The organism is Pseudomonas sp. Ant30-3, from assembly GCF_000690905.1.
In the GTDB taxonomy this organism is placed as follows: domain Bacteria; phylum Pseudomonadota; class Gammaproteobacteria; order Pseudomonadales; family Pseudomonadaceae; genus Aquipseudomonas.
The window spans coordinates 1-80,778 of record NZ_JMCL01000034.1 but is presented as its reverse complement, the minus strand read 5'-3'; the positions used below and the strand labels follow the sequence as shown (position 1 = coordinate 80,778).

The following is an 80,778-nucleotide window of genomic DNA, read 5'->3' as shown; positions in this document are numbered from 1 at the left end:
GAGCTTGCTCCCGCTTGAGTGCGTAGCGCTCACCGATTGGCGGCTGCTACGCATCCGAGCGGGAGCAAGCTCCCTCGCCACTTATTTGTGCCATGCAGATTTCACTTCAGGCCGATGACCAAAAATTACAAATCGGTCATGGCCTGACCCTATGTGTCGCAAAAGTTGTTGGGTTACACTCGGGCCCAACGAAAGCATCTTTCCTACGAATCAACTGTTTAGATCCTGCGAGGTTTGCCATGGCTGACTACAAAGCGCCCCTGCGCGATATGCGCTTCGTCCTCAATGAAGTGTTCGAGGTCGCCAGGCTCTGGGCCGAATTGCCTGCGCTGGCTGAAACGGTCGATGCAGAAACGGTTGAAGCCATTCTTGAAGAAGCCGGCAAGGTCACCAGCAGAAGCGTGGCCCCGCTGAGCCGTGCGGCCGATGAAGAAGGTTGCCATTGGGCGGACGGTGCCGTCACCACGCCGGCAGGTTTCCCACAGGCTTATCAGACTTACGCCGAGGGCGGTTGGGTCGGTGTCGGTGGCGATCCGGCTTACGGCGGCATGGGCATGCCCAAAGCCGTTTCGGCGCAGGTTGAAGAAATGGTCAACTCGGCCAGCCTGTCATTCGGCCTGTACCCGATGCTGACTGCAGGTGCCTGCCTCTCAATCAACGCCCACGCCAGCGAAGAGCTGAAAGCAGCGTATTTGCCGAACATGTACGCCGGTGTCTGGGCGGGCTCCATGTGCCTGACCGAACCGCATGCAGGCACTGATCTCGGCATTATCCGCACCAAGGCCGACCCTCAGGCCGACGGTTCCTACAAGGTCAGCGGCACCAAGATCTTCATCACCGGCGGTGAACACGATCTGACCGAAAACATAATTCACCTGGTGCTGGCGAAACTGCCGGACGCGCCAGCAGGACCGAAAGGCATTTCACTGTTTCTGGTGCCCAAGTTCATGGTCAATGCCGACGGCAGCCTGGGCGCGCGCAACCCGGCCAACTGCGGCTCGATCGAACACAAGATGGGCATCCAGGCGTCCGCGACCTGCGTGATGAACTTCGATGAAGCCGTCGGTTATTTGGTCGGTGAGCCGAACAAAGGTCTGGCAGCGATGTTCACCATGATGAACTACGAACGTCTGGGCGTCGGCATTCAGGGCCTCGCAACCGGCGAGCGTTCGTATCAGAACGCCGTTGAATACGCTCGCGATCGCCTCCAAAGCCGTTCGCCGACCGGTGCGCAGAACAAGGACAAAGTGGCAGACCCAATCATCGTCCACCCGGACGTACGGCGTATGTTGCTGACCATGAAAGCGTCGAACGAGGGCGGCCGTGCTTTCTCGACTTACGTTGCCATGCAATTGGACACCGCCAAGTTCAGTGAAGACGCCACCACCCGCAAACGTGCGGAAGATCTGGTCGCGCTGCTGACGCCAGTGGCGAAGGCATTCCTGACTGATCTTGGTCTGGAAACCACCATTCACGGCCAGCAGATTTTCGGCGGCCATGGTTACATTCGTGAATGGGGCCAGGAGCAATTGGTGCGTGACGTGCGCATCACTCAGATCTACGAAGGCACCAACGGCATTCAGGCGCTTGATCTTGTAGGACGCAAGATCGTCGGCAGCGGCGGTGCGTTCTACAACCTGTTCGCTGACGAGATTCGCCACTTCACGGCAACGGCCATTGCTGACCTGGCTGAGTTCACCAAGCCACTCAACGACGCGGTGACTACGCTTGACGAGCTGACCGCGTGGTTGCTCGACCGGGCCAAATCCAACCCGAACGAAATCGGCGCCGCCTCCGTCGAGTATTTGCAGGCGTTTGGGTACGTGTCTTACGCCTACATGTGGGCACTCATGGCCAAAGCGGCCTTCGGCAAAGAGTCTCAGGAGGACTTCTACGCGAGCAAGTTGGGTACCGCACGCTTCTACTTCGCCCGTTTGCTGCCGCGTATCCACTCCCTGAGTGCGTCGGTCAAGGCTGGCAGCGAGTCGCTGTTCTTGCTGGATGCCGCTCAATTCTGACGACAAGCGCCATGTAAGCATTGGCTTACATGGCGTACTGCTCTTCTCCCATTGGCTAGAATTCGATCCACGGCTAATCTACTGTTCATGGACGTCGCGCAGGAAGCGCAAAGCAACAACACGGACACGTAGGATTCTGCCAGGACGGCGGAGCGAAATGGATGTCAGGGAAACAGTCTGCAAAGCCCCGCTTCGGCGGGGTTTTCTTTTGCCCGCAGAAAAGTGATCTGGCCGACGCAAGCCGGAATTAAAGCGTTTCCTCCTGCTATATCCATACAGGCGATGTCAGCACTGAACCCTGACGAGCGGCAAGGGTCGATTAGGTTGTATGGCTCACACGAGCCAACTTAATCAGGAGCTGATCCCATGGACATTATTCGAATCATCATTGCCATTCTGTTGCCGCCACTGGGTGTGTTCCTGCAAGTCGGCTTCGGCGGCGCGTTCTGGCTGAACATTCTGCTGACCTTGTGCGGTTACATTCCAGGGATCGTGCATGCGGTTTACATCATCGCCAAACGCTGAGTATTGCGGCGCCCAGTAGATCGCTTTCGCGAGCAGGCTCGCTCCTACAGGTTAGTGCCAATAACACGATTTACGGCACGACATAAAACTGTGGGAGCATGGCTTGCCCGCGAACAACGCAACGCGGTTTCAGCTCTGGAGCCCCAGCACCCGCCGATAAAACAACCACTCCTGCTCCAACGCATGCGCCTGATTCCCGGCCTTGCGAAAGCCGTGACGTTCATCAGCGTAGTAATGCGCTTCCACCGCAATACCGTTTTCTTCCAGCGCCTCGACCATGTCGCGAGTCTGCTGCGGCACTACCACGGCATCCAGTTCTCCCTGAAAGAAAATCACCGGCACGCTGATATTGTCTGCGTGCAGCAGCGGTGTTCGCGCGGCATAACGCTCGGCGTCGGCTACGGGATCACCGATCAGCCAATCCAGATAATCCCCCTCGAATTTATGCGTTGCCCGGGCCAGTGCGACGGGATCGCTGACGCCGTACAAACTGGCGCCGGCACGGAAAACCTTGTGGAACGCCAACGCACAGAGAGTGGTATAGCCGCCTGCGCTGCCGCCGCGAATGAACGCTTGATCGCCATCGATCAGACCGCGTTCAGCCAGATGGCTGACCACCGCGCAGGCATCTTCGACATCCACCTCCCCCCAGCTTAGATGCAGCGCTTGGCGATATTCCCGACCGTATCCGCTGCTGCCACGGTAGTTGAGGTCAGCCACGGCGAAACCGCGTTGCGTCCAGTACTGGATTCGCGGGTCGAGCATCGGGTAGCACGCGGACGTTGGGCCGCCGTGGATAAACACCACCAGCGGCGGTTTCGCCAAACCGGTCATCTCGGGATAGAAGAAGCCATGCGCCTCGCCTGCGCCGCTCGGGTAGCGGAGGGTTTGCGGGATGCTGATTTGCCCGGCAGGCAGCGGCGCGCCACCGCCGGCCAGTACGTTGACCTGTCCGGTGCTGCGGTCGATGGTGATCACCGCTGCCGAGCTGATCGGCGAGGCGGCAATGCAATAGATGAACTGCTGATCCAGCGCGAGGCTACGGAAGCGGCTGTAGTCACCGGTGAAATCTTTTCCGCCAAGGCCCAGTCGGCCAAAACCGTCTTCAGTCCAGCTGGCCAGATAAGTGTCTTCTGCAAGCGGTAGCCAGGTGCAACTGCCTAACTGCCAAGGCGCGGGGCCGTGATCGGCAGCGGCGCTCGGCAGGGGACGCAAGCCTTGCGCCGATTCCACCCATGGCTGCCAGAAACCATCACGATCAGTCAGACAAGACAGACGACCACTGTCATCGAATCGCGGTTGTTGCAGCGACTCTTCGAGATCATGGCCGGCCACGCAACGGGGCTGGGTATAGCGGCCATCGCTATGACGATCAGCGACCATCAGGCGAGTCGCTGTCCACGGTTGCTCCGGTCGACTCCACTCTATCCAGGCCAGCCTCTGGCCATTTGGGCTCAGCGTCGGCGAGGCGTAAAAATCCGCGCCTTCGGCCAACAGATGCCGCGTGCCGTTTTCGACATCGATAGCCACCAGTCGATGCTGGTCACGGTTTTCTTCGACCGCCAGCACCTGCCCATTGGCAAACCGCACATCACCGTAACGGCATTCGCCTGAGGTCAGCGCTTCGGGCTCGCCGGTGAGCGACTGGCGATACACCTGTTGGTCGGCCTCATTGACGAAAACAATCCCGTCATCGGTCAGACAAAACGCGCCGCCGCCATATTCGTACACCCGACTGCGCGCGCTGAAACCCTGCGGTGTCAGGCAATGAGCTTTGTCGTCGCGCCACTGCCAGATGCGGCACGCGCCGTCCTCGGGCCGGTACTCGTTCCAGAACAGGCCGTGCGGGCCGATTTGCAATTCAGCGAAGTCGACACCGGCAGCGACGGCGTTAGCGGCGCTGAAGGGCTCAGCTTTTTGCGATGAGGCGTGAGTTTCGTTCATTGCGAAAGGCCAGTTGTTCGATGGTTTGTGTCGCGTGCTCGGCTTCTTCGCGGGCCTTGAGAATCACGCCATGATGGTGCGACTTGCTACACACCGGGTCGGCGTTGCTCGCGTCACCGGTGAGCATGAACGCCTGGCAGCGGCAGCCGCCGAAATCCTTTTCCTTCTCGTCGCATGAGCGGCACGGCTCGGGCATCCAGTCGTAACCGCGAAAGCGGTTGAAGCCGAACGAGTCGTACCAGATGTGCTGCATGCTGTGGTCGCGCACGTTGGGAAATTGCACCGGCATCTGTCGCGCACCATGGCACGGCAGCGCGGTTCCGTCCGGCGTAACGGTCAGGAAAATACTGCCCCAGCCGTTCATGCAGGCTTTCGGGCGTTCTTCGTAATAATCCGGCGTAACGAAAATCAGCTTGCACGGATGGCCTTCGGCTTCCAGCTTGGCCCGGTATTCGTTGGTGATGCGCTCAGCGCGAATCAGTTGTTCCTTCGTCGGTAACAGACCGACCCGGTTGAGCTGCGCCCACCCATAAAACTGGCACGTCGCGAGTTCGACAAAATCCGCTTCCAGTGCGATGCACAGTTCAATGATGCGATCGATCTTGTCGATATTGTGTCGATGGGTGACGAAGTTGAGCACCATCGGATAGCCATGGGCTTTCACCGCGCGAGCCATTTCCAGCTTCTGCGCGAAGGCTTTTTTCGAACCAGCGAGAAGATTGTTCACCTGCTCGTCGCTGGCTTGAAAGCTGATCTGGATATGGTCCAGACCGGCCTTCTTGAAATCGCTGATTTTCTGTTCGGTGAGGCCAATGCCCGAGGTAATCAGGTTGGTGTAGAAGCCCAGCTTGCGCGCCTCGGCGATCAATTCGGCCAGGTCCTGACGCACCAACGGTTCGCCGCCGGAAAAGCCCAGTTGCGCCGCGCCCATTTCACGCGCTTCGCGAAATACCTTGATCCACTGTTCTGTGCTGAGCTCTTTGCCTTGCTCGGCAAAATCCAGCGGGTTGGAACAGTACGGACATTGCAGCGGGCAGCGGTACGTCAGTTCAGCCAGCAGCCAGAGCGGCAGGCCGATTTCCGGTTTGGGCGGTAACTTGTCCGACACGGTATCAGGCAAGTTCGATCCAGTGCTGAGCACGGGCGACCTCCATGAATTGCTCGATGTCGTCACCGAGTTCGGGCACGCCGGGGAACTGCGCGTCCAGTTCGGCAATGATCGCCGCGACGTCACGCTTGCCGTCGATCAAACCACCGATCAGCGCAGCGCTTTCATTGAGTTTGATCATGCCTTCAGGGTAGAGCAGGACGTGGCCTTTCTGCGCCGGTTCGTATTGGAAGCGGTAGCCGGTACGCCAGGTCGGCGTCTTGCTGCGGTCGAAACTCATAACGTGATTCCTTTGTGCCAGACCCGTTGCCCGGTCACGCTGTGATACGGCGGACGATTCAGCTCGTAGGCCATGCTCATGGCATCAAGCATGCTCCAAAGAATGTCCAGTTTGAACTGGAGAATCTCCAGCATGCGCTCTTGGCCGGCGCGCGTCGTGTAGTGCTGCAAGGTGATCGCCAGACCATGTTCGACATCGCGGCGGGCCTGGCCCAGGCGCGTGCGGAAATATTCGTAACCGGTCGGATCGATCCACGGGTAATGCTGCGGCCAGCTGTCGAGGCGCGATTGGTGGATCTGTGGCGCGAACAGTTCGGTCAGCGAACTGCTGGCGGCTTCCTGCCAGTTGGCGCGACGGGCGAAGTTGACGTAGGCGTCCACGGCGAAACGCACGCCGGGCAACACCAGTTCCTGCGAACGCAGCTGATCCGGATCAAGGCCGACCGCTTCGCCCAGACGCAACCACGCTTCGATGCCGCCGTCTTCACCGGGCGCGCCGTCGTGGTCGAGCAAACGTTGAATCCATTCGCGACGGATCTCACGGTCGGGGCAATTGGCGAGAATCGCGGCGTCTTTGAGCGGGATGTTCACTTGGTAATAGAAGCGGTTGGCGACCCAGCCCTGAATCTGCTCGCGGGTGGCCCGGCCTTCATACATCGCTACGTGATAAGGGTGATGAATGTGGTAATAGGCGCCTTTCGCGCGCAGGGCGGCTTCGAAATCGGCGCGGGACAGCGGGGTGTCAGTCATTTCGGTTCTCCGGGTAGGACCGGTGGATACTTTGGTGTCAGGGCTGGCCCCATCGCCAGCAGGCTGGCTCCCACATTCGACCTGATTACACCATCGAGTTCTGTGAGTGCATTGGGTCTGATTACAACACCGAACTCAGGGCGACCATTGGATCTGGTTGCAACACCGAACTCAGGGCGACCATTGGATCTGGTTGCAACATCAAACCCTGTGGGAGCCAGCCTGCTGGCGATAGACCGCGCAGCGGTCTCGATTCTTAAAGCACAATACTCATACCGTCATACGCCACTTCAACCTCACGCCGCGCCAACTCGGCGCGTTCCGGCGAATCTTCGTCGAGGATCGGGTTGGTGTTGTTGATATGGATTAGAACCTTGCGCTGATCAGGCAACTGCTCAAGTACTTCGAGCATGCCGCCGGGACCGTTCTGCGCTAAATGCCCCATCTCCCGACCCGTGCGGGTGCCGACGCCACGGCGCTGCATTTCGTCGTCGTCCCACATCGTGCCGTCCACCAGCAGGCAATCGCTACCAGCCATGATTTCCAGCAGCGGTGCGTCGACTTTTCCCAGGCCCGGCGCGTAAAACAGCTTGCCGCCGGTATTGAGGTCTTCGACGATCAGACCGATGTTGTCGCCCGGGTGCGGATCGAAACGGTGCGGCGAGTAGGGTGGCGCAGCGCTGCGCAACGGCAGCGGGGTAAACCGCAGATTCGGGCAGGCGGCTATGGTGAAGCTGCGGTCGAGTTCGATGCGGTTCCAGTTCAACCCGCCGTTCCAGTGGGCCAGCATGGTGAACAGCGGGAATCCGGTGCTCAGGTCTTCGTGGACCATGTCCGTGCACCAGACCTGGTGCGGGCAACCTTCACGCAGGCTGAGCAGGCCGGTGGTGTGGTCGATCTGGCTGTCCATCAGGATGATCGCGCTGATGCCGGTATCACGCAGAGCGCGACCCGGTTGCATCGGGGTGAAACTCTGCAGCTGGGCACGGATGTCCGGAGAGGCATTGCACAAGACCCAATTGACGCCGTCATCGGAAATCGCGATAGACGACTGGGTGCGGGCCTTGGCATTCAGGCTGCCGTCGCGAAAACCTGCGCAGTTCACGCAGTTGCAGTTCCACTGCGGGAAACCGCCGCCGGCGGCAGAACCTAGAATCTGGACAAACATGGGTGCTCCATCATTTAAACGCTGAAAATAAAAACGCCTCGGCAAACCGAGGCGCTGGACACACAGGACAAACTTAGCGGCTTGCGAAGTACATGGTGACTTCAAAGCCGATACGCAGGTCGGTGTAAGCAGGTTTGGACCAAGACATGAGAGTGCTCCTTTCAGGGATGGGACAGCTGATTCTATACCTATACATATAGTCCACCTCCGTGCGGAGATGTTCAGATAGTTAGGTGGCTATGTTACTCAAAATTACAGGGTGCATGCCCGTGAATCTTTGAGAAAGCTCGTTGCAGCAGCGGTAATGATCATTTTCGCGCATGCCACTCGGCACTTGGCGCGGGGCCGGTGGCGAGGCAGTGCCAACCGCCTGCAGCGGAGTTCAGTCGTTGTACGGCAGAGACCAGCTCACGGCGCTCAGCTGTCAAAATCGCCAAAGGTAACTCGGTCAGGTAATCCGACGAGCGGCCTGCCAGTTTGCTCTGCCAAATCAGCTCTGCGGCGGTCCCGCTTGGCAATACGCTGCAATCAAATTGTTCGGCCAGTGCTCGGCGCCGCTCGACGAAAGTCACTTCATCCATTCCTTCAATCAGCGGCTGCAACCCGAGGAAGAACTGTTCGAAGTGTTCCATTAGCTCCGAGGGTTCGACCTTTGGTGACTGCACGCCGAACAATAATCCGGTCATGCCATGGATCTGTCGCAGGCCGCTGAATACCGCGTAACCCAGCTGCAACTCCACTCGCAGGCGTTGGTAAAAAGGCGTCTGGGAAAAGTGCGCCAGCAAACGCCAGGCGGCTTCGTCAGCCAGATCGTGGCTGGCCGTCGGACAAAACAGCAGCACGGCGTGTTCGCTGGAACCGGTCTCGACCGTGCTCCACACTTTGCAACCGCCCATCGACGGCATTGATGTCGGCTCACCGTTTGCGGTTCCGGGCACTCGACTCAGGGCGACGCTCATTGCCGCTTGGGTTTGCGACGACATCCCGGTCGCCAGGCCAACCCAGTGCGCGGTCGACCAGAGCTTTTGCAGATCGTCCGATACCTCGCAACGTGCAAGGCAGTGCTCGGGCAGTGCCTTGAGCAGGTGCCGAATCGGTATCAATGGCGGACTGATTGAGGCTTGCTGTACGACGCCGGTTTCAGCTGACTTCAGCTCTTTCAACGCATGTTCGAGGACGATGGGCATCGGCTCCTGCAATCCCGTCATTTTCAGCAACCATTCATTACCCGATGCGCTGAAGGAGAAATCCACGCCGGCCTGCCGCGCGTCGGCTGTCAGCGGCCGCAGGCGTTTTTCCAAGTGAGCTTGCAGGTTGTCGGACGGTGCCGACTCCAACTGCCAGCGCAGGTAAACAGCGCCTTCGACCGTATTATCCGGCAACGCCTGGCTGAATTGCATGGACGAGCGTTCGCGACGATTGCGCAAACGATCCTGAGCAAAGGTCCGCAACCCCCGGTGTTTGCTGGTCTGGCCGCGGATCAGCCCGGCGCTGGGAGCCTCGGGCTCTGCCTGCAAAAAAGGATTAGGCGGCGGCAATTGCCACGGCCCGGTGAAGTTGTCCACAGCGCCGATCTGCTTGAGGACAGTGTTCAGCGCCACTACGGCGTGCGCAGATAAGTCATCTTCGAGCTGCGCACAGTCCCATTGAGCCAGGTTCAAGGCGCTGCTGACCTGTCGCTGGCGCTGTTGCACCCTGGCGAACTCGTCGCGCATTGCGCTCCAGTCCTCTTGCGCCGCAAAGAACCCTAGCCAGTCGAGCAGTAGTTCAGCAATGGCGGGGGCGGCTGCGTCACCCGGCAATGTGAATTGGATATGCAACAGCGCTTGCCCGGCGAACTGATACAGCGGTCTGGCGTGCAGCTGTTCAGCCAGGCCTCGTGCTCGCAATTCTGTGAGCAAGCTGCCGGGCTTGTCCGTGTTCAGCCAGTGGCACAAAAAGGCCAACGCTTCTGGCGAAGACTGCGGCAGTGCTTCCATAGGGAACAACAGGTTCAAGCCTCTCGCGTCCACCTGTTGATAACCTGAATCAGCGTCTTTCATCAACAGCGCAGGCGTACTTTGCGGGGCGTGTTCCGCAACTGGGATCGTGTCGCTGAAGACCATCGCCAGCCGTTTCAGCTCTTCAATGCTCTGTGGGCCTGCAAGGCTGAGGGTCATCTGCCCGGTCTGGTAGAACCGCTGATGAAATGCCTTCAGTGCCTGCTGAAACTCAGGCAGATCGACTGGCAGACTGTCTCGGTTGCCCGCGTGGAATCCGCGCAGTGGATGGCTCGTCGACAGTCCATTGAACAGCGATTGTTGTTGCTGCTGCCCGGCATCACCCGACCAGGCGACGAACTCCGCTTGCAGCACCTCTCGTTCCCGCTGCTGATCCTGCAGTTTCATACGCGGGTGAGCGAGCATGTCTGACAGACGTTCCAACCCGCCGCTGAACGCCTGAGGCGATAACTCGAAAAAGAAGTCGGTGGTGCGTTCGCTAGTCCGAGCATTCACCTGCCCGCCATGCCGTTGCACGTAGGCCATTAACGCTTGATCGGCAGGGAAACGTTCAGTGCCCAGGAACAGCAGATGCTCGAGAAAATGCGCCAGACCAGGCCATGCCAGCGGCACATCGTGACTGCCCGCGGCGACACGCAACGCGGCCGCACAGCGCTTCAGTTCCGGCGCGTGGCGCAGCGTCAAACGCAGGCCATTGGCCAGGGTTTCAGTGAAGAGGTGGGGGGCATTTAACGCAGGCATGAGCACTTCCAGAACAGGGAAGCGCTCATGCTAGCGGATAACGATGGATCAGCGCTTGTTCAGCTCGCCATAAAGCTCCGGGCGACGATCCTGCAAATACCGATTGGCTGCCCGGGAATTGTCCATCAACTGACGATCCAGCTCCCCGACAATCAGCGCTTCATCCAGCCCGGCCAAGGCGATTTGACTGCCATCCGGCGCGGCGATGCTGCTTTGGCCGCAATAGTGAATGTCGTCTTCATGCCCGCAGTAGTTGGCGTAAGCCACGTAACACTGGTTTTCAAAAGCCCGGGAGCGCACGGTGACGTCGGCCACAAAATCATAGGGCACCATGTTCGCGGTCGGCACCACAATCAGCTCGGCGCCGGCCAATGCCAGCCGGCGTGCGTTTTCCGGAAACTCCAGGTCGTAGCAGATCAGAAAACCGATCTTCCAACCGTTGAGTTCCACCAATGGCAAGTCAACGCTACCGGCGCTGAACATCGACCGATCCAGATCCCCGAACAGATGACTTTTGCGGTAATTGCACAGACGCTCGCCGTGGGCATCGATCAATTGCACCGAGTTGTAAATTTGCCCGTCTTCGGTACGCTCGGGATAGCCATAGGCAATCGCCAGCCCGGCCGACCGCGCAATGCGGCCGATCTGTTGCGCCCATTCGCCGTTGTAGACCTCCGCCAATACATTCACCGCATCGGGGCCGATGTTATAGCCCGTCAGAAACATCTCCGGCAGTACCAACAGATCGGCGCCTTTGGCTTCCAGCGCCACCTGATGCAAACGGTGCAGGTTGCCGGGCGGATCAAGGGGCAGCGGTGGGCATTGGTAAAGGGCTACACGCATTTCAAATTCCTCTTACTCGGGCAGGGCGATCGGGCCGATCTCGTTGAACATATCTCCTGGACCCGGGTTCTCGGCGTGAGTTTCACCGCCGAAGTGTTTCATGATCCCCCACACCGCATTGAGCGAAGTCTGGACCGCGCCTTCCACCCACGCCGGTGTCCATGAAACGTCGTCGCCAGCGATGAAAATCCCGCGCTGTTCGGCCGGCATGTCGTCCTGCATGAAGTGAGCATACATGCGTTGGTTGTAGCGGTAGTGGCCGGGCAGGGCGCCTTTGAATGCGCCGAGGAAGTGCGGGTCGGCTTCCCATGACACGGTGATCGGATCGCCAATGATCCGTGCGGCGATGTCGACTTTCGGGTAGATTTTTTTCAGTGCGTCCAGTGCCAGTTTCACGCGTTTTTCCACCGGGTGCGGAAGCATCTTCAGCGCATCGCTCATCCAAGAATACGACAGGCAAATCACTCCCGGTTTGTTGTCGCCGTTGTCGAACAGGTAGGTGCCGCGGGTCAGGCGGTCAGTGAGGGTCATGCTCATCAAATCGCGGCCGGTTTCCGGATCCTTGTCTTTCCAGAATGGCCGGTCGACCATCACGAAAGTTTTCGACGACTGCATGTAACGCGTGCGGTCGAGGGCCATCCACATCTTTTGCGAGAACAGGCTTTCGTCGCATTCGATCTGGGTGGTCAGCAGCCAGCTCTGGCAGGTGGTCAGGACGGCTGCGTACTCGCGGGTGTCGCCATAATTATCGGTAATCGTGAAGCGACCGTCTGGTGCATGGGCGATTTTTTTCACCCCGGAACGCGGCGCGCCGCGATGCAGCGAGCTCAGGCTGGTGCCTTCTGGCCAGTGCACGCAGCGTTCCGGGACGTGACGCCAGATGCCCAGCGGCACTTGCTCAACGCCGCCGACCACCAGGTGCTGGTGATCATCGCAGTTGGTCATGACCACGCGGAAGATTTCCAGCATTGAGTTAGGGAAGTCCGAATCCCAGCCGCCGGTGCCAAAACCGACCTGACCAAACACTTCACGGTGATGGAACGAGAGCTTGGCGAAGGCTTTGGAGGTGGCGACAAAATCGTAGAACGTGCGGTCATCCCACAGCGGAACCAGGGTGTTCCACAATTCCTTGAGGCGTGGAACGTCGCGGTCGCGGATCGCTTGCTGGATATCGGAGAATTGCGAACCGGCCTCAAGTGCATCCGCCCAGGCGTCGGCCACTTCCTGGAACAGAGCAGGAAGATCCGCCAGCTTTTGTGCGTAATGAGTCTTGCCTTCGATGTCGATCACGGTGCTGCCGGAAGCCGGAGTCAGCGGGTTCGGGAAAGGCTTGGTCTCAAGACCGAGTTTATCCACGTAATGATAGAACGCGGTGGATGAGACCGGAAAACGCATGCCGCCGAGTTCGGCAATGATGCCTTCGGCGCCATTGAATGCCTGGGAACGCAAGCGGCCGCCCATCTTGGAAGCTTCATAGACGACGGGCTTGAGGCCAATCTTCATCAGTTCATAAGCGGCCACCAAACCGGCGATGCCCGCGCCGACGATTGCCACTTCAGCGCCGTGGTGGTGGGCCGGAATGCTGCCGATGCCGGCGGGGTGCTCAATCCAGGTGTCGAAAGCGAACGGGAAGTCCGGGCCAAAAACGGTGACTGGCTTTTTACCGTCTGCAGGATGGCGATTGTTCTTGTTCATGGCTGACCTTGCTGGCGACCGGACGCGGAGTACGCGTCTGAGTATAGGAAAAGATGGCAGCCATTCTAGAGAGCGCGGCTCACGTTATTAAGACGCAATGTGTCGTCGTTTTGCTCAACAACCATTAGAAGTGACGAATGAAGACTGCACAATGATCAAAATGTGGGAGCGGGCTTGCTCGCGAATGCGTGATCGAATCAACAGTGAAGCCGACTGACACGCCCACAGTGGATCGTGTTTAAACTGGCTGCCCCCGATCAATCTTGCTGCTCAAGATGATCGAAGTCGTGGTCTTCTCTACCCCATCCACACTGCCGATCTGGTCCAGCAGTTGATCCAGCTGCTCCGGCGAATCCGTGCGCAGCCACGCCACATAATCAAATTCGCCACTGACCGCGCACAACTGCTGAACCTGCGCCATGGCGCTTAATCGCCGTAATACTTCCTTGCCCGAACGCGGCTGAACCGTGATCCCGACATACGCTTGCAACCCGCCATCCACCACTCGCTGGCCCAAACGCACGCCGTAACCGGTGATGACCCTGGACTTTTCCAGTCGGGCAAGTCGCGACGTGACGGTGGTGCGGGCGATGCCCAATTGCCGCGCAAGCATGGCCACACTCTCGCGGGCGTTGATTTGCAGGGCGGCGATCAGTTGACGATCGATTTCGTCGAGGACGGGCGGGCGCAAGTCAGGCAAGGGTGGCTCCAGCGGCACTTATCAATGGTTCAGCATGTTACAGGGACATTCCGGGTCGCGGTCGTTGGTCTAGCCTTATGACCGTTCATGCCATTCTTACCTGCGACAATTAGCCATAAGTCATCAGGGACCAAGGCTGCTACGTGAGGCGATGGATATGACCAACAAGATGCCATCCGCTGTGCGGGATCGCGCAGTGCAGATCGCCAATCACGAAATGGCGCACTACGTGGTGGCTCGCGGATTGGGGTTTGAAACGGGCGGCGTGAGCCTGACAGTTACCAAAGACCTGAGGCATCAGGGGGGCGCGAGCATCACCCTTGCGCGACCCATTGTGTCGATTGAGGACATGAAGGCGTATCTGGAGGCGCGAGTGATGGTCCTGTTCGCCGGTGTGATGGGACAGACGCTTTCCGCCAGGAGCGCGACGGGCAAACGCGTCGATAAGGCGCAAGCGCTCGCCTTCCTGCGAGGAGAATTCGGCGCGGAAAAGGACTACGCAAAAATCAGAGAGCTCCTGCATCTGCTGCGCAATATCGAACATCCCGACACGGATCCTGCATCGTCCCGGCTGCTGACGGCGGAGCTCAAGGCGATCAATGATTCCCTCTGGCTGCGTACGCAGAATATCGTCGACAGACTGGCCGAGACGATCCTCGAGTTGGCAAGCAGGCTGGTGGAAGGCATGACTTTGGTGGAGCAATGGGGCAGGGCGGCGGATACGTACGAAGTTGTGATGACGCGGGAAGCACTTGAGGGCCTGGGGCTGGTGCGGGCGATTCCGTTGCTGGATGGGTCAGAATATTCAGTCAGAAATTGACGTTTACATTGTCATTGGAGGATCAAGGTCCGCGCTCGGATCCGGTGACCTGAAGTATTCCTCAGAGAAGGCCTTTTGGCAGCGTTGGATACGCTCCGCAGTGATAGTGGAAGTCCCGGAAAATCACGGCATTCATCACATTTGGTTGACACAAGTGTCACCTTGTATATGATTGCAAGTGAGCGCGAAACCAGTGGCCTTCAGCGGTAATGACTGGCGTAGGAACCCCGACGATGGCTGAACATCGGCGTAGGGTGAGACCTCCACACCCCTGCTTGAGGGTGTGTATATGAATATCAAGCTTAAAATTTAAGGGCTGCTGTCACCAGTAGCCCTTTTTCTTTGCTCTCAAAAGGGTATAGCGCTTGTACAGCAGCTCGCCATGACGATGCTTGTTGAGCGATTTGGCGTCCGTGTGCATAAAGTTCCAGAGCATCTGGCCTTCGAAGAACACAACGCTTACCAGCATCTGCCGCTTCGACTCATACGCACCGATGAAAGCAAGACGGTCAGTGCCGTCCGTGAAGGCAACTTTCCAGACCTCCAACGGCCCTGTAAGCGTATCTAAAGCCAATCTTACGTAGCGCTCACGGGCATCCCGTCGTTTTTCGACGATGTGATAGATGCTGCTGCGCAGGATCGTCACATCACCCAGAGGCGTTTCGACAGTTATGGACAAGATCGCAAGATCAATGAATCCAAGGTGCTGAGCTGTCACCTCGATGGCGTCATCATGGGTGGTCGCCGCAGTGACTTCCTCAAGAGCGTGTGTACGCAGCTCGCGCTCCAAGGTGCGCAGGTCGGGAAGATTGCTATCAACCCACGTGGGTTGGCCTTTTATTTCAGTAATCTTGGGTAGGAGAGTGTCCGTGCTCAAACGTCGTCGCTCAATCTTGGCGGTAGTTAGGTCATCATTTTGCCATGCCTAGAGAAAGACGTTTTCAACAGCCCGGCGCAACCGATCAAAACAAGATTTCAGGTGCACCTGGTCATACCTGAGGCACTAGAACAGCGAGCGCACCTAACGACATTTGGGTAGACGCTGGCGACTTGGCTTTGCTTTGGGCGACTGAGCCACATTCGGCGATCAACTCCAATGTGGGCTCACCTATCTATAACCGTTTAGCTAGCTTGATACGGTCTTCGGTCGAGCACTTTCGCGACATCGTCGATGACGGCCTCACCGACACTAGATAGTGTGCGGCCCAAGCGTGGCGGTCAATATCTGTAGTGTAAGCCGCGTCTACAGCAAATCCCTTGGCGAAAGACAGGAAATTCGAGGTTTGAGCCAGTGCTTCAGCGAGGGGCTCGCCGCGGTTCACGCGAAAAAGCGGCTGGTCCGAGCTATGCAGGAAAGGGAAACCGGCACGCCCGAGAGCGTCCCACGCACAGCCGCCATAATCAGAGCGCGACCGAAAGGTCGTGTCCGCGATGAGCTCACTGTCGCGCTGGTTTCACCGGGTTACCACCCCGATCACTGCATCTGCAGCGATCTCTGGAGAGTATCCCGTCAAAGAAAAGCGCGACAAGGCGGCAAAGTGCCCAGCCACGAGATTCGGAGTTTGCCTACAAGGTCCGAAGGCGTCATCCGATATTTCGGCACCTTAAGTAAACGAAACTAAACGTAATGCGCAAACAGATCGTATAGGCATCAATCTTCGGTGAAGTAATCCGTGTCCAAAGTGCGCATGGCATCCCCAACGTCACAATGACCCACTCGCTGACTCCATCATCCGCACCAATGAGGAATACTCCGCGTAGCCGACCGGCACGATACCGGACGCATGTTGCGAGTCGAAGAAGGAGGCTAATTTCTCTGGGTTGTTCAACATGGCATTTCGGATTTTCTGCTTCAGCCCGGCGCACACCGTGCCACTGAATACGAAGGGATCATAATAGATTGGCTGTGAACGCCAGAGCACTTTCAAGGTGTCTTGCTGGATGCGCCCGTTGTTCAGATAGGCGTCCGCTTGCACACTTGAAACAAAGGCGGCGTCCACCTTACGATCCAACAATGCGTCCAATGATTTGTCATGGGATCCGGAATAAACAACCGAGCTAAAGAATTCCGTAAGCGGCTGATTAATCTTTTCCGAGAACTCAGCCATGGGTACAACGCCACCGGATGTGCTGGCTGGATCGCTCAGCGCGACGCGCTTCTGACGAAGGGTTTCTATATCAACGGCGCCATCGCGTCGCGCTAGCAGCAGCGCCTGGTAATGATGGCCTGCGGAGGTGAAGTATCCGTGGCTGATTGTAAGGCTCGCGAATGGCTCGATACGCGGATCACGTTGGTACGCCAAGACGTAGGAAGCAGGTCCCAGCCAGGCAATATCTACGCCTCCGGAAACGATGGCATCGACAACGCTTTCGTAAGAGGAGGAGGGGACTATTTCCACCGGCATGCTTAACGCCGTACTGAGTAACTCGATCAGTGGCTGATGTTCCCGAAGTAGCTCGTCCATACTTTTCTTCGGAATGACTGCCAGGCGCAAGCTTTGTTGAGTGCACTTGGCATGCGTTGTGGTGCTGAGAAACAACACCGCCAGAGCAACGGCCAACAATTTCCTTACACGCATGTGTTTTCCACCAAATTCATAAAGGGGGCGTATTCGTTGAGTTGTTGCACGGAAAGGGGACGGCTGAAGTGATAACCCTGGGCGATATCACAGCCCGCGAGCTTTAGACATACGACTTGCTGCCGGGTCTCCACACCTTCGGCCACAACTTCAAGACCCAAGCGTTTGGCCAGGATGATGGTCGAGGTCACGATAGGACTGTCATCGGGGCTGTTGGACAGTGGAGCAATCAGCGAACGATCGATCTTTAATGTGGTGAGGGGAAGCGATTGCAGGTGGGCAAAGCCTGCGTAACCCTTTCCAAAGTCATCAAGACTCACGTTCATGCCTGCGCGACGCAGGCGATGAAGGTGTTCGATGGCCTGGCCTTCGACATCCAATAGCGTGGTCTCTGTGATTTCCAGTTCCAGACAGCCCGGCTGAATGTCGAAGCGCGACAACTCGTCGAGCACCCGAGTACTGAAATCCGACTGCCGCAGTTGTATGGCAGACACATTGATGGCTATTCGAACCTGTCGTCCTTGCGACTGCCAAAACGCCAGGTTTTCGCATGCCAGGCGCAACACCTCCCAGCCGAGTTCGACAATAAATCCGCTGCGCTCTGCCAACGAAATGAAGCGGTCTGGATAGAGCAGTCCGAACTCAGGATGCTCCCACCTGACTAGCGCTTCGTACCCAACAACGAGCAATGAGTCCAAACGAATTTTTGGCTGGTAGTGAAGGATAAACTGTCGCTCATTCAGTGCCGCGCTGAACGCCTGCTCCAAACTGAATTCTTCTACGTCCGCTACATTGAGTGACGGGTCGAAAAAGCGATACTGCCCACGGCCAGCACGTTTGGCGGAGTACATCGCCGCATCAGCACAGCGAATCAAACCATCGATCTCCTGCCCATCACGAGGACAAATGCTGACGCCGACGCTAGGGCTAGTGGTCAACTCATGTTCGTTAAGTGAATAGATCGCTGACAACTTCGCCACCAGACCCTTGGTCCAGATATCGATCTGTTCTTCACTGCGTTCTCCTGCAAGCAGGACGACAAATTCGTCGCCGCCAAACCGGGCTGCTTCATCATCGGGCTCCAGCATCCGACTTATGCGACCGGCAACAGCCTGCAACAGCAAGTCACCAACTTTGTGGCCCAAGGAGTCATTGATCGATTTAAAACGATCCATGTCGATGAATAGAATGGCCGCAAGCCGGCGATTGGCGCGCTGGCGGGTGAGTGTGCTATTCGCGACCTCTAGAAATTGCCGGCGATTGTGAAGCCCACTCAAATGGTCCGTAGCGGCAGCGTGACTACTTCGCCGATGTTCTTCCTCCAGTTTTTCGATTAGCTGCTGATTAAAGCGCTGAGCCTCCTCTAATGCATTAAACGCTTCCTGGCGTTTTCCCAGCACTCGCAGCGTCCAAAACAAGCTGCCCAAAAGCAGAAGTGTCATGCACAGGTTCAGCCACAGCTGTCGTCGATAGGTGAGCTTGGAGGCCGCAAGAATTTCCTCTTCCGCTTGGCTGACCACCACGCTAAATCCTCTTTGAGGAACCCGCCGATACATGCTTTGGTACGTGGTATCGCCCGCAAATTGTGTGAGCTTGCCAGTTATATCTCCGCTGAGCGGCGGATCAGGTCTCATCTGAAGTCCAGAGGCAACAACGCCACTGCTATTAATGCGTAGGCGTTCCTGACCTTCGCTGTCGAGCAAGCGCAGGATGCCGCTTTGTCCCAGATCGATATGTTCAAAAAGTGCTGCGAGATATCCCACGTCCAGCTGCACGACAAGAATGCTGTTCATCTTCCCTGTGGATGAGTTGATTAGCGGAAGCAGGAATGGAATGCGCCAGTTTGGAACCAGGGTTTTATTGCGCGGCTGTGGGGATACCGGGAGCACAGCTTTGAAACCGTAGGACTCGGCATGCCGTTTCAGTTGGATTAGCCACCCTGCCGGCAGCTGCCGGGATTCATCTGAATGGCTCGCCGAAATCAACATACCCTCGCTGTCGTAGATGCTCATGCGTTTGAGCACAGGGTCTTCAGCAAGCATTCTTACCAACCCGTCGCGACGTTGACCCAGATCTTCAATGTCGGTGCGCGTCACTCTGCCGATCGCTTGGGCGCGGTCGACTAGTTGACGAAGATTTTCCGCCGCAATGGTGGCCAGGTTGAGATGTTCTGCGGATTTTGCGGAGAGGGCTTCGTTGGCGGAGGCGGCTTTCTGCTGGAAGTACAACGTCCAGAGAAATATCAGTGTCGCCGCGCACAGAGTCATGAGCAGTGATTGCAGGAAGCTTAGTGAGGAGAACGATCGACGGATCACGCGGCTTCTAATTTTTCAGGGTGGCATCAAATTGGCATCATGTTATTTCAAAACGATGACACCTGAATTTTGCGGTTAGGCGTCGTTGCTCCGCCCAACGTTGTACCCATTATGTGTTGGCTCCAATGAATGCTACCCGGCTTCGTTGTTAGATGGGTCAAATGCCCAATCAGAAATTGACGCTAACATTTTCATCGAAGGAACAAGGTGTACGCTCGGTTCTGATGTCCTAGAGTATTCCCTTGAGATCATATTCCTTGGGTGGCATATTGCATGAGCTGGGAGATCGAATACACGGACGAATTTGGTCATTGGTGGACGACATTAAGTGCGAAGGAGCAGGCCTCCGTATCGGCCAGCGTCGATTTGCTGGGAATGTTCGGACCGGGACTGGGATATCCGCATAGCAGCGATACAGGTCCCGATTGCGGAAGAATTGTATGACGAGCATTTAGCTTTATTGCTTAAAGAGGGCCGTAATGATGGCTAAAAAATTTGCAGAGCTTCAATCTCGTATGACTCCAGAGTCTCGCGCCGAGGCAGGGCAGTTACTGCAGCAGCATTTGACGGAAATGCCTCTGCATGAGCTGCGTAAGGCGCAGGAGTTGAGCCAGGAAACGCTGGCGAAGACGTTGCACGTCAACCAGGCAGCCATCTCCAGAATGGAGCGGCGCACGGACATGTATATCAGCACGTTGCGAAACTACATCCGCGCTATGGGCGGTGAACTGGAGATCATTGCCACCTTTCCCGAAGGGCAGGTCAGGATCGAGAATTTCGCGAACTGAGCGCTTGGCTGAAGCAATCTTCAGACACGAAAAAGCCGCGCATCTAGCGCGGCTTTCTTGTTTGGTGGGCCCACACGGACTCGAACCGTGGACCAAAGGATTATGAGTCCTCTGCTCTAACCAACTGAGCTATAGGCCCTCAGTAGGCCGCGGATTATAGCGACGGTTTCTCGGCTGTGCTATCCGAAAAATCCATTACCTTTGTACGAAGAAACGTCGCAGCGAATTCTTCGGCGGGCAAGGGCACGCTGACGATGTAGCCCTGAATCTGTTCACAGCCCTGTGCCGCGAGGAATTGTTGCTGCGCCTGGGTCTCGACGCCCTCGGCGATCACCGTGAATTGCATGCTTCGGCCCAGCGCAATAATCGCGCGAACGATCGCCGCATCGTGGGGATCGTCCGGCAACCCGCGGACGAAAGACTGATCGATCTTGAGGATGTCCAGCGGCAGTCGTTTGAGATAACTCAGGGACGAATACCCTGTGCCGAAGTCGTCGATCGCCAGTTGCACGCCGAGGTGTTTGAGCTGATGCAGCACCGCCAGCGCTTCCTCGGCCTGGCTCATGATGAAGTTTTCCGTAATTTCCAGTTGCAACAAATCAGGTTGAAGGCCGTTGTCCTTGAGCAGTTGTTCGATTCGCCCCAGCAGGTTCGGCTGACGTAATTGCGCGCCGGCGAGGTTGACCGACAGCGGCCCAAGGCTTTCGTAGCGTAAATTCCATTCGAACATCTGCCGGCAAGCGGTCTCGAGAACCCAGTCGCCGATCTGCAGAATCATGCCGTTTTCTTCGGCCAGGTGGATGAAGTGCTCGGGCGGTACATCACCGAGGGTCGGATGCCGCCAGCGGACCAAGGCCTCTGCACCCACCAGACGGTGGTCGGCCAGGCTTATTTTTGGCTGATAGTGCAACAGCAATTCATTGCGCTCGATGGCCCGTCGCAGTTCATGTTCCAGCGCCACGCGTTCGCTGGCCTGGGCCGTGAGATCGCGCGTGTAGCTCTCGACACGGTTGCGACCTTTGGCTTTGGAGCGATACATCGCCGCGTCAGCGTTCTTGACCAGCGTGGCGACATCACAGCCGTCCTTGGGGTACAGGCTGGAGCCGATGCTGGCGCTGATGAAAAACTCATGTTCGCCGGCCTGGAAGGGCGCGCAGAAGCAATTGAGCAATTTGGTCGCGATGTGGTCAGCATCGCTGGGTTGCTGCAAGCCGGGCAGCAGAATGATGAACTCATCGCCGCCCAATCGCGCGACTGTATCGATATCGCGCAACTGGTCCTTCAGGCGCACCGCGATGCCTTTGAGCAGCAGATCGCCGACCGGATGGCCGAGGCTATCGTTGATGTGTTTGAAGCGATCCAGGTCGAGGAACAGCACCGCGCCTTGGCCACCGTTTTCCTGCTGATGGGTCAGAGCGGTCTGCAGTCGGCTCTCGAACAGGGTGCGGTTTGGCAGCCCCGTCAGCGGGTCGTGATGCGCCTGGTAATCGAGTTTGGCCTGCGCGTGCTTGAGGCTGGAAATGTCTGCAAACACCGCGACAAAATGGGTAATGAATTTGTCTCGATTGCGCACCGCGCTGATGGTCAGCCAGCTCGGATAGAGTTCGCCGTTCTTGCGCCGGTTGGAAATTTCACCCTGCCAGTGACCTTCGGCCGTCAGCTGATGCCACATGGCTGCGTAGAAAGCACTGTCATGCAAACCTGAAGCGAGCAGGCGGGGCGTGTGCCCAAGCGCCTCGCATTCGCTGTAGCCTGTGATCTCCGTGAAGGCACGGTTGACCGCGCTGATGTGCTGCTGAGTATCGGTGATCAGAACGCCCTCGGCAGTGCTCTCGAATACGGTCGCGGCTTGTTGCAGTTTTTCCTGCATCAAGTGTCGTTCGGTGATGTCCCGTGCGATGGTCAGCATGCAGTCGTCGTCGCCAATCGGCAGCGGACGACTGGATACCTCGCAGAGACGAATCTGCCCGTCGCTGCGGCGAATGTGGCAGGTGAAGTCGCGAACGAAGCCGTCCCGATGCAGCAGGTCGAGCATCTGCTTGCGTTCGTTGAGGTTGACCCAGATTCCCAGTTCCAGCGCCGAGCGATCCACCGACATGGCGCTGTTGAAGCCGGTGAGGCGGCTGAACCCTTCATTCACTTCCAGCAGTAAACCGTCGCTCTGCCGTGACAGCAGCAAACCGTCGGGCGAGGCGTGGAAAGCCTTGGCGAATTTTTCCTCGGAGGTTTGCAGTTGCTGCTGGGTTTCCTTGAGCTGGCTGATGTCTCGCACCACCACGACCAGGGCAGGCGTCGTGTCGAGGTCGAACGGTTCGGCGGAGATCAGGCCGGTGAACAACTGGCCGTTGTTGCGGCGAAAGGGCATCTCCAGATTGCGAATACTGCCGGCCTGCAAGCGTTGAAGCAGGCCCGGCCCGACGCCGGGTACGCCCCAGATATTGAGATCGGTGGCGGTGTGGCCGACGACTATCTCGGCACTGAGGCCGATCTGCTCTTCGAACGCTTCGTTGACCTCCATCAGGCAACCGTCGCAGAGTCGCGCAATCACCAGGATGTCCGGGCACTGCTGGAAGACCGAGGCAAATTTCTGCTCGGATAGCCGCAATGCCTCTTCCGTGCGTTTGGCTTCGCTGATGTCGATCATCAGCCCGCGCATCACCGGTTCATGCCCATGCTCGATCAGGCTGACGATGTCACGCACCCACAGGCAACGGCCATCCGCAGTGATCACCCGGTAATCGAGCGAATGGTCGCGACCGGCCAGTACCTCGCGATCACAGAAACTCTGCGCGCGGGTAAGGTCAGCAGGGTGAATGATGTTGCGCCAGAAGCCTGGAATCAGCCAGTGAGACAGCGGGTAGCCCAGCAGTTGTTCTGCGTGCGGCGACACATAGCTGTAGGTGAAGTCGGTGATTCGCGCTTCCCAGGCAATCGCGGAAAGACTCTCTACCAATCCGCGATAGTGATATTCGCTGCTGCGAAGTTCTTGCTCCAGATCCACGCGCCGAGCGATTTCCGAGGACAACCGGCGGTTGATACGAATAACTACTGCCAGCATCGTGATCAGTATGAGCAGCCCCGGTACTCCGTAGACAAGCAAGTCCGACCAGAACCTCCGATGATCAAGTACGTTACCAACCCAGTGTTCCTGAATGGCGCTAATTTCAGCGGGTGTCATGTCTGCCAGCACTTTGTCCAGAATGCCGACCAGTATCTTGTTCTTCCGAGGGACACCCATTGCCAGTTGATAGCGATACGGTGTTTCGCCGCTGACGTACAACCCGTCGAGCTTTAGCTGGCGCAGACTCCAGACGCTGGAGGCGAGATCGCCGACCACTGCGTCCACTTCGTCCGTGGCCAGTGCCTGCAAAGCCGAGCTGACGTTGGGCATAGCCACCAGGTTCAAGTCGGGGTGATGCGTTCGTAGCAGTTCGTGGGGCGCGTAATTGTTAACAACGGCAATTTTCAGACCGTACAGATCCTCCAGTTTGCGCGGCTGCGGACCGCCAACGTGGGCAAGAATGACGATCGGAAAATCCAGATAAGGCCGGGTAAACGACAAGAAACTCTGGCGTTCGGGCGTCGACATGACGCCGGGCAACAGGTCTATTTTGCCCTCTTTGGCCTGTTGCAACACGACAGTCCAGCTAACCGGCTCGATAGGTGTGAGCTTGACAGCCAAGCGCTGACGAATCTGGTTGATGTAATCCGCCGCGAGGCCTTGGTAAAGACCCTGTTCATCGCGAAATTCGAAAGGTGGCCAGGATGCGTCAACACCCAGTCGCAAATCCGGGTGAGCTGCCAGCCAGCGACGTTCTTCGTCCGTCAGGGTCAGTGCGTCAGCCGTTGCGGTCCAGGTCATCATCGACAGCAAAACAAGCACGGTCGGCACTCTGGGCATAACGGTCTCGTTACGGCGCGGGGGAATGCTTCGAGTGTAGACGGGCAATCAGGAGGGGGTGGAGCGGGGGGCATTTAATCTTTGAAAAGCAAAACCCCCGGTTTGGGCCGGGGGTTTTTTGATCACTCGTCGAGGAAGGAGCGCAGATGCTCGCTTCTCGTCGGGTGGCGCAGCTTGCGCAACGCCTTGGCTTCGATCTGACGAATCCGCTCACGGGTAACGTCGAACTGCTTACCAACCTCTTCAAGGGTGTGGTCGGTATTCATGTCGATGCCGAAACGCATGCGCAGTACCTTGGCTTCACGGGCAGTGAGGCCGGACAGCACTTCGCGAGTCGCTTCTTTAAGGCTCTCAACAGTGGCGACATCGATTGGCGACTGCATCGTCGAGTCTTCGATGAAGTCACCCAGATGGGAGTCTTCGTCATCACCGATCGGGGTTTCCATGGAGATCGGCTCTTTAGCGATCTTCAACACCTTGCGGATTTTGTCCTCAGGCATTTCCATGCGTTCGCCCAGCTCTTCCGGAGTCGGTTCGCGACCCATCTCCTGCAACATCTGCCGGGAAATACGGTTGAGCTTGTTGATCGTCTCGATCATGTGCACCGGAATACGGATGGTGCGGGCCTGGTCGGCGATCGAGCGAGTGATCGCCTGACGGATCCACCAGGTGGCATAAGTCGAGAATTTGTAGCCGCGGCGGTATTCAAACTTGTCTACCGCTTTCATCAAACCGATGTTGCCTTCCTGAATCAGATCGAGGAATTGCAAACCACGGTTGGTGTACTTCTTGGCGATCGAGATCACCAGACGCAAGTTGGCTTCAACCATCTCTTTCTTCGCGCGGCGGGCCTTGGCCTCGCCGATCGACATGCGACGGTTGATGTCCTTGATCTCTGCAATCGTCAAACCGGTTTCGGTTTCAAGCGCAGTCAGCTTCTGCTGGCAACGAATGATGTCCGGCTGCAGGCGACCAATGGCTTCAGCGTATTTGCTTTTGCCTTTGGCCAGCGCATCAGTCCACGTAACGTCTACTTCGTTGCCCGGGAACTGGCGCAGGAAGTCGGCACGCGGCATGCGGGCATCACGAACGCAAAGTTGCATGATCGCGCGCTCTTGCTGACGCAGACGATCCAGGGCACTGCGGACACGCTCGACCAGGCCTTCGAATTGCTTCGGCACCAGCTTGATCGGCATGAACAGCTCAGCCAGGGCCAACAGCTCGGCGATTGCCAGCTTGTTGCCACGACCATGCTTTTTCAGCGCCTTGCGGGTGATTTCCATCTGGTCGGAGACAGCGCCAAAACGCTGTGCTGCGATGACCGGATCGGGTCCGCTTTCGACTTCTTCTTCGTCATCGGTAGCAGTTTCGTCGTCGTCGGTGTCGTCGTCGGCTTTCACGGCTTTCGGGTCGACTGGCGGCGGCACTTCTGCAGCAGGCGGTGCGATGCCGTCGTCCGGGTCGATATAACCGCTCAGGACGTCGGACAGGCGGCCACCTTCGGTGGTGACGCGAGTGTATTCGGAGAGAATATGGTCAACCGTGCCAGGGAAGTGCGCGATTGCGCCCATCACTTCACGGATGCCCTCTTCAATACGCTTGGCGATTTCAATTTCGCCTTCACGTGTGAGGAGCTCTACCGTACCCATTTCGCGCATATACATGCGCACCGGGTCGGTAGTGCGACCAATGTCGGTCTCGACCGCTGCCAACGCTGCTGCTGCCTCTTCGGCCGCGGCTTCGTCGGTATCGGCGTCGGCCAGCATAAGGGAATCCTTATCTGGCGCAACCTCGAATACGTTGATCCCCATGTCGTTGATCATGCGGATGATGTCTTCCACCTGTTCCGGATCTGAAATATCCTCCGGCAGGTGGTCGTTGACCTCCGCGTAAGTCAGGTAACCCTGCTCACGACCAAGTGTGATCAACTCTTTGATACGAGACTGCTGTTGCGCTTTTCCGGACATAACACCCTATCCACTGAAGGTCTTGGCGGGCAAAAAACAAGCCGAGGATTATACCTGAGCTATGACCTCACGCGCCAGTTGAGGTCGGGTTTGATACAGCCATATTGCGTTTTAATAGGTCGCGCATCTGATTTGCGATCTGATTTGCTTCCTCTGCAGTCAATCCAGGCTGCCTGGCTTTTCTGATTAATGCTTCCAGGCTGTCTGTGTGTTGAGCCGCGGATAACCTAGTAATGGTGTCTAAAAACTGTTGTTCAAGGTTGTCGCCATCAATCAGCCATTCCTTTTCCGCCAAAGCCCGCAGCAAACGTCCCTGTTCGGTCCCGTGCCACCGGGCCATCAGCTGAATTGAGTTTAGCTTAGGATTTTTTTGCACGGCCTCGATCAGGGCGACCAGTAACTGAGCGTAAGTGTTGCTTTCATTGGCGAAATGGTTGGCGGTTTCTACTCTGCCAGCCAGGTCGGGATGATGAATCAGTGTGCGCAACGCGATCAGCGTCGGGGCTTCCACGGCTATCGGCGTACGAGGTGCGCGGGGCTGGTCGCGATCGCCGCGCTTGGCGTTCTTGTCCCAGGGTTTCTTGTCCCATTTCTTGCCGCCGGCACCGGGTTTCTTCGGCGTCCACTCCTGCTGCGGCGCGTACATGTCCTGCGCCTGCGGCTGATGGTAGTCGCTGTAATCCGGCATGGCGTCGTAATCGATGCCCGGATCGTAGGCGGGCGGTGCGTCCTGGGGCGCGCTTTGCACCAGCTGGCTGACGGCATCGCCACTCAGGCCGGTGATCTCCGTCAGGCGCTGGCGCATCAGAATCCGCAGGTTCGCACCCGGGACTTTGTCGATCAGCGGTGCTGCGAGAGTGGCCATGTGGGCCTTGCCCTCGAGCGAGCGCGGGTCCGATTCTTCGGTCAGCTGCTGGAAGAAATAATCGGCCAGCGGCTGCGCGTGCTGATTGATTCGGGCGCGGAAGGCGTCAGTGCCTTCGGAGCGGACCAAGGTATCCGGGTCTTCGCCTTCGGGCAGAAACAGAAACCGCGCCCGTCGCCCGTCTTGCAGGCAGGGCAATGTCGCTTCCAGCGCGCGCCAGGCAGCGTTCCGGCCGGCCTGATCGCCATCAAAGCAAAACAACACGTTGGGCACGACGCGAAACAGTCGCTTCAAATGCTCTTCACTGGTGGCGGTGCCCAATGTCGCAACGGCGTTGCGCAGGCCCTGCTGTGCCAGGGCGATTACGTCCATGTAGCCTTCGACGACGATGATTTCGTCGAGGTTGCGATTGTTCTTGCGTGCCTCATAAAGGCCATAGAGTTCCTGGCCTTTATGAAATACCGGGGTTTCCGGTGAGTTCAGGTATTTCGGTTTGTCGTCGCCCAGTACCCGTCCGCCAAACGCGATGATGCGCCCGCGGCTGTCGCGGATCGGGAACATCACGCGATCGCGAAAGCGGTCATAGCGTTTGCCGGTCTCGGCATTCTCGATCAACAGGCCAGCATCGACCATGGCTTTCTGCTGCAGGGTGTCGGTGCTCAGATGCTTGAACAGGTTGTCCCAGCCGGGCGGGGCGAAGCCGAGGCCGAAGTCGCGGGCGATCTCGCCGGTCAAGCCGCGGCCCTTCAGGTAATCCACGGCAGCTTTGCGTGACGGATGGGATTTCAGCGCTTGCCGGTAAAATTCGGCCGCGGCAGTGAGCAAAGGGTACAGCGGCGAATCGGTGGGCTGCCGCGGTTTGTGTGGGCGGCCGCTTTCTTCGCGGGGGATTTCCATGCCGGCGGCTTTGGCCAGTTCTTCGACAGCCTGGATGAAGTCCAGATTGTCGTGGTCCATCATGAAGCCGAGGGCGTTACCACCAGCGCCGCAGCCAAAGCAATAATAGAACTGCTTGTCCGGGCTGACGCTGAAGGAGGGAGTTTTCTCTTTGTGGAACGGACAGCAGGCGGTGTAGTTCTTGCCGGCTTTTTTCATTTGCAGGCGCGAGCTGACCACATCGACGATGTCGGTGCGGTTCAGAAGGTCGTCAATGAAGCTCTGGGGAATTAGCCCGGCCATGGCGTTCTCGTCATCTGCGCTGTCAGGACCCGTAACGAACGGCGGCCGAACGCGGGTCGGTTTTATAGGCGCGCAAAAAATGCGGCTCGACCAGTGTCGTCTGCGTTATCGCTGTCGGGAAGTGTATCTGCCGAAAATCCACTGACGTTAATACCAATCAGTATTCGACTATTTGAAAGTGTGTCGCCGAATCCGCTGCGGCCAGTCGCTGGCCTCGGATAGCTCATAAGCGGGCACGCGAGCAGGTGCCTTGGGCTGATCGTCGTAAAGAGGAATCAGTGGGTGTGCTCGTCAGTAGCCTTGGAAGGCTCGTCAGAAGAGACGTGCACCGCTGGCAAAAGAGCCAGGTCTGACGCTGTAAAACAGTATGTCTCGGTCGCGTGTGCGGCTTTGACGGTGAAGCATTAAGCGTTGTCCGCAAATGCCATTAGCCCGGCTGAGGGCCGGGCTTGGCAGAAGCTTGCTACGATCGGCTGTGTATTAGTACAGACGAACGGCGCGGCGCTGTTCGCGCTGAACTTTCTTGGCGTGACGCTTAACAGCGGCTGCTGCTTTGCGCTTACGCTCAGAAGTTGGCTTCTCATAAAATTCGCGGCTACGAACTTCAGCCAGTACACCGGCTTTTTCGCAGGAGCGCTTGAAACGACGCAGAGCTACGTCGAAGGGTTCGTTCTCTTTTACTTTGACGGCTGGCATCCAGAGCTACCTTCATTCATTACCGGGGTCAACATCCTCGCGGCAAAAGAGCACTTGAAGACGTCGGTTTTTAAGGGTTGCGGATGTTAACCGCTCATTGACCGGAATGCAAAGCCTCTGATCGAAAACCGCTAGTCGGCGCATCCTGTGGCGACTATTATGCGCGCCTTCGAATTCAGCCTAAACAGGGCGCAAACCCATGCTAGTACTGGGCTTAGAAACTTCCTGCGACGAAACCGGTGTCGCATTGTACGACAGTGAACGCGGCTTGTTGGCCGACGCGCTGTTCAGCCAGATCGACCTGCATCGCGCCTATGGCGGGGTAGTGCCGGAGCTGGCCTCGCGCGATCACGTCAAACGCATGCTACCCCTGATTCGGCAGGTTCTCGCCGAAGCTGGCTGCGTCCCTACCGAGATTGACGCCATTGCCTACACGGCGGGTCCGGGACTTGTAGGCGCGCTGCTTGTTGGCGCCTCCTGCGCGCAGGCGCTGGCCTTCGCCTGGGGCATTCCGGCGCTCGGCGTGCATCATATGGAAGGGCATTTGCTGGCCCCGATGCTGGAGTCGCAGCCGCCTGAATTCCCGTTCGTCGCTTTGTTGGTCTCGGGTGGTCATACGCAGCTGGTTCAAGTCGACGGAATTGGCCAATACACGCTTTTGGGGGAGACCCTGGACGACGCGGCCGGTGAAGCATTCGACAAGACGGCGAAGATGATGGGACTCAATTATCCCGGCGGGCCGGAAATTGCCCGTCTGGCGGCACAGGGCGTTGAAGGACGTTTCGTCTTTCCGCGTCCGATGTGCGATCGCCCGGGCTTGGCTTTCAGCTTCAGCGGCTTGAAAACCTTTGCTTTGAACACCTGGCAACAATGCGTGAGCGCCGGGGACGACAGTGAGCAAGCCCGTTGCGACATCTCGCTGGCGTTCCAGCAGGCCGTGGTGGAGACTTTGACCATCAAGTGCAAGCGAGCCCTGAAACAGGCTGGCATGAAGCGTCTGGTGATCGCTGGGGGCGTCAGCGCCAATAAGGCACTGCGCACTTCGCTGGAGAAAATGCTCGGTGACCTGCGCGGCGATGTTTTTTATGCGCGTCCGGAGTTCTGCACCGATAACGGCGCGATGATCGCTTTTGCCGGTTGTCAGCGTTTACAGGCCGGGCAGCATGAAAGTCTGGCGATCAGCGTGCAGGCCCGCTGGCCCATGGAACAATTGTCGGCGCTGTAGATGAGTGGCACTCACGTGCGGTATTAAAAATGCCGTTCGCGCCCGGCAAACAGGTCGCGTAGATTGCCGCGATGACGCCAGACGATCAGCCCGGTGAGGGCGCTCATTGGCAGCAGTGCCGCAGGTTCCTGCCAGGCCAGCAACGGCAGGGTCAGCGGTGTGGCGATCAGGGCGGCGAGCGAGCTGGTGCGTGTCAGCCAGAACGTCAATAGCCATGCGCAGACGGCCAACAGTGCAGCGGGCGGATACAGGCCCAGCAACATGCCGGCAGCAGTGGCGACACCTTTGCCGCCGCGGAAGCGAAAGTACAACGGGAACAGGTGGCCGATGACGGCGAAAACGCCGATCCAGGCCTGTTCTTGCAGCGAAAGTCCTGCAAATTCTGCGATCAATACCGGCAGCAGGCCTTTGCAGATGTCGCCAAGCAGGGTCAGGACGGCAAGTTTTCTGCCGGCCAGACGCAACATGTTGGTGGCACCGGCGTTGCCCGACCCACCCATTCGCGGATCGGGATTACCGGTCAGGCGACTGAGCAAAATGGCGAAGGACAGCGAGCCGAGCAGGTAGGCGAGAGTCGCCAGTAACCAAAACATGCTAACTATTCCGGGCAAGGACGCCCTGATTCTAACGGCGCATTGCGCCCTTGTCGTGCAGCGGAGAAAAGTGCTTGGACAGAGTGTTTATCGAGGGCCTGGAAGTCGACACTGTAATCGGTGCCTACGACTGGGAGCGAGGCATCCGACAGTGCTTGCGTCTTGATCTGAGTTTCGCCTGGGATAATCGCCCGGCGGCTGCCGGAGATGACCTGACTTTGGCGCTCGATTACGCGAGCGTTTCCTCTCGCATCCAGGCGTTTGCCGAACAGGCGCAATTTCAGCTGGTGGAGACATTTGCCGAGCGTTTGGTTGAAGTGCTGATGAGCGAATTCCACATCACCTGGATGCGTTTGAAACTGACCAAGCCAGGCGCTGTGCCGGCAGCCACCGGTGGAGTCGGCGTGGAGATCGAGCGCGGATGTCGCTGACCCAGGTCTACCTCGGGCTCGGTAGCAATATCGAGCGCGAAACCCATTTGCAGGCAGGCCTTGAGGCGCTTGCAGGTTTCCTAGTGGATATCCGCTGCTCAGCGGTGTTCGAGAGCCAGCCTGTGGGCATCAAAAGCGGTCCTTTCTTCAATTTCGTGGTGTCGGCTTACACCGATCTGCCATTGGTTGAGCTGGATCGCCGGTTGAAGTTTATCGAGGCGGATAACGGTCGTTATGCGCCCGACCGCAAGGGTTTGCCGCTCGATATCGATGTGTTGTTGTTCGGTGAGCTGGTCGGCAATTTTGATGGCCTGGTGCTGCCGCGGGCCGAGATTCTGAAAAATGCTTTCGTGCTGTGGCCGTTGTCGCTTATCGCGCCGGATCGGCTGCATCCGGGGGTGGGCAAAAGCTTCGGGCAATTATGGCGCGAGGCGCAGATTGATCAGGTGCTGGCGCCGGTTGCATTCGAGTGGCGCGGTGAGCAGCTGACACCCTCGAATCTGTTGTGAGGCGCAAGCCACCTGCGTCGGATCGCCGCCCGGAGCAGGAGCGAGCGGTTCGGCCGTCCGACTCGCCCGCGAACCTCTTCAGGCAGACGCCGCCTCTTTGTAAACCTTCAACGCCTTGAGCCGCTCGCGCTTGATCGCTTCGCCCAGCTCCGGCCCTTTGAAACCCTTCTCCAGCAACGGTTGCACGGCAACGCTGCGCGCCGCAGTCGCCGCACCGCGTAGATAATCCGCCTGTGGATAACTACGCTGTTCCAGACCTTTGCGTCCGCGTGCGTCCATTTCGCAAGCAGCAATAAACTCCTCGAACCGCTGCGGTCGGCGGTACACGTCAAAGCTCTGCAGCAACTCCAGCAAGGTGGAAGGTTTGAGCTCCAGCGCACGATGACCGTGCGTGTGATATTGGCCGACCAACAGTGCCAACTCCTGGCAATCCTTGGGCGCCTTGAAGCGTTCGTTGACTGCTTTGATCAACTTCAAGCCTTTGTTCTCGTGGGCAATGTGTCGTGGCCATTCCTCTTCCGGTGTCAGGCCTTTCCCCAAATCATGCAGCAAGCACGCCCAGCGCACGGTCAGTGGCTGTCTGTGCAACGCCGATTGCTCCAGCACGCTCAATGTATGCACGCCGGTATCAATTTCCGGGTGATGAGCTTCAGGTTGCGGGACACCGAATAAGGCTTCGACTTCAGGCATCAATATTCTCAGCGCTCCGCATTCGCGCAACACCTCGATAAAAACCTGTGGCTGGTCTTCCAGCAGCGCGCGGGAAATTTCCTTCCAGCTGCGTTCTGCGGTCAGCGCTTGCAGTTCGCCCGATTCGCTGAGCTGGCGCATCAACTCGATGGTTTCGGGTGCGACAGTAAAACCGAGCGCTGCGTAACGCGCAGCAAAGCGGGCAACGCGCAGTACCCGGAGGGGATCTTCGGCGAACGCGGACGATACGTGACGCAGCAGGCGCGCTTCCAGATCTCGTTGGCCATGGTAGGGATCGGTTATATTTTGCTGATCGTCTTCAGCCATTGCATTGATCGTCAGGTCGCGGCGGATCAGGTCTTCTTCGAGCGTGACTTCAGGGCTGGCGTGGAAAGTAAAGCCTCCGTAACCGCGACCGCTTTTACGTTCAGTGCGGGCGAGGGCGTATTCCTCACCGCTTTTAGGGTGCAGGAACACGGGGAAGTCGGCGCCCACCGGACGAAAACCCTTTGCGAGCATTTCTTCGGCAGTTGCGCCCACCACGACCCAGTCAATATCGGTGACGGGTTTGCCCAGCAGGCGATCACGAACCGCTCCACCGACTTTATAAATCTGCATAAAAAACCTCCGTTAGCTCGACAGAATAACCGTTGCGTCGAACTTCCGGAGGCCGAAACAGGATCAAAGATGGATGACGGCCAGATCCAGCCGGCCATAATCACCTTCATGTTCGCTTCGCGGAGGGACATGCAGGGTTTTCATGACCTGATCGCCTTGCAAGGTTTCCAGATGAATATCGAAGCCCCACAGGCGGTGAAGGTGTTTCAGCACCTCATCGGTGGAGTCGCCCAGCGGCTTGCGGTCATGTTGCTGGTGACGCAGGGTCAACGAGCGGTCGCCGCGTCGGTCGATGCTATAGATCTGCACATTGGGTTCGCGGTTACCCAGGTTGTACTGAGCAGCGAGGGTTTCGCGAATGGTGCGGTATCCCTCTTCGTCATGGATGGCCGGGACCAGCAGATCATCTTTCTGATCATCATCGAGAATGCTGAACAGTTTCAGGTCGCGAATCACCTGCGGTGACAGGTATTGCAGGATAAAGCTCTCGTCCTTGAAGCTGCTCATCGCGAACTTGATGCTTGATAGCCAGTCACTGCCGGCCAGTTCCGGGAACCATCGGCGGTCTTCCTCAGTCGGGTTTTCACACATGCGCCGAATATCGCGGTACATGGCGAAACCCAAGGTATATGGGTTGATGCCACTGTAATAAGGGCTGTCGAAACCCGGTTGGTAAACCACACTGGTGTGGGAGGTCAGAAATTCCATCATGAAGCCGTCAGTGACCAGCCCTTCGTCATACAGGTCATTCATGAGCGTGTAATGCCAGAACGTCGCCCAGCCTTCATTCATCACCTGGGTCTGGCGCTGAGGGTAGAAATACTGCGCGATCTTGCGCACGATCCGTACGATTTCCCGCTGCCACGGCTCCAGCAATGGAGCATGCTTTTCGATGAAATACAGGATGTTTTCCTGCGGCTCGGCAGGGAAACGCGCGTTGTCCTTGTCGCTGTACTTGTCGGCGCCCTTTGGAATCGTGCGCCACAGGTCGTTGATCTGTTTTTGCAGGTGTTCTTCCCGATCCTTCTGTCGGCGACGCTCTTCTTCCGCCGAAATCGGATAAGGACGTTTATAGCGGTCGACGCCGTAGTTCATCAGCGCGTGGCACGAGTCGAGCAGATCCTCGACCGCGTCGATGCCGTGGCGCTCTTCGCACTGCATGATGTACTGCTTGGCGAACACCAGGTAATCAATGATCGAACTGGCATCGGTCCAGGTGCGAAAGAGGTAGTTGCCCTTGAAGAAGCTGTTGTGCCCGTAGCAGGCGTGAGCCACCACCAGCGCCTGCATGCAGATGGTGTTTTCTTCCATCAGATAAGCGATGCACGGGTCCGAGTTGATCACGATCTCGTACGCCAGGCCCATCTGGCCCCGGCTGTAGGATTTCTCGGTACTGAGGAAGTGTTTGCCGTAGGACCAATGGTGATAGCCCAGCGGCATGCCGACAGAGGCGTAAGCATCCATCATTTGCTCGGCAGTGATCACTTCGATCTGGTTCGGATAGGTATCGAGCGCGTAGCGAGCGGCAATACGACTGATTTCGCGGTCGTAGGCCTGAATCAGCTCGAACGTCCACTCGGAGCCGGTGGAAATGGGTTGGCGCTTCTGCTCTTTGGCGGTCATGTCACTAACCTGCGCTGGAAGAGTTCACGGAAGACCGGATAGATATCCCCGGCCGAGACCAGTTGTTGCTGGGCAAAAGTGTCAGAAAAAGCGTCAGCGATGCGTTCGTATTCGAACCAAAGCGCCTGATGTTCGCGCGGAGTGATCTCGACGTAAGTGTAGTACTGCACAAACGGCATGATCTGGTTGATCAGGATGTCGCGGCAAATAGGTGAATCATCGTTCCAGTTGTCGCCGTCCGAGGCCTGCGCGGCGTAGATGTTCCACTCGTTGCTTGGGTATCGCTCGGCCATGATCTCCTGCATCAGTTTCAGTGCGCTGGAAACGATGGTCCCGCCGGTTTCACGGGAATAGAAAAACTCCTCTTCATCGACTTCGCGGGCACTGGTGTGATGGCGGATGAAGACGACATCGATTTTGTCGTAGTTACGCTTGAGGAACAGATACAACAGGATAAAGAAGCGTTTGGCGATGTCTTTGGTCGCCTGCGTCATGGAGCCGGAAACGTCCATCAGGCAGAACATCACCGCTTTCGAGCTTGGATTGGGCTGTTTGATCAGCAGGTTGTACTTGAGATCGAAGGTGTCGAGAAATGGCACGCGGTGGATTCGCGCACTGAGTTTTTCGATCTCGGCCTCGATGTCCTGGATGTCACCGAAGTTATCCGGCTCATCGCGCTTGAGTCGCAGCAATTCTTCCTTGGCTTCGCGCAGTTTCGCGCGACTGCTGCCGGACAGGGCGATTCGCCGCGCATGGGCCGAGCGCAAGGTGCGGATGATGTTGATCCGCGACGGGTTGCCTTCATTGCTGATGCCTGCGCGCACGGTCTTGAAGGTATCGATACCGGTCAGGTTGCGCTTGACCAGATTGGGCAATTCCAGGTCCTCGAACATGAATTCGAGAAATTCTTCCTGAGTGATCTGGAAGACGAACTCGTCCATCCCTTCACCCGAATTGCCGGCCTTGCCTGGGCCTCTGCCGCCGGCACCGCCCTGCGGACGGGCGATGTGCTCGCCGCTGGTGAACTCTTTATTGCCGGGGTGTACGACGGTCTGCTTGCCGCCGCGACCGTGATGAAGCACCGGCTCGTCTATGTCACGGCCAGGAATGCTGATCTGTTCGCCGTGCTCCATGTCGGTAATGGAGCGCCGGCTGACCGCCTCTTCGACAGCCTTCTTGATGTGATCACGGTAGCGCCGCAAAAACCGCTGACGGTTCACCGTGCTCTTGTTCTTGCCGTTCAGACGTCGGTCGATCACATAGCTCATAGGTGGCCCTCCGGGCAGCTTCAAGTTGTGAGCCGCAGGCTGCAAATAGGAGCAGATTCCCGAACATCAGGGCTAACACGCTTCTATTGCAGCTTTTAGCTTGTGGCTTTCAGCTGTTTCACTGCGACTTACGGACCCGTAGGTACCATTCGGAAAGTAGCCGAACCTGTTTGTCGGTATAACCGCGCTCCACCATCCGTGTGACGAAGTCGTTGTGCTTCTGCTGATCCTCCTTGCTGGCTTTGGCGTTGAAGCTGATGACGGGCAGGAGGTCTTCGGTGTTGGAGAACATTTTCTTCTCGATGACCACCCGCAGTTTTTCGTAGCTGAGCCAGGTTGGGTTCTTGCCGTTGTTGTTGGCCCGGGCGCGCAGGACGAAGTTGACGATCTCGTTGCGGAAATCCTTCGGATTGCTGATGCCGGCCGGTTTCTCGATTTTTTCCAGTTCTTCGTTTAACGCGACGCGGTTGAGGATTTCGCCTGTTTCCGGGTCGCGGTATTCCTGGTCCTGAATCCAGAAGTCGGCATACAGCACGTAGCGATCGAAGATGTTCTGACCGTATTCGCTGTAAGACTCGAGGTAGGCGGTCTGAATTTCCTTGCCAATGAACTCGATGTAACGCGGCGCCAGGTATTCCTTGAGGAAGCGCAGATACCGTTCGCGGGTTTCGGCCTGGAACTGTTCCTGCTCGATTTGCTGTTCCAGTACATAAAGCAGGTGCACCGGGTTGGCGGCGATTTCGTGCGGATCGAAGTTGAAGACCTTCGACAGGATCTTGAACGCAAACCGGGTCGAGAGACCGTTCATGCCTTCGTCGACACCGGCGTTATCGCGGTATTCCTGTATCGACTTGGCCTTCGGATCGGTGTCCTTGAGGTTTTCGCCGTCATACACGCGCATCTTGGAATAGATGTTCGAATTCTCCGGCTCCTTGAGGCGAGACAACACAGTGAACTGGGCGAGCATTTTCAAGGTGTCTGGTGCGCAATGAGCCTTGGCCAGCGAGCTGTTGAACAACAATTTGTCGTAGATCTTCACCTCGTCGCTGACCCTTAGGCAATAAGGGACCTTGACGATGTAGATCCGGTCGATGAACGCTTCGTTGTTCTTGTTGTTACGGAAAGTGTGCCATTCCGATTCGTTGGAGTGAGCGAGCAGGATTCCTGTAAACGGAATGGCGCCCAGCCCTTCGGTACTGTTGTAGTTGCCTTCCTGCGTGGCGGTCAGCAATGGGTGCAGCACCTTGATCGGTGCCTTGAACATTTCGACGAATTCCATCAGACCCTGGTTGGCCCGGCACAATGCGCCCGAGTAGCTGTAGGCGTCGGCGTCGTTTTGCGGATATTCCTCAAGTTTGCGGATGTCGACTTTGCCGACCAGCGCCGAGATGTCCTGGTTGTTTTCGTCGCCGGGTTCGGTTTTGGCGACGGCGATCTGGTTGAGGATCGACGGATACAGCTTCACTACGCGGAACTGGCTGATGTCGCCGCCGAATTCGGCGAGGCGTTTGGTGGCCCATGGCGACATGATGGTATTGAGGTAGCGCCGAGGAATGCCGAAGTCTTCCTCAAGGATCGCGCCATCTTCAGTGGCGTTGAACAGACCCAGAGGCGATTCGAATACCGGCGAGCCTTTTATCGCGTAAAAGGGCACTTTTTCGATCAGTTGTTTGAGCTTTTCGGCCAGCGACGATTTACCACCACCGACGGGACCCAGCAGGTAGAGAATTTGTTTCTTTTCCTCCAGGCCCTGCGCGGCGTGGCGGAAATACGACACGATCTGGTCTATGCATTCTTCCATCCCATGGAAGTCTTCAAAGGCCGGATAGCGACGGATCACCTTGTTGGAGAAGATTCGCGACAGCCTCGAGTTGGTCGAGGTGTCGAGCAGCTCCGGTTCCCCGATGGCCAGCAGCAGACGCTCGGCGGCGGAAACGTAGGCGCTGCGGTCCTGTTTGCACAGCTCAAGATACTCTTGCAGCGAGAGTTCTTCCTGGCGTGTGGACTCGAAGCGTTGTTGGAAGTGGCTAAAGATACTCATGACGTCACCTCGCTCGATACGTGGAGCCGACGCCGGATCACTCAGTCGATGCTGGCAGCAACCGAACAGGCGGTCGCTGTTTACCCCCCAGAACTCTTTCAGCGCAACGCCGAAAGCTACTCCCGATGACCCGCGCGCCGGTGTACCGGCTCTCCCCTGTTTTGGATGGCCTGCGCTTAAGGATAGTTGGGAATTCAGGAGGTAAAGGCGAGATACGTAATTAGTTGTGGCAGACCGTTCGTCTGCCACCGCCCTAGCCCGCGGGGGCCGGGGCTTGAGCGCTGTAAAAAAATTATTCGGCGGTGTCTTGGGCTGTTTCTGCGGGATAAGTCGTGCGCCACAGCTCAAATCCACCGTCCATGCTGTAAACGTCGGAGAAGCCCTGGCTAATCAGGTAAGCCGCAGCGCCCTGGCTGGAATTGCCGTGATAGCAGACCACTACAGTCGGCGCGTCGAGGTCGGCAGCCTGAATGAAAGCGTGCAGGGAATGGTTGTCCAGGTGCTTCGAACCGCTGATGTGCAGCGCGGCGAACGTTGCTGGATCGCGGACATCGACGACCACGGCACCTTGCTCACGCAGGGCTTGCGCCTGCTCTGGGGGGATACGTTTGAATTCGTTCATGGCGGGCTCCTGTGGCACGGCTGATAGCGCAGCCTAGCGCCGGGCGCTGGCTGGCGTTTGTTCGGATAGGGCGGTGGTGTCTGGGGGCAGGGCGTTACCGTGCTCGTCGCATTTGCAAGGCAGGCGTTCGCCGGTGTCAACATTCATCAGGGTCAACGAACCGCCCCAGACGCACCCGGTGTCGAGAGCAAACACGCCGGGTTCATTGCACTGGCCTTCCAGCGCAGCCCAGTGACCGAAGATGATCTTCGTATCCCTGGTCTTGCGTTCCTTGTGTTGGAACCATGGCTTGTAACCGTGCGGAGCAGAGTCGAGGCCTTCCTTGCTCTTGAGGTCCAGCTTGCCCTCGGCGGTGCAGAAACGCATGCGGGTGAAATAGTTGGTGATTACCCGCAGACGTGTCACGCCTTTGAGGTCACTGTCCCATTTCAACGGCTCGTTGCCGTACATGCCATCCAGATAGGGTGCGAAACGGTTGTCGTCGCGCAAGGCTTCTTCTACTTCGGCGGCGCATTTCAAGGCTTTGCGCAGGGACCATTGCGGCGGGATGCCGGCATGCACCAGGGCGATATTGCGCACCTCGTCGTAATGCACAAGCTTTTGCTGGCGGACCCACTCCAGCAGTTCCGCGCGATCAGGTGCTGCGAGAATTTCCCGAAGGGTGTCGGCTTTTTTCAGGCGTTCGATGTTGTGGCCGGCGGCCAGCAAGTGCAGGTCATGATTGCCGAGCACGCACACCAGCGATTCGCGAATGCTATAGAGGAAACGCAGGGTTTCCAGCGACTGCGGACCGCGGTTAACCAAATCGCCGACCAGCCACAGTTTGTCCCGGGCAGGGTCGAAGGCAACTTGCTTGAGCAGACACTTCAAGGGTTCAAGACAGCCCTGAAGGTCGCCGACGGCATACGTTGCCATCAGTGCAGGGCTCCGGGCACCGCCAGTCGGAAAGGAGCAATGATGGCATCGAAACGTTCGCCATCATCGGCGAGCATCTCGTAGGTGCCCTGCATGGTGCCGACTTTGGAGGTCATGACCGTGCCGCTGCTGTAGGTGTGGCTTTTGCCCGGGTCGATCAACGGTTGCTGACCGACCACACCCGCACCGCGAACCTCCTCGACATGTCCGTCACCGTCGGTGATCACCCAGTGCCGTGTCAGCAGCTTGGCTGGCACGAGGCCGTTGTTGACCACTGTGATGGTGTAGGCGAACGCAAAGCGCTCTTGTTCGGGTTGCGATTGTTCTGCCAGATAGCGGGTGACGACGGTGACGTCGACCTGGTAACGAGAATCGGACATGCAAAAGGCCTTAAAAACGAAGCGGAACGCGGGCGTAGCTGATGGGTTCAGTCTAGGCCAAGTATCGGGTAGTAAACCAGACTGACGTCCTACCCGATAGCGTTCATCGACGGTCAATCGCCGACAGGTTTGACCTGTTCGCTGAGCTTGTCGGCCAGGCGCACGAATGCGGCCAGATCAAGTTGCTCGGGGCGCAGGCTGCCGTCGACACCGGCGGCTTCGATCTCATCATTGCTCAGCAGCAATTTAAGGGTGTTGCGCAAGGTCTTGCGGCGCTGGTTGAAGGCTTCGCGGACTACCCGCTCCAGCAGTTTGTGATCCTTGGCCGGGTGCGGCAAGACGTCGTGTGGAACCAGGCGCACGATGGCCGAATCGACCTTCGGCGGCGGATTGAAAGCGCCCGGACCGACGTTAAACAGATGCTCGACCCGGCAATGGTACTGAACCATGATCGACAGACGGCCCCAATCACCGCCACCAGGACCTGCCGCCAGACGCTCGACCACTTCCTTTTGCAACATGAAGTGCATGTCGCGAATGATCGCTGCGTTGTTCAAGAGGTGAAAAATCAGCGGCGTGGAAATGTTATACGGCAGGTTACCAACCACACGCAGACTGTTCGGTGCCGCATTGAGGCTATTGAAGTCGAACTTCAACGCATCGCCCTGATGCAGGTTGAAATTGCTCTTGTCGGCAAACTGCTGGTTGAGGATCGGAATCAGGTCCTTGTCCAACTCGACGACATCCAGCTGCCCGCCACTGTTGAGCAGGCCCTGGGTCAGTGCACCCTGGCCCGGACCGATTTCCAGCAGGCGGTCTTCGGGTTTGGCGCGGATGGCGCGCAGGATGCGGTCGATAACGCCGGCATCGTGGAGGAAGTTCTGGCCAAAACGCTTGCGCGCCTTGTGTTGGTAATGCTCGGTCATAAACGGGTCTCGGCCATCTGGTAGGCGGTTTCCAGGGCGACTTGCAGGCTGCCGGTGTCGATCCTGCCGCTGCCGGCCAGGTCCAGGGCGGTGCCGTGGTCGACCGAGGTGCGGATGATCGGCAAGCCGAGGGTCACGTTGACCGCCGCGCCGAAGCCTTTGTACTTCAGCACGGGCAAGCCCTGGTCGTGGTACATCGCCAGCACCGCGTCGCAGTGCTCCAGATATTTGGGGGTAAACAGAGTGTCGGCGGGCAGGGGACCGCGAAGGTCCATGCCTTCGCCGCGCAGGCGCTCTAAGATAGGTTCGATGATGTCGATTTCTTCATGGCCCAGGTGACCGCCTTCACCGGCGTGCGGGTTGAGCCCGCAGACCAGAATGCGCGGTTGGGCGATGCCGAATTTTTCTTGCAGTTCGCTGTGCAGGATTCGCGTGACCCGCTCCAGCCGCTCGGGCGTGATCGCATCGGCAATCTCGCGCAAGGGCAGGTGGGTGGTGACCAGCGCAACACGCAAACCGCGCGTCGCGAGCATCATCACCACTTGCGCGGTGTGGGTCAGGTCGGCGAGAAATTCCGTGTGCCCGGAAAACGCGATACCCGATTCGTTGATCACGCCCTTGTGCACCGGGGCGGTGATCATGCCGGCAAAATCTCCGTCCAGGCAGCCCTGGCCCGCTCGGGTCAGAGTTTCCAGAACGAAAGCGGCATTGGCTTTATCAAGTTGACCGGCATGAACCGGAGCACTCAGCGGCGTATCCCAGACGTACAGGCTGTTGGCTGGCGCGGGAGTATCCGGCCAGGCATCCGGCGTGACCGGCAACAAATCGACCGCCACACCCAGCTGCGCGGCCCGCTCGAGGAGCAGGTCGCGGCTGGTAATGGCAATCAGGGGGTGGGGCTGGGTATGCGAGGCGAGCAGCAGGCACAGGTCTGGACCTATGCCGGCCGGTTCACCGGGTGTCAGCGCGAAACGTTTCGGTTTCACTGCGCTGCCTGGTCTGCACCAGGGAGTTTGATCTCTACGTACGCTTCGTCACGGATCTGACGCAGCCAGCTCTGCAACTCTTCGTCGTACTTGCGGTTACGCAGTACGGTCATTGCTTGCTGCTCGCGTGCCTGGCTGGTGCTGTCGGTGGCGCGACGGCCGAGGACTTCCAGGACGTGCCAGCCATATTGGGTCTGGAATGGCTTGGACAACTGACCCTGCGGGGTATTGGCCATCACTTCGCGGAATTCCGGCACCAGCGCATTCGGGTCGATCCAGTTGAGGTCGCCGCCGTTGAGTGCAGAACCCGGATCTTCCGAGAAGTTTTTCGCCAGTTCGCCGAAGTCTTCGCCCGACTCGATGCGGTCATAGAGCTTTTCGGCCAAACGCTTGGTTTCGGCTTCGCTGCGGATCTCGCTTGGCTTGATCAGGATGTGACGCACGTGCACTTCATCGCGCACCTGGGTTTCGCCGCCACGCTTGTCGAGGATCTTCAGAATAATGAAGCCCCCCGGCGTGCGGGTTGGCTGGGTCACATCGCCGACTGCCATGGTGCTGAGCAGGCGATCGAACGGAGGTGGCAATTGACCGGCTTTACGCCAGCCCATGTCGCCGCCTTCCAGCGCAGTTTCACTGGCAGACTTGGCAATGGCCAACTGACCGAAGTCAGCGCCTTGCTTGAGCTGCTGGTACACCGCGTCAGCCTGTTTGGCAGCATTCTGAATCGCTTCGGAGTTGGCGCTTTCCGGCGTAGGAATCAGGATGTTGGCCAGACGGAATTCTTCCGACAGCTGCATTTTGCCAAGGTCGGAAGCGAGGAAGTTCTTCACTTCCTGCTCAGAGACCTGGATACGTTCGGCCACACGGCGCTGGCGCACACGGCTGATGATCATTTCACGACGGATCTGATCACGAGCGTCGTCGTAAGACAGACCATCGCGAGCCAGAGCAGAGCGGAATTGTTCAATCGACATGTTATTGCGCTGGGCAATGGTGCCGACGGCCTGGTTCAGTTCTTCATCGGTGATGCGGATACCGGAGCGTTCGCCGATCTGCAGTTGCAGGTTTTCGACGATCAGACGCTCCAGCACCTGCTGATCCAGCACGCCCGGAGGCGGCGCCGCAGCGCCACGCTTGGCGATGGTTTGCTGAACTTCATGAACACGCTGGTCCAGTTGGCTCTGCATGACCACGTCGTTATCGACAATGGCCACCACTTTATCGATGGACTGTACCGCGGCATTTGCCGCAGTACCGAGGAACAGCGCGCCCAGCATCAGCGGGCGCAGACAATCAGAAAGCTTGGTCTTCACGTTCACGATAACCTTGGATGCCTTTGTCGAGGAAGCTCTCTACCTTGGAGCCGGTGAGGCCGCCGAGACCTTTCAGGACGATTTGAAGGAAGACGCCATGGTCGCCTTTCTCATTTTCCGGAGCGTCTTGACTGGTTTCGTCATAGTCGACCCAGTAACGGTTGATCACGCGCAACTTCCAGCAGCAGTTGTCGTACTCGAAACCGCCGAAGGCTTCCAGCGTACGGTTGCGGTTGTAGTCGTACTGCCAGCGGCTGATGACGTTCCATTGCGGCACAACCGGCCAGATGACCGAGAAGTCGTGCTGCTGGATCTTGTAGTAGTCCTTCACGTAACCCGGAGTGCCCGGCGTGCCGTAATCACCACCACCCACCGACCAACGACCGGTGTTCTGGTCATAACGGACCTGGTCATTGCGATAGCGATAGCCGGCGTTGATGACCTTGTTCGGGTTGTCTTCAGGCTGGTAGTGGAACATCGCGCTACCCGAGCGAGGGCTGCGGCTGTCCGGATCCCAGTTGTAATCGGCCGTGGTGCGCCAATCGCGGTTCCAGCGGTATTCGTACTCGAGTGCGTACGGCGACACGCTGGACTGCGCATCTTCGCGGGTTTTCGCGTCGATACCTGGCAGCTGAACCTTGCGATCCTTGAAGTAGAAGGCCTGACCGACGGCGATGCGCTGACGTTCGAAACCGTTGTCTTCGATCCAGCGACTGGTTACGCCCAGGGACAGCTTGTTCTCGTCGCCTACGCGGTCAGCGCCGGAGAAGCGATTGTCGCGGAACAGTGAGCTGTAGTTGAAAGTGGCTTCACTGGTGTCGAACACAGGAATATCTTCCTGATCGGTCTCCGGGACGTAGAGGTAGAACAACCGCGGTTCGAGGGTCTGGTTGTAGTTCTTGCCAAACCACGACGTTTTACGGTCGAAGTAAAGGCCGCTGTCGATGCTGGCGATCGGTACGCCGCGGCTCTGATTGCTGCTGAAGGTGCCGTTGAGTCGATCACCTTCAGGACCCTGAGCGGCGATGTCAGACTTGCCCTTGCCATCGAGATCCAGGTCGTACTGAGTGTATTGATACTTCAGCGATGGGGTCACGTACCCATAGCTCGCACTCATTGGCAGGCTCATGCCTGGTTTGAGATTGAGGCGAGTACCGTTGGCGCGAGCCAGACCGAACACGTTCTGGTCGAGTCTCGGGCCGGTATTGATGCCGTCTTCATTGAAGAAGTCGCCATCTTTAAGGTCGCGATCAAACCGCACGATTTCTGTTTCGTAATCGAAGTCCAGGCCGCTCGGATGCACTGGCAGCTGACCATTGAAGGTGATCTGCGGCAAGCGGTCATACGGCGTAATGTTCGAAACAGTCGCCAGCTGGTAAGCCTGAGCATTGATGCGAGCGGTGTAGCTGTCGCCACGGTAGCTCACAGAACCCTGCTGGTTGACGTAGTCGTCGCTTTTGATGCCAATCTGATCGGTCTGCAGATCCTGGAAGTAATACGGATCGCTGATCTTGGTGTAGTCAACCTGGGTGAACACTCGGGAGTCGAGACCGCCCTTGTGCTGCCAGTTGTACATGTAGCGGGTTTTTTCGTAATCGGTCTGGTCGCTACGATCGGTGTTGTCGTCGTTGAGGTACGCCGCACCGAATTGCCCTTCGCTGGACTTGGTCAGATAACGGAACTCGCCTTCCAGCAACATGCCGCGCTTGCTCATATAACGCGGGTACAACGTGGCGTCGTAGTTCGGCGCTAGGTTGAAGTAGTAAGGCGTCACGAGCAGGAAGCCGGTGTCGGTGCCTGTGCCGATGGTCGGCGGCAGGAAACCGGACTGACGACGGTCGTCGATCGGGAAGTAGATGTACGGCGTGTACAGAACCGGAATGTCCTTGACCCGCAGCGTCACGTTGGTCGCGGTACCGAAACCGGTGGCCGGGTTCAAGGTAATGTTGTTGCCCTTGAGCTGCCAGGCATTGCTGTCCGGTTCGCACGTGGTGTACGTACCATCCTTGAGGCGGATGATCGCATTCTCGGCCCGTTTGGCGTACAGCGCACTGCCGCGAATACGCGATTTGTGCATCACGTATTCGGCGTTGTCGATCTTGGCTTCACCGGTGTCTAGCTGCACGTCGGCATGGTCGCCGACGATCAGAGCACCGTTGTCGCGAATGCGTACGTTGCCGCTCAGTTCGCCACGGCTTTCGGCCTGGTAGAGGTTCGCTTCGTCGGCTTCGGCCTGCATGCTGCCCTGACGCAAAACGACGTCACCGGCCAGTGTGGCGACCTGCTCATCCTGCTTGTAGCGGGACGCTTTGGCACCGACAAAGGTAGGCGCATCACTTTTATCCGTCTTGTCACTCATGCCAGGACGAGTTGGTTCGATATAGGAACCAGAGCAGTAAGGACCGGTTTCGGCCAATTGCGCTGCAGTGAGCTTTTCGCGGGGAACCCAGTCGAGGTGACTGTAGTCTGCGCTACGTGACTTCAGGCCGCGGCCGTTTGCCTCGGTGACCAGCACAGGTTTGTCGCCGGAGTCTTGACTGGAACTGCCGTCGGCCGGAGTCTCGCCGCTCGTGCTCACCGCGCTGCCGTCATGGACGGGACGCGGTGGCAGCGCAGCGGCTGGAGATTTCGGCGCACAGTCCCAGGCACCCGAAGCAGAGACTGAGCAGTCATACTGTTCCGCGGCGACCACGAACGAAGTGGCTAGAGGTTGCAGGGCCAGCAGACTGCCGGTAACCAACAACGGAAATTTTTTACGAAACGCGGGGGATTTCAATGCCATCTTATTAGTCCGGGCTTCCTGCGTGCCATCTGCCCGCGGTGTGGGCCGCACGCCTCTCGATGGTCTGAAAAAGATGCTGGATAATAAAGCATGACCCGCTTGACGGCTAGCGCCGTCGGAGACCCTTGCAATGCCTGACCAAGATGTACGTTTGCAACACCTGAAAGTTTGGCTCGATGAGCAGTTGGCAATCCTCTTTACAGATCAGGATTGGGGCCCCGTCCCCCCAGCCACGTTGACTGCGGCCAGCAGTGACGCGAGCTTCCGGCGCTATTTTCGCTGGGAGGGCGAGGGCCGTAGTTTCGTCGTGATGGATGCTCCGCCACCGCAGGAAAACTGCAAACCGTTCGTGGACATCGCTTTTTTGCTGGCGAAATCCGGAATAAATGTGCCGAAAATTTACGCCGAGGACCTCGAACGAGGATTTCTTTTGCTCAATGACCTGGGCAACAAAACCTATCTGGACGTGATCGACAGCGAAAATGCCGACCATTTGTTCCAGGATGCCTTGCAGGCGCTGTTGGCTTTTCAACAACTACCGATGGTTGCGCCATTGCCAAGCTACGACGTTGCTTTGCTGCGCCGCGAGCTGGAATTGTTTCCCGAGTGGTACGTGAAGCGCGAGCTGGGCGTTGAATTTGACGCAGCGCAGCAATCCCTCTGGCAACGGGCCAGCGACCTGTTGATCGACAGTGCCCTGGCTCAGCCGAAGGTGCTGGTCCATCGCGACTACATGCCGCGTAACCTGATGCTCAGCGAGCCGAACCCGGGTGTGCTGGATTTCCAGGACGCCGTTTACGGTCCGGTGACCTACGACGTGACGTGTCTGTTCAAGGACGCGTTTCTCAGCTGGCCGGAGGAACGTGTGCTTGGTTGGCTGGAAAATTACTGGCAACAAGCCGGGGCACTCGGCATCCCGGTTCAGCCGGACCTACAGGATTTCCTCCGTGCGAGCGATCTGATGGGGGTGCAGCGTCACCTGAAAGTCATCGGCATTTTCGCGCGTATCTGTCACCGCGACGGCAAGCCACGTTATCTGGCCGACGTGCCGCGGTTCTTTGCTTATATAGAAGCGGTGGTGGCCCGTCGTCCTGAACTGGCGGAATTGGCTGAGTTGCTTGATAGCCTGCGCGCCGGAGCTCAAGCATGAAGGCGATGATTCTGGCCGCAGGCAAAGGCGAGCGCATGCGCCCGCTGACGCTGACCACGCCAAAGCCGCTGGTTCGCGCGGGCGGGGTACCGTTGATCGAGTACCACCTGAAAGCCCTCGCTGCGGCCGGCTTTAACGAGATCGTGATCAACCACGCATGGCTCGGTCAGCAGATCGAAAACTACCTGGGTGACGGTTCACAGTACGGCGTGCGAATCCAGTACTCGCCTGAAGGGGAGCCGTTGGAAACCGGCGGCGGTATTTTTCGCGCCCTGCCTTTGCTGGGCGATGACGCGTTCCTGGTGGTCAACGGTGATATATGGACCGATTACGACTTCAGCGTGCTGCATCAGCCAATCGCCGGGCTGGCCCATCTGGTGCTGGCCGCTAACCCGGCGCATCACCCGGCGGGCGATTTCACCCTGGTCGATGGGCAGGTGCGCGACGCTCAGCCGTCAGCACCCACCCTCACGTACAGCGGCATCGCCATATTGCACCCGCAGTTGTTTGACGGTTGTTCCGCCGGTGCATTCAAGCTGGCGCCACTGCTGCGCACCGCCATGGCTGAAGGACAGGTCACCGGTGAGCGACTTCACGGGCATTGGGTTGATGTCGGCACTCACGAACGTCTCGCAGAAGTTGAAGCCTTGATAGAAGCGAGTCGCTGAGATGCTGTGGCCAGGGACTCTGATTGGAGCCGGACTGGGGTATGTCATCGCCAGTATTCCGGGGGCCATGCTTGGCGCTTTACTGGGACAGGCGCTGGACCGGCGCCTGCAACTGCAAAGTTGGGGGCATTTGCGAGAAAGGCTCGGCGGTCGGCCGATGCTTCGCAACGATGAACTGCTGTTCGTGCTGCTGGGACGACTCGCCAAGTGCGATGGGCGGGTAGTGGACGGGCACATTCAGCAGGCGCGTCAGGAGATGCGCTCGCTGGAGATGACCGAGTCGGCGCAACGCCGTGCGATTACGGCGTTTAATCGTGGCAAGACCGGGCACGATCGCTTGAGCGGGTATTTGCGTCGCATGAGGACGCAACCGCATGCCGCCGAGGGCGTGTTGCGCGCCTGCTGGCGGATGGTCTGGGCCGACGGTCGCGCCGGTGTGGGTGAAGTTGAACTGGTGCGCCAATGGGGCAAGTGGCTGGGCTGGACCCGGCAGCAGGTGCAGGCGCTGGCGGAGGACTACGAACCGCAGAAACGTCCGCTGGTGATCAGTGCGGTGACGTATCAGGATGCCATGCGTTTGCTCGGCGTCACCGCCACCACGGAACCGGCGCAGATCAAGCGCGCTTATCGACGTCTGCTCAGTCGTCATCATCCGGACAAGATCGCCGGCAGCGGCGCGACGGCGATGCAGGTGCGTGAGGCGACGGACAAGACGCGCGAGTTGCATACGGCTTATACGTTGATTCGGGAGCGGCGGGATTTTCGCTAAAGATTAAGGATTGGGGCGTGGCCAACGCCGCCATCGCTAGCAGGCTAGCTCCCACATTGATTCGCGTTTGACACAACATCGAAGAACGCTGACGACCCTGTGGGAGCTAGCCTGCTAGCGATGGCGATGGCTCAGCCAACCATCATGTTTGATGTGTTTCCGTTAGCGCTAGCAGGCTCGCTTATCAATTAGCCGCTGGCTTTGGATTCAACCAACCACGCACCCGACGAACCAGTTGCTCTTGCTCGGCCTTGGCATCCCCCGGCAACGCCTTGAGCGAAACCTGGCTGTAAGCAACGGTCTTCAGGCGTTTGCTCGCTTGCAGCCGCTCCAGCGCCAGGCTGCGATCCAGCGGCTTGTCCTTGTAAAAGATATCCACAGTCGGCAGCTTCAGGGTCGGCGTCAGTTCCACCAGCGGCGGTTTCGCCGCTGTCGGTGTCTGCGCGGCGACCATGGTGAACTTCTCGATCTGCGGTGGCTGTCTTTCGTTCAGAAAACGCGCCGCCCAGTAAGCGCCGGTCCCGTGGCCCAGCAGCACAATGCTGCGAACACTTTGTTGTTCGGCGTAGGCAATCGCTGCATCGATGCGTGCGAATATTCGCTCGGCATCGGCTTTCGATTGATCCTCACCGGTTTCGGCAACAGCCTTGTCGACGATTTCCGCCTCGCCCCCGGCTGCCTGTTCGATCGGCGCCGCAGTCGTCGAGTCCTTGCTGCCGACGTCGGGTGCCTTGATGGTTGGCGGCACCTCGACCACTCGCGGTGCAATGACATCGCTTTGCATGTCGGGCAGGGTGATACTCAGGCTGCTCCATTTTGCGTCCGGCAGCTTCTGCCGCAATGGACCCACAACCTGCGGCCAGTCAGCCGTTTCGCCAGCGCCCGGGACAATGATCACCGCACCTTTTGGTTCGGCAGTATTGGCCGGTTTCCACAAGGCCAGAAACGTGTCGTTGCCAGCCTGCAGCTGTTGTTGTTCCTGAGCGGGAAGTTTTCGCTCAAGCGCTGCCGCTTCTTCCTGACTACGCTCCGGCAACGGCTGACGCTCAGGCATTTTTTCGCCGACAGGTTGTTCTACGGCAGCCGGCGCAGTTTCAGCGGCGGCGACGGAAAACGCGCAAGGCAGGAGCAACGACAGGCACAATGCTGGCAGTGCCAGGCGGTAGACAGGGGGCATCGGATATTCCAGGCCAGAAGTTATTCCGGCAGCCTAATAGGTTGGTCAGTGTTTGTCAGTGTATGAGACTTCGATGATGCGTTTTCGCTGCCTGTGGGTTATCGGCTGTTTGTTGTTTCCCTTGACGGGCTGGGCGGCGTCCGCGCCACCGACTCATGTCGCACAACTGACGGCGAGCCAGCAACAGTGGCTGACGCAGCGCGATCAATTGCGCGTCGGCGTTGTCCTGCAAGTGCCTTACGCCCAATACGACCGTCGCCTGCAGCGACTGTCCGGGGTCAACGTCGAACTGATGAAGTGGCTGGCCCAGGCACTCAAGGTCGAGTTGAGCTGGCGCAACTTTCCCGATCTTGCACAACTGGAGGCAGCGGCTCTCGATGGCGAGATCGACCTCGCGCCCGGCTTGACCCAAACCCCCGCAGGCCTGCGCCTGTGGCAATTCTCCGACCCGTACATGCGCGTGCCGCAACTGGTGGTCAGCGATCGAAAAGGCAGCGGCGCGGTCGAGCTGGAAAAACTCGACAGCCAGACCCGAGTCGCCGTACGCATGCCCGGCGCCACGGCCGATTACTTGCGCAGCAATTATCCGCACCTGAATTTGCAAGGCGTGCCGATCGAGCGTCAGGCCTTGCATTTATTGTTGAGTCAGCAGGCCAACTACGCCGTGGTCGATGAAGCCCAGTTGGGGCGCCTTTCAGTCGAGCCGGAGTTTGCCGGGCTGGTGGTCGTCGGTGACATCGGTTTGCCGCAATTGCTGCGTGTAGCGACGCGCCGGGACTGGCCGGAACTCGCCGCTATCGTTGAAAGCGCGCTGCGGGCGATTCCGGCCAAGGACCTGGAACAACTGCACAATCAATGGCTGAAACCCAAATACCCGCGGCTGACCGACTCGCCGGGTTTCTGGCAAAACCTGTGTCTGCTGTTGGCGGTACTGATGTTGAGCAGCATGGCGATCGTGTTCTGGCAGCGCCGCCAGCAACACAGTCTGGAACAACGATTACTGATGGCGCGCGCAGACATTGCATTGCGCGCTGCCAGCGAAGAAGCACTGCGGCTCACCCAGTTTTCCATCGATCAAAGCACGGTTGGCATTCTCTGGGTCAACTGGGACAGCCATGTGCGCTACGCCAATCGCGCCGCCGAAACGATGCTGGGTTATCCGCCCGGCGGCATCATCGACCGGCCGCTGATCGATTTTGAACCCGGTCTGCACATGGACCGCTGGCTCAACCTGTGGAAACGCGCGCGGGCCAGCGAAGAAGGCCCGCCAAGTTTCGAAACCAATTGCCTGCGCGCTGACGGCAGCGTTTTGCCAACAGACGTTTCACTGAGCTTTTTGCGCTTCCGCGATGGCGAATACCTGGTGGTTTACCTCAACGACGTCACCGAGCGCCGCCGCGCACTGGCGGCTTTGCAGGAAAGCGAGGCGCGGCTGCAAGGTATCGCCGCCAATGTTCCGGGACTGGTCTTTCGCCTGGAGCGCGCGCCGGTGACAGGACAGATCGACTTTGCCTACATCAGTGAGGGCAGCGAGAGTCTGGTGGGTTACTCGCCGGCCACCCTGGCCCATCGCGACAAAGGCTTGCGCAGCCTGGTGCATCCGGATGACAAGGCCAGTTATCACCAGACGCAGGACCACGCGCTGGATACGGATAGCGACTGGTCGTGGCAAGGTCGGATCCTGACGCGTCAGGGCGAACAACGCTGGGCCGAGATCAAGGCGATTACCCGTCGGCTCGACGACGGCGCCTATGTCTGGGACGGCATTGTCTGGGACATCAGCGAAAGCAAACGTATTGAACTGGAACTGGCCAGCTCCCGCGAGCAACTGCGCGAGCTGTCGGCTCATCTGGAAAGCGTGCGCGAGAGGAAAAGGCGCGCATTGCCCGCGAAGTGCATGACGAATTGGGGCAAATGTTGACGGTGTTGAAACTGGAAACGTCCATGTGCGAATTGGCTTACGCACAACTTGACCCCGGACTGAACGAACGTTTGAACAGTATGAAGCGCTTGATCGCTCAGTTGTTTCAGCTGGTACGCGATGTGGCCACCGCGCTGCGACCGCCGATCCTCGATGCAGGTATCGCCTCGGCCATCGAATGGCAGGCCCGTCGTTTTGAGGCACGCACGCAGATTCCTTGTCTGGTGCAGGTGCCGGAGAATTTGCCGGTGCTCAGCGATGCCAAGGCTGTGGGCCTGTTTCGCATCCTTCAGGAAGCGCTGACCAATGTCATGCGACATGCCCAGGCGCATACTGTCGAACTGACGCTGACGCTGGAAGGCGACGAGTTGTGCCTGACGGTGAGTGATGATGGCGTAGGATTTGTGCCGGCAGCGGGCAGGCCAACATCCTTCGGGGTGGTGGGAATGCGCGAGCGGGTGTTGATCATGGGCGGGCAGTTGCTGCTGGAGAGCGAGCCGGGGGAGGGCACGACGTTGAGCGTGCGGGTGCCGGTGGATGAAGCCTGATGCATTTGTGTTGTCTGTACTGACGCTATCGCGAGCAGGCTCGCTCCCACAGGTGCTCTGTACCTGTTGGAACGAGCCTGCTCGCGATAGATCCTGAATCTGGAGAAGAACGTGATCCGTGTACTGGTAGCCGAAGATCACACCATCGTGCGCGAAGGCATCAAGCAGTTGATCGGCCTCGCCAAGGATTTGCTGGTAGTGGGAGAGGCGAGCAACGGGGAGCAACTGCTCGAAACCTTGCGGCATGTTCCTTGCGAAGTGGTGTTGCTGGACATTTCGATGCCGGGCGTGAATGGCCTGGAGGCGATCCCGCGCATTCGCGCGTTGAACAATCCGCCGGCGATCCTGGTGTTGTCGATGCACGACGAAGCGCAGATGGCCGCCCGGGCGTTGAAAGTGGGCGCGGCGGGCTATGCGACCAAAGACAGCGATCCGGCCTTGTTGCTGACGGCGATTCGCAAGGTTGCTGCGGGTGGGCGCTACATCGACCCGGACCTGGCTGATCGCATGGTCTTCGAAGTCGGTCTGACCGATTCGCGGCCGTTGCATTCGTTACTGTCGGAACGGGAGTTCTCGGTGTTCGAACGCCTGGCCCAGGGCGCCAACGTCAATGACATCGCCCAGCAACTGGCGTTGAGCAGCAAAACCATCAGCACCCACAAGGCGCGGCTGATGCAAAAGCTCAACATCACCTCGCTGGCCGAGCTGGTGAAATATGCGATGGAGCACAAACTGCTCTAAAGGACGCCGCAATCAAAACTGTAGGAGTGAGCCTGCTCGCGATGGCGGTGGATCAGTCGCTAAAGTGTTGACTGACTGAATGCCATCGCGAGCAGGCTCACTCCTACAGGGGATCTTCTTTGGGGTTGGGATTGTGGACATGTCCAATAGCGACAAGCCCATTCGCTTGTTCTTGCGGCCTGGAGCTCGAAGTCCGCAGCGACCTTGTCCATTCACGCCATCCTTGTAGGGCAATCCCTACCCCCAACCTTCCATCCGGCTGAGGCGATTCTCTCCTGCGCCCCGATTTGCGTGCTCTCCAGCGTCCACTAGGCTTAATCCACAGCAGTCATCAATAACAAAGGTGTGGGTATGAGCCAGGTCGATTCAAGCGCAGGGGCCAGTGACATTCTGGTCAGCTTTCGTGGAGTGCAGAAGAGCTACGACGGCGAGAACCTGATCGTCAAAGACCTCAACCTGGATATTCGCAAAGGTGAATTTCTGACCCTGCTCGGGCCGTCCGGCTCCGGCAAGACCACCAGCCTGATGATGCTCGCCGGTTTCGAAACCCCCACCGCCGGCGAAATTCTCCTGGCCGGGCGTTCCATCAACAACGTGCCGCCGCACAAGCGCGACATCGGCATGGTGTTCCAGAACTACGCGTTGTTCCCGCACATGACGGTGGCCGAGAACCTGGCCTTCCCGCTGACCGTGCGCGGTCTGAACAAAAGCGATGTCAGCGACAAGGTGAAAAAAGTCCTGAGCATGGTTCAGCTAGACACCTTCGCCCAGCGTTATCCGGCGCAATTGTCCGGCGGCCAGCAACAGCGCGTGGCCCTGGCCCGGGCACTGGTGTTCGAGCCGCAACTGGTGCTGATGGACGAACCGCTCGGTGCACTCGACAAGCAACTGCGTGAACACATGCAGATGGAAATCAAACACCTGCACCAGCGCCTCGGCGTGACCGTGGTCTACGTGACGCACGATCAGGGTGAAGCCCTGACCATGTCCGACCGCGTCGCCGTGTTCCATCAAGGCGAGATCCAACAGATCGCCCCACCGCGCAGCCTTTACGAAGAACCGAAAAACACCTTCGTTGCCAACTTCATCGGCGAGAACAACCGTCTCAACGGTCGTTTGCACAGTCACACGGGCGACCGTTGTGTGGTCGAGCTCGCTCGCGGTGAAAAGGTTGAAGCGCTGGCCGTCAACGTCGGCCGGACCGGCGAGCCCGTCACGCTGTCGATTCGCCCGGAACGCATCAGCCTCAACGGCTCGAGCGAATCCTGCGTCAACCGCTTCTCAGGGAGGGTGGCGGAATTCATCTATCTGGGCGATCACGTCCGGGTTCGCCTGGAAGTCTGCGGCAAGACCGACTTCTTTGTGAAACAGCCGATTGCCGAGCTCGATCCCGGGCTGGCCGTCGGCGACGTGGTACCGCTTGGCTGGCAGGTCGAACACGTTCGCGCTCTCGACCCGCTTTTAGAGGCGAATTAATCGCCCCCTGCTTCAACCAACCCTGCACGTGGAGAGAACAATAAATGTTGAGATCCCTGAAATTCACCGCCCTGGTTGTCGGCATGATCGGCGCGGCACACGCAATGGCGGCGGGCCCGGACCTGACCGTGGTGTCCTTTGGTGGGGCGAACAAGGCAGCGCAGGTCAAAGCCTTCTACGCACCGTGGGAAGCGGCGGGCAACGGCAAAATCGTCGCCGGTGAATACAACGGTGAGATGGCCAAGGTCAAAGCCATGGTCGACACCAAGAGTGTTTCCTGGGACCTGGTGGAAGTTGAATCGCCAGAACTGTCCCGTGGTTGCGACGAGGACATGTTCGAGCAACTCGACCCGGCACTGTTCGGCAAGACTGAAGATTACGTCAAAGGAGCCATTCAGCCATGCGGCGTGGGTTTCTTCGTCTGGTCGACCGTGCTGGCCTATAACGCCGACAAGCTGAAAACCGCACCGACCAGTTGGGCCGATTTCTGGGACACCAAGCAATTCCCGGGCAAGCGCGGCCTGCGTAAAGGCGCCAAGTACACCCTGGAATTCGCCTTGATGGCCGACGGCGTCGCGCCCAAAGACGTCTACAAAGTGCTGGCCGGCAAAGACGGTCAGGATCGCGCGTTCAAGAAACTCGATGAACTCAAGCCGAGCATCCAGTGGTGGGAAGCCGGCGCGCAACCGCCGCAGTACCTCGCCTCCGGCGACGTGGTCATGAGCTCGGCCTACAACGGCCGAATCGCTGCCGTGCAGAAAGAAAGCAACCTGAAAGTGGTATGGAACGGCGGAATCTACGACTTCGACGCGTGGGCAATCCCTCGTGGCCTGGACCCTAAGCGCGCAGAAGCGGCGAAGAAATTCATCGCCTTCTCGGTGCAGCCGCAGCAGCAGAAGACCTACTCGGAAAACATTGCTTACGGTCCGGCCAATACCCAGGCCGTACCGCTGCTGAACAAAGACGTCTTGAAAGACATGCCGACCACCCCGGAAAACATCGCCAATCAGGTGCAGATCGACGTCAGCTTCTGGGCTGACAACGGCGAGCAACTGGAGCAGCGCTTCAATTCCTGGGCTGCGAAGTAACTAAGCGCCAACTGGGTGAGGGTCTTTGTGGCGAGGGAGCTTGCTCCCGCTTGAGTGCGCAGCACTCACAAAATTGGCGCTGCCAACCCAATTTGGGGCCGCTTCGCAGCCCAGCGCGAGCAAGCTCGCTCGCCACAAAGAATTTCCCATCCTCAGGCGTGGTGTTTCAACACAACAGAGGCGGTACGCCGCCTCTGTAACGATCAAAGATTTCCGGAGTACGCCATGGCCACCGCCATTCCCGTGAACGCGGGCACTGATCCCACCTTGAAGCAGCGGCTCAAGCATGCCGAGCGGATCAATCGCTGGAAGGCTCAAGCCTTGATTGCGCCACTGGTGATTTTCCTGCTGCTGGTGTTCCTGGTGCCGATCGTGGCGCTGCTCTACAAAAGCGTTGGTAACCCGGAAGTGGTCGGCGGCATGCCGCGCACCGTGGCGGCCATCGCCAGTTGGGACGGCCGTGGCCTGCCCGCAGAGCCGGTTTACAAAGCGGCCAGCGAAGACCTCGCCGAAGCGCGAAAAAATCAAACCCTGGGCGATCTGTCCAAGCGCTTGAACATGGAACTGGCCGGCTATCGCAGCCTGCTGACCAAAACCGCCCGTGCCTTGCCGTTCGCCACCGAGCCGTCCTCCTATAAAGAAGCACTGGAAAGTCTCGACGAGCGTTGGGGCGACCCGGCCTATTGGCAAGCGGTGCGTCGCAACACCAGCAGCATCACCCCTTATTACTTGCTGGCGTCGGTTGATCACCGTATCGACGACCTCGGCGAAGTCGCCCCGGCCACGCCGGATCAGGCGATTTACTTGGACATCTTCGCCCGCACGTTCTGGATGGGTTTCGTCATTACCGCGATCTGCCTGGTGCTGGCATATCCGTTGGCGTACCTGCTGGCCAACCTGCCGTCGCGGCAAAGCAACCTGCTGATGATTCTGGTCCTGCTGCCATTCTGGACCTCGATTCTGGTGCGCGTCGCCGCGTGGATCGTGTTGCTGCAATCGGGTGGCCTGATCAACAGTGGCCTGATGGCATTGGGCATCATCGATAAGCCGCTGGAGCTGGTGTTCAACCGCACCGGGGTTTACATCTCGATGGTGCATATCCTGCTGCCGTTCATGATTCTACCCATCTACAGCGTGATGAAAGGCATCTCGCCGACTTACATGCGCGCGGCGATCTCCCTCGGCTGCCACCCGTTCGCCAGTTTCTGGCGGGTGTACTTCCCGCAGACCTACGCCGGTGTTGGCGCCGGTTGCCTGTTGGTCTTCATCCTCGCCATCGGCTACTACATCACCCCGGCATTGCTGGGTAGCCCGAACGATCAAATGGTCAGCTACTTCGTCGCCTTCTACACCAACACCAGCATCAACTGGGGTATGGCGACCGCGCTCGGTGGGTTGTTGCTGTTGGCGACCGTGGTGCTTTATTTGATCTACAGCTGGCTGGTGGGCGCCAGTCGTCTGCGCCTGAGCTAAGGGAGAATCGAAATGCTGAATCCTTATATGTCGCCCATCGAACGGGTGTGGTTCTACAGCTTGCGGATTCTCTGCGGCTTGATTCTGCTGTTCCTGATTCTGCCGGTGCTGGTGATCATCCCGCTGTCGTTCAACTCCGGCAGTTTCCTGGTGTACCCGCTGCAAGGTTTTTCGCTGCAGTGGTACCAGGATTTCTTCGCCTCGGCGGAATGGATGCGCGCGCTGAGGAACAGCGTCATTGTCGCCCCGGCGGCGACGGTGCTGGCGATGATCTTCGGCACGCTGGCGGCCATCGGCCTGACCCGTGGCGATTTCCCGGGCAAGGCCTTGGTCATGGCGCTGGTGATTTCGCCGATGGTGGTGCCGGTGGTGATCATCGGGGTGGCGAGTTATCTGTTTTTTGCACCGCTGGGTCTGGGCAACAGTTTCTTCTCGCTGATCGTGGTGCATGCGGTGTTGGGTGTGCCGTTCGTGATTATCACGGTGTCGGCGACGTTGCAGGGGTTCAACCATAACCTGGTGCGGGCGGCAGCCAGTCTCGGTGCTTCGCCGTTGACCGCGTTCCGCCGCGTGACCTTGCCGCTGATCGCGCCGGGTGTCATCTCGGGGGCGCTGTTCGCCTTTGCGACGTCGTTCGATGAAGTGGTGGTGACGCTGTTCCTCGCAGGTCCCGAGCAAGCGACGTTGCCGCGGCAGATGTTCAGCGGTATCCGCGAAAACCTCAGCCCGACCATTGCCGCGGCTGCGACGCTGCTGATCGCTTTTTCGGTGGTCCTGCTGCTGACCCTGGAATGGTTGCGCGGCCGCAGCGAAAAACTGCGCACCGCCCAGGTCTGAAGCTATTACTCGATCCATTGTGGGAGCGGGTGTTGGCTGCCAACAGTCATTCACCCCCTGAATACAAGACAACCCGAAATCCCCAGCTACTATTGTGCCCAGCTCCCCTATCTATAAGAGGCTGCGCACCATGAGTCTTTCCTCTTTCAAAATCGCTCACAAACTGATCACCGGCGCCGCTGCCATCGAGCAACTCGCTGCTGAACTCACTCGCCTCGACGTCGACAATCCGCTGATCGTCACCGATGCCGCACTGGTGAAATCCGGCACGGTCGAGCTGGCGCTGGCGCAGTTGGGTGGACGCAGCTACGAAATCTTCGACCGCGTCCTGCCTGACCCGGAAATCGCCATTGTCGAAGATTGCATGCGCGCTTACCGCGACGGCGGGCATGACGGTTTGATCGGGCTGGGCGGCGGCAGTGCGATCGACATCGCAAAAAGTGTCGCGGCGTACGCCGGTTACCACGGCGCGCTGGAGGACTTGTTCGGCGTCGACCAGGTGCCGCGCAAAGGCCCGCCGCTGATCGCCATCCCGACCACCGCCGGCACCGGTTCGGAAGTCACCAACGTGGCGATCCTCTCCGACAAGGTCGCGCAGTTGAAGAAAGGCATCGTCAGCGACTACCTGCTGCCGGACGTTGCACTGGTCAGCCCGCAAATGACCCTGACTTGTCCGCGCAGTGTCACGGCGGCGAGTGGCGTCGACGCGTTGGTGCACGCCATCGAATCGTATCTGTCGGTCAACGCCTCGCCGATCACTGACGCGCTGGCCATCGGCGCCATCAAACTGATCGCCAATGCGCTGCCCAAGGCCTATGCCAATCCTTCCCACCTGCAAGCGCGCGAAGACATGGCCACCGCGAGCCTGATGGCCGGCATGGCGTTCGGCAATGCCGGGGTCGGCGCGGTGCATGCATTGGCGTACCCATTGGGCGGGCGCTTCAACATTGCCCACGGCGTCAGCAACGCGCTGTTGCTGCCTTACGTGATGACCTGGAACAAAATGGCCTGCGTCGAACGCATGCAGGACATTGCCGAAGCGATGGGCGTGAAGACCGCGCATCTGAGCGCCAACGAAGCGGCCGACAAAGCCGTCGAAGCGATGACCGCACTCTGCGCCGCCGTGGAAATCCCGCGCGGCCTGCGCAGTTTCAACGTGCCCGAAGAAGCGATCCCGGCCATGGCAGCAGAGGCGGCGGGAATCGAGCGCCTGATGCGCAACAATCCACGCAAATTGAGCGCCGCGGATATCGAGAAGATCTACCGGGCTGCGTACTAGAACAGCCCAATCATCTTAGCCACGGTGCGCGCGCCAAAGCATGAGGTATACAATGCGCGCCATCGTGATTCTGTTCAAAAAAGGTGCGTCATGCAGCCCTTCGTCATTGCTCCGTCGATTCTCTCCGCCGACTTCGCCCGCCTGGGTGAGGAAGTGGACAACGTCCTGGCCGCCGGCGCCGACTTCGTGCACTTCGATGTCATGGACAACCATTACGTACCGAACCTGACCATCGGCCCGATGGTTTGCGCGGCGCTGCGCAAATATGGCGTCACCGCGCCCATCGACGCCCATCTGATGGTCAGCCCGGTGGACCGTATAGTCGGCGACTTCATCGAAGCCGGCGCGACCTACATCACCTTCCACCCGGAAGCCACGCAGCACGTCGACCGTTCCCTGCAACTGATTCGCGAAGGCGGCTGCAAATCCGGCCTGGTGTTCAACCCGGCGACCCCGCTGGACGTGCTCAAGTACGTGATGGACAAGGTCGACATGATCCTGCTGATGAGCGTCAACCCTGGCTTCGGCGGGCAGAAGTTCATCCCCGGCACCCTCGATAAACTGCGCGAAGCGCGGGCCTTGATCGATGCCTCCGGGCGTGACATTCGGCTGGAAATCGACGGCGGCGTGAACGTGAACAACATTCGTGAAATCGCCGCTGCTGGCGCCGACACCTTTGTCGCCGGCTCGGCGATTTTCAATGCGCCGAACTACCAGGAAGTGATCGAAAAGATGCGTTCCGAACTGGCGCTGACCCGCCCATGAGCGGCTTTGAGCAGCTCTTCCCTGGGCGTTTGCCGCGGCTGGTGATGTTCGATCTGGATGGCACACTGATCGATTCGGTCCCGGACCTCGCGGCGGCTGTGGATAACATGCTGCTCAAACTCGGCCGTGCGCCCGCCGGTCTCGATTCAGTACGTGAGTGGGTCGGCAACGGCGCACCGGTCCTGGTTCGTCGGGCATTGGCAGGTGGAATCGAGCATTCCACGGTCGACGACGTTGAAGCTGAAGCCGCACTGGACATCTTCATGGAGGCTTACAGCGAAAATCACAACCTGACTGTCGTCTACCCCGGCGTGCGCGACACCCTGAAGTGGCTGAGCAAGCAGGGCGTGGCGATGGCGCTGATCACCAACAAGCCGGAACGCTTCGTCGCGCCGTTGCTGGATCAGATGAAGATCGGCCGTTACTTCAAGTGGATCATCGGCGGCGACACCCTGCCACAGAAAAAACCTGACCCGGCGGCGCTGTTCTTCGTGATGAAAATGGCCAATATTCCCGCCTCGCAATCCTTGTTCGTCGGCGACTCGCGCAGCGATGTGCTGGCGGCGAAAGCGGCGGGGGTCAAATGCGTGGCCCTCAGTTATGGCTACAACCATGGCCGGCCGATCGCCGAAGAATCGCCGGCGCTGGTGATCGACGATTTGCGCAAATTAATTCCCGGTTGCCTGGATCTGGCCTCTGGGATAACGTTGCCCGACGCTGCTCAACCCTATTCTGGAAACGCCATCGTGGTGGTCACTCGCAAACTCTGGATGAAAGTCATCAAGGCCCTGGCCCGCTGGCGTTGGCGCGCCTGACTTGATCCTGGCCGGCATCCCGGCGCGTTTGCATACCTGACTGTTACAACCTCAAGCCACGAGGCTACCCCATGATCCGCGAAGAATTCCTGCGTTTGGCCGCTGCCGGCTACAACCGCGTCCCGCTTGCCTGTGAAACCCTGGCCGACTTCGACACGCCGCTGTCGATCTACCTGAAACTGGCTGACAAGCCCAATTCCTACCTGCTCGAATCGGTACAGGGCGGGGAGAAGTGGGGCCGTTACTCGATCATCGGGCTGCCATGCCGCACTGTGCTGCGCGTGCATGACCATCACGTCAGCGTGACCCATGACGGCGTCGAGATCGAAAGCCACGACGTCGAAGATCCGCTGGCGTTTGTCGAAGCGTTCAAGGCCCGTTACAACGTGCCGACCATCCCCGGTCTGCCGCGCTTCAATGGCGGTCTGGTGGGTTATTTCGGTTATGACTGCGTGCGCTATGTGGAAAAGCGTCTGGGAAAATGCCCGAACCCGGATCCGCTGGGCGTGCCGGACATTCTGCTGATGGTCTCCGACGCAGTGGTGGTGTTCGACAACCTCGCCGGCAAGATGCACGCGATTGTCCTCGCCGATCCGTCGCAGGACGATGCGTTCGAGCAAGGTCAGGCGCGCCTCGAAGAACTGCTGGAGCAACTGCGCCAGCCGATCACCCCGCGTCGTGGCCTGGATTTCAGCAAGCAGCAAGCGGCTGACCCGGTGTTCCGTTCGAGCTTCACGCAAAGCGATTACGAAAAAGCCGTCGACACCATCAAGGAATACATCCTCGCTGGCGACTGCATGCAAGTCGTGCCGTCGCAGCGTATGTCGATTGATTTCAAAGCTGCCCCGATCGATCTGTACCGGGCGCTACGTTGCTTCAATCCGACGCCTTACATGTACTTCTTCAACTTCGGCGACTTCCACGTGGTCGGCAGTTCGCCGGAAGTGCTGGTGCGGGTAGAGGACAACCTGATCACCGTGCGCCCGATTGCCGGTACCCGTCCGCGTGGGGCCACCGAAGAAGCTGACGTGGCGCTGGAAAAAGACCTGCTGTCCGACGACAAGGAAATCGCCGAGCACTTGATGCTCATCGACCTTGGGCGCAATGACACCGGTCGCGTTTCGGAAATCGGTTCGGTGAAGCTCACCGAGAAAATGGTCATCGAACGTTATTCCAACGTGATGCACATCGTTTCCAACGTCACTGGGCAACTGAAAGCCGGTCTGACCGCGATGGACGCCCTGCGGGCGATTCTGCCGGCGGGGACGTTGTCCGGCGCACCGAAAATCCGCGCGATGGAAATCATCGACGAGCTGGAACCGGTCAAGCGTGGCGTCTATGGCGGTGCTGTCGGTTACTTCGCCTGGAACGGCAACATGGACACCGCGATTGCGATCCGCACGGCGGTGATCAAGAACGGCGAACTGCACGTACAAGCCGGTGGCGGCATCGTCGCCGACTCGGTGCCGGCGCTGGAATGGGAAGAAACCCTGAACAAACGCCGCGCGATGTTCCGTGCGGTGGCGCTGGCCGAGCAAACGCCGGATAGCTGAGCCACTTGCACGGCACAACAAAACGCGGCGCCTGTGAGGGCGCCGCGTTTTTTATTGCCCGCGATTCAGAAGTCCAGCGCAACCCCGACATTGATGCCCTGCTGGGTGAAATCATCATCCTTGCGCAGCGTATAACCACCGCGCAACGCCAGATCGGCCGTCAATTTGTGGCTGATCCCCAGGCTCACCCGATTCAGATGACTCTGCGGCGCATAGCCGTCCAGTCTGAAGTCGAGCGATGGCAGGCTATTGAGGGCGATGTTCACTTTCTGCGTGTCATCCTCATATTCACGCTCGTGGGCATACTCGCCGAACACCTGCGTCTGCGGGGTGATCTGGTACTTGCCCTGCAGGCCCGCGCCCAAGCGTTTTGAATCACGCTTTTGATCATCGAAGCTCAACGCTGTGGAGCGGTTACTGTTCTCCGAGTAACCGTCAACTTCCACCTTGGCGTAGTCGGCGCTGATGAATGGCGACAAATGCCAATCGCTGCCTGGCTGTGCAATGTCATAACCCAGACGCGTGCTGAACGCCCAGAGATGACCGTCGGTGTCACCCTTTTCCGCACCCTCACCGGGGCCGAGGTCAAACTTGCGCTTGAGATTGTCGTAGTCCAGTTTTCCGCCGGTCAACGCGGCATCGGCCCACCAGCGATTGTGTTGAAACTGGGCAAACGCGGTGGCTAGATAGCTGTTCAGTTTGTAGTCCGAATCGTTACTGCCGGCTTCCAGATTCTGCCGATAGAAACCCGCCGCAACGCCCACACGCCAGGCCTCATTGAGACGGTAGCTGCCACCGATGTTCACGTTGGCACCACTGCCATCGGCGCTGGCGCCGCTGGTTTGGCTGTCCACATCCAGGTGCTGGCCGCCGCCGGCGACAATCGCTCGCCACTGACCGACGGCCTGCCAGTCTTCCCAGTCCGATTGCCACTGGCTGCGCAATTCATCCTGATGCGCACGTAATGTGGCGTGGGCCATTTCCGGCAAGAGCGTCAGTTCCCACGGCGCTGCCAGTAAGGAATAGGCGTAATCGGCAATCAGCCGCTGCCCGGATTCGGTCGCATGCACGGCATCGTTGTAGACCAGCTTGCTCGGATCCGGCGTGGCGCTGTTGATGCCATACAGCGGATTTTCCACGCAGCCGTTGCCGCTGAAGCAGGTGCCGATCAGGTTCTGGCCGGTAGCCAGGCCAAATCGCGCCGGGTCAGCAAAAGTTTCCTGCAACAGAAGCGGCACGTTGAGTGGGATGATTTCGGCGTCGATCCCTGCCAGTCGAGTGACCAATTGCCGGTTGAAGGCGGCACTCAGCTGTGAGGTGCCGGCTTGCAGAGGCGTGCCATTGATGGCCGGGGTCAGGCCCAGATCCGGTAACAGCCAGACCATCACATACCGGGCGCCGGCGGTTTGCAAGACTTGCACGCTGTTGGCCAGTCGGTCTGCCGCAGCGTTGGCCTGTACGGCGCTTTGCACGCGTCCCTGAAGAAAATCGTTGCCGCCCCCGGACAAGTAATAAAGAGCATTCGGATCGGCGCGAAAACCATTGCTCGGCAGATAACCCTGACGCGCACGTTCACCGGTGGCGGAGGCGGTGGTGATCGACGTCAGGATCTGATCGGTGCGGTAGCCGCCCACTGCCCAATTATTACCGTCCGGCAATCCCTGGCCGGCACGCGCCGCCGATGTAGAGGCTGCGGTCTGATCCGCGGAAAACCCGAGTTGGCCACCCAGCAGCTGCGTCGAGTTGGCGGAAAACACCTCACCACTGCCATCCCGATAAAGGGGTCCGGTGCGGTTGGTGAACCGCAGGGTCGAGCCTGACGGTCCGCCGATGTCCGTGAACTGCCCGGCATCGTTCAGGCTGTCGCCAAATACGATGAAGTTCGAGTAGGGGTTGGGCGCCGCGATCGCCTCGGTGCAGGCCATGGCGAGCAAGCAGCCGGCGAGCGGTACAGCCAGTTTCTGTCTGAGCATGGGCAGATCCGTTTTGTTATTGTTTTAGTGAGTGAAACGACAGTGCCAAAAACTATAGAGCGTGTTGCCGTTTGGCGCGAACCCATTGCAATGTCCGACGCGCTTCAATCGCCCATATTGCACGCTCTGCCCAGCTAAGTTACTGTGCCCGGACGCATAAATGAGACCTTCCCCGTGTTGATCGTCAGCAAACTTCTGGATCAAGTCATCAAGGCACACGCCCGTTGGCGTTGGCGCGCCTGAATCCTTCTGCCGGCCCGGCCGGATTTTCATCGCTTTGCCTTCTTTACCCGCACGACAAACCGCTTTGAGGCGCGATTCCAGCGACCGACAAAGTGCAGGACGCTGCGGGCAACGCATCCGAAGGCTGAACTGAAGTCAGTGAATTCAAGAGGTTCTTAACGCCATGTTGCTGATGATCGATAACTACGACTCTTTTACTTACAACGTTGTGCAATACCTCGGTGAGCTTGGCTCCCAGGTCAAAGTCGTGCGCAACGATGAACTCACTATCGCCGAAATCGAAGCGCTCAACCCCGAGCGGATTGTCGTTTCCCCCGGCCCGTGCACGCCGAACGAAGCTGGCGTCTCGATCGACGTGATCAAACACTTCGGCGGCAAGCTGCCGATTCTCGGCGTCTGCCTGGGCCACCAATCGATTGGCCAAGCCTTTGGCGGCGATGTGGTCCGCGCACGCCAGGTCATGCACGGCAAGACCAGCCCGGTTTTCCACGAAGACAAAGGCGTGTTCGAAGGTCTGAATCATCCGCTGACGGTTACGCGCTATCACTCGTTGGTCGTAAAACGCGAAACTCTGCCGGACTGTCTGGAGCTGACTGCCTGGACTCAGCACGAAGACGGCACCGTCGACGAAATCATGGGCCTGCGCCACAAGACGCTGAACATCGAAGGCGTGCAATTTCATCCCGAGTCCATCCTCACGGAGCAGGGCCACGAGCTGTTCGCCAACTTCCTCAAACAAACCGGCGGCACGCGCTAAGGACTTTCCATGAATATCAAGACAGCCCTGAGCCGTATCGTCGATCAGCTCGACCTCAGCACCGAAGAAATGCGCGATGTCATGCGCGAGATCATGACGGGGCAATGCACCGATGCGCAGATAGGCGCGTTCATGATGGCCATGCGCATGAAGAGCGAAAGCATCGACGAGATAGTCGGCGCGGTGTCGGTCATGCGCGAGCTGGCAGACAAGGTCGAATTGAAAACGCTTGATGGCGTGGTGGACGTGGTCGGTACCGGCGGCGACGGCGCGAACATCTTCAACGTTTCTACTGCGTCCTCGTTTGTGGTGGCCGCCGCCGGTTGCACGGTCGCCAAGCATGGTAACCGCGCGGTATCGGGCAAGAGCGGCAGCGCCGATCTGCTCGAAGCGGCCGGCATCTATCTGAACCTGACGCCAGTCCAGGTCGCGCGCTGCATCGACAACGTCGGCATCGGTTTCATGTTTGCCCAGACGCACCACAGCGCGATGAAACACGCCGCCGGCCCACGCCGCGAGCTGGGTCTGCGCACCTTGTTCAACATGCTTGGCCCGCTTACGAATCCGGCCGGCGTGAAGCATCAAGTTGTCGGCGTGTTCAGCCAAGCGTTGTGCCGGCCGTTGGCCGAAGTCTTGCAGCGCATGGGCAGCAAGCATGTGTTGGTGGTGCATTCCAAGGACGGCCTCGACGAATTCAGTCTGGCCGCGCCGACCTTTGTCGCGGAATTGAAGAATGATCAGGTCACCGAGTACTGGGTCGAGCCTGAAGACCTGGGCATGAAGAGCCAGAGCCTGCACGGTCTGGCGGTAGAAAGCCCGGCGGCTTCGCTTGAGCTGATTCGCGATGCCCTCGGCAAGCGCAAGACCGAGAACGGTCAGAAAGCCGCCGAAATGATCGTGCTCAATGCCGGTGCGGCGTTGTACGCCGCCGACCTGGCGACCAGTTTGAAAGAGGGCGTTGCCCTGGCGCACGACGCGCTGCACACCGGCCTCGCTCGGGAAAAGCTTGAGGAGCTGGGTGCATTTACCGCGGTATTCAGAGTGGAGAATGAGGGATGAGTGTACCGACGGTTCTGGAAAACATTCTGGCGCGTAAAGTCGAAGAAGTCGCCGAGCGCAGCGCTCGTGTGAGTCTCGCCGAGCTGGAAAGTCTGGCCAAGGCGGCCGATGCACCCCGTGGTTTCGCCAAGGCACTGATCGCTCAGGCCAAGCTGAAAGAGCCCGCGGTGATTGCTGAAATCAAAAAAGCATCGCCGAGCAAAGGTGTGATCCGCGAAGATTTCGTGCCTGCCGACATCGCCAAAAGCTACGAGAAGGGCGGCGCAACGTGCCTGTCGGTGCTGACCGATATCGATTACTTCCAGGGTGCCGATGCATACCTGCAGCAGGCGCGGGCTGCCTGCAACCTGCCAGTGATCCGCAAGGATTTCATGATCGATCCATACCAGATCATCGAAGCCCGCGCGTTGGGTGCGGACTGCGTGCTGTTGATCGTGTCTGCGCTGGACGACGTGAAAATGGCCGAGCTGGCGGCAGTGGCGAAGAGCGTCGGCCTCGACGTGTTGGTGGAAGTGCACGACGGTGACGAACTGGAACGTGCACTGAAAACCCTCGATACGCCACTGGTGGGCATTAACAACCGCAACCTGCATACCTTCGACGTCAATCTGGAAACCACGCTGGACCTGTTACCGCGTATTCCGCGTGATCGTCTGGTGATCACGGAAAGTGGCATCCTCAATCGGGCCGACGTTGAGCTGATGGAAATCAGCGACGTGTACGCATTCCTGGTGGGTGAGGCGTTCATGCGCGCTGAAAACCCAGGCACCGAGTTGCAGCGCCTGTTCTTCCCGGAGCGCGGTGTTGTGGTGAGTGGTTCTACCCTTGACTGAGTGTTGATGTGCCGGGCCGGCCTCATCGTCGGAACGCCGCCCGAACCAGGCTCGCTCCCATAGTTGATCAGCATTGTCTGAGTGAACGCGGACCAATGTGGGAGCGGGCTTGCTCGCGAAGAGGCCTTTGAATTCCTCAAAAATTTCAGACCTTGCGGAATAGTCCATGACCCAGCCGACCAACCTCAGCGTCGAAGCCGGCCTGCAGGCCGAACAGGATTTATTGGCCCACGTCTGCACGGGCGACTCAGAGTTCAGCCTCTTGTTCTGGCAACCCAGCGACCGGGCCTTGGTCATGCCGCGCCGACTGAGTCGCCTACCCGGTTTCGAAGCCGCTTGCGAAGTGTCCGCGGCCGCCGGTTGGCCGGTACTGCTGCGAGAAACCGGCGGAGAGCCGGTTCCGCAATCCCCCTCAACCCTTAACATCGCACTGGTCTACGCCCCCCCACGCAGCGAGGGCGATCAGAACCGCATCGAAAGCGCCTACCGCCGACTCTGTGATCCGATCTGTCAGTTGCTCGATGAACAGGGCGGCGTTTCGTCGCTGGGTGAAATCGATGGCGCATTCTGCGATGGCCGTTTCAACGTCAACCTCGACGGACGCAAAATGGTCGGCACCGCTCAGCGCTGGCGTCAAAGCAAGGGTGGCACGCGGCCGGTGGGATTGGTCCACGGTGCCATGTTGCTGGAGAACGAGCGCGAGTCGATGGTTGCGGCAGTCAATCGCTTCAATGAGGCCTGCGGTCTTGAGCAGCGGGTTCGCGCCGAGAGCCACATCGCCCTGCATGAAAAATTCAGCGCCCCGGATGCACTTGAGCGGCTCGATGCGTTGTACCGGCAGTTGCTGGCGCGGATGTTCGAGATTTAACGCGTGCCGAAGACCACCATGGTCTTGCCTTTAACGTCCACCAGGTTGCGCTCTTCCAGATCCTTGAGTACCCGGCCGACCATTTCCCGCGAACAGCCGACAATCCGTCCGATTTCCTGACGCGTCACCTTGATCTGCATGCCATCGGGGTGCGTCATGGCGTCCGGCTGTTTGCACAACTCCAGCAGGCAGCGAGCGACACGTCCAGTGACGTCGAAGAATGCCAGGTCACCGACCTTGCGCGTTGTGTTGCGCAGGCGTTGTGCGATTTGTCCGCTGAGTACGTAAAGAATCTCAGGGTCTAGCAGGGACAGTTCGCGAAATTTCGTGTAGCTGATTTCTGCGACCTCGGACTCGATCTTCGCCCGAACTCCGGCGCTGCGCTGCTGCTCGTGACCTGCCTGCTCAAACAGGCCCAGTTCGCCGAAGAAATCCCCGGAGTTCAGGTAGGCGATGACCATTTCACGACCGTCATCGTCTTCGATGAGGATGGTGACGGAACCCTTGATAATGAAGAACAGCGTTTCCGAGCGGTCGCCCTCACTGATGATGTTGCTCTTGGCCGCATAACGGCGGCGCTGGCAATGCATCAGCAGTTTGTCGAGATTTTTGATTTTGGGTGGTGGGGCAATAGCAACCATGGTTGTATCCCGAAAAGACTGCACGGTGTATTTGATATTTTTTGTAGTTGTTGGCGAACGATGGAGGACGGTTCGCCGCGAAGCTGGCTATGCGCCAGCGGATTGGCGTCAGCTTACCAGACACGTCCCGCAACATTCGAGCATTTACCTTACAGCTCGGACGGATATGTCTTAGGACCGGTCAACCCAAGTCCCTGTGCTAAGCTGGCGACCCTTTTTTATACAGTGGAGTCTTGGCGATGAAGGCACGCATCCAATGGGCTGGCGAAGCCATGTTCCTCGGTGAATCCGGCAGCGGTCATGTCGTGGTCATGGACGGTCCACCCGAGTCCGGCGGTCGTAACCTGGGTGTGCGGCCCATGGAAATGCTCTTGCTGGGCGTTGGCGGTTGCAGCAATTTCGACGTGGTCAGCATCCTCAAAAAGTCCCGTCAGGCCGTCGAGAGCTGCGAAGCCTTCCTGGAAGCCGAGCGCGCGACTGAAGATCCCAAGGTCTTCACCAAAATTCATATGCACTTCGTGGTCAAGGGGCGGGGGCTGAAAGAAGCCCAGGTCAAGCGTGCCATCGAGCTGTCCGCCGAGAAGTACTGCTCGGCGTCGATCATGCTCGGCGCGGGCGGTGTCGAGATTACCCACGACTACGAAATCGTCGAACTCGGTTGAATCGACATTCAACTATCATAAAAGCAGTGCAGACTCTGGCGATCCCACGCTGACGTCTGCATAATGCGCCACTTTTTTCAGGGTAGTGGTCGGTCAACCAACAGACCTCGCACCCGGACAGACAACCAAAATCGCCATCGCGAAGAGGTGTTAACCGTCCTACGCAGGTGCGTCGTTCGCATCTGACGGGCATGCTTGATCACGCGGCCGGGCCGCAATACATAGAGAGTTTTTAACGGTGAAAAGCAAACTCAAGCTCCACGGGTTCAATAACCTGACAAAGACCTTGAGCTTCAACATCTATGACATCTGCTATGCGGAAACTCCGCAAGACCAGCAGGCTTACGTCGAGTACATCAATGAAGAGTACAACGCGAAACGCCTGACGCAGATTCTCACAGAAGTTGTCGATATCATTGGTGCCAACATCCTGAACATCGCCAGTCAGGATTACGATCCGCAGGGCGCCAGCGTCACGATTCTGATCTCTGAAGAGCCGGTGACCCCGACCGACAGCCAGATCGAAGAATCGCCGGGCCCGCTGCCCGAAATTATCCTGGCCCACCTCGACAAGAGCCATATCACGGTGCATACCTATCCGGAAATCCATCCGGTGGACGGTATTGCAACTTTCCGTGTGGACATTGACGTGTCGACCTGTGGTGTCATTTCACCGCTTAAAGCGCTCAACTTCCTGATTCACCAGTTCGATTCGGACATTGTGACCGTGGATTATCGCGTGCGCGGTTTCACTCGTGACGTCGAAGGCAAGAAGCACTTCATCGACCACGAGATCAACTCGATCCAGAACTACCTTTCCGAAGACACCCGCGACGCGTATCAGATGACCGACGTGAACGTGTACCAGGAGAACCTGTTCCACACCAAAATGCTGTTGAAGAACTTCGAACTGGATAACTACCTGTTCGGTGACGCGACCAACAACCTGTCCACTGAGCAACGTGCGCAGGTGACACATCGTGTGAAACACGAAATGCTCGAAATCTTCTACGCGCGCAACATGCCGACCTAAGATTCCCCGGGCACAAAAAAGGCGACTACCTCACGGCAGTCGCCTTTTTCATGTGTGGGATACACAACACAGGTCAGATCCGATATGTACTCTTGGTCATGACCTTCGCCAACAGACTCATCCCGAACCGTACCGGCGCCGGAAAACGAAACCCGCCTGCCTCCAGGGCACTTTCAGCATGATGTTCTTCATCAATACGCATCTGCTCGAGAATCGCCCGAGACTTTTCGTCTTCGGCAGGCAATTGTTCGAGGTGCTCGTTCAGGTGTTTGCAGACTTGATGTTCGGTCGCCGCAACAAAACCCAGACTGACCTTGTCACTGATCAGCCCTGCAACTGCGCCAATCCCGAAAGACATTCCATAGAACAGCGGATTGAGAATGCTGGTATGACTGCCCAATTGGTGGATGCGTTGCTCGCACCAGACTAGATGGTCGATTTCTTCTTCCGCAGCGTGTTCCATCGCGGCACGCACTTGCGGCAGTTTGGCTGTCAGCGCCTGGCCCTGATAAAGCGCCTGGGCACAGACTTCACCGGTATGGTTGATACGCATGAGACCGGCGACGTGACGAGTGTCTTCATCGCTTAGTTGCACGTCCGGCTGCACGATGGCCGGCGACGGACGATACGGCTGGCCACTGGAAGGCAGCAGGGTGCGCATGGCGGCGTCAGCTTGCAACAGGAGACGGTCAATGGGCGAATAGTGACGTTGGGTAGTCATGCTGACCTCCGGGAAAAATCTCGGCGGCCAGTTTAACTCAACAGGCCGCCGAAGGTTTGCGCTGGGTCATCCGTGTTCTATTAACCCGGCGGCCAGTTCATCTGGCGCTGACCCAGCACATGCATGTGAATGTGATAGACAGTTTGCCCGCCGAGTTCATTGCAATTCATGACCACGCGGAACCCTTCTTCGCAGCCGAGTTCCAGCGCCAGACGCTGGGCGGTGAACAGAATGTGCCCGGCCAATGCCTTGTCGTCCTCGGTGAGATCGTTGAGGGTGCGCACGGGCTTCTTCGGAATGACCAGAAAATGCACCGGTGCCTGGGGGGCAATGTCGTGGAAGGCCAGAGCCTGGTCGTCCTCGTAGATGATTTTCGCCGGGATCTCCCGGTTGATAATCTTGGTAAACAGAGTATCCACAGCTGTTTTCTCCGTTGTAGGGGCTGGCCTGAGTGTACTCAGGGAAGATGCAGCAGCCCAGAATTTTGCGTCAGACCCTTCAGCGAGGGCAGTAAGCCTTGTTGATCCTGCCGGCGATCGTGCGGTTCAGCCAGCGTGAACCGAAACGTGGCAGGAATGCGATCCAGCGGTTACGCCTCCCGGGAATAATGATTGCGCGATTTTTCTCAAGTGCGCGCACAGTGTAGAGCGCAACTTCCTCAGGACTCATCAGCCGGTTATGGTCATTGAGCTTGTCAGTGTTCAGTTGTGCGGTGCGGAAGAATGCCGTGCGGGTCGGGCCGGGGCACAGCACCGATACCTTTACCGCGCATTTCTTCAGCTCGACGCGCAAAGCCTCGGAAAAGTGCAGCACGTAGGCTTTGCTTGCGTAGTAGGTGCTCATCCAGGGGCCCGGCTGAAAGGCTGCAATCGATGCAACGTTCAATATTTGCCCGCCACCTTGCAATGCCATTGTGTTGCCGATGGCGTGACACAGGCGCGTCAGGGCCAGAATGTTGACCTCGATCAGGTCCTGCTCAGTCATCCAGTCCTGCGCCAGGAAAGGTCCGCAAGTGCCGATGCCGGCGCAGTTGACCAGCAGATCGATCTGCCGGTCGCCTTCTTCCAGTTCCAGCAAAAATCCGGAAAGCCTCAGCGGCTCACCGAGATCGCAGGCGCGAAACAGCACCTCCACGCCGAAACGTTGAGTCAGTTCAATCGCAATGCTTTCCAGCTGATCACGTTGTCGGGCCACCAGAATCAGGCTGCGCCCGCGGCGGGCCAGGGCTTCGGCCATCGCCAGGCCGATGCCGCTGGAAGCGCCAGTGATCAGAGCGTAACGGGTCATGCAATTCTCCATCGCAACAGCTTCGCGCCGGCGACGCAGTGTCACGGGCGGAGAGCGCTGTTCATTCTTTCGCAGAGTCTACAGGTGGCGCGGCTTCTTCGGCTGAATCCTCGACGGCATCCGGCACCGGCTCAACTTCCACGGCAGTTGGATCTTCGATCTCATCGGTGGTCGCGGAGTCACTTTCGTAGGTGGTTTGAGCCGCACTCTCATACTCGCTCTGGATGGCGGTGAGGCCACCGGCGAGTCCGCCAATGAATCCAAGAGCGATAAACACCAGCCACAGCGCGGCCAGCACTTTCACCGCAGTGGTATTGGGTGGAGCAGGTGGACCATAGCGGTTGGCGGTAGCATTCCCGGGCATCACCATGATCACAAGCGGGAAAATGCTCCCGACGAAAGGCACCAGGACCAACAGCCATAGCCAGCCGGACCAGCCGATATCGTGCAGCCGCTGAATCATGAACAGCACAGTGGCAATCGCGAGTACCACCACCAGAATAAAGGCCAGCAGGCCGACCAGAATCAGGCCAGCGGTGGAGTCCGAGCTGATGAGGGCAAAACCGAACATGGCAAATATGCTGCCGATGCCGAGCGTCACTAGCGTCAGCACCATGGTCCAGGCCAGATAGCGCAAGCGACCGATGCGACCTTCAACGCTGAACGGCTTCAGAGCTGCAAACGCCGGCAGCGTATCGCCGACGGCTGCGCGTGGTGGCGCGTAAGGCGAAGAAGGCTCTGCCGATAATTGATTATCGGGCGCGGCATGCTCGTGGACATCGGCCAGACTGAGTTCGATCGAAGGCTCGCTTTCGATTCGTGCATCGATGCCGGTTTTTTTCAGTGCCTGAAGATAAGTCTGTGCATCTGCCTGTGACAGGTCACGCTTGAGTGCCACCGGTCGGCCACTGAACAAGCGTTCGATGGCGGCGACGTCACTTTTGAACAGTTCGGCCAGATTGCATTTGGCAGTCGTGATATCCACGCCAGGCAGCAGAGCGCCGTCGAAGACGATCTTGAAGCGGTTATCGCTCATTGCGAGGCATCCTTGTCGCGTAGTCAGAAAAAAATACGAATGTAATAAGGTCAGCCGTGAAGCGCTGGCCAAACGGTGGATCAGCGCGGCCAGCGTTTGGGGAATTCGCCCGCTCGTTGCAACGCATTGCGGTATTCGGCATCAAGGCGTGCCACCAGTTCATCTACGCTGGGCAGATCATTGATGTCGCCGACACCTTGGCCGGCGGACCACACGGTTTTCCACGCCTTGGCTTCATCACTCAGCGGCTTGAGCTTGGAGCCGAAGTTGACTTCGCCCTTGCCCCGAAGCGCCGCCATATCAAAACCTGCGGCTTCGAGGCTCTGACGCATGAAACTTGCCGGCACGCCGGACACCGCCGGAGTATGAACGATGTCGGCCGCTCTGGAAGTCAGCAGCATCTCCTTGTAGGCGTCAGGCGCGTGACTTTCAGTGGTACCGATAAATCGCGTGCCGAAGTAGGCCAAATCCGCACCCAGCAATTGTGCGGCCAGAATTTCATGGCCGTGGTTGAGGCAGCCGGCGAGCAACAGGGTCTTGTCGAAGAACTGACGGATTTCGGCAATCAGCGAAAACGGACTCCAGGTACCGGCATGGCCACCAGCGCCTGCGGCCACGGCGATCAGACCATCGACGCCAGCCTCTGCGGCTTTCTCGGCATGGCGGCGAGTGGTTACGTCATGAAACACCAGACCGCCATAACCGTGCACGGCATCCACCAGTTCCTTCACCGCGCCGAGGCTGGTGATCACGATCGGTACTTTGTGTTCGATGCAGATGTCGAGGTCCGCCTGCAGACGCGGATTACTGTTGTGCACGATCAGGTTCACGGCATACGGCGCCGGGTCGTCCAGTGTCGCCAGGCCCGCTTCGATCTCTTCCAGCCAGGCCTTGAAACCACTGCTTTCACGCTGATTGAGTGCGGGAAAACTGCCCACCACGCCGTTGCGGCAGCAGGCAAGGACCAGTTGCGGGTTGGAAATCAAGAACATCGGCGCAGCCACTACGGGCAGACGCAGACGTTGTTCGAGCAATGCGGGCAGCGACATTGGAAGTACCCCGATAAGTGGTGCCGATTTAAGTTAGAACGGCCGAACGACGACGAGAATTACGATAGCCAGCAATATCAGAACCGGCACTTCATTGAACCAGCGATAAAAGACATGGCTGCGGGTGTTTTCGCCACGGGCAAAGCGTTTTACCTGCGCGCCGCACATGTGGTGGTAGCCAATCAGCAGCACGACCAGGGTCAGTTTGGCGTGAATCCACCCGCCCTGGCTGAATATGCTCGGGTTGAGGTAGATCAGCGCAATACCGAAAATCAGCGTGGCGATCATCGCCGGACCCATGATGCCGCGGTACAACTTGCGCTCCATGACGCTGAAGCGTTCCTTGCTGACCGTATCCTCACTTTGAGCGTGATAGACGAACAGTCGCGGCAGGTAGAACAGGCCGGCAAACCAGCAGACCATGCTGATGATGTGAAACGCTTTTAGCCACAGATAGAGCATTTTTAGTTATTCCCAGGTTCACGGTAGCCACGATAGTAGAGGGTAGAGCGGCCGCACGTCACCTTGGCGGTTGTCGCAGGGGCGCGCGGCCCCTATTATCGACGGCTTTCCAGTGGGTTCGTTGAGGGCAGGTTTATGGTCAAGGTCGGTATCGTCGGCGGTACGGGTTACACCGGTGTCGAACTGTTGCGTCTGTTGGCACAGCATCCGCAAGCAGAAGTGGTCGTGATCACTTCCCGATCCGAGGCCGGTCTGGCCGTGGCTGACATGTACCCGAACCTGCGCGGCCACTACGACGGTCTGGCATTCAGCGTGCCGGACGTGAAAACTCTCGGCGCTTGCGACGTGGTGTTCTTCGCCACGCCGCACGGTGTTGCCCACGCTCTGGCTGGCGAGTTGCTGGCCGCGGGCACGAAGGTCATCGATCTGTCCGCCGATTTCCGTCTGCAGGACGCCGATGAGTGGGCCAAGTGGTACGGTCAGCCGCACGGTGCGCCGCAGCTGCTGGAAGAGGCGGTCTACGGTCTGCCGGAAGTCAATCGTGAGCAGATCAAGCAGGCGCGTCTGATCGCGGTGCCGGGTTGCTACCCGACGGCCACTCAGCTGGGGTTCCTGCCATTGCTCGAAGCCGGTCTGGCCGACACCACGCGTCTGATCGCCGATTGCAAATCCGGTGTCAGTGGCGCCGGTCGTGGCGCTTCTGTCGGTTCGCTGTACGCCGAGACTTCAGAAAGCATGAAGGCCTACGCGGTCAAAGGGCATCGTCATTTGCCGGAAATTCGCCAGGGCCTGCGTCGTGCCGCCGGCAAGGACGTCGGTTTGACGTTCGTGCCGCACCTGACGCCGATGATTCGCGGCATCCACTCGACACTGTACGCAAGCGTTGTCGATCGCTCGGTGGATCTGCAGGCGCTGTTTGAAAAGCGTTATGCCAACGAACCGTTCGTCGATGTGATGCCGGCCGGCAGTCATCCGGAAACCCGCAGCGTGCGTGGTGCCAATGTGTGCCGCATCGCTGTACATCGTCCTCAGGACGGTGATCTGGTGGTCGTGCTCTCGGTCATCGACAATCTGGTCAAAGGCGCGTCGGGGCAAGCGGTGCAGAACATGAACATCCTGTTCGGTCTGGACGAGCGCTTCGGTCTGTCTCATGCAGGCATGCTGCCGTAACACCGGTTTGAACTCAGCACAAAGGCCCTCGGAAGGGCCTTTTTGCATTTAGGATTGGTGTTTGGTTCGATTGATATACCGTAACAATAGTTGACCGATTTTCTAGGAGAAGCGGATAATGCGCGTCATCACGCATTATGGCGGCGTAACGCCGGGAGATAGTCAGCATGAGCGTCGAATCCTTCACCCCCACGGCTTTGCAATTCACTCACGGTGCTGCGCACAAAGTGAAGAGCCTGGTCGATGAAGAGGGGAATGATCGCTTGAAGCTGCGCGTATTTGTTACGGGTGGCGGTTGTTCAGGTTTTCAGTACGGTTTCACTTTCGATGAGGAAGTGGCCGATGACGACACCATCGTCGAGCGCGAAGGTGTGAGTCTGGTGGTCGATCCAATGAGTTTCCAGTACCTGGCGGGTGCCGAGGTGGATTATCAGGAAGGTCTGGAAGGTTCGCGGTTCGTGATCAAGAACCCGAATGCCAGCACCACCTGTGGTTGCGGGTCTTCGTTCTCGATCTGATAACACTCTGCATTACAAAACGCCGCAGGGCCTTAAAGCTCTGCGGCGTTTTGCTGTGTGTAATTTCTCGGAGAAGTCAGGCGGGGTAAATCGCGCCGAGTACCCGCAAGCCCCGGGCGCCGGTGACGCTTGGGCGATTGGCCGCAATACCCTCCAGGCAACAATGAGCCAGCCATGCGAACGCCATCGCTTCGACCCAGTCCGGATCTACTCCATAAGCGTCAGTGCTGCTGACTTTTGCGTTCGGCAAGAGCGTCGCCAGCCTGTTCATCAACGTGGCGTTATGCGCGCCTCCGCCGCAGACCAGTAGTTCACGGGTATCCGACTGGGCGCTTCGCAGCGATTCGATGATGGTCTGTGCCGTCAGTTCAAGCAGGGTGGCCTGCACGTCTTGGGGGGCAAACTGCGGCAACTGTGACAGCTTCCGCGTCAGCCACGGCAGGTTGAATACTTCGCGCCCTGTGCTTTTCGGACCTTGTGTGAAGAAGAACGGATCGCTGAGCAATGCTTTCAACAAAGCGGGTTGAACGCTGCCCGTAGCAGCCCATTGGCCGTCGCGATCGAAATTGTCGCCGCGCTGCTGGTGGATCCAGGCATCCAGCAACACATTGCCCGGTCCGCAGTCGAAACCCGCCACGGGCTTGCCTGGTTCGATCAGGCTGAGATTGCTGAAGCCGCCAACATTCAACACTGCACGGTTGCCGGCCTGTTCTTCAAATAGCGCTTCATGAAAGGCGGGTACCAGAGGGGCGCCTTGGCCACCTGCGGCGACATCGCGACTGCGGAAATCGCCAACGACGGTGATGCCGGTCAGCTCTGTCAGCAGGGCAGGATTGCCGATCTGCACAGTAAAACCGCGCGCCGGTTCGTGGCGAATGGTCTGGCCGTGGCTGCCAATCGCGCGAATTTCTTCAGGTTTCAGCAGTTGCTGGTCGAGGAGCGTGTGAATGCCTTGCGCGGCCAGCTTCACCCAGTTCTGCTGGGCAATGGCGGAGCGGGCGATCTCGTCTGGCCCGCTGGCGCACAAGCCGAGCAGCTCGAGGCGCAGATTGTCGGGCATGGGAATGTAATGCGTGGCGATCAGCTTGATCACCGGGGTCAGCTCGATCAGCGCAATGTCCAGTCCATCAAGGCTGGTGCCGGACATCACGCCTATATAGAGCGCCATGACTTAACGCTTCGAAGCCAGCATGGTGGATTTCTCTTGATCCATGCGCGCCATCAACGGTTTGCTCTGAGCCAGGAAGCGCGAGCGCTCGCCTTTCGAGATCGGATCAGCCATGGCTACTTTCTGCCCCAATGGATCGACGTGTACGCCGTTGACCTGGAACTCGTAGTGCAAGTGCGGGCCGGTTGAGAGACCCGTGGTGCCGATGTAACCGATCACCTGGCCTTGCTTTACGCTGCCACCGGTTTTCACGCCTTTGGCGAAACCTTGCATGTGGCCGTACAGGGTGCGGTAAGTATTGCCGTGCTGGATGATCACGGTGTTGCCATAACCGCCGCGGCGACCGGCCAGCAATACCTTGCCGTCACCGGCAGCCTTGATTGGCGTGCCGCGCGGGGCTGCGTAGTCGACACCTTTGTGGGCACGGATTTTGTTCAGGATCGGGTGCTTGCGGCCCATGGAGAATTTCGAGCTGATGCGAGCGAAGTCAACCGGGGTACGGATGAACGCCTTGCGCATGCTGTTGCCATCAGCAGTGTAGTAACTGCTATTGCCTTGTTTATTGGTGTAACGCACAGCGGTGTAAGTCTTGCCGCGGTTGGTGAAGCGTGCGGAAAGGATCGGACCATTGCCGACAGGCTTGCCGTTGATAACTTTCTGTTCGTAGATGACGTCAAATTCGTCACCTTGACGGATGTCCTGGGCGAAGTCGACGTCGTAGCCAAACACGCTGGCCATGTCCATGGTCAGACTGTGCGACAAGCCTGCCCGCGCTGCCGATTGCGACAGCGAACTGTTGATCACGCCGTGCACATAAGCCGAGCGAACGGTGGGTTTGGTGGTAATGCGATTAAACGCGTAACCCTTGTCGTTCTTGGTCAGGGTGATGGTTTCCAGGTCGCTGACTTTGCTGTGCAGGTTGGTCAGCTGGCCTTCCGGATTGAGTTCGAATTCGAGTTTCTGGCCGCGTTTCAGCTGGCTGAATTGCCTGGCCTGCTTGTCGCTGGCCAATACCTCATGCACCGAAGTGGCTGGAAGGCCTACTTTCTCGAACAGGGTAGAGAGCGTATCGCCTCTGGCAACCACGACTTCCCTGTGATTTGGCGCCTTCTGCTCTTCAACGACCGGCTCGGGCTCGGACGCTGGAGTTGCTTCGGCTGTTTGCGGGGCATCTTCGGCACTGTTTTCTATCTGCGCAAACGGCGATTCTGCCGGCTCATTTGTGGCTTGAACGGCTTCAGCGGCGTCTTGATCCTGTGTCAGTTGTTCAGCAGGGCTTTCCAGTTCAAGGCTCAGGGTTGTCTTTTTTGCTTCAACGTCGCTGGATGGGAATACCAGAAGGGCCAGGCTCAGAAGGGCGGCAATACCGCTTGCTGCTAGCAGGTGGGTCTTCGGGTAAAGCGGTGGCGCTTTAGACGATTCTTTGGTCATAGGTAATTTTGACTTTGAAAAAGATGGATTGGAAAAGATGAATGACATGATGAAGATGAAATAACTGTATAAAATATAACCAAATCATCGCTGAAGCAAGTCCGCGAACACTCTGCCAGCGGATTGGCGTCATTGCGCCGGCCAGATTTTGTATTTGGCGCGCGATCTTGTATGGTTGGTTCCCTTTGAATTCAAGCCTTACGGGTCTGTTATGAAGTCGGTTGAAGAGCAGCTAGCGCTGATCAAACGTGGTGCGGAAGAGTTGTTGGTCGAGTCCGAGCTGATTGAAAAGCTCAAACGTGGCCAACCGCTACGTATTAAAGCAGGCTTCGACCCAACCGCACCGGATCTGCACCTCGGTCACACCGTGCTTATTAATAAGCTGCGCCAGTTCCAGGAGCTGGGGCATCAGGTGATCTTCCTTATAGGTGACTTCACCGGGATGATTGGTGATCCGAGCGGTAAGAGTGCGACCCGTCCTCCTCTGACCCGCGAGCAGGTTCTCGAAAACGCGGAAACCTACAAGACCCAGGTCTTCAAGATTCTTGATCCGGCCAAGACCGAAGTGGCTTTCAACTCCACCTGGATGGATCTGATGGGGCCGGCCGATTTCATTCGCCTGACGTCGCAGTACACCGTAGCTCGCATGCTGGAGCGCGATGACTTCGACAAGCGCTACACAACTAACCAGCCAATCGCTATTCATGAGTTTCTCTATCCGCTGGTCCAGGGTTATGACTCGGTCGCTTTGCGTGCGGATGTCGAGCTGGGCGGGACTGATCAGAAATTCAACCTGCTGATGGGGCGCGAGCTGCAGCGCGGGTATGGTCAGGAGCCACAGTGCATTTTGACGATGCCGTTGCTTGAAGGTCTGGATGGCGTGAAGAAGATGTCCAAGTCGTTGGGCAACTATGTCGGTATTCAGGAAGCGCCGGGCGTTATGTATAGCAAGCTGGTTTCCATTCCTGATGCGCTGATGTGGCGTTACTTCGAGCTGCTCAGCTTTCGTTCGATGGATGAAATCAATGCATTCCGTGCGGATGTCGAGGCGGGTGCCAATCCGCGCGATATCAAAATCAAGCTGGCTGAGGAGATTGTGGCGCGCTTCCATGGTGAGGAGGCTGCGGCCAATGCTCACCGGGCAGCGGGCAACCGTATGAAAGAAGGCGAGCTGCCGGATGATCTGCCTGAGATCGAACTGACTGCCGCTGAAGATATGCCGATCGCTGCTGTCCTTAATAAGGCGGGGCTGGTGAAAAATTCAGCTGTGGCCCGTGATCTGCTCAATTCCGGTGGCGTGCGTATAGATGGTGAAGTTGTTGATCGCACCTTTATATACGCAGTGGGCGCGACCCATGTTTGCCAGGCCGGTAAGAAGGCATTTGCGCGGATTACGCTTAAATCTGAATTAAGCATAAATTAGGGGTTGACGGCAGATTCTGGAAGTCTATAATTCGCCCCACTTCCGGCGCAGTCGAAACGGAAAACTCCTTGGTAAACAATGAGTTACGCAGTTTTCGACAGCGGCTTGCTTCAGATCATCGAAGCCTGGAAAGAGTTGGGAGAGCGGTGTTGTTTGGCTCTTTTGACGATTCGATCTTCTCGGTCGAAAGCGGAGAAAAAGAGGTGTTGACAGCAGCGAGTAACGCTGTAGAATTCGCCTCCCGCTAACGAGAGATCGGAAGCGCAAGTGGTTGAAGTTGTTAAGGATTTCCAAGCGAAACTTTGAAAACTTCTTAAAATAACCGCTTGACAGAAACACGGAGCGCTGTAGAATGCGCGCCTCGGTTGAGACGAAAGATCT

68 protein-coding genes, 1 tRNA gene and 2 pseudogenes are annotated in these 80,778 nt (G+C 58.3%); 29 read left to right on the top strand and 42 right to left on the bottom strand.

The genetic code is table 11. The features are described from left to right. Positions 1–239 precede the first annotated feature (239 nt). Positions 240–2,018, top strand: coding sequence for an acyl-CoA dehydrogenase C-terminal domain-containing protein (locus DU29_RS0109515; RefSeq protein ID WP_028621533.1), 1,779 nt, complete (start codon positions 240–242; stop codon positions 2,016–2,018). A 366-nt stretch (positions 2,019–2,384) separates the two neighbouring features. Then, positions 2,385–2,543 (top strand): YqaE/Pmp3 family membrane protein, encoded by a 159-nt coding sequence (locus DU29_RS1000000131330; RefSeq protein WP_033050408.1) that lies wholly within the window; start codon positions 2,385–2,387, stop codon positions 2,541–2,543. 129 nt (positions 2,544–2,672) lie between these two features. On the opposite strand, the gene DU29_RS0109505 is transcribed toward DU29_RS1000000131330, so the two are convergent. From DU29_RS0109505 to DU29_RS0109465, 10 genes are all read right to left on the bottom strand, one after another. Further along, entirely contained in the window at positions 2,673–4,487 is a 1,815-nt protein-coding gene (locus DU29_RS0109505; RefSeq protein ID WP_028621532.1) for a S9 family peptidase, read from the bottom strand. Then, a complete protein-coding gene (pqqE, locus tag DU29_RS0109500; RefSeq protein WP_161781285.1) occupies positions 4,453–5,595 on the bottom strand; it encodes a pyrroloquinoline quinone biosynthesis protein PqqE in 1,143 nt (380 codons plus the stop codon). Before pqqE ends, DU29_RS0109505 begins: the two co-directional genes overlap by 35 nt. Positions 5,596–5,599: 4 nt before the next feature. Beyond that, positions 5,600–5,875 (bottom strand): pyrroloquinoline quinone biosynthesis peptide chaperone PqqD, encoded by a 276-nt coding sequence (pqqD, locus tag DU29_RS0109495; RefSeq protein WP_028621530.1) that lies wholly within the window; start codon positions 5,873–5,875, stop codon positions 5,600–5,602. Continuing rightward, on the bottom strand, positions 5,872–6,624 hold the full coding sequence (gene pqqC, locus DU29_RS0109490) for a pyrroloquinoline-quinone synthase PqqC (RefSeq protein ID WP_028621529.1): 753 nt from the start codon (positions 6,622–6,624) through the stop codon (positions 5,872–5,874). Before pqqC ends, pqqD begins: the two co-directional genes overlap by 4 nt. A 256-nt stretch (positions 6,625–6,880) precedes the next feature. Next, positions 6,881–7,792, bottom strand: a complete 912-nt coding sequence (pqqB, locus tag DU29_RS0109485; protein WP_028621528.1) for a pyrroloquinoline quinone biosynthesis protein PqqB — start codon at positions 7,790–7,792, stop codon at positions 6,881–6,883. Positions 7,793–7,865: 73 nt separating this feature from the next. Beyond that, a complete protein-coding gene (gene pqqA, locus DU29_RS1000000131325; protein WP_009045898.1) occupies positions 7,866–7,940 on the bottom strand; it encodes a pyrroloquinoline quinone precursor peptide PqqA in 75 nt (24 codons plus the stop codon). 160 nt (positions 7,941–8,100) lie between these two features. After that, a complete protein-coding gene (pqqF, locus tag DU29_RS0109480) occupies positions 8,101–10,533 on the bottom strand; it encodes a pyrroloquinoline quinone biosynthesis protein PqqF (RefSeq protein ID WP_028621527.1) in 2,433 nt (810 codons plus the stop codon). Positions 10,534–10,581: 48 nt separating this feature from the next. Next, complete coding sequence (locus DU29_RS0109475; RefSeq protein ID WP_028621526.1) at positions 10,582–11,376, bottom strand: carbon-nitrogen hydrolase family protein; 795 nt, start codon at positions 11,374–11,376, stop codon at positions 10,582–10,584. Between the two features lie 12 nt (positions 11,377–11,388). Continuing rightward, entirely contained in the window at positions 11,389–13,071 is a 1,683-nt protein-coding gene (locus DU29_RS0109470; RefSeq protein WP_028621525.1) for a flavin monoamine oxidase family protein, read from the bottom strand. A gap of 238 nt (positions 13,072–13,309) precedes the next feature. Then, positions 13,310–13,771, bottom strand: a complete 462-nt coding sequence (locus DU29_RS0109465; RefSeq protein ID WP_028621524.1) for an Lrp/AsnC family transcriptional regulator — start codon at positions 13,769–13,771, stop codon at positions 13,310–13,312. Between the two features lie 157 nt (positions 13,772–13,928). Between DU29_RS0109465 and DU29_RS0109460 the strand changes: the two genes are divergently transcribed. Beyond that, complete coding sequence (locus tag DU29_RS0109460; protein ID WP_028621523.1) at positions 13,929–14,591, top strand: hypothetical protein; 663 nt, start codon at positions 13,929–13,931, stop codon at positions 14,589–14,591. Positions 14,592–14,913: 322 nt separating this feature from the next. Here DU29_RS0109460 and DU29_RS01000000129755 read toward each other — a convergent pair whose 3' ends face one another. The 4 genes and pseudogenes from DU29_RS01000000129755 to DU29_RS0109445 form a co-directional block, all read right to left on the bottom strand. Further along, positions 14,914–15,468, bottom strand: a complete 555-nt coding sequence (locus tag DU29_RS01000000129755) for a PBECR2 nuclease fold domain-containing protein (RefSeq protein WP_033050406.1) — start codon at positions 15,466–15,468, stop codon at positions 14,914–14,916. Positions 15,469–15,713: 245 nt separating this feature from the next. Then, positions 15,714–15,943, bottom strand: a pseudogene (locus DU29_RS1000000131320) (DUF3077 domain-containing protein). A 351-nt stretch (positions 15,944–16,294) separates the two neighbouring features. Continuing rightward, the gene (locus DU29_RS0109450; RefSeq protein WP_236645595.1) at positions 16,295–17,152 is read right to left on the bottom strand and encodes a phosphate/phosphite/phosphonate ABC transporter substrate-binding protein; all 858 of its coding nucleotides are present in this window, start codon (positions 17,150–17,152) and stop codon (positions 16,295–16,297) included. Positions 17,153–17,160: 8 nt separating this feature from the next. Then, positions 17,161–19,485, bottom strand: a complete 2,325-nt coding sequence (locus DU29_RS0109445) for a bifunctional diguanylate cyclase/phosphodiesterase (RefSeq protein WP_028621521.1) — start codon at positions 19,483–19,485, stop codon at positions 17,161–17,163. A gap of 482 nt (positions 19,486–19,967) precedes the next feature. Here DU29_RS0109445 and DU29_RS0109440 point away from each other — a divergent pair, with 482 nt between their 5' ends. Then, the gene (locus tag DU29_RS0109440; RefSeq protein ID WP_028621520.1) at positions 19,968–20,273 is read left to right on the top strand and encodes a helix-turn-helix domain-containing protein; all 306 of its coding nucleotides are present in this window, start codon (positions 19,968–19,970) and stop codon (positions 20,271–20,273) included. A 62-nt stretch (positions 20,274–20,335) separates the two neighbouring features. Here DU29_RS0109440 and DU29_RS0109435 read toward each other — a convergent pair. The 5 genes from DU29_RS0109435 to rpsU form a co-directional block, all read right to left on the bottom strand. Beyond that, positions 20,336–20,412: transfer RNA gene (locus DU29_RS0109435), tRNA-Ile, on the bottom strand. A gap of 15 nt (positions 20,413–20,427) precedes the next feature. Then, on the bottom strand, positions 20,428–24,174 hold the full coding sequence (locus DU29_RS0109430; RefSeq protein ID WP_028621519.1) for a bifunctional diguanylate cyclase/phosphodiesterase: 3,747 nt from the start codon (positions 24,172–24,174) through the stop codon (positions 20,428–20,430). Between the two features lie 122 nt (positions 24,175–24,296). After that, positions 24,297–26,141 (bottom strand): RNA polymerase sigma factor RpoD, encoded by a 1,845-nt coding sequence (gene rpoD, locus DU29_RS0109425; RefSeq protein ID WP_028621518.1) that lies wholly within the window; start codon positions 26,139–26,141, stop codon positions 24,297–24,299. 67 nt (positions 26,142–26,208) lie between these two features. Beyond that, on the bottom strand, positions 26,209–28,185 hold the full coding sequence (gene dnaG / locus DU29_RS0109420) for a DNA primase (protein ID WP_028621517.1): 1,977 nt from the start codon (positions 28,183–28,185) through the stop codon (positions 26,209–26,211). Positions 28,186–28,665: 480 nt separating this feature from the next. Beyond that, a complete protein-coding gene (rpsU, locus tag DU29_RS0109415; RefSeq protein WP_002551877.1) occupies positions 28,666–28,881 on the bottom strand; it encodes a 30S ribosomal protein S21 in 216 nt (71 codons plus the stop codon). Positions 28,882–29,080: 199 nt separating this feature from the next. On the opposite strand from rpsU, the gene tsaD reads away from it, so the two are divergent. Beyond that, the gene (gene tsaD, locus DU29_RS0109410) at positions 29,081–30,106 is read left to right on the top strand and encodes a tRNA (adenosine(37)-N6)-threonylcarbamoyltransferase complex transferase subunit TsaD (protein WP_028621516.1); all 1,026 of its coding nucleotides are present in this window, start codon (positions 29,081–29,083) and stop codon (positions 30,104–30,106) included. Positions 30,107–30,129: 23 nt separating this feature from the next. Here tsaD and plsY read toward each other — a convergent pair whose 3' ends face one another. Beyond that, positions 30,130–30,699 carry a glycerol-3-phosphate 1-O-acyltransferase PlsY gene (plsY, locus tag DU29_RS0109405; protein ID WP_028621515.1) on the bottom strand — a complete coding sequence of 190 codons (570 nt, stop codon included), beginning with the start codon at positions 30,697–30,699 and terminating at the stop codon, positions 30,130–30,132. Between the two features lie 74 nt (positions 30,700–30,773). On the opposite strand from plsY, the gene folB reads away from it, so the two are divergent. Together folB and folK are read left to right on the top strand one after the other, a co-directional pair. Further along, positions 30,774–31,130 carry a dihydroneopterin aldolase gene (folB, locus tag DU29_RS0109400; protein WP_028621514.1) on the top strand — a complete coding sequence of 119 codons (357 nt, stop codon included), beginning with the start codon at positions 30,774–30,776 and terminating at the stop codon, positions 31,128–31,130. Beyond that, positions 31,121–31,639, top strand: a complete 519-nt coding sequence (gene folK, locus DU29_RS0109395) for a 2-amino-4-hydroxy-6-hydroxymethyldihydropteridine diphosphokinase (protein WP_028621513.1) — start codon at positions 31,121–31,123, stop codon at positions 31,637–31,639. The genes folB and folK overlap by 10 nt, the downstream gene beginning before the upstream one ends. Before the next feature lie 78 nt (positions 31,640–31,717). On the opposite strand, the gene DU29_RS0109390 is transcribed toward folK, so the two are convergent. The 11 genes from DU29_RS0109390 to DU29_RS0109340 all read right to left on the bottom strand — a co-directional run bounded on the left by DU29_RS0109390 (position 31,718) and on the right by DU29_RS0109340 (position 45,803). After that, positions 31,718–32,947, bottom strand: a complete 1,230-nt coding sequence (locus tag DU29_RS0109390; protein ID WP_028621512.1) for a multifunctional CCA addition/repair protein — start codon at positions 32,945–32,947, stop codon at positions 31,718–31,720. A 63-nt stretch (positions 32,948–33,010) separates the two neighbouring features. After that, complete coding sequence (locus DU29_RS0109385) at positions 33,011–34,570, bottom strand: SpoVR family protein (protein ID WP_028621511.1); 1,560 nt, start codon at positions 34,568–34,570, stop codon at positions 33,011–33,013. Next, complete coding sequence (locus tag DU29_RS0109380; RefSeq protein ID WP_028621510.1) at positions 34,567–35,838, bottom strand: YeaH/YhbH family protein; 1,272 nt, start codon at positions 35,836–35,838, stop codon at positions 34,567–34,569. Before DU29_RS0109380 ends, DU29_RS0109385 begins: the two co-directional genes overlap by 4 nt. A gap of 118 nt (positions 35,839–35,956) precedes the next feature. After that, positions 35,957–37,879 (bottom strand): PrkA family serine protein kinase, encoded by a 1,923-nt coding sequence (locus tag DU29_RS0109375; protein ID WP_028621509.1) that lies wholly within the window; start codon positions 37,877–37,879, stop codon positions 35,957–35,959. Positions 37,880–38,171: 292 nt separating this feature from the next. Next, entirely contained in the window at positions 38,172–38,501 is a 330-nt protein-coding gene (gene glpE, locus DU29_RS0109370) for a thiosulfate sulfurtransferase GlpE (RefSeq protein ID WP_028621508.1), read from the bottom strand. A 33-nt stretch (positions 38,502–38,534) separates the two neighbouring features. Further along, the gene (locus DU29_RS0109365; RefSeq protein WP_028621507.1) at positions 38,535–39,416 is read right to left on the bottom strand and encodes a symmetrical bis(5'-nucleosyl)-tetraphosphatase; all 882 of its coding nucleotides are present in this window, start codon (positions 39,414–39,416) and stop codon (positions 38,535–38,537) included. Continuing rightward, the gene (gene apaG / locus DU29_RS0109360) at positions 39,416–39,796 is read right to left on the bottom strand and encodes a Co2+/Mg2+ efflux protein ApaG (RefSeq protein ID WP_028621506.1); all 381 of its coding nucleotides are present in this window, start codon (positions 39,794–39,796) and stop codon (positions 39,416–39,418) included. Before apaG ends, DU29_RS0109365 begins: the two co-directional genes overlap by 1 nt. A 113-nt stretch (positions 39,797–39,909) precedes the next feature. Continuing rightward, positions 39,910–40,722, bottom strand: a complete 813-nt coding sequence (gene rsmA / locus DU29_RS0109355; RefSeq protein WP_028621505.1) for a 16S rRNA (adenine(1518)-N(6)/adenine(1519)-N(6))-dimethyltransferase RsmA — start codon at positions 40,720–40,722, stop codon at positions 39,910–39,912. Then, the gene (gene pdxA, locus DU29_RS0109350) at positions 40,719–41,708 is read right to left on the bottom strand and encodes a 4-hydroxythreonine-4-phosphate dehydrogenase PdxA (RefSeq protein WP_028621504.1); all 990 of its coding nucleotides are present in this window, start codon (positions 41,706–41,708) and stop codon (positions 40,719–40,721) included. The genes rsmA and pdxA overlap by 4 nt, the downstream gene beginning before the upstream one ends. Next, positions 41,705–43,021, bottom strand: coding sequence for a peptidylprolyl isomerase SurA (gene surA / locus DU29_RS0109345; protein WP_033050405.1), 1,317 nt, complete (start codon positions 43,019–43,021; stop codon positions 41,705–41,707). Before surA ends, pdxA begins: the two co-directional genes overlap by 4 nt. Continuing rightward, positions 43,002–45,803 (bottom strand): LPS-assembly protein LptD, encoded by a 2,802-nt coding sequence (locus tag DU29_RS0109340; protein ID WP_028621502.1) that lies wholly within the window; start codon positions 45,801–45,803, stop codon positions 43,002–43,004. Before DU29_RS0109340 ends, surA begins: the two co-directional genes overlap by 20 nt. A gap of 130 nt (positions 45,804–45,933) precedes the next feature. Here DU29_RS0109340 and DU29_RS0109335 point away from each other — a divergent pair, with 130 nt between their 5' ends. Genes DU29_RS0109335 through DU29_RS0109325 form a run of 3 tightly spaced genes read left to right on the top strand, consistent with a single transcriptional unit; the run spans position 45,934 to position 48,390 of the window. Then, positions 45,934–46,953, top strand: coding sequence for an aminoglycoside phosphotransferase family protein (locus DU29_RS0109335; RefSeq protein WP_028621501.1), 1,020 nt, complete (start codon positions 45,934–45,936; stop codon positions 46,951–46,953). Further along, complete coding sequence (gene murU / locus DU29_RS0109330) at positions 46,950–47,621, top strand: N-acetylmuramate alpha-1-phosphate uridylyltransferase MurU (protein ID WP_028621500.1); 672 nt, start codon at positions 46,950–46,952, stop codon at positions 47,619–47,621. Before DU29_RS0109335 ends, murU begins: the two co-directional genes overlap by 4 nt. A 1-nt stretch (position 47,622) precedes the next feature. Continuing rightward, complete coding sequence (locus tag DU29_RS0109325; protein ID WP_028621499.1) at positions 47,623–48,390, top strand: TerB family tellurite resistance protein; 768 nt, start codon at positions 47,623–47,625, stop codon at positions 48,388–48,390. A 184-nt stretch (positions 48,391–48,574) separates the two neighbouring features. Here DU29_RS0109325 and DU29_RS0109320 read toward each other — a convergent pair whose 3' ends face one another. Further along, complete coding sequence (locus DU29_RS0109320) at positions 48,575–49,567, bottom strand: alpha/beta hydrolase family protein (RefSeq protein WP_028621498.1); 993 nt, start codon at positions 49,565–49,567, stop codon at positions 48,575–48,577. 73 nt (positions 49,568–49,640) lie between these two features. On the opposite strand from DU29_RS0109320, the pseudogene DU29_RS01000000129750 reads away from it, so the two are divergent. The 10 genes and pseudogenes from DU29_RS01000000129750 to trpE all read left to right on the top strand — a co-directional run bounded on the left by DU29_RS01000000129750 (position 49,641) and on the right by trpE (position 62,063). Further along, positions 49,641–52,036 (top strand): annotated as a pseudogene (locus DU29_RS01000000129750) (PAS domain-containing sensor histidine kinase). A 111-nt stretch (positions 52,037–52,147) separates the two neighbouring features. Further along, on the top strand, positions 52,148–52,777 hold the full coding sequence (locus DU29_RS0109310; RefSeq protein WP_003210977.1) for a response regulator: 630 nt from the start codon (positions 52,148–52,150) through the stop codon (positions 52,775–52,777). Between the two features lie 351 nt (positions 52,778–53,128). Beyond that, complete coding sequence (locus tag DU29_RS0109305; RefSeq protein WP_028621497.1) at positions 53,129–54,253, top strand: ABC transporter ATP-binding protein; 1,125 nt, start codon at positions 53,129–53,131, stop codon at positions 54,251–54,253. A 44-nt stretch (positions 54,254–54,297) separates the two neighbouring features. Continuing rightward, complete coding sequence (locus DU29_RS0109300) at positions 54,298–55,341, top strand: ABC transporter substrate-binding protein (RefSeq protein ID WP_028621496.1); 1,044 nt, start codon at positions 54,298–54,300, stop codon at positions 55,339–55,341. A 225-nt stretch (positions 55,342–55,566) separates the two neighbouring features. Next, positions 55,567–56,814: an ABC transporter permease gene (locus DU29_RS0109295; RefSeq protein ID WP_028621495.1), complete on the top strand. Its 1,248-nt coding sequence runs from the start codon at positions 55,567–55,569 to the stop codon at positions 56,812–56,814. Positions 56,815–56,826: 12 nt separating this feature from the next. Further along, positions 56,827–57,651 (top strand): ABC transporter permease, encoded by an 825-nt coding sequence (locus DU29_RS0109290; protein WP_028621494.1) that lies wholly within the window; start codon positions 56,827–56,829, stop codon positions 57,649–57,651. Positions 57,652–57,781: 130 nt separating this feature from the next. Then, a complete protein-coding gene (locus tag DU29_RS0109285; protein WP_028621493.1) occupies positions 57,782–58,930 on the top strand; it encodes an iron-containing alcohol dehydrogenase in 1,149 nt (382 codons plus the stop codon). Between the two features lie 90 nt (positions 58,931–59,020). Further along, positions 59,021–59,695 carry a ribulose-phosphate 3-epimerase gene (gene rpe / locus DU29_RS0109280; protein ID WP_028621492.1) on the top strand — a complete coding sequence of 225 codons (675 nt, stop codon included), beginning with the start codon at positions 59,021–59,023 and terminating at the stop codon, positions 59,693–59,695. Next, on the top strand, positions 59,692–60,510 hold the full coding sequence (locus DU29_RS0109275) for a phosphoglycolate phosphatase (protein ID WP_028621491.1): 819 nt from the start codon (positions 59,692–59,694) through the stop codon (positions 60,508–60,510). Before rpe ends, DU29_RS0109275 begins: the two co-directional genes overlap by 4 nt. A gap of 71 nt (positions 60,511–60,581) precedes the next feature. Next, on the top strand, positions 60,582–62,063 hold the full coding sequence (gene trpE / locus DU29_RS0109270; protein WP_028621490.1) for an anthranilate synthase component I: 1,482 nt from the start codon (positions 60,582–60,584) through the stop codon (positions 62,061–62,063). Positions 62,064–62,128: 65 nt separating this feature from the next. Here the strand turns inward: trpE and estP are convergent, their stop codons facing one another. Then, positions 62,129–64,036 carry an esterase EstP gene (gene estP / locus DU29_RS0109265; RefSeq protein WP_028621489.1) on the bottom strand — a complete coding sequence of 636 codons (1,908 nt, stop codon included), beginning with the start codon at positions 64,034–64,036 and terminating at the stop codon, positions 62,129–62,131. Positions 64,037–64,442: 406 nt separating this feature from the next. Here estP and DU29_RS0109260 point away from each other — a divergent pair, with 406 nt between their 5' ends. The 4 genes from DU29_RS0109260 to DU29_RS0109245 all read left to right on the top strand — a co-directional run bounded on the left by DU29_RS0109260 (position 64,443) and on the right by DU29_RS0109245 (position 67,796). Then, positions 64,443–65,036, top strand: a complete 594-nt coding sequence (locus tag DU29_RS0109260) for an aminodeoxychorismate/anthranilate synthase component II (RefSeq protein WP_028621488.1) — start codon at positions 64,443–64,445, stop codon at positions 65,034–65,036. Positions 65,037–65,045: 9 nt separating this feature from the next. Further along, a complete protein-coding gene (gene trpD, locus DU29_RS0109255; RefSeq protein ID WP_028621487.1) occupies positions 65,046–66,095 on the top strand; it encodes an anthranilate phosphoribosyltransferase in 1,050 nt (349 codons plus the stop codon). After that, the gene (trpC, locus tag DU29_RS0109250; RefSeq protein ID WP_028621486.1) at positions 66,092–66,928 is read left to right on the top strand and encodes an indole-3-glycerol phosphate synthase TrpC; all 837 of its coding nucleotides are present in this window, start codon (positions 66,092–66,094) and stop codon (positions 66,926–66,928) included. The genes trpD and trpC overlap by 4 nt, the downstream gene beginning before the upstream one ends. Positions 66,929–67,094: 166 nt before the next feature. Beyond that, complete coding sequence (locus DU29_RS0109245) at positions 67,095–67,796, top strand: lipoate--protein ligase family protein (RefSeq protein ID WP_028621485.1); 702 nt, start codon at positions 67,095–67,097, stop codon at positions 67,794–67,796. Here DU29_RS0109245 and crp read toward each other — a convergent pair. Continuing rightward, positions 67,793–68,437 carry a cAMP-activated global transcriptional regulator CRP gene (gene crp, locus DU29_RS0109240; protein WP_028621484.1) on the bottom strand — a complete coding sequence of 215 codons (645 nt, stop codon included), beginning with the start codon at positions 68,435–68,437 and terminating at the stop codon, positions 67,793–67,795. The two genes, DU29_RS0109245 and crp, sit on opposite strands and share 4 nt — an antisense overlap. A gap of 239 nt (positions 68,438–68,676) precedes the next feature. Between crp and DU29_RS0109235 the strand changes: the two genes are divergently transcribed. Then, positions 68,677–69,099 carry an OsmC family protein gene (locus DU29_RS0109235; RefSeq protein WP_028621483.1) on the top strand — a complete coding sequence of 141 codons (423 nt, stop codon included), beginning with the start codon at positions 68,677–68,679 and terminating at the stop codon, positions 69,097–69,099. Positions 69,100–69,337: 238 nt separating this feature from the next. Beyond that, entirely contained in the window at positions 69,338–70,132 is a 795-nt protein-coding gene (gene speD, locus DU29_RS0109230) for an adenosylmethionine decarboxylase (protein WP_028621482.1), read from the top strand. 73 nt (positions 70,133–70,205) lie between these two features. Here speD and coq7 read toward each other — a convergent pair whose 3' ends face one another. The 6 genes from coq7 to hemJ all read right to left on the bottom strand — a co-directional run bounded on the left by coq7 (position 70,206) and on the right by hemJ (position 74,687). Next, the gene (coq7, locus tag DU29_RS0109225) at positions 70,206–70,853 is read right to left on the bottom strand and encodes a 2-polyprenyl-3-methyl-6-methoxy-1,4-benzoquinone monooxygenase (protein ID WP_028621481.1); all 648 of its coding nucleotides are present in this window, start codon (positions 70,851–70,853) and stop codon (positions 70,206–70,208) included. Positions 70,854–70,933: 80 nt separating this feature from the next. Next, positions 70,934–71,272 carry a histidine triad nucleotide-binding protein gene (locus tag DU29_RS0109220; protein ID WP_028621480.1) on the bottom strand — a complete coding sequence of 113 codons (339 nt, stop codon included), beginning with the start codon at positions 71,270–71,272 and terminating at the stop codon, positions 70,934–70,936. A gap of 79 nt (positions 71,273–71,351) precedes the next feature. Beyond that, the gene (locus DU29_RS0109215) at positions 71,352–72,140 is read right to left on the bottom strand and encodes an SDR family NAD(P)-dependent oxidoreductase (protein WP_028621479.1); all 789 of its coding nucleotides are present in this window, start codon (positions 72,138–72,140) and stop codon (positions 71,352–71,354) included. A gap of 61 nt (positions 72,141–72,201) precedes the next feature. After that, positions 72,202–73,176 (bottom strand): DUF805 domain-containing protein, encoded by a 975-nt coding sequence (locus DU29_RS0109210; protein ID WP_028621478.1) that lies wholly within the window; start codon positions 73,174–73,176, stop codon positions 72,202–72,204. 80 nt (positions 73,177–73,256) lie between these two features. Continuing rightward, positions 73,257–74,225, bottom strand: a complete 969-nt coding sequence (locus tag DU29_RS0109205; RefSeq protein WP_028621477.1) for an NAD(P)H-dependent flavin oxidoreductase — start codon at positions 74,223–74,225, stop codon at positions 73,257–73,259. Positions 74,226–74,258: 33 nt separating this feature from the next. Then, positions 74,259–74,687 carry a protoporphyrinogen oxidase HemJ gene (hemJ, locus tag DU29_RS0109200; RefSeq protein ID WP_028621476.1) on the bottom strand — a complete coding sequence of 143 codons (429 nt, stop codon included), beginning with the start codon at positions 74,685–74,687 and terminating at the stop codon, positions 74,259–74,261. Between the two features lie 135 nt (positions 74,688–74,822). Here hemJ and argC point away from each other — a divergent pair, with 135 nt between their 5' ends. Continuing rightward, positions 74,823–75,857: an N-acetyl-gamma-glutamyl-phosphate reductase gene (gene argC, locus DU29_RS0109195; protein WP_028621475.1), complete on the top strand. Its 1,035-nt coding sequence runs from the start codon at positions 74,823–74,825 to the stop codon at positions 75,855–75,857. Between the two features lie 167 nt (positions 75,858–76,024). Continuing rightward, positions 76,025–76,375 carry an iron-sulfur cluster insertion protein ErpA gene (erpA, locus tag DU29_RS0109190; RefSeq protein ID WP_007947969.1) on the top strand — a complete coding sequence of 117 codons (351 nt, stop codon included), beginning with the start codon at positions 76,025–76,027 and terminating at the stop codon, positions 76,373–76,375. A gap of 76 nt (positions 76,376–76,451) precedes the next feature. Here the strand turns inward: erpA and DU29_RS0109185 are convergent, their stop codons facing one another. Continuing rightward, positions 76,452–77,543 (bottom strand): anhydro-N-acetylmuramic acid kinase, encoded by a 1,092-nt coding sequence (locus DU29_RS0109185; RefSeq protein ID WP_028621474.1) that lies wholly within the window; start codon positions 77,541–77,543, stop codon positions 76,452–76,454. Positions 77,544–77,546: 3 nt separating this feature from the next. Further along, a complete protein-coding gene (locus DU29_RS0109180; protein ID WP_028621473.1) occupies positions 77,547–78,974 on the bottom strand; it encodes a peptidoglycan DD-metalloendopeptidase family protein in 1,428 nt (475 codons plus the stop codon). A gap of 211 nt (positions 78,975–79,185) precedes the next feature. On the opposite strand from DU29_RS0109180, the gene tyrS reads away from it, so the two are divergent. Further along, on the top strand, positions 79,186–80,397 hold the full coding sequence (gene tyrS, locus DU29_RS0109175; RefSeq protein WP_028621472.1) for a tyrosine--tRNA ligase: 1,212 nt from the start codon (positions 79,186–79,188) through the stop codon (positions 80,395–80,397). Positions 80,398–80,778: the final 381 nt, after the last annotated feature.

Coding starts and splice junctions, on each gene's coding strand:
- DU29_RS0109515 (WP_028621533.1), top strand. CDS start 240: ATGGCTGACTACAAAGCGCCCCTGCGCGATATGCGCTTCGTCCTCAAT.
- DU29_RS1000000131330 (WP_033050408.1), top strand. CDS start 2,385: ATGGACATTATTCGAATCATCATTGCCATTCTGTTGCCGCCACTGGGT.
- DU29_RS0109505 (WP_028621532.1), bottom strand. CDS start 4,487: ATGAACGAAACTCACGCCTCATCGCAAAAAGCTGAGCCCTTCAGCGCC.
- pqqD (WP_028621530.1), bottom strand. CDS start 5,875: ATGAGTTTCGACCGCAGCAAGACGCCGACCTGGCGTACCGGCTACCGC.
- pqqC (WP_028621529.1), bottom strand. CDS start 6,624: ATGACTGACACCCCGCTGTCCCGCGCCGATTTCGAAGCCGCCCTGCGC.
- pqqB (WP_028621528.1), bottom strand. CDS start 7,792: ATGTTTGTCCAGATTCTAGGTTCTGCCGCCGGCGGCGGTTTCCCGCAG.
- pqqF (WP_028621527.1), bottom strand. CDS start 10,533: ATGCCTGCGTTAAATGCCCCCCACCTCTTCACTGAAACCCTGGCCAAT.
- DU29_RS0109475 (WP_028621526.1), bottom strand. CDS start 11,376: ATGCGTGTAGCCCTTTACCAATGCCCACCGCTGCCCCTTGATCCGCCC.
- DU29_RS0109470 (WP_028621525.1), bottom strand. CDS start 13,071: ATGAACAAGAACAATCGCCATCCTGCAGACGGTAAAAAGCCAGTCACC.
- DU29_RS0109460 (WP_028621523.1), top strand. CDS start 13,929: ATGACCAACAAGATGCCATCCGCTGTGCGGGATCGCGCAGTGCAGATC.
- DU29_RS0109440 (WP_028621520.1), top strand. CDS start 19,968: ATGGCTAAAAAATTTGCAGAGCTTCAATCTCGTATGACTCCAGAGTCT.
- DU29_RS0109430 (WP_028621519.1), bottom strand. CDS start 24,174: ATGCCCAGAGTGCCGACCGTGCTTGTTTTGCTGTCGATGATGACCTGG.
- rpoD (WP_028621518.1), bottom strand. CDS start 26,141: ATGTCCGGAAAAGCGCAACAGCAGTCTCGTATCAAAGAGTTGATCACA.
- dnaG (WP_028621517.1), bottom strand. CDS start 28,185: ATGGCCGGGCTAATTCCCCAGAGCTTCATTGACGACCTTCTGAACCGC.
- rpsU (WP_002551877.1), bottom strand. CDS start 28,881: ATGCCAGCCGTCAAAGTAAAAGAGAACGAACCCTTCGACGTAGCTCTG.
- tsaD (WP_028621516.1), top strand. CDS start 29,081: ATGCTAGTACTGGGCTTAGAAACTTCCTGCGACGAAACCGGTGTCGCA.
- plsY (WP_028621515.1), bottom strand. CDS start 30,699: ATGTTTTGGTTACTGGCGACTCTCGCCTACCTGCTCGGCTCGCTGTCC.
- folK (WP_028621513.1), top strand. CDS start 31,121: ATGTCGCTGACCCAGGTCTACCTCGGGCTCGGTAGCAATATCGAGCGC.
- DU29_RS0109390 (WP_028621512.1), bottom strand. CDS start 32,947: ATGCAGATTTATAAAGTCGGTGGAGCGGTTCGTGATCGCCTGCTGGGC.
- DU29_RS0109385 (WP_028621511.1), bottom strand. CDS start 34,570: ATGACCGCCAAAGAGCAGAAGCGCCAACCCATTTCCACCGGCTCCGAG.
- DU29_RS0109380 (WP_028621510.1), bottom strand. CDS start 35,838: ATGAGCTATGTGATCGACCGACGTCTGAACGGCAAGAACAAGAGCACG.
- DU29_RS0109375 (WP_028621509.1), bottom strand. CDS start 37,879: ATGAGTATCTTTAGCCACTTCCAACAACGCTTCGAGTCCACACGCCAG.
- glpE (WP_028621508.1), bottom strand. CDS start 38,501: ATGAACGAATTCAAACGTATCCCCCCAGAGCAGGCGCAAGCCCTGCGT.
- DU29_RS0109365 (WP_028621507.1), bottom strand. CDS start 39,416: ATGGCAACGTATGCCGTCGGCGACCTTCAGGGCTGTCTTGAACCCTTG.
- apaG (WP_028621506.1), bottom strand. CDS start 39,796: ATGTCCGATTCTCGTTACCAGGTCGACGTCACCGTCGTCACCCGCTAT.
- rsmA (WP_028621505.1), bottom strand. CDS start 40,722: ATGACCGAGCATTACCAACACAAGGCGCGCAAGCGTTTTGGCCAGAAC.
- DU29_RS0109340 (WP_028621502.1), bottom strand. CDS start 45,803: ATGGCATTGAAATCCCCCGCGTTTCGTAAAAAATTTCCGTTGTTGGTT.
- DU29_RS0109335 (WP_028621501.1), top strand. CDS start 45,934: ATGCCTGACCAAGATGTACGTTTGCAACACCTGAAAGTTTGGCTCGAT.
- murU (WP_028621500.1), top strand. CDS start 46,950: ATGAAGGCGATGATTCTGGCCGCAGGCAAAGGCGAGCGCATGCGCCCG.
- DU29_RS0109325 (WP_028621499.1), top strand. CDS start 47,623: ATGCTGTGGCCAGGGACTCTGATTGGAGCCGGACTGGGGTATGTCATC.
- DU29_RS0109320 (WP_028621498.1), bottom strand. CDS start 49,567: ATGCCCCCTGTCTACCGCCTGGCACTGCCAGCATTGTGCCTGTCGTTG.
- DU29_RS0109305 (WP_028621497.1), top strand. CDS start 53,129: ATGAGCCAGGTCGATTCAAGCGCAGGGGCCAGTGACATTCTGGTCAGC.
- DU29_RS0109300 (WP_028621496.1), top strand. CDS start 54,298: ATGTTGAGATCCCTGAAATTCACCGCCCTGGTTGTCGGCATGATCGGC.
- DU29_RS0109295 (WP_028621495.1), top strand. CDS start 55,567: ATGGCCACCGCCATTCCCGTGAACGCGGGCACTGATCCCACCTTGAAG.
- DU29_RS0109290 (WP_028621494.1), top strand. CDS start 56,827: ATGCTGAATCCTTATATGTCGCCCATCGAACGGGTGTGGTTCTACAGC.
- DU29_RS0109285 (WP_028621493.1), top strand. CDS start 57,782: ATGAGTCTTTCCTCTTTCAAAATCGCTCACAAACTGATCACCGGCGCC.
- rpe (WP_028621492.1), top strand. CDS start 59,021: ATGCAGCCCTTCGTCATTGCTCCGTCGATTCTCTCCGCCGACTTCGCC.
- DU29_RS0109275 (WP_028621491.1), top strand. CDS start 59,692: ATGAGCGGCTTTGAGCAGCTCTTCCCTGGGCGTTTGCCGCGGCTGGTG.
- trpE (WP_028621490.1), top strand. CDS start 60,582: ATGATCCGCGAAGAATTCCTGCGTTTGGCCGCTGCCGGCTACAACCGC.
- estP (WP_028621489.1), bottom strand. CDS start 64,036: ATGCTCAGACAGAAACTGGCTGTACCGCTCGCCGGCTGCTTGCTCGCC.
- DU29_RS0109260 (WP_028621488.1), top strand. CDS start 64,443: ATGTTGCTGATGATCGATAACTACGACTCTTTTACTTACAACGTTGTG.
- trpD (WP_028621487.1), top strand. CDS start 65,046: ATGAATATCAAGACAGCCCTGAGCCGTATCGTCGATCAGCTCGACCTC.
- trpC (WP_028621486.1), top strand. CDS start 66,092: ATGAGTGTACCGACGGTTCTGGAAAACATTCTGGCGCGTAAAGTCGAA.
- DU29_RS0109245 (WP_028621485.1), top strand. CDS start 67,095: ATGACCCAGCCGACCAACCTCAGCGTCGAAGCCGGCCTGCAGGCCGAA.
- crp (WP_028621484.1), bottom strand. CDS start 68,437: ATGGTTGCTATTGCCCCACCACCCAAAATCAAAAATCTCGACAAACTG.
- DU29_RS0109235 (WP_028621483.1), top strand. CDS start 68,677: ATGAAGGCACGCATCCAATGGGCTGGCGAAGCCATGTTCCTCGGTGAA.
- coq7 (WP_028621481.1), bottom strand. CDS start 70,853: ATGACTACCCAACGTCACTATTCGCCCATTGACCGTCTCCTGTTGCAA.
- DU29_RS0109215 (WP_028621479.1), bottom strand. CDS start 72,140: ATGACCCGTTACGCTCTGATCACTGGCGCTTCCAGCGGCATCGGCCTG.
- DU29_RS0109210 (WP_028621478.1), bottom strand. CDS start 73,176: ATGAGCGATAACCGCTTCAAGATCGTCTTCGACGGCGCTCTGCTGCCT.
- DU29_RS0109205 (WP_028621477.1), bottom strand. CDS start 74,225: ATGTCGCTGCCCGCATTGCTCGAACAACGTCTGCGTCTGCCCGTAGTG.
- hemJ (WP_028621476.1), bottom strand. CDS start 74,687: ATGCTCTATCTGTGGCTAAAAGCGTTTCACATCATCAGCATGGTCTGC.
- argC (WP_028621475.1), top strand. CDS start 74,823: ATGGTCAAGGTCGGTATCGTCGGCGGTACGGGTTACACCGGTGTCGAA.
- erpA (WP_007947969.1), top strand. CDS start 76,025: ATGAGCGTCGAATCCTTCACCCCCACGGCTTTGCAATTCACTCACGGT.
- DU29_RS0109185 (WP_028621474.1), bottom strand. CDS start 77,543: ATGGCGCTCTATATAGGCGTGATGTCCGGCACCAGCCTTGATGGACTG.
- DU29_RS0109180 (WP_028621473.1), bottom strand. CDS start 78,974: ATGACCAAAGAATCGTCTAAAGCGCCACCGCTTTACCCGAAGACCCAC.
- tyrS (WP_028621472.1), top strand. CDS start 79,186: ATGAAGTCGGTTGAAGAGCAGCTAGCGCTGATCAAACGTGGTGCGGAA.